Raw genomic sequence first — 115,343 nt, forward strand, 5'->3', positions numbered from 1 at the left:
ATTGTTGAAGGCTCCAAGAACGCGAGCAGGTTGAACCGTTCATAGTTCGAAAGTTCAACCTTGAATCCAGCGTCTTCCAGCTCAGCTCGAATATCGTTCTGCCAGAGCGCATAGTCTCGAATTCCGTGGACGAGTATGACGACATGGTCGCGCTTAAGGGGCACCACCGGCGTCTGAGTATTTATCGACTCCGAGCTTTCCATCGCCACCACGTAAACATCATATATGCGGTTGGGTTTGCTGAAGAATGCACGACTTCTGATCGATTGCTAGTCTACAGGACGGGAATGTTCGTTCCGGGTAAATCTGGACCAAGTGAGCAAATCTCGGCTCGAGTGACACCCACGCCGGTCGGGGATCCCGAACCTCATCCGCGGCGTCCATGAGTGGACGCACCGGTTTCCGGCGATCGTAGAGGCCGTCGGGCGCTAGGGCCAGCGACGATGATCATCGATGGCAAGGCTATCGTGCTCGATATTGGTCTTGATGGGAATCGAACCGCCAGCTCTGTTAATCCCAGCGGCGGAGTCAAGCGGTCGCGGTCGGAGATGCACGGCTTAGCGTACATCGGATCACCAGTTTGCCTTTTCGACAGGACTCTATGAAAGTGACCTCGACGCCCACTGGAAATAAGCTGGGGAAAGCAATTGGAGGCCATTGCTGCCAACGTCCGTGCCGATCACCATGAGACATTCAGTCATTGGAACATTGTCGCATGCGCGTATTTGCCCCGTCTCTCTCAAGAGCACACCTTGAGCGCCTTCTTTTTGCACCGGACGACGCGCAGAGATGCCAGGGGTCCACGGACGGTTACGGTCGGTCGGAACCCCTCCTGGTCGCCACTGCAAGTGGCGCGACGGTTCAAAACGGTCAAGTCATGTCAGTTGCAGGGAGGCTGCCCATCGTGGAAGCAAACTAAGAAACGACAACGTCGTCAAATTCCACCGGCCGAAACTGCCACGAAACCCCAGCGCCATCCTGCGCAGACGGCGCGTTGGCGCGCGGTGGACCGGTCTGCAAGTCCGAGCGGCGGCCTAGCGCCAGTGGGGTGGCCTCGACGCCTGCTGCACGGAAGCGATGATGGGACTGCGCCATCGCTTCGGGCAGGGATCGCAACCAGATGCGCCGCGGTGGTGAGGCCGGCCTGGCGCAGGATCGACCCCGCCAACAGTCGGCCAAGCCAAGGCGCATGCTACAGGGCGGCCAACTCTTTCCAGGCGTCGAGGGCGACGATCACCTGCAGCACCGCCGGCAGATTCCCGCCTGCCGCAATACCGCTCGCGAATCCTGCAGCTGCTCGTCCTCGTCCCAATCGAGCTCATAGACCAGCGGATCCCTTTCCCGGGCCCGAGCCGGGCCGGGCATCTTTGCCTGTTCAACGGCCGCTTCTGAGCGGGCCAGCGCAGCATCGATGGCGGCAAACTCGCCGCCTAGCGGGCTGGCGCCGTCATCACCGTCCTCAACTCCCTGCTCCGACCGACGCGGGATCCGGCTCCGGGCTTTCCGCTCCAGCTGCACCGTCGGGGACAGACGCATCGGCCGCCGCCGTAGGCGAAGGCTGCGCAGACCGTCACGGCTCAGCGCCCAGCCGGGAGGCTGCCCGGCTGGACGCCGTCAGGCTTTCAAAACGTCGGGCGATGGTGAGCTCGTGCGTCGGGGTGTGGATATCGCGTGTGGCGCCTTGGAGGACCGCTTCAGGGAGCTTGGACGAACGGACCGGAACTCGATATGCCACCTGTCGTCAACCTGAAAGACCCTCACTGAGGCCAGGGTCGGACTACCAGAACTGCCAGTGGACGGTGCAGGATCTTTCGCCTATCGATTGCTCATGAAATCGTCGATCGATCATATACCGCTGCGCAAACAACGCGAGCTCGGCAGGGTTCTGGAAATCCTGCACGAGGAGTTCGAGGACGCGCTGAAAGAGGGCACGGCCGACTTCAAGAAGCGCGGCCGGATCCTGAAGATCATCCTGTTCGGCTCCTATGCCAAGGGCGGATGGGTCGACGAGCCGTTCACCATGAAGGGTTATCGGTCGGACTTCGATCTGCTGATCATCGTCAACGACCGCAGACTCTGCGAGTTTGCCGAGTACTGGTACAAGGCTGCCGACCGGCTGATCCACGACAAGTCGATCGAGACACCGGTGAGCTTCATCGTCCATTCCAGGCGCGAGGTGAACACCTACCTGAAGGAGGGGCAGTACTTCTTCTCAGATATCCGCAAGGAGGGCATCGTCCTCTACGAACTGGATGATGAGCCGCTTGCTGAACCGCAGGCACTCTTGCCGTCGGATCGGTTGCGTGTTGCTCAGGAACACTTTGATCACCGGTTTAGTACGGCTTCAAAGTACCTAAAGGGTTCGAGGTTTTACCTCGATGAGAAAGATCTCAACGAAGCCGCGTTCGTTATGCATCAGTCGCTCGAGCAGGCGTATTCCTGCGTCCTCCTTACGCTCACGAATTACGGCCCGCCCTCGCACAACATTAAGTTTCTGCGCTCTCTCGCCGAAGAACAGGACCGGCGGCTGGCCGAGGCCTTTCCGCGCGATCACCACCGAGAGCGCGCCTGGTTCAATACATTGAACGAAGCCTACGTGAAGGCGCGGTATTCAAAGCACTACGAGATCAGCGAGGAGGCGCTCTCGTGGCTGGGAGAGCGAACCACGCTGCTTCTCGAGTTGGTCAAAGACGTATGTACACAGCACCTTAAAATGCTTGAGCGGAAAAGCGATTAGCGAATTCTATCATTCGGCAATGGACGGTCAGAACCCGTCCCCTTGGATCCTGTTTTTACAAAAACGCTCAGTCTCAAATTCCCCAGTAGCGGGCATCGGCATAGCCATACCCCGCCGCCCGCCATCGGGGCGACAATCTTGACTCTCATTCAGAGGGTGCAATGCTGAGGACATGAGTCCTGATCGCTTCAACGAATGCCTGCGCCACGTCCGCTGGACGCCCATCAACCTCGCATCTGCGTTGCAATGCGATCTGTCATGGATCGAGGCGCTGGAGGCAGGTAATGAAGAGGTGCCGGCTGGCCTCGCGGCCTGGCTGGAAACGAATGCCCAGGCACATGAAGCCCTCCCACCCCCAACCACCTATCGGGGACAGAGGGCAAAACTCTGATGCCTAAAACCCAACACCGCTACGACATCCGCAAGGACGGAGAATTCACGTGGGAGATATTCGACACCACGACGGGGCGGACTGTTATCATAGAGGGAAAGCCCTACTGTGACCTCCCTTTGGACAGCGCTGACACCTTGGTGGACTTCATGAACTCGGTTGAAATGGTCCCCGATGAGGACACACTGCATTGAGTTTGACTACCGACTTCATCGTCGAATTGATTCGCGCCGGAATGAGATTGAAAAAACTGACGGCATCCGAGAAAAATCGGCTCCTTAGATCGCGCCGCAATCATTCGTGACATCCAAGGGCAAGTCGGCATCCCAGCCACCCGCACAAGGGGTGACGCTGTCGTAGAGCTTCAAGTGGTGGCAGCGTCCGCCCCGTTTGGCAGGAGGACGAACGAACAAGTCAAGGCCGTACTGCTCAACGCCGCGGCAATGATACGGGATTTGCATATCGTGCTGGATACGAAGACGGTAATCAGATCGGCGAGCATATTGGGTCATAGCATCGTAGGCATTGCCGTTTTGCGTGCAGAGGGCAGCGGCAGATCTGATTTGGCTCGATGCACCCGCTGGCAATCCGGGGCCATCTTCTCCGCTGAAGGAGACGATGATGCCGGCAGCATCAAATTCGTCGGCCGACAATGTTCAACCGCTTCCGCTGAGATCAACCGGCTTAATCTGTGGTAGCGCACAATCATAAGATGAGCTAATATGGCAACGCTAACAGACTGTTGAAGGTCCGGACGGGAAGAACGGCCGGGCCTTCTTTTTTCCAACCTCGTTGTTTTGCGTGAGGTCAGGGGCTCGCGCCCTGGCGGACCAGCGCGGGCCTACTGTTTTCCAAAAGAACATCCCGCGCCGCGGTATTGGTGGGATTTGCTCAAGAGGAGCTGACCATATTAAAGTGCAAAACTTGCCGAGATACTGTCTGGGTCTGCGAGGCTCATCCCAACAAACCATTCACCGGAACACATTGCTGCGGTTGTGGTACCACCGGCATGCCCTGCCCGCACTGCTCGCCCGACCGCCTATGGGACAGACCGCCTGATCTCACCGGGGTATTCCGATCCGTTGCCCAGGTTGCCGGCAACAAGGCGAATTGACTGCCGCACTTCAGGTCGACGCGGTGAAAAGCTGTTAACCGTTAGGACGCAGGGACCCCTCCCGATCGGAACGGCCGTATTCGGCTCGCGTTGGTGCCCCGTAAATTGGAGGGGGTTATGGATCTGTGGTGTTTTTGGGGAGCCGTCTTGCTGCAGCTTTGGTTTGGTTTTCGCCTGATCCGCGACAATTTCCATGGCCGAAGATCCGATGCGCCGCTTGCCGGGAAGGCGGTCCCCTCTATTTCGCATCCAGTATGGGAGCAGGAAATCGTACCGGAATGAACCCAGAAGCCGCCGCATCGCACCATTTTTCACAACTACGCGTGCCGTCGGTCGAGGAAGGCAAAGCTATTCTTCCGCGGCTTTAGGACGGCGCGGATCTCTGTCAACGATCAGCTGATCGCGCTCTAGCTCTTGAGCAAGATTTGTATGCGGCACTGGCGCGTCGTTGCTGTGAGCTTCAGCAGAAATGCCTTATCACCGTCTTCGTCTTGAAAAGAACTGAACCTGCGACCGGTCGGTTGTGCAAGCAGCTAAGGGCACGCAAATTGCCAGCCCGCGCGGACCGGTGACGATCGATGCAGAATCCGGCGAGATCGTCCAGAACATCTACATGCGCAAGGTCGAGCGGATCGATCACGAACTCTACAATAGCGAGTTCAAGGCCTACGAGGCGGTGAAGGATCCCGCTCGGTGAGAGGCAGAGATTTGCAACCATCTAGAAAAAAGGGCGGCACAAGCCGCTCTTTTTGGCTCCGGCGCACCGTGCTTCTCAAGAGAATGCACGGAAGCACCCAAACGGTCTCCTCAGAATTCCTGCCAGTCATCCGTTGCCTGTGCGACGGCTGTGTTGCCGCGCGAGACCGGCCGACGGGAGATCGCCGGACGGCTCGGTGCGGCAACGACCGGGCGAGCCTGTGTTGCCGGTACCGGGGCTCGCATGCGGGCGGCGGTGTCGTGCAGCTGGCTTGATGCGCCGGCACCGCCGAACTGGAACTGCGAAAGAAGATCGCTGAGCTTGGCGCTTTCCTGTGCAAGACCCGCACCGGCCGCATTCATTTCCTCGACCATCGCGGCGTTCTGCTGGGTCGACTGGTCCATGTGGTTGACGGCGGTGTTGACCTGCGCAAGGCCGACCGACTGTTCCTGCGCTGCCGTGGCGATTGCATCCATATGCGACGTCACCGTCTGGACAAGCTGTTCGATGGCCGAAAGCCCCTCGCCCGTATCGCTGACCAGCTTGACGCCTTCGGAGACGGCAACCGCCGAGTTCGAGATCAGGCCCTTGATTTCCTTCGCAGCGTTTGCGGAACGCTGCGCCAGTTCGCGAACTTCCTGGGCGACGACCGCAAAACCCTTGCCGGCTTCCCCAGCACGAGCTGCCTCGACACCGGCATTCAATGCCAGAAGATTGGTCTGGAAGGCGATTTCGTCGATCACGCCGATGATCTGGCCGATCTGCTGCGAGGACTTTTCGATCCGTTCCATCGCGGCGACAGTATTGCGGACCACCTCGCCCGACTGGTCGGCACGGGTGCGGGCATCGCGCACCACGTCACGAGCTTCGGCCGTGCGCTTCGAGGTGGCGACCACGTTCGAGGTGATCTCCTCCAGCGCTGCCGCGGTCTCTTCGAGCGATGCGGCCTGCTGTTCGGTGCGCTTGGAGAGATTGTCGGAGGCGTCGGATATTTCCTTCGAGCCGCTGTTGACCGTCGAGACCGAGTTGCCGACGCTCAAGAGCGCATCGCGCAGCTGACGGACCGAGGTGTTGAAGTCGTGCCGCAGGCCTTCGAACTGCGGCGCCAGGGCATCGTGCAACTCGCACTGCATGTCGCCTGCGGCAAGCCGACGAAGTTTGGTGGCCAGTGCGCCAGTCGCTTGGGTCAGGCGGGCTTCGGCTTCCGCCTCGGTCACCTGCTGCAGCTCGATCCGCTCGGCTTCCGAACGGCGGCGGGTCGCATCTGCTTCCGCCTCGAGCTGATGGTTGCGGATGGCCGCTTCGCGGAACACTTCCACGGAACGGGCCATGTCGCCGATGCCGTCCTTCCGGTCCGCATAGGGGATCGCCTCTTCCGTATCTCCTGCCGCAAGGCTCGACATCCGTTCGCCGATCCGGCGGATCGACTTGGACAACAGGCGCGCGATCGCGACCGACAGGCCAATCGCCGCGATGACGAAAGCACCGAGTACCGTCAGCGTAGTCACCACCGAGGAATAGGCGTCCTCAAGTTTCGACACGGCATTGGCGTGGACGGAGCCTGCAGTATCGACCAGCAACTGACCGACGAAATCGCGGCGTTCCGCCATCGTTTTCGTCCATGTGTTGAGATCGGCGGGCGCCGGGGTATAGGCGGTATTCTTCGACATATCGTCGATCTTCTGCTGAAGCCCGCGCCCTGCAGGAGACTGCATGAAGGAATTCAGCCGCGACACAACTGCAGGGTCGACGAACTCACGCACGAGCTGGCCATAGATGCGGATCTGGGTCGTTGCGGCACCGAGGCGCGCGAACTCCTCAAGCGACAATGTCCCGTTCTTGACATATTGCATGCCGATCCGGTTCAGGACCAGATAACCTTCGTTGAACTGCAGAAATGCGTTATAGCCTGTAACGCCCTGCTGCAGGTCACGATCTTCCATGATGTTGCCTGCACGCGCCGTAACCTGGATCGATGCTGCGGAAATCGGCTGCATGTAGAGGAGCGGCGTCATCGCATCGATCGGGCCGGCGTCCACCTTGGAGCGAAATTCGGCGAGTTTTGCATATTGCTCGTCCAGGCCACGCTTGATACCCGACAGTATCTGATCGTCGTAACCCGCCGCAATAACGTCGCCATAGCTTGCCACGATCGCCTTATAGGCAGCATCTGTCTTCTGGCGCATCTGCGGACGCTGATCCGGCGAGGATGCACTTTCAACCGGCAGGGCGAGCATGAGCTGTCCGCCTGCTCCGGCCAGACGCTCCAGCGCTGCTGCGCCGCTCAGTTTCTGGTAGTTGCTGTACTCGTCCCGGATGACGATCGCACCAAGCACTGCAACAGCCGCCAACGGCACGATCGCAAGGACCGTCAAAAGCGCGCGAAAAGAAAGAGACCACAACAATCTGGCCATGCAACCCCCCGAAAGAAACTCACCGGGCAACGCAAATTTGATTGCCACGCGATTCCAGAGGCAAACATAAACATCAGATGGTTATAAATTAATTTAGAAGTGTATCTATTGCCTTTAGGAGTCGTCGCGCTCGCCACGGGTTTCATCTTTTCAGATCTGTCCACACCGCCCAGAGTATTCCTCGAGGGCAGTTTACTTCTTGCTTTGAAGTCACATCTCCCTGACAGACAGCTGGTCTGCCTGCGATCTTTCGCAACGACCTGCTGGATACCCACATCAACGAGTTCGATGCGCTTTTCGATGCCGACAGGACCTTCTCGAGGACACGAACAGTCGCTCGTCAGACTGCTCCTGACAAAGGAGGACATTACCGAACGCGACGATGCTCGCCGCAGCGAAGCCGAGCAGAAATGTCAGGGCAGAAGGCGTCTTCGAGCATTCGGCCCTGTCGCTGTGGATTGAGGATTTCTGCCGGATCGCAGTGGCCCAGAAGGGCCGCGTGCCCCCCATCATGCAGTTTAAGCTGGGTTCATTTTCGCTCGTGCGGCAAAGTCGGCTTCGGGAGATAGCAATGGGCCGCTGGCGTATGGTCAGCGGATTTGGGCGGCGAAACTGCGACCGGCTCTTCGACCAGTGCGGCGCCAACGTCTCGCGCAACGTTGATTCATCCAACTCCACAGGCGACGGCCACGTTGACCTCACCATGACCGTCTCGGCAGGAACTCAATAGGTAGCGCCAAGCGCGAAGACATAGAAGGATTCTCGGATGAAGCAATCATATCGCAAGCATTCACGACCGGCGCGATAGTTGAGCACGCATTGACATCACTCCACAAACATCTCGTCTCGACCCTTGCGAACGTTCGGAATAATTGCAGCGACCAGGAGAACGGCCGAAACGATGAGCAGACCTGCGCTGATCGGCTCAGTTATGAATGTCGAAAGGGATCCGCGAGAGAGAATAAGTGCTCGCCGCATGTTCTCCTCCATCAACTTGCCGAGCACAAAACCGAGCAGAAGAGGCGCTGGTTCAAACCCGCATTTGATCAGCAGATAGCCGACAAGTCCGAAGAGCCCGATTAACATGACATCGGTCGGCAGTGAATTGATCGAGTATATGCCGATGCAGCAGAAGGCAAGGATTGCCGGGAACATCAGCCGGTAGGGAACCTTCAAGAGCCGCACCCATAGGCCGACCATCGGAAGGTTGATGACGAGAAGCATCAGGTTCCCGACCCACATAGAAGCAATCATACCCCAAAACAAGCTCGGATTGCCAGTCATGACCTGCGGTCCGGGAATGATACCTTGAATGGTCATCGCACCAACCATAAGCGCCATGACCGCATTGCCGGGAATTCCAAGCGTCAGAAGAGGAATGAACGAGGTTTGTGCGCCGGCATTGTTGGCCGATTCGGGCCCCGCGACACCCTCAATTGCGCCCTTCCCGAAGCGACTGGGGTCCTTTGCAAGCTTCTTTTCCATTGCATAGGAGGCAAAAGGAGCCAGGACTGCGCCGTTCCCAGGCAGGATGCCGAGTATGGATCCCATCAACGTTCCCCTGAGTACCGGAGCCCATGACTGGCGAAGCTCTTCGCGGTTCGGCAGAAGTCGCCCAATTGGTTTTCTAACGACGTCGCGGCTTTCCGGCTGCGCAAGGTTGCGCATGATCTCGGCTACCCCAAAGATCCCCATCGCCAACACTGCAAAATCGATTCCATCGGACAGAAAGATCAAGCCAAAAGTCATCCTCTCATCACCCGTCTCCAGATCAGTGCCGACCGTCGACAGAAGTATGCCCACCAGGATCATGGCGACAGCCTTCAAGACAGAACCTCCGGCTAGAACGACGGCAAGCACCAGCCCCATGATCATCAGGGAAAAATATTCCGTCGCGCCGAACATAAGAGCGACCCGCGTGAGTGGCGCTCCCAAGGCAGCGATCACGAGAGTGGCGACTGAGCCTGCGAAGAACGAGCCGAGCGCGGCGACTGCCAAGGCGGCTCCGGCGCGCCCTTTTTTTGCCATTTCGTGACCGTCGATAGCCGTCACGACTGAAGTAGCTTCGCCGGGAATATTGACCAGGATCGCAGTAGTCGAACCGCCATATTGCGCGCCATAGTAGATGCCCGCGAGCATGATCAGTGACCCAGTAGGATCGAGACTGAATGTAATTGGCAACAGCATGGCAATCGTGGCGACCGGCCCCACGCCTGGAAGTACACCGATCAACGTACCGACAAGGCATCCCAGGAAGGCAAGTCCAAGGTTCTGAAGTCCGAGCGCTACGGAAAATCCGAGCGACAAGTTGGAAAGAAATGTTTCCATCACTCGCTCTCCCCGCTATCGGCAAGACCGGACTTTCGGCCCGTGTAAAAGACCGCCACGGCGGCTGCGATCATGACCAGCGCCGAGATCCGCAAGATCGATTTCGCAGACCAGCCATCGGGAAATATTTCGATGACCGCTTGCGGAAATACCGGGATGGGAAGGTTCAACATATCGCAGAACACGAGCATGCAGCAGGGCGTAAGCCCAAGCGAAAGCACTACAAGCTCGCGGATTCGCGCTTCGGCACTCGCCTTACCTCCGATGATGATGCTGAGTGGAACAGCGACGATGAGGCCGAGACCTGGTGTTGTCACAGGCCCGATGGTCAAAGGTCGGATAGTTGCCGAGAACGCGAAGATTGCGAGGATGATCAGGAGCGGGCCTTGCAAATTTCCCCGCTCCAGACGTTCACCGCTTTTCAGAAATGCCGATACGAACAGCACGACCCCGCAAAGACAAACCGCCCATGCCAGAATGCGCGGTAACATTCCCGATCCCATGGCGCTGAGCGTACCCGGATCGAGGTCGCGGGTAAGCCACAGGGCCATCGCCGCGATCAATATAAGTGCAATACCGCCCGCAAAGTTTTGAGGTGCTATGAGCCCCTTTGCGGGATGTTTCAGTCGGCTGGTCATATGGTTTCGTCCCTCTTACGCGTTTCTCGTCATGTCACGGGAAACCGCTCAGTTCGGCTCCATGCCAAGGGAATGAATGACCTTTCCCGTCGAAACAAGTTGCGCGTCCAGAAAGGCTTTTGCGCCTGCCGGCGTCACAATTTCGCCGCTCTCGATCTCAAACCCGAGCGTCGGAGCGCGCGCAAGTACATCTGGCTCCGCTAGTGCCTTGGCAATCGCCTTGCTCATGCTGTCGATGATTGCCTCAGGTGTACCTGCGGGCGCCATCACCATGAACCAGCCCTGGAGATCGATATCCTTGAAGTTCTCCGAGATCGACTGCACGTCGGGGAGCGATGGAACTCGCTGGTTGCCAGCCACAGCGATAGGGCGCAGTGATCCATCCTTAATAAACGCTTCGACCACTGACGCCGACTGGATTGTCACCGGGGTTCGGCCGGTGATGCTATCCTGCACGGCGTTGTTGATGTTGTTGTAAGGCACCAGCACGAATTTGGAGCCGGACTGCTTGTTAATCGATTGGGCGATCAGCCCAGAAATATTGCGAGGGCCGTCTACTGCAATGCTGAGCGTACCTGGTGCTTCCTTTTCGAGTGCAAGCAGTTCGGTCAGATTGTTTGCTTTAATTTTGGGGTTCACCAACAGGAGCAGGTGGCTGCGGGCCACCTTGGATACGGCAATGAAGTCTTTTGCGGGATCGTAAGAAAGCGACTTAACTGTAAAGGGGTTGGTGACCAGGGCTGCCGAGGTGCCGAACAGGAACGTGTAGCCATCGGCGTTGGCGCGAGCGACTGACTGTGTACCAACGACGTTGCCAGCACCGGGCCGGTTTTCGACGATGAATTGCTGACCCAGCGTACGGGACAACTTGTCGGTAATGATGCGGGCAAGAACATCGGGGCTGCTCCCCGCGGCCTGGGATACGACGACCGTTACGGGCCGTTGAGGCCAGTCGGCAGCGTCTGCTGCCCCGAAAGCCATTAGCGAGCCGAGGCCAGCTACGATCATGCGTCTCGAAAATTTCAACATACTATCCTCCTCCAGGTTATCGTGTGTCGCCGCGCGCTGATCGGGTTAGCGGATCTCGTCGGCAATAGAATTCCGCAGCGTTCCCAATTTGTCGATTTCCACCTCCACGACATCGCCCGGCCTCATCCAGAGCGGTGGATTGCGCTTGGCACCAACACCGCCCGGCGTGCCGCTGACGATGACGTCGCCGGCCTCGAGGCGCGTAAAGGTCGAGCAATATTCGATCTGCCGCGCGATATCGAAGATCATCTGGGCGAAGGTCGCATCCTGCACCACTTCGCCATTCAGGCGGGTCTGCAGGCGCAGGTCGGCCAGCGGGCCGAGTTCGTCGGGCGTCATCATCCACGGGCCGAACGCGCCGGTATCCGGGAAATTCTTGCCCGGCGTGAACTGGTGCGTGTGGTACTGGAAATCACGGACGCTGCCGTCGTTATAGCAGGCATAGCCCGCCACATGGCTCATCGCTTCGTCGCGGGAAATATAACGGCCCGGCTTGCCGATGATGACGGCGAGCTCGCCCTCGAAATCGAGATGGGTCGAAACTTTCGGTCGGATGATCGGTGCGAGATGACCGGTCTGGCTATTAGCGTAACGCGAGAAAATCGTCGGATTTTCCACTTCGGTTCGGCCGGTCTCCTTGCGATGCATCTCGTAGTTCAGGCCGACGCATAGGATCTTGTCGGGATTGGGCACGACCGGCAGCCATTCGACTTCGGAGATCGGCGTTGCGGCTGCGGAAGCGGCGGCTGCGGCCACACCGGCGAAATTCGCGGTGATCGCAGCCTTGAGGTCGGCATACCGGCCGGCGAGTGCCGCACCGGCATCACGGAAGGTATCGCCTTCAACGACACCCCAGGTGGTGCGGCCAGCGATCTTGACGGTGGAAAGTCTCATTGTCTTACTCCTGAAAGGGTGTCTATCGAAAGGCGTGTCAGGCAAGGCGGACGCTCAGGTCGGCAATCTGCTGGCGAAGCGTCTCGACATTCTGGGCGGCGCCGAAAACGTAATGATCCGGACGGACGAGAGCGGCGATGACGCCATGCCGGTCGAACCAAGCGGAAAGCACACCATCCTTTTCGCGAAGCGCTGTCGGATCGGCAGCATCATCTCCTTGAGGAGCGACGGCCCTTACCACGATCCCATCGATCGATCCGGCCAGCGCTTCTCCCTCGCCGGCCCCGATGCGGCGACCGTCGAGAACCAGCCGCCACTCCGGTCCGGTGAACTTATCCAACAGGCGCGGAGAAGCGCCTTCGACGATCGCCGGCTGCGGGAAGAGCAGCCCTCGTGCCGGGGTGCTCTCTTTTGCGATCAATCCATCCTCAATGGGCGGGACGATTTCCTGGCGGGTAATGGTGAGCGGTTTGCCGCCGCCATCGGCGAGAATCTTGGCATCGCGTGCGGCAGCGGCTTCCGGATCGCGCTCGCAGATCGTCTGACCGATCGCCTTGATCTTGCCGGTCAGCGTCTGCACATGCCGTTTCCGTTCAACCGTATATGTATCGAGCAGTGCCTCTGATGACTGCCCCTTCAGGATGCGATCAAGCCTCCAGACGAGATTGGACACGTCACGCAGACCCTGGCACATGCCCTGTCCGATGAACGGTGGCTGCTGGTGCGCGGCGTCGCCGGCGATCAGCACGCGCCCACGGCGCCAATCGTCAGCCACCAGTGCGTGGAAGCGGTAGGCAGCTGCGCGCCAGAGGTCGCCCTCTTCAGGGGTCAGCCAGGGCGACAGCAACTGCCACACATTTTCCGGCTTTTCCATTTCGCGCGGATTCTCACCCGGCAGGAGCATGATCTCCCAGCGGCGATGGTTTTTCGGCCCCATGATGTAACTTGTTGGCCGTGCCGGATTGCAGAACTGCGCCGATGTCTGCGGCAGCTTGCCCAGGGCGTCCTCATGAACCTGCACGTCCACCACCAACCACGGTTCGTCGAAGACCAGGTCCTCGAACTTTATGCCGGACTGTTCGCGTACCTGGCTCCATGCTCCATCGCAGCCGATCACGTATTTCGCCGCGACTTTCCAGGTCTTGCCGGCGGCGTCCTTCAGCGTGGCGACGACCTCATCCGCCTGCGGATCGAGACCGATCATTTCCGTGCCAAGCTCAACCGTCACGCAATCGAAGCTTTCGGCATGCTGCCGCATGACAGCCTCGACCGGCGGCTGGGTGAATACCATGCTCGGCGTGTAGCCTAGCGGATACGGCTCCGGCACCATGTCGATGCGGCGGATGAGTTGTCCCTGTGCACCGAAATGCTGGGAGGCCGTGAACGGCGCGATATAAGGCAGCACCTGGTCGGCAATACCCATATTGTCAAAGTGCCGCAGGATCTCGTGGTCGATCGCGATGGCGCGCGGCTTGTCGTAGATATCTGTCAGCCGATCCACAACGAGCGTGGAATGTCCGCGTGCGCCGAGCATGCCGGCGGCAACTGCGCCGGCCGGACCGAAGCCCACCACCAGCACGTCATATCGGTTCGAAATATCGTTCTCGTTCGTCACGGGAAAGCCTCTGCAACTGAAACGGCGGTGTCAGGCGCCGGAAAATCCGATGGAAATCTGCGCCTTCTTGCAGGCGTCGCTTTTTGGAGGCGCAATGCCCCAATGGTCTGTCCGGCCCGGCGGCCACACCCATTCTTCCGGCCCGCGGACACGATAGCCGTCATCGACCTGAAGCACCTCGGCGGTGTATTCGATCACCACGCCCTGCGGATCGATGAAATAAGCGAAGACATTGTCCCCAGGCCCGTGCCGTCCAACGCCCCAGCCGATCGGATACCCCTGATCAACGACCAGCCCGGAACCGCGCATGACGGATTCCAGGTCGGGCATCAGAAAAGCGACGTGGTTCAGTCCGTTGGCCGACGCTTCCGCCAGCACCACAGCGTGATGGTCGGCATTGCAGCACAGAAACGCCATGAGCTTGGAGCGGTCCGTCAGACGGAAGCCCAGGACATCCCGGTAGAAGCTTGAAAGTGCCTCGATCTGCGCGCTGTTGATATTGACATGGGCGAGGCGGTGCGGCCGATTGGCGATGATTGCGCCTTGTCGGCGGCGATCTCCATGCACGAATTCCAGCACCGAACCCTGTGGCTCCCGGATAACGAAACGCTCACCGCCGGAAGGTGCATCGGCAGGCCCCGGTTCTCTCAGCACGACACAACCCGCTGCGACCGTTTTAGCAAAAAGCGAATGCAGGTCTTCGGCGGAGCGTACGCGGAAAGTGGTCTTGCGCAGCTCCGAACGGTCGCTCCGCTTTAGCTCCAGCACGTGAAAATCGTCGCCTGTCGCCGCCAAGAAGACCTTGTCCTCTGTTTCGGCTACGATATCCAGCCCCCAAACGCGGGTGTAGAAATCGACGGAAGCTGGGAGATCGGGCGTACCCAGTTCGACACTACGCAGGGCGGAAACAGGAAAATCGGTCATCTGATCAAACCTCATCCAGAGCGAGGAAAGCTCGCGCGTTCGCGAATGTCAGGCGTTCGCGCAATCCGACATCGGCGAAAGCCTCGTCGATACGTGCAACAGGCTCTTTTTCGCGGAAATTGAAGGGGTAGTCGGTACCCAGCAACACCCGCTCTTCGCCGAAGACGGAGACCAGACGCCGCAATGTGTCCGCATCGAAGACGAGCGAGTCCACGTAAAGGCGCCGCGCCTGCGCTGAGGGCGCTTCCGGCATGATGTCCTTGACGGCCGGAAATGCAGAATAACCCTGCTCCAAGCGCGGCAACAACGAAGCGAAGGTTCCCCCGCCATGGCTGAAGGCGATCCGGAGCTTCGGGAATTTCTGCAGCAGTCCACCGGTGATTACTGAAGCCGCCGCCAGGCCGACATCGGTCGGATACCCAAGAACCTGCTGAAGCGGCGCCGGTCCGACGAGCCGGTCCATGCCGGCCGGCCGTACGGCGTGGACGAATACCGCCGCGCCAAGCTTTTCCACTTCCGCAAAGAATGGATGGAAACACGGATCACCGATTGCGACACCATTGATGTTGCTGCCGATCTCTATACCGAGAAAGCCGAGTTCGCCGACGATGCGATGCAATTCGGCAATTGCAAGGTCGATGTCCTGCATCGGCAGACCACCAAGCCCGACGAAGCGGCCCTCACCTTCCGTCACCAAGGCAGCGATAGAGTCATTGACGTGGCGCACGAGGTCGTTAGCCGCGTTCGCGTCGATCCAATAGCCGAACAATTCCGGCATTGGGGATAAAGCCTGCAGCTCTATACCAGCACGATCCATTTCTTCAAGGCGTCGCTCAGCAACCCAACAAGCATCGCTGACCGTGCGATAGGGCTTTTCGTCAATGATAACAGTCGCGTGGCAATCGCCAGCCGCGATCATGGAAGGCCAGCCACGCACGGAGGCACCGCCAGCAGGCAACGGAAAGCGCGACGGCACCACATGGCAGTGGACGTCTATGCCGCCGCAGCCACAACCGCTCCTGAAGCGTTTTGCCTTTTCCTCGCCCACGCTTTCCTCCTGTGTTGGCATTTCGATAATATACAAACTTCGATGCGTAAAGACATAATTTATAAATTTTGCGATCCCGATATGATCGTGTATATAAAAATCGATTTGAATGGTGGAGCCACATGAACGTCGATGCGCAGAACAAGGGGCTGGAAAGCCCAGCAACGCTTGCCACGAGCATCTACGAGCGACTGAAGGTCGATATTTTGTCGGCAAGGCTCGAACCAGGCCGTAAGCTGCAGCTGCGTTTTCTGATGGAGCAATACGAAGCCGGGCAAACACCTTTGCGGGAAGCGTTAAACCGCCTCACCACCGAGGACCTAGTCATCGGCAAGGAGCAGCGCGGCTTCTTCGTAAAACCGATCAGTCTTGAGGAACTCGGGGAGCTGACGAAAACCCGGTGCTGGGTAGAGGGTCTCGCCTTGCGCGAGTCGATTGCCAATGCGGACCCAGCTTGGGAAGAAGCCCTTATCGTGGCCCATCACCGGCTGGATCGGGCGCCCCGCTCACTCAATCCCGAGCGGTTCGAAAGCAACCCGGAATGGGAGCGGCTGCACAAGGCTTTTCATGCCATTCTCATCAGCGGCTGCCAATCGCGTCCGCTGATCGGTTTCTGTGAGCAGCTTGCGGACCGGCTTGGCCGTTATCGCGCGCTTTCCAGCCGCAAGGCATTCAGGGTACGCAAGGTGAGCCAGGAACATGCGGATATTGTAAAGGCGGTCCTGGATCGCGACAGCGAAGAGGCCATGCGCCTTCTGCAGCGACATTATGAGCAGACAGCCGAAATCATCCGGGCAGATCTGGAAACGACCGAAGCCGGCGACACGACGCCGCCGGCCTGATCTTCACGGAACCGGAAATTCACTTGCCCGCGTTTTCGCGGATAAATTCGAGGATATCGGGACCGAGACTTTCGTCGGCGGTGCCGAAATGTTCGATGATCGAAATATGGTTGTGACCGAGCGCCGTCTTGTAGTTCGGAAGCTTGCCATCGCGGGCAAACAGCGCGTCGACGAGACGCTTGTTCTGGCGTTGGATTGAAGGCATGTCGTTTTCGCCCACAGCCAGGAAGATCGGCAGTTTCCGGTCGGTGACGTGGCGGATGATCGACATGCCGGGATATTTCGATGCATCCTCGCCGTAATAGACCTTGTCCTGCTGGGCAAGATCTTCCGCATCGGCTGTCGGTATCGAAATAAGGATCAAGCCCCGCACGCCATCATCCGGCTTGCCGGCTGATGTGAGAAACCCGTAGGTTGCCGCATGCGTGGCACCGGCGGAATTGCCCGATACGAAGATCGAACCAACATTACCTGGATGCGCTTCCGGATGCTCCCGCAGCCACGCCACCGCCTTGCCGACATCCTCGCCGCCGGACGGGAAGCTCGCCTGTGGCGCATAGGTGTAGTTGATCAGCGCAGTTACTATTCCATGCTGCGCAAAATAGGTTCCGAAATGGGCAACGTCTTTCTTGTCGCCGCGCACGAAACCGCCGCCGTGCGCAAATACCAGCACGGGGACTTTAGCCCCAGCCGGGAGATTGGAAGGAACGTAGAGATCGAGCTTCTGGCGCTCGCCGCTCCCGTACGCAATGTCCTTGGTGACGGTTACCCCTTCTTTCGAAGCCGCATCGTGAAGCGGCTTGTAGAGCTCGGTCACCCCTTTCACCACGTCCGGTCCCAGCCGATCGCCGAAGGCACGAACACCCTCGGTGACCGATGGCGGGTTCGCCGACATCTGTGCGTGGGCCGGCGAGACAATACCCGCCACTCCAATGAGCAAACTCCAGTAACGCAATCGCATGTTTTCCTCCCGCATGCTTGTTTTAAGGATCGCCAAACAGCGACCTGGATCAGATCGGGTAATGTCCCGGCTGCGTCTCGATGGTGATCCAGCGCAGTTCCGTGAATTCCGCGATGCCCGCTGGACCGCCGAAGCGACCATAGCCGGACCCCTTGACGCCGCCGAACGGCATCTGCGCTTCGTCGTGAACGGTCGGTCCGTTTACGTGGCAGATGCCCGATTTGATACGGCGGGCGACGCGAAGACCGCGCGCTGCGTCGCCGGTGAACACCGAAGCCGACAGGCCGTATTCGCTGTCATTGGCCAGTTCGATGGCGTGACTTTCGTCACGTGCGCGCAGCACCGCGACAACCGGACCGAAGCTTTCCTCACCATAAAGGCGCATGTCTTTGGTAACGCCATCGACCACCGTCGCCGGCATCAGAACGCCCTCCGCCGTTCCGCCCGTCGCGAGGCTCGCGCCCTTCGACACGGCGTCCTGCACCAGCGCCTGAACCTTCTCGATGGTTTCGGTGCCGATTACCGCACCGAGAGGCGTTTTGCCTTCGGACGGATCGCCGGCGACGAGCGTGGCAGCCTTGGCCTGGAATTTCTTCAAGAAGGCATCCGCGATGGCATCGACGACGATGATGCGCTCCGTCGACATGCAGATCTGGCCCTGGTTGAAGAAGGCACCGAAGGCCGCAGCCGAAACAGCCTCATCGAGATTGGCATCGTCCAGCACCACGAAAGGCGCCTTGCCGCCGAGCTCCAGCAGAACGGGTTTCAGATGTTCTGCCGCGCGACGAGCAATCATCTTGCCGACCCCGGTCGAACCGGTGAAATTGATGCGGCGCACCGCCGGGTGATCGATCAGCGCATTGACCACTTCGGCTGCATCTTCCGGAGCGTTGGTGACGACGTTGACGACGCCTTCCGGGAAACCGGCCGACTGAAAGCATTTGATGATCAGGCTGTGTACCGCCGGGCATTTCTCCGAGGCCTTGAGCACGACCGTGTTGCCGCAGGCAAGCGCGGTGGCAATGGCGCGAACGCCGAGGATGACGGGAGCATTCCAGGGCGCGATGCCCAGGCAGACGCCGACGGCTTCGCGCACCGACATGGCGTGGCAGCCCGGCTTGTCGGAGGGAATCACCTCTCCCTTGATCTGGGTCGTCAGCGACGCCGCTTCGGCGATCATGCCTGCGGCGAGCATGACATTGAAGCCGGCCCAGCTTGCGGTCGCGCCGGTCTCGGCCTGCATGAGCGCGACGAACTCGTCCTTTCTCGACGCCAGGGCCTGCGATGCCTTCAGCAGTAGCTGCCGCCTGGCATTCGGCCCGGTCTCCGACCAGCCCGGGAAGGCTGCGCCTGCCTTGTCTGCAGCGGCATTCGCTTCCACGGCGGTCGCCGCCTGCGCGGTGCTGGCGATCTCGCCGGTTACGGGGTTGAGGCGAACGAACTGGCCTGGTTTTCCGGAAGTCGATACGTTCTGCTGCACGGCAGCCTCCGTGTGTCGGTTGAGGTGGAGTCTTGTTTAAGCCACGAGCTTCGGAGCTGCGCGGAAGCCGGCCTTCTCGATGCCGGCGATGGCGCACAGCTCGTCGTTGTCTCCGAGATCGCCCGAAATACCCACAGCGCCGATAACCGTACCTGCAGCGTCGAGAACGAGAACGCCGCCCGGCGACGGCACCATCCGTCCTGCGCTGACCGAGACAAGCACGGTGACGAAAGCCGGATTTTTCGCAGCGCGCTCGGTCAGTTCACGCGTGCCGAACCCCATGCCGAGCGATCCCCATGCCTTGCCATAGGCGATGTCGAAACGGACGATACCGGCGCCATCCTCACGCTTGTAGGCGACAAGATGCCCGCCGGCATCCAGGACGGCCACCGCAAGCGGGGCAAGCGAACGAGCACGCGCTTCGGCGATTGCGGTATCAATGATGGTTGACGCATCGGTGAGCTTGAACATGTCGAAAATCCGATTGTTGAGTAGAGAGTAGGATTACCGATTGACGGCCTGCCAGCGCAGAAGGCGTCTTTCGGCGAAGGAGAGCAGACGGCTGCCGACAAGACCGATCGCGCCGAGGATGACAATACCGGCGAAAAGATCGGGCGATCTGAAGCTGCGGCTTGCGGCCAGAATGCTCTGCCCCAGCCCCTGGCGGCTTGCCAGCATTTCGCCGACGACCGCGAGAATGAGCGAAATGGTGAGGCCAAGCCTCAGACTGGCAAGGATCATCGGCATGGCACTCGGCAGCGCGAGCTTCCAGATAACTTGGGCGCGGCTGAGACCGAGCACGGCACTGACTTCATAGAGACGGGGCTCCATGGCCGCAAAACCGTGGATCGTAGCAAGCAGCATCGGCCAGAGCGCCCCGAAGGCGATCACGACCAGAACCATGTTGTCCGAAAAACCCAGAAAGGCGATGGCGATCGGGATCATGGCCGAAGCCGGCAACGGCCGGAGCAGCTCGAGCGTCGGCGCAATGAACGCCCGCGCCCGCCGGGACACGCCAATCAAGGCACCCAGAAACACGCCCACGAAGGAGGCAAGCAGCCAGCCCAGCAGCATCCGCTGGACCGTCTCCAGCGTCTGTGAAAGCATCGCGCCGCCCGAAAGGCCCTTCACCAGAGCGGCATAAGTCCGTTCCGGGCCGGGAAAGAAGATCGGTGATACGAGCTTCGCATCGGTAACGAGCTTCCACGCCAGGATGAAAAGCGCCAACGCACCGCAGCCAAGCAACAGCTTGCGCAGGGAAAAATGCTTCATCGCCCTTCTCCTTTCACAAAGGCCGGAAAGAAGGTGCGCTGCGCCACGTTGAGCAGCAGGCTGATCAGCCAGCCGATGGCTCCGATCCAGATCAGATAGGCGAACATTTCCGCCGGCCGCAGCGCCTGCTGGGCCATCATGATCCCGTAGCCGAGGCCCAGCGGGTTGGCGGTGATCTCCACCGTCACCGCCACCACCAGCGCGTAACCGGCAGCAAGTTTCAGCGACATGAAGAGCTGCGGCAGTATCGCCGGCAGGACGATCTTCGTCAGCCGGGCCAGGAAGCCGAGCTGCAACACGTTCGACACCTCCATCAGGCGCGGCTCCACTTCCTTGACTGCAGCGCGCGCCAGCACGACGGACGGCCACAACAGGCCGAGGGCAATGATGACGATTTCCATTTCCGCACCGAAGCCCAACAGCATCATCACGACCGGGATCAGCGCGACCACCGGGACCGGCCGCAGCAACTCGATGGTAAGGTCGAGAGCTTCATCCGCAAGGCGGGAAAGACCGAGCACGATACCGAGCAGCGACCCCGCCCCGACACCCAGAATACAACCGGCTGCGGCGGCTTTCAGCGTGTCCAGCGTCGCCTTCGGAAGAGATCCGTCGGCCATCACCGAACCGAACGCCTGCGCGATATCGAACGGGCTGGCTAGCGTATCGCTTTCCAGTTGGGTAACGGTTGCCGCGACCTGCGCCACAACGATCAGGGTAGCGGGCAGCAATGCCGCGCGCCAGCCGTTTTTGAGGAGGCTCGCCGCCCTCATTGATGGTCGTCCTTGATGAGGTCGTAGAGCTCGCGACGCAGACGCAGGAATTCGTGATCCTCGCGGGTCAGCAACTGGTCGCGCGGCCGGGCAAGCCGAACGTCCACGACACGACCGACACGCCCCGGATTGGGCTGAAGGCAGATGATCCGATCGCCGAGATAGATCGCCTCTTCGAGGTCATGGGTGACGAAGACCATGGTGGCGCCCGTTGTCGCCACCAGCCCGAGCACCTCGTCCTGAAGCGCCTGCCGCGTCATCGCGTCCAGCGCACCGAAGGGCTCGTCCATCAGAAGCACCTTCGGCTCCTGCGCAAGACACCGGGCGATCTGCAGGCGCTGCTGCATGCCGCCGGACATCTCGGCCGGATATTTGTCGGCGTGCCGGCCAAGGCCGATCTTCTCCAGCAATTCTCGAATGATCGCCGGACGCTCGGCACCCGGACATCCGCGCGCCTCGAGCGCCAGCGAGACATTCCCGGCGGCGGTCCGCCAGGGCAGGAGCGCCTTTCCGTAATCCTGAAAAACGATCGCGATGGAGCGGTTCGGTCCACCGAGAACCGACCCGTCAAGTTCGACGCTGCCGGAAGTCGGCCGGGCCAGGCCGGCCAGCATACGCAGCAACGTCGTCTTGCCGCACCCAGAGGGTCCGATGACGGAAATGGTTTCACCCGGAGCGATATCGAGGCTGATACCGCCGATGATCTGTAACGAACCATAGGATAGCGTCACGTCGCGGATACGGATTCGCGCCTCGCCGGATGTCGGAGTGGAGTTGTCCTCGCCTTGCCGCGGGCGGGTGGAAAGCTGCGTCACAACCACGTTAAGCTCCTTTCACGAGAGCTGCATGAGGCCCGCCGCCCACACCCTTCTGAAAGCCGTAAGCATTCATTTTCGCGAAATAGGGCATGCTCGGATGGGCCTCGAAACGCACATGGCAGTCTATAACCGCCGGCAGCCCGGAGGCGATAGCACGTTCGAGCGCGGGAGCGATTTCATCCACAGTGGTCACGCGTTCCCCATGGCAGCCAAAGCCGCGGGCCACGTCGGCATAGTCGACACCATCGAGATCCGTGCCAAAAGAGAAGTCGTAAGTCTTCCGTTGTCCCATCTTGATGACGCCCCAGGAGGCGTTGTTGTGGATGATGTTGATGATCGGCAATCCGTAACGCCGGGCCGTATCCAGCTCGGAAAGCGTGAAGCCGAACGCGCCGTCGCCACAGATGTTGAAAACCGGCCGGTCGGGATGGAGGAGCTTCAGCGCCACCGCATAGGGGGTGCCGAAACCGAGCTGGCACATGCCCGGTTCATGGAAACGGGTCCGCTCGACAGTCGCCGGTGTCAGGTCGTTGCTCCAGAAGGACGTGTGACCGCCGTCATAAGCTATCAGCGAATCCGCTGGCAGAAGCTTTCCAAGGGCCGTCCCGAGGCGGGCCGGATGCATGATCGAGCCGTCATCGTCATTCATGCGGTCGAGCTTGCCCCGATAGGTGACATAGATATCTCGCAGCCGCGCGAGCCATTTCGACCGGTCGGGAACGGCGCGATCCTTCAGGGCCACGAGAAGATCGGCCAGCGCGCTTCTTGCATCCGCCCAAATGCCAAGCGCATGGGGGGTGTTGGCGCCGAGGCTCATCGGATCGATATTGATGTTGATGAGCTGTGCACCACCCTTAGTGAGGGCGCCGCCGTCATCCCAGAGCCAGGAGGAGAAGCGGCAACCAACCGCCAGGATAACGTCTGCCTCCGCCATCGCCGCCGGAATGGCGTCGCCGCCGATGATGCCGCCGTGGCCGATGAAGAAGGGCGAATCCGACGGGACCGTTCCGATCCCCATCTGGGTGGCGAGCGCCGGCGCCTTGATTTCGGCGATGAGTTCGCGGAACAGGTCGCCGCCATTCGCCGAGACGACGCCGCCGCCCGCCACCAGAACCGGGCGCTTCGCGGAAGCCAGCATCTCCGCCGCACGGGCGATCTGGGCCGCCGACGCACGCGGGCCTTCGACGGCGCGATAGGCCTCGGGGGCCAGGGAAAGCGCCTCTTCGTCGAAATCGAACCGGGCGGTGAAGATTTCCTGCGGCACGTCGAGATGGACAGGCCCGCGTCGTCCCGTCAGCGCCTGGCGGAATGCGTCGCGGACGAGATCCGGCAGGCGGCGGCCGTCATGGACGACGGCGCTCCACTTGGTAAGCGGCTTCAGCAGCGCATGTGTATCGAGATCCATGAACATGCCGCGGTTCGGATAGGATGCGGCATGGTGGTTGTTCGAGGTGACGAGCAGGAGCGGCAGGTTGTTGTTGAAGGCCGTGCCGAGACCGCTGACGAGGTTTGAAGAACCCGGCCCCATCTCGCCGAGCGCCACGCAGATGCGCCCGCTGGCCGAGGCGACGGCCGCCCCCATCAAGGGACCGCATGCCTCGTGGCGCACGCCGAGGTAGCGGATCGCCGGCTCGCGGGAGATCGCATGGAGAAGCGGGTTCAACTTGCCGCCCGCGATGCCGAAGACAAACGGCACGGCTTCCGGAACGAGCAAACGGGTCAGCGCCTCGGCGCCGGTCATCTGGACCATGATGTCACCTGTAAAAACGGGAAGCATGGCCGGGGAACATCACCGTGCACCCCGGCCCTTTCGGGTGGCTCAGGGCACGATCAGCCCGGCGGTATCGATCTTGCCGGTCAGCATGCCGCCTTCGCGCATCGCACCGTCGAAATAGTCGAGTGCGGCCTTGGTGGGTGCGGTCTTGCATTCCGGCAGTTCGATCTTGTTCAGAACCTCGATCGGCAGCCGCGTATATTTCGAGACGATCTCTCGGGTCTTGCCCTGATTAGCAGCCACATAATCCGCCGCCTGGGCAAAAGCCGTGCGGAAGGACTTGATCGTAGCGGCATTCGCCTTTGCCCATTCGCGGGTCGCAACGAACGTCGTGTAGGGCAGGTTTTCCGGAAGTTCGGACATGTAGTTGAATGCGACCTTGCCGTTCGCCTGGGCAACGGCCCGGCCGAGCGACGGCTCACCGGCGATGATAGCATCGATCGTGCCGCCCTTCAGGACATCGGCGGTGTTGGGAATCGGCACTTCGATGAAGGTGACGCTCTTCTCCGACACGTTCTTCTGCTTCAGCCACTGGCGGAAGAGAATATCGAGAGTGCCGCCGATGCTCGGCGTTCCGACCTTCTTGCCCTTGAGATCTTCGGGCTTGCTGATCTCGACGCCGCCGCGGACCGCCAAACCGGCGTTCTTGGCGGTACGAGGAGCAGTCACGCCGCAATTGGCAACGACCACGAGATCGATGCCGCTATCGACCGCCTGCAGCAGCACGGTAGGCGAAACGGCGACGATCTGATGCGATCCGGCGACAAGTGCAGCAACCAGCGTCTGGTTCGAACCGGTAGGCAGGAATTCGACGTTCAGGTCGTTCTTTTCGAACATGCCCTCGTCCTTGGCCACAAAGGCAGCTTCCACTTCAGCGATGGGTGGCGTGCCGATGGCGATCTTAGTTTCGGCCCAGGACGGGGCCGCGCCAGCGATGACGACGCTGGCGATGAGAATTGCGCGCTTGAGCATAAATACCTCCTCGAATGCGGGGCTCCTCAACCCATCGCGACTATTCCAACCGCGGAGCCTTTCATCAATAGACAGGATGACAGTTCAGATATAACCTGAGACGCATATCTGATGGGCAGCAGGAGGCGACACGATGAACCTGCGGAAGTGGGAATATTTCCTGAAGGCAGCCGAGTTCGGCAACCTGTCGCGGGTCGCCGAAAAGCTGGATATTTCGCAGCCGGCGCTGAGCCGCCAGATTTCCGCTCTGGAGCAGGAGATCGGCACGGCGCTGTTCCACCGCACCGGCCGCGGCCTTACGTTGACACCCGCCGGCGAGATCTTCCGGGTCAGGGCCGACGCGATCATGGAGGAGATCGAGCGGGTTCCGGAGGAGGTCATGCATGCCGCCGAAACACCGTCCGGACGGCTTGCCTTCGGCGCGCCGCGCTTCATGGGACGCGTGCTGACCGGCGAACTGGTGGCAAGCTATGTCGAGGCCTTTCCGCATGTTAGGCTTCGCGTGCGAGGCGCCCATTCCTTCCAGCTTCGCGAGGCGATCTTCTTCCGCGATATCGATATCGGCATCCTGGCCGCGCCGCTGACGGAGCCGGATCTGCACACCGAACCCCTGCTGCAGGAACAGCTCTATCTGGTCGGACCGGCCGGCAGCGATCTTTCCCCCGAGCGGCCGCTGACGCTCGACATGGTGGCCGACCGGCCGCTGATCCTCACACCGCGCCCCGATGGCCTGCGGACGTTGATCGAAACGGAATTCGCCCGCATCGGCCGCCGCGCCAGGGTCGCGGTGGAGACCGAATATGCGCCGATGGACGACCTCATTCGCCGCAGGGTGGGGTTTACGATCATGCCCTTCTGCGGGATGGTCAATTCACCGCTCACCCAGCTCGCCTGGGCCCCGATCGCGGGGCTTTCCGTGACCTGGCTTATCGCACTGCTGCAGAATTCCGAGCGGTCGCTTGCCGCCAGGCGCTTCGTGGAAATGCTACTGGCCTCCACGAAGGAGAACATCAGGTCGGGCCGCTGGGAAGCGACGTATCTCGGCAAGTGATTTGGGGCCCGGCCTGTTCGGGCAAGGTTGTCGCTGCCGGCCCCCGGTCGTAACAGGTTCCGAAAATCGAACTGCCTGTCTGGATACCATGGACCTCGAACCGAGACTGCTTCGCTATCTGCTTGCCATCGACCGCGCCGGGTCTTTCCAGAAGGCCGCCGAGGCGCTCGGCATCTCTCAGCCGGCCCTGTCGGTCAGCATCGCGCGGCTCGAAGACATTACACGCATGCATCTCGTCGACCGCGGCCGATACGGCGCCATCCTGACGGATACGGGGAGGATCCTGATACGGCATGCCGAAAGTATCGAGGCCATCCTGCAGCTCGCCCGGAAGGAACTCGAAGCGCGGCGGCGCGGCGCGGAGGGGCCCTTGCGTGTCGGCGGAACACCCCTTGCGACGGGCAGCATCCTTCCCCGCGTCATCGCCCAGGTCCTCAATGAGAGCGGCAATGCGGCCGTGACTGTCACCGAAGGCACCGACGAAGAGCTCATGGAGCGGCTTCTCACGCATGAACTCGATCTGATCGTCTCCAATGTCGGGCAGAGGCCGACACCCGAAGGCGTGGAGGAAATTCCGCTTTTCACCGCCCGTTCCGTTATCGTGGTTAGGGCGGGACATCCGCTGGCGGGCAGGGACAAGGTTTCGCTTGTCGATCTGAGCGGCTCTACCTGGGTGATGCCGCCGCCCGGCGGTGCCTTCCGCAAGCAGATCGAGGCCCTGTTCACGACCAACGGCGTACCCTTCCCGGCCAATCTCGTCGAGGCGGCACCTTTCAGTGTGCTGAAGGCAATCGTCGAGCGATCCGACGGCGTCAGCATTCTCTCCGACCAGTTTCTGCGGGACGAAATCCGGCGCGGCATACTGACCGCAATTCCCTTGGTGGAGCATATCGCCACGCGACAGTTCGCGATGCAGAAAATCGCGGATCGGCAGCTCAATCTGCTCGGACAGCGTTTCGTCTCTGCCGCAAGAGATCTGTCCACGGGAACCGACGAGGAATGAAATGCAAGTCAAGGGGATAGGCCCCGGAACCGCTGTCGGAGCGGCGATATATATAATCTGAGATTATAATCATTGCCGATTCCATTATTTGACGAATGGAATATGGCGGCGATAGGGTTCCTCCCGGAATTCAGGAGGAGGGAGCCACGTTGATTTCCAAATTGCTTCTCGCAGCGACCACCGCCACGGCACTCTGCTTCGCAGCATACGCGAATGCACAGGAAGTTAAGGGCGAAGTGATCCACCAATGGACTTCGGCCGCCGAATCCGCTGGCGTCAAGGTTCTCGCCCAGAAGTTCACCGAACTCGGTGGCACATGGATCGACAACGCCATTTCCGGCGGCCCGAACGCCCGTTCGACGGCAGTCAATCGCGTCGTCGGCGGCAATCCGCCGGCTGCCATGCTTTTCAACACCGGCGCCCAGTTCGTGGAACTGCAGGACAACGGCCTGCTGCGTGACCTGACGGACACGGCGAAGGCCGACAACTGGCAGAACAAGATGCCGGCGGCGCTGCTGAACTCGGGCGTCGTCGACGGCGAGATCTGGGCACTTCCGATCTCCGGCAACGGCGCCAACTGGTTCTGGTTCAACAAGCCGATCCTCGACAAGATCGGCGTCGCCAAGCCGAAGAACTGGGACGAGGTCTTTGCTGCGCTCGACAAGGCCAAGGCCGCGGGGCTGACGCCCTTTGCGCCCTCCGGCGAGCCTCGCTGGCAGCGGCTGATGTTCAATGCCGTCGTTCTGGCTGTCGCAGGACGCGATACCTATGACGCCGTCATCTACAAGCGCGACGCCTCCGCCGTCCGCGGCGAGAAGTTCAAGGCCGCCGTCAAGGTGTTCGAGAAACTCAGGGACTTTGCCGACGCGGGTACGCCTGGCCGTTCATGGCCGGACTCGACCAACCTCGTCATCTCGGGCAAGGCCCTGATGACGCAGGGCGGAACGTGGCTGAACGGCGCGTTCGCCGCCGCTGGCAAGACGGCCGGAACGGACTACGAGTGCGCGATCATCAACCCCGAACAGGGCATGGTCATCTCCGGCGACGTCTTCCTGTTCCCGGAGCCGAAGAATGCCGCGATGACCAAGGCGCAGGATCTGCTCCTCAAGGCCTTCGCCGACGTTCCGACCCAGACCGCGTTTGCGGTCGCGAACGGCACGATCCCGATCCTCAAGGGCGCGGACACGTCCAAGCTCAACCCGTGCATCGCGGAAGCATCCCGCTTCTTCAACGATCCCAAGCTTTCCACCGGCAGCGACCAGATGATGTTCACGCCGGCGATTGTCGGCGCCGTCGAGGATGCCATTACCCGCTTCGCAAACAAGGGTGGCCTGACCGCCGAACAGTTCATCGAAGCCTATGCCAAGGGGCTCTCGGCGAGCTGATCCCAACAGTCCCGGGGAGTGCGCTACGTCGCCTCCCCCGGGATATCCAGATATTCGGAGTTTCCATTCGTGTTCGTGAGGTCGCCTTCAAGCAGTCGCCTTCAGGCGGCCCTGACGCTCGCTCCCGTGGCATTCATCGTGCTGTCCGTTTATGTCGGGGGCGTGTTGTGGGCGGCGGGCATATCCTTCACCCGGTCCTCCATGCTGCCGAACTACAGGTTCGCCGGCCTCACCCAGTACATAAACCTGTTTTCGAATGCCCGCTGGCAGGTCTCGCTGTGCAACATGGCGCTGTTCGCCGCGATCTTCATTCCGATCACGCTGTTGATCGGCTATTCGATTGCCGCGATGATCAATCGCGGCGTTCGCGGCGAAAATGCGCTCAGGACGATCTATCTCTACCCGTTTGCCATGTCCTTCATCGTCACCGGCCTGGTTTGGCGCTGGCTGCTCGATCCGAGCTTCGGTATTGCCGACGTGGCGCGCAAACTCGGTTTCGAGAATGCCTCGTTCGACTGGATCGTCAACGCGGACATGGCGATCTTCACGATCATCATCGCAGCGATCTGGCATTCCTCGGGTCTGGTCATGGTCGTCCTGCTCGCGGGCCTGCGCGGTGTCGATGACGACCTGTGGAAGGCGATCCGCATAGAGGGCATTCCTGCCTGGAAGGCACATCTCTACATCATCATGCCAAGCATCGGCGCAAGCATCGCGACGGCTCTGGTGTTGATGTCGCTTACCGTCGTGCGCCTGTTCGATGTGGTGGTCGCGATGACCGGAGGCGGACCAGGCATCGCAACCGACGTGCCCGCCAAGTTCATCATCGATCACATGTTCGAACGCCAGCAGGTCGGCCTCGCCTCTGCCGCTGCGACGACGCTGCTGCTTCTCGTCCTGGCCGTCGCCGTGCCGCTTCTCATTCTCAAGAACCGCCGCAAGTGAGGCGCACGATGAGCCCTGCAAACACTCACGCTCCCGTCCGCCGCAATGCCCTCGCAGCGCCGCTTTCCCGCATGCTGGTCTATCTGCTGCTGATCGTCACCGCCATCGTGGCGCTGGTGCCGCTCTACGTCATGATCGTCACGGCGTTCAAGTCGATGGAGGAGATCCGTTCGGGCACGCTTCTCTCCCTGCCGCATTCGTTCGGCTTCGAGCACTGGTGGAAGGCCTGGAACTCGGCCTGCACCGGCCTGCGCTGCGAAGGCCTGAAGGTCGGCTTCGTTAATTCCTTCCTGATCACCGTTCCGAGCGTGGTGCTGGCGATCGCCGCCGGCGCGGTGACCGGTTACGCACTGAGTTTCTGGCGGGTGCGGTTCGCCAACGTGTTGTTCACGGCGATGCTGATCGGCGGGTTCTTCCCCTACCAGGTGCTGATCTATCCGCTGGTGCGCATCACCTCGACCATCGGCCTGTTCAATTCGCTCGCCGGCGTGATCTTCGTGCATGTCGTATTCGCGCTGCCGGTCGTGACGCTGCTGTTCCGCAACTATTTCGCCTCGATCCCGATCGATCTTTTCAAGGCTGCGCGTGTCGATGGCGCAGGCTACTGGCGGTTCTTCTTCTCGATCCTGCTACCCATGTCGGTTCCGATGATCGCCGTCGCCGGCATCCTTCAGGTCACCTTCATCTGGAACGACTATATCGTCGGTCTCGTCTTCGGCGGCATCAACTATGCGCCGATGACCGTCCAGCTTAACAACATCGTGCACTCCACCTACGGGGAGCGGGAGTACAACGTGGAGATGGCGGCGACGCTGCTCACCTCGATCATCCCCCTTCTCGTCTACTTCACGTCGGGCCGCTGGTTTGTTCGCGGCGTGGCGTCCGGCGCCGTGAAAGGCTAATCATGACAGGCGTACAGCTTCGTAACCTCGGAATCCGCTACGGGCAGGTTGAGGTGCTGAGAGGCATTGACCTCGACATTCCCGCTTCGGAATTCATCGTGCTGCTCGGACCTTCCGGTTGCGGCAAGTCCACGCTCCTGAACGCCATCGCGGGCCTTCAGGATGTCGCCGAAGGGCAGATCCTGATCGGCCGACACGACATGACCAATGTCGAACCGAAGAACCGCGGCATAGCCATGGTCTTCCAGTCCTATGCGCTCTATCCGCGCATGAGCGTGCGCGGCAATCTCAGCTTCGGCCTCAAGGTGGCCAAGGTTGCCGGGCCGGAGATCGAAAAGCGCGTCGCGCATGTAGCGAAAATGCTGCAGATCGAGCCGTTGCTCGACCGCAAGCCATCCGAACTGTCCGGCGGCCAGCGCCAGCGCGTGGCGATCGGCCGTGCCGTGGTGCGCGATGCCGGCGTCTTCCTGTTCGACGAGCCGCTCTCCAACCTCGACGCCCAGCTTCGCTCGGACCTGCGCGTCGAGATCAAGCGGCTTCACCAGCGTCTCCGATCAACCATGATCTACGTCACCCACGACCAGATCGAGGCGATGACGCTGGCGGACCGCATCGTGGTGATGAAGGACCGCATCATCCAGCAGCAGGGCACGCCGGACGAAATCTACAACAGGCCCGCGAACACGTTCGTGGCCCGCTTCGTGGGCTCGCCCGCCATGAATTTCCTGGACGGCACGATCAAGGGCGGCGATGCGGTCGTCGACGGACAGGCCGTGCCCATCGCCGCTGCCCTCTCCCTGCCGCTCGCGGACGGACGAAAGGTCATCGTCGGCATCCGTCCGGAGGACATGGCGATCCACGCAGATGACACCGGTTCCGGCCTGACGGTCGAGGTCGATGTCGTCGAGCCGATGGGGCCGGAAAAGCTCGTCTGGTGCAAACGGGGCGATATCGGCCTTTCCGTCAAGGCGCCCTCCTCGGCCACGGTGAGACCGGGCGACCGCGTCCAGCTCGGCCTCGCGGAGAAAAAGCTCCACATCTTCGACAAGGAAACTGGAAAGCGCATCTGATGACCGGACATATTCTGAAGAAGCTTGCAGGTCATCCCTTCCATCTGGATGACGAAGCCCTTGCCTGGGTCCAGTCGACCTTCGACAAACTGTCGCTGGACGAAAAGCTCGGCCAGATCGTGCTGCCGCTCTGCCGCGACCTGTCCACTGAAAGCCTTTCCGTCCCGCTCTCGCGCCGTGTCGGCGGCGTCCACCGCATGCCGTCGCGCTCCGAGCAGGAACTCCGTGCAAGCGCCGACTTCCTCCAGTCTCGCACCGCTATCCCGCTGCTGATGACCTGCGATATCGAGTTCTCCGAGAAGAGCAGCGTCGCGGCGGGCACTCCCTACCCCAACCAAATGACGATCGCCGCCACGGGCGATCCCGAACAGGCGCGCCGCATGGGCGTCGTCGCAGGCAGCGAGGGTGGTTACCTCGGCTTCAACATCTCCTGGACGCCCGTCGCGGACCTTGCCGTCAACTTCCGCTCCAACGTGGTCAACACCCGCTCCTTCGGTTCGGACGTGGCGACCGTCATGGCGATGACGACCGCCTATCAGGAAGGCGCGCGCTCGGCGGGCTTCGCAAGCTCGATCAAGCACTGGCCCGGCGACGGGCTCGACGACCGCGACCAGCATTTTGCGACCACCCACAATACGATGTCGATGGAGGAGTGGCGGGACAGCTTCGGCAAGATCTATGCCGACGCCATTGCCAAAGGCGTGCAGGTCGTGATGTCGGGTCATATCACTCTGCCCGCCTATACCGCTGAACTCGGATCATCGGCGCGCAGCCCAGCGCATATGCCGGCAACTCTGAACTTCGACCTGAGTACGACGCTGCTGCGGCACGAACTCGGTTTTAATGGTCTGGTCGTGTCCGACGCGACAGGCATGGTCGGCTTCAATGCCCGCGGCGACCGGCGCGATCTCGTGCCGCTTTGCATCGCCGCCGGCTGCGACATCCTTCTGTTTCCGGACGACCTCGACGAAGACCTAGACTACTTGAAGGAAGGGCTCGAAAACGGTGCCCTGACGCAGGAACGGGTCGACGAAGCCGTCTTGCGTGTCCTCGCCCTCAAGGCGTCGATGAAACTTCACCAGACCGGCGGCCATCCGCCGGCCGAGGCCGTTCGCTCCCGGTTGCTGGGCGGTGCGAAACGCGCCGCTTGGTCTAGTGCAGCGGCCGAAGCCGGTATTACGTTGGTCAAAGACACGCAGGCGTTACTGCCGCTCGATCTCGACCGGCACAAGCGCATTCTCCTGGCGCAACTCGACAGCCGGATGAGCCCGTCCGGTCCCTTGCCGCAGTTGCAGGTAGCCGATCACTTACGCGACCGAGGCTTTGAGGTAACGCTTTATCGCAAAGGTGACGCAATCGATCCGACGGCTCATGATATTGGAATGTACCTGATGGCGGAGGAAGGTGTGTCGGCCAAGGAGAACCTCGGGCCGCGCTGGGAAGAGCTCCATGGTCTCTTCCCGCATTCGATGGAACGGCTCTGGGCCTATCTTCCGACGGTTTATGTCTCGCTCGGCACGCCCTTTCTGCTCTACCACATGCCGGAATGCAGAACCTTTGTGAACGGTTATGCCGCCGTCCAGCCGGTGCAGCAGGCGCTCGTCAAGGCATTGCTCGGCGAAATCCCCTTCGCGGGTACAAGTCCGGTCGACGTAACCTGCGGTTTGGCCGAAGTATTTTTCCAGCGCGGCTGCCATGATTACAGCGGAGGATGAACGAATTGTTTCGTGAGGGGCCGATACACTCTGCTGGTCTAAGTTGTTACCCTGCTAATCCAACTCAAATCGTGTGTTGCTCTGGATGGGATTTGAACTCACGCTCGATCGCGTTAGGTGAGATAGCCAGATACAATTTGGTCGCTCTATCTACCCTACTCGAGGCTCCCCCTGTGAAGTCGGTTCTTAAGTCGCTTGAATTCTGCCGGTGATTCAGGAGATTGAAAAATCGTGCGATTTTCAATCCTCAACTGTGTATTCATCAAAGGTGAATTCCATCAGGACGCCCAACTATGACCGGCCTTAACCCAAGGCACTTGAAATATCTCCAGGTCGTTGCGGAGACCGGGTCGCTACTGGCCGCCGCAAAGGTCCTGAATATCGCTCAACCCTCCCTTTCCGTCAGCATTTCGCGCATGGAGGATGTTGTCGGACAGAAGCTGATGGATCGGGGACGGCACGGCGCCTCGTTGACCAAGGCGGGGCAGATACTGGTTCGACATGCCGAAGGTCTGGACAATGCGCTGGAAAATGCCCTGGCGGAGGTCCGCCTTTCCTCGCTCGGCTTCAGCGGTCCGATGGTTGTTGGCGGAACGCCTCTCGCGACGGCGAGCATCATCCCCGAGATCCTGTCGAAGCTGGTCCCGGATTTCGTGCCGATCCGCTGCGACGTCGTTGAGGCGTATGATGAGGACCTGATCAAGGGCCTTCTTAACAACGAGATCGACGTGGCGATCTCTTCGATGCGGGCCGAACTCCTCGAAACGAACGGCATTGGCCTCATCGCCAGCGAACCGCTATTTTCGGCACAAACCTCCGCAGTCGTTCGAAGAGGCCACCCTTTCGCTTTAGAAAAGACTTTGTCGCTGCGGGATCTGCAAGACGCACTGTGGGTATTGCCGCCGCGCGGAAGCATTATTCGCACGCTGATCGATTCCGGCTTCACGGTCACCGGCCTTCCCGTCCCGCAAAATCTCATCGAGGCGGCACCGTTTGGCGTTCTGAAAGAAATCGTCAAGCAGACCGATGGCGTCACCATTCTGTCCGATCAGATTGTCAGAACGGAGCTTGCCGAAGGATCTCTCGTGACTGTTCCGCTGGCTGAACACATGACACCGCGCGTGTTCGGGATCCATCGCCTGGAGTCCCGCAACCCAAGTCCAGTTGCAAAACGTTTCATCGAGATCGCTAGGCTTATTGGCGCGGATCTCAAGTGATCAGGGGTGATGCTTTCCATAGTCTAAAGCTATATAAATCCCATAAATTCGTATTTTACATAATATCTGTCCTCCCGCACTATCCCGGAAAATCTGAAGAGCCCGGGAGGAACCATGGCACTCAACAGGTTACCCCTAGCTACCGGTGTCCATCTTGTCGGCGATTTTCCGCTCCACAGCGGGCGTGAGATCTACGAGCTGTGCCACGCAGAGCTGGGTCCCCGGCTTCTCTACTATCCCGACAGCCGCATCGTGGACGGCGAAGATATCAGGGCATGGCTGGCCGGAGCCGACGGAGCAGCGCGGCTTTCGCACCGGGCCCGCGGCTCGCTCGATGCCCTCGAGGCGTTAAAGGAGGCAGTCGCGCTGCCGGCAGGCATCCGCGCCTCTCTGAGCATCCCGGCTCCGTTTGAAATATCGCGTTTCGCCAAACCTGAAGATCGGGTGGAACCGGACGCGGACGCGGCTTGCGCCGAATGGCTGGTGGACGAGGTAAAGCGGGTCGTAGCCGATCTCCCCTCGATTTCTACCGATCTGGCAGTCCAGATAAAGCTGCCTTTTGCCGACCTTGCCGAAGCCGCGGAAGGCGATACTGGAGACAGTGCGCTTGCGGGCACTCTTTTAGAACAGGTCACGACCATAATTGGCGCTGTGCCGGAATCCATTCCGATCGCGTTACATATGAATTGCCGGGACGGCGCGGGCTTCAAAATCCTGCCGAAGCATTTTGCAGAGATGGTCGAGCTGTCAAACCGCATGCAGAAACGGTGTGCCAGGCGCATCGACCTCCTGCACATCCCAGTTCCTCTTGTGGTAACCGACGAGAGTTTCTTCGTGCCCCTACGGCGCCTCACTGTCCGACCCGAAGCCCGGCTCTGCCTCGGGCTGATCCACCTGTCCGACGGGGTGGACGGCGCGATGCGCCGTATCGCGCTTGCCCGCAAAAGCTTCCCGGAATTCGCTTTAGCCGCACGAAGCGGATTTGCAGCCCGCGAGCCCGCCGTGATCGCCAATTTTCTGAAACTTCATGCCGACGTCGCGTCGGCATGCGAGACCTGATGCAGTGGAGATTGCCATGAAGAAGCCGATCAAAGCCTACAATTGGGACGAAGTTCCTGAACGTGAACTCAAGCCCGGCATCATACAGCGCGGCTTCCGCAGCGATGGTGTGATGGTGACCTACAACTACCTGCAGCCCGGCTGCAAGGGGTCGCCGCACAGCCATCCGTTCGACCAAATTTTCATGGTGATCCAGGGTCGGGTCACGTTGCATGTCGAGGAACAGACTTTCGACTGCAAACCGGGAACGGTCGTCCGCATCCCGCCGCACTATGTCCACTATGTCGATCCGCCGTCTCCCGAGGATGGCGTGGCCATCAATGTCGATATCTTCGGTCCGGCCCGTGAAGACTACCTCAACATCGTCGCTTATCAGGACGACGATTTCTCGAAGTGATGCCGTGGGAGAGAACGTCGTGAGAATTTCGGTAAAAAGCGTCCAGAGTGTCGAGATAGAGATGGCAGATCCCGAGCGAGCGGCTCGGTTCTATGTCGACGTCTGGAAGCTCCAAGTCGTCGCGCGCGACCATGGAAGCATCTATCTCCGCGCCACGTGCGATGCACATCATATCCTGGCAATCCATCCCGCGAAGGGACCCGGCGCCGTTCGTCGGACGGTGATGGATGCAGCAAATCGCGATGTGGTCGATGCATTGCACGGCCGTGTCGCAGCCATGGGCGTTGCGGTCGAAAATCCTGGCCTTCTGGATCGCATCGGCGGCGGATACGGCTTCGGTTTTGAGGATCCCGAAGGTCGGGCGTTCGCGGTGGTCACAGACGATATTCGTCACAAGCCTTCTCTCGGCTCGAGCGATCATCCAATCAAGATTGCCCATATCAACTTCAATGACCCGCAACCGGAAAACCTTGTCTCCTTTCTCGTCGATGCCCTCGGCTTTCGCGTCAGTGATAGGGCGGGACGGCAAATATTCCTCAACTGCGACAGCCCGGACCACAGTTCGATCGTGGTGTGCGGGGCGCCGTGGCGCACCCTCAACCACCTCTCCTTCGAAATGAAGGATCTCGATGCGGTGATGCGCGGGGCCGGTCGAATGATCGATGCAGGCTATCCGATCGAATGGGGCCCTGGCCGACACGGATGTGCGCACAACACCTTCGCCTACTTCGCAGGGCCGGAGGAATGGCCTTTGGAATATACTTCCGACGTTGACCAGATCGACGACAGTTATGAGTACCATGGCCCGGAATATTGGGCCTGGCCCCCCGGCCGGCTGGATCACTGGGGCGTGACACCACCACATACCGCCCGCTGGAAGCGCCTTCAGGATCTCTATGCCTTCGCGAAGGACGCCTATCGCATCAACCCGCGTGTGACGGAGCGGCCGTCTGCCCTGCGCAACGAAAATGCCTAATTAAACCAGGGCACCATCTGTGGAGGAGGGATTGGCCATGAATACCCAGACAAGAGTGGATGTCGAGAAGGTGCTCGGCGAAATGCCTGTGGGAGGATACCGCATCGCCGTGTTTGCACTGGCAGTTCTCCTGGCGATGCTCGACGGTATCGACAACGTGACCCTAGGCCTCGTCGCCCCGGCATTGTCCGCCGAATTGCAAATTCCCAGAACCGACCTCGCATCCGTTTTCACGGCAACGCTCGTAGGCTTGACCGTTGGCGCGATGGTCCTTGGACCGGCCGGCGACAAGTGGGGACGACGACCCGCAACGCTTGCCTGTACTGCCTTATTCGGCGTCTTCACTCTCGCTATCCATTATGTGCACGGCTTGAACATGCTGATCCTGTTTCGCTTTCTGGCAGGCATCGGCATTGGCGGGCTGCTGCCGAATATCTGTGCCCTTGTGTCGGAATATTCACCCAACAAGCATAGACAGACCGGCGTCCTCGTGGTCAGCGGCGGAATTGCCGCAGGCGCGATGCTCGGCGGCATTCTAGCCACGTTCATCGAACCGGCATTCGGCTGGAGGTCGCTATTTATGGTCGCGGGCGGTATGACGATCATCGCGCTGGTCGTCGCGATTGTTCTTCTGCCGGAATCGATCCGCTTCTTGATTGCCCGCAACCCGAGCCATCCGGATGTCTATCGTCTTCTCAAGCGGATGTCGCCCTCGGCTGACGTACCGCAGAACGCCCGTTGGATGGTCAGCGAGCGGCCGGCCGCCGGCAGGTTCCGCGAACTGTTCGCAGGCGGTATGGCACTCACCACCATCGTCCTGTGGGTAAGCTACTTCCTAATTCTGTCGACGATGTATCTGCTGTTCCAGTGGCTTCCAACTTTGGCGCGCGAATTCGGTTTCTCTCCGGCGGTGGCGACCTATGCGTCAACCGTGTTCAACCTCGGCGGCATGGTCGGTTCCATCGCCCTCGGGCCGATGGCGGCAAGGTGGGGCGTCTACAGGGTCTCGGCGATAAACTTTCTGGTCATCATTCCGGGAATGGTCGCTCTGGCCTCATCGCGCGATATGCAGACGCTTCTGCTGTTCAGCTCCTTCGTGACTGGCTGGACGATCATGGGGGGCCTCGGCGTCATCAACGCCCTAACCACGAACGCATATCCGACGGCAAGCCGTTCGACTGGCCTTGGGTGGGCAAGCGGGGTTGGCCGACTGGGATCCTCGTTTTCGCCGTCGTTCATCGGCTGGCTGATGGTGTCCGGCGGATGGGCGGCCCATGACATCCTGATGCTGCCGATCGCTCCGGCGATCATCCTGACGCTGGCCGTCCTGACTGTCGGCGCTCTCAACCGCAAACAGGTGACAAACGTCAGCGGAATTGCCGCCACACATATCTAGCAGGGAGTACTTGGCGATGCGGTATGTTCAAAAATTGAAACTGGACACTGACGCGGAACACTCCTCGGAGTGCCGGACTGCCATCTTCGGCTCACTGAGCGCGATCGGAACGTGCCGCATCGACCACGTTCTTCTCTCCCCTGCGGCTTCGCCCGTTGATCTGCACTCTTCTAGCGAGGAAAGGTTGGTCTACGTGCTCACAGGGGCGGTCTCGCTCAAGGAGGGTGGTGACGTCGCCCGGCTCGAAGCGAACGACTTCCTATTTGTACCGAGGTCACGCGCAATCGTTCTGATGGGAACAGACAGCCCGGCCTGGCTACTCGACATCCACGTACCGGTCTCGCGTGCGTCCTCAACCGGTAACGCCATGGCATTATCCGCGCTAAAGGGACGCGTCGATGAAAATGCATTCTCAGTTCATACCGCTCATGCTGCCGAAGGCCGGGCTTTTGATACGCAGCCACTTATCGACCGCAAGATGGGGTCCGAAAGCATCAAGGCTTTCGTTTCCCTCGTACATCCCGAAAGTGGGATGGGATTGCATGTGCACCCGTTCGATCAATTCTACTACGTCCTGCAGGGAGAGCTCTCGGTGCGTCTTGGTTTCGACAGCGGCAGGATGAGCGGAGGCGATATCGTCGCCTTTCCCGCCGGACTGATTCATAGCAATTCCAATGATAGCGCAAGCCCAACGCTCTTGCTGACAATCAACGTTCCGGAAGTGCCTGCGGGCACGAAAGGCGCCTTTCCCATCGATCTTAACAGCTAAAACTAAAGAGATTAGAATGAACGACTATCAGGTTATCATCATTGGCTTCGGCCCATCCGGAGCAATGGCTGCCAACCTCCTTGGCAAGGCCGGCATCACAACGCTCTGCGTCGATCGCACCACCGAGGTCTACGACAAGCCGCGCGCGATTGCTCTCGACCATGAAATCATGCGGCTGTTCGACAATATCGGCCTCCGCGAGGACATTGAAGGGCACGTCGCACCCTTCGACCTTTCGGAGCATTTCGGAGCATCAGGACAGCTTCTGCGCCGTGTCGGCATGGTCGGCGAACCCTATCCGCTCGGCTATACGCCGACCATGGTGTTCACCCAACCCCCGGTTGAAAAAGCCCTGCGGTCCCATGCGGTGCAATGGCCGACAGTATCGGTCGCGCTCGGAACGGAAGTCACTGCTGTTTCGAATGTCTCGGACAAGGCCGTTGTTTCATTGCGGGAGGCAGACGGGACAGAGTGGGCCGTCTCAGCACAGTATGTCATCGCTTGCGACGGCGCCTCCAGCGGGACGCGGGAGCGGCTCGGCTTGACATTGGAAGACCTGAATTTCGATGAGCCGTGGGTGGTGGTCGACGTTCTGGTCAATCCGGACAAGCTCGATCGCGTTCCTATTAACTCGTCGCATTTCTGCAACCCAAAGCGTCCCGTCGCCTATATCGTCGGCCCAGGAAACCATCGCCGCTGGGAGATCATGTTGCGCGAGGACGAAAACCCGCGCGATGTCGAGAAGCCCGAATGGGTGTGGAAATTCCTGGATCGGTGGATCACGCCGGACGATGCCACGATCTGGCGGTCGGCCGCCTATCGGTTTCACGCCCTGGTCGCCCCGCACTGGCGCCAAGGTCGCTTCTTCCTCGCCGGCGACGCCGCCCACCAGCAGCCACCGATCCTCGGTCAGGGCATGTGTCAGGGTATGCGCGATGTAGCCAATCTCTGCTGGAAGCTGAAGGCTGTCCTGAAAGACGGCGCCCCACCGGAGCTTCTCGACACTTATGGTAATGAGCGCCGCGAGCACGTCCGCGAGTTGATCCTGAAGATCAAGGAGATCGGTGCGGTTCTGTGTGAACGCGATCCAGAAGCCGCGATCCGCCGCGACGAGCGCATCCTGGCGGAAAGCGATGGATTGCCAAGGACACTCTTTCGCCAGTCGATCATTCCGCCAATCCGTCATGGCCTCATCGACCCCACGACTGGCTCCGGTGCTGGAGAACTGTTTCCGCAGCCAATCGTGACGTTTCGCGGGAAAAGCGGCCTACTCGACGACGTCTGCGGCGGCGGGTGGCGGCTGATCATCGATGGCGGGCGTTTTGGCACGCTTCCACCTTCCACTGTCGATGAGGCGCGCCAGCTCGGAATGACAATGCTTCACCTCGGGTCCAGCATTGCCTCGGCGCATATCGACGTCATACCTTTCGTCGAAGATGACGGTATTCTCGACCACTGGTTCGGCGAGCGAAAAACAAGCGCGGCGATCGTCCGGCCAGATCACTACGTATACTCAGTCGCCACAAGCAAGGAGAGCATCGAACGACATCTCAGAAACCTGGGCTCCCATTTGCGGCGCGTCAATCCCCGTTCGGTCACCACGGAAGAGGTTGCTTGAGGATTAAACCCATCAAGACTCGTAATATTTGGAGCCTTCGAATTTCGACGAATGAAAGACCATGGCATTCATTGAGGAGGACACCGAGGCTCTTGAAGAGATGTGAACCGGAAACCCGCTAATCTTCCCTGATATTCGTGACGCATCAGCTCGCGCGCTTATTTGGGTGCACAGCGACATAATACCAACTTAGGCTGTCCAATCCTCAACACGCAGACCGGGTACGCGGTCAAACTCGCGCCTGTTATTTGTCACGGTGATCAGTCCGCGAGAGCGTGCGTGCCCTGCTATCAGTTGGTCATACGGCCCGATAGGCGTTCCATTTTGGGCAAGTTCTGCACGTAATTGACCAGTATGGCTGGCTGCAAGCTCATCATATGACAAAACCTCAAGGCGTGCGGCGAAGCCTTCCACAACAACCAGATTACGTTCCGGGTTTGCCGACTTTTCTGCCCCATAGATCAATTCCATCAAGCTAACTGAGCTTATGCACAGCTGACCGTGATGGCGATTGAACGCATCTCGCACCTGCTGCGGCTTGTTCTTGATGGTGAAAATACAGATGTTGGTATCAAGCATGTATTTAAGCATTAGAACGATTCACGCTCTTGCGAGGCCGGCTGATCACGTTCACCCATAAAGTCGGATGTCACCTCGGCTCCTTCGAACCAGCTATCCCAGACTTCACCAGCAGGCGCTATGATCCGAGTGCGTCCAACCGCTACGATATCGACACGCTTAACATCATCAGGCAGTGCAACTGCCTTTGGCAACCGAATGGCTTGGCTACGATTGCTTTGAAATACCGCACCCTGCTCCATCAAATCCTCCTACGGAATATACGTCTGGCATATCCCGCAAAGTACCTTTCGGAATTGGATATGTCAATGGGATATACACGCAGACGGCTCCAGAGAGTGTGTCCCATCGCCTTGAAGGGATCAGAACCGTCAACGCCTTGCTCAAATGGGCTAAGTGCTTGATAGGACGGAATTCAGTGCGTACCCGTGTTATGGAACTTTTCCCGTCATGGCTTGATGGCACCCCACTCACAATGCCAGCTGCCGTCCTGGTCCCTGCTTAACCTTAGCCCGAGAATCAGGAGAACGACGGATACCAAGACTGCAAGCGAGGCGACTGCACAGATCTCCAGAGTGACACCGCGTCGTAGCATCACCCAGATATACGCGGGCAAGTTGTTCTCGCTTCCTGTAAGCATGTCGTTTAGGATTAGTACGCAATACCGTGCAGGATAATCTGAGGCGAGCGGCCGAGATCGAGCTGAGCTGGCCGTTGTCGGGCACGTGACCGACGATGCGCTGGAGATCAGGCTTTTCGCCCATAATGGGGACAAGCAAGGCACCCGAAGACGGACTGAACCGATCTGGGCCGAACTTTCCATTGGGCCGAAGAGGCTTGGCGTCACTCTGCTGATCCTCTGGAGGGAATACCGCTTCAAACACCGATGGCTATGGATATAGCCGCGTCTGTGAACTGTTCGGGGGTTTCGAACAGCGTCTGTCTCCGACGATGCGCCAAGATCATGCCGCTGGCGACAAGACCTGCCGGGCTTCTCGCTTCCGGTGCTTTCCTTGTCGCGTCCCGCAAGCGCAATTGTCTCAAAAACTCCTGAATGTTGACTTTGCAAAAGTCAGCATATCGTCTCGTGCAGAAATCGGCAGTAACAGATTCCCTATTCCGCCAGGGAGCGACGTAATGTAAACAGGCTCTGTAGGCACCGTCCTGCTGATTCAAACAACAAAGCGCACCAAATCGACCAGCACCGTCTGGAGATGGGATCGCGACTTTGCAATCAGAGGCTCTGCGATGAACGATATCACCGGTCACGCTGTCCGTTTTGGGCGAATTGCTGCCACGCTCCCCGTCAGGGATATGGGCAAGTCCCATGATTTTTATACCAAGATTCTCGGCTTCCAGAAAATTTTCGAAAACGGCAATCCGGTCGGTTTCATGATCCTGAAACGCGATCAGGCTGAATTACACCTGACGTTGCAGCCTGCCCACAAAGCTCCGGATTTCAATGTTGCCCACCTGATGGTAGATGACATTGATGCTCTGCACGCTATTTGCCAGCGACATGGGGTAAGAATTATCAAGAGCCTTCAGGACAAGGACTACGGCTTGCGGGCATTTGTATTCGAGGACCCGGACGGGAATCGTATCGATGTAGGCCAGGTGATCTAAGGCCGATCCCCGAAGCCGGGCGGAATGACGTCTGCCCGGCTTTCGCAGAAATCCTGCTTCATGGCCGGGGGGACAACCGGAATGGCGATTTACGTCGCGCTGAGACGTTTGCCTTTGCCGGAGCCGGGCAGCACCATTGTCGTCCTCATCTGCGATGCAGGGGAGAAGTATCTCGACACGATCTACAATGATGATTGGCTCAATGAACGGCACTTGCTCAACGCGCCGGCCTATGGACGGATTGAACGAATGTTCGACGCCTATCGGGCGTCTGTGCAGATCGCATCGCTGGCTTGCAAGCCGAGCGCGACATCACTCCTGGCCAGCCGAAATGTCGCTGGCCAGCTCCGCAGCGAGTCAAGTGGCAGAGGATAGTCGGGATATCTGCAGTGCCTGAGGCGACAACTAACGGTACGGCTGACGCCTTGTCGACCAAAAGGGCGTTCGGAGCAAGAGCGTCCAACGCCAAGAAGGAGTGATAACAATGGGCACGTGCATTACTGTCTGGCAATGGCCCGACGATGAACGCTGGTAAGACGAAGGTATCAAGCGCTCCCTGCGGCTGGTATCCGAAGCGGGCTTCACCAATATCAACTGGAACCCCGATTCCGGAAATTCCTATATGCTCAGCGACGCCGAGATCTCTTTCACCGCTGAGATGGTCCGCGCGTCGGGACTTAAGGTGAAATCCGTTCACGGCACCAACGGCCGAAATCCGATCAGCGAAGTTCAGCGGCGGAAGGATCGGCGTGTAGGCCGGGAAACGCGAAGGGACAGGCCTCCAGCTACTATAACAATGCAACAAGACGGAGCGGAGAGCTGCTCGCCTGCTTTGATAAGCCAGATAACCATTTTGGTCTCTCATGTAAAAATTGGTGGTATCGACAGCTAAGGCCGGGAAAACAGCTCTTGTGGGAAATGTCTTCTCAAGCTGGCATCGCGACCGGCAATCCGTTTTTCGGGTGGGAGGCTATTGCCATGTTGAGACCGTAAATTTCTTTCAATGCCTCCGGTGTCATGATTGCTTGTGGGGCTCCTCGAACGATCATTCTCCCGGTGTGAAGCGCGATTATCTCATCACAGAAGCGGGCTGCCATGTTGACGTCATGCAGAACGAGAAGCACGCCCAGACCCCTGGAATGACTTAGACGCTGCACCAGCGATAGAACCTCGATCTGGTGTGCAACATCGAGCGCCGAGATCGGCTCGTCCAGCAACAAGCACTCGGCATCCTGCGCGACGAGCATCGCCAGCCACACCCGTTGGCGCTCACCACCGGAGAGGGTGTCGACTAGGCGGTCCGCCATGCCCGCGACATCCGTCAGGGACATTGCCTCATCGACCCTGTCGCGATCGGTCTTGCCGAAACGGCCGAGCGCTCCATGCCATGGATAGCGCCCAAGCGCTACCAGTTCCTTGACCAGCATCCCGCTTGCCGCCGGCGTCTGTTGTGGCAGGTAGGCAAGCTTCCTGGCGAACGGCCGGTCGCCCCATTCGGCGAGCGTCTTTCCCTCGAAGCGGACTACTCCGCCAGAGGCCGGCTGCTGTCGTGCCAGGATCTTCAAAAGCGTGGATTTGCCCGAGCCATTGTGACCGATGAGCCCGATCGTGCGCCGGGGCGGAATGGTCATTGTCAACGGCTGCAGCAACATCCTGCCCGGAACCGAGAACGAGACATCCTGCAGTTCGAACAGCGCAGCTTGCTGAGCCTGGGCCTCTTTCTCTGCGAACGCGGCGTTGCTCATACGCTCTCATCCTTCAGGTATTGGTCATGGTGGTCAAACCTTGCACTCCGGTTAGGGGCGGAGCCAGCTTCAACAATACGGCCGTCCCGCATGGTGACAATCCGATCGGCGACATGGAAATATCGATCGTCATGGCTGATGACGATGAGGGTCTTGCCCTGTCGTTTCATCTCAGGCAACAGCTCTTCGTAGAAGACGCGGCGGAATTCCGGATCCTGATCTGCGGCCCATTCATCCGTCACGACAACAGGGCGATCTTCCAGCCGGGCCTGTACCAGAGCAAGGCGTTTGCGCTGCCCGGTGGAGAGGTCCGCTGTTGTGAACGTATCGCCGTCAACTTTCACCTTATGGCCAATGCCGAGTCTTTCCAGATGCGGGCCGGCCTCGTCTGGCAGTGCGCCGTAGGCGAAGTCGTCAAACAGGTAGTAGTCGGAAAAGATCGTCGTGAAGAGCTGACGGTATTCATCCCGATCGCCTGCCTTCACGGGTTCGCCATCCAGCAGCACCGCGCCGGACTTTGGACTGTAGAGCCCTAAAAGAAGCTTGATCAGCGTCGTCTTGCCGGAACCGTTTTCGCCGACGATGAATATCAGCTCCCCGCCGGTGATCGTCAGATCAATCGGACCGAGTTGGAAAGGCTCATGACCCTCGTAGGTGGGGAAATCATATGTCACGCCGCGCATTTCGATCCAAGACACGGGTGACTTTGCGCCCTGGTCTGAAGTTATGACCAAAGGAATATTGATCTCGTGGTCATCGAGCTCAGCCGAAAGTGCGGCAATGCGAGCGAAGGAAATGCGAGCCTGATCGAACACCGGCAGTGCACTGGCGAGTTGGTCTACTGGCCCCTTGATGTAAAGAAGGACGATCACGGCGCCGCTGATCGCGACATTATCGATCTCAAGCCGGGAGCGGCCCGCGAGCAACAGGCCGATCATCACGAAGAATATCGCCGATGCAGCGGCATCCGCGATCCAATGCAGTTTCATTGCCCGGCTCTTGAGACTGGCGACCTGGTCGGCCGCCTGCGACAACAGTTCGCCGTAGACGCGGGCACGCCGGGGCCGGCTGATCTTAAGCTCCTTCGCGCCCTCAGTGATCGCTCGGTATTGCTTGTGGAGTTCATCCTGGGTGGTTCGCACTTCCTCGTAGTCATGAATCCAGACCTTGTGGGAGAACATGTTGATTGCCAGCCCAAGGGCGAGCGACACGATCGCCATCAGGAAGACGGCCAGAGACAGGCTGAACAGATAGAACAGGCTGCCGATGACAATCGCAAGCGCGATCACATAAGCCGAGAAATTGAAGGTGAAGGCGGAAACGGTATCCACATCACCCGTGAGAACCGACATCAGCCGGTAGGACCGGTGGACTTCGAGCCGGGCGATCGGCGCCCGCAAGATCCGCGCAGAGATTTCCTTGCGAAGGGCGGCGATGATCTTTTGGCCCACTACGCTGTTCATTGCGCCGGCTACTGCCGTTCCTCCGATGCTCAACGCGCAAAGACCGAGGAACTTGCCAGCGAGTGTCGCATTGCTCCCGGCATCGCCATGCAGCCCCTCGTTGATGCCCGCCAGCAGCCACGCGGTTGCAATGCCGCCCGCAATTCCTATTCCGGTCGCAAATACCACCAGCGGCCAGAATGGCCGCAACAGGCCGATTGTCTCAGCCATCAGTTGCAATGTCGTGACACGATCCTGCTTCATGCCCCTCCCCGTCTGAAGATCCACATGAAATAAGGCCCGCCGACGAATGTTGCCAGCAGACCTGCGGGCACTTGGTACGGAAAGAGCAGGTTACGACCGAGCCAGTCGGCCATCAGCATGATGAAAGCCCCGAGCACGGCCGAGCCGTAGAGCTGCGGCATGGGACGCTGGAGCCCCATCATCCGTGCCATGTGCGGCGCCATCAGTCCCACGAACGACAACGGTCCCACAATCAGCGTGGCCGTTCCCGTCAAGACCGCGGTGGCCGTCAGAAGCCAAAGCCGACTTGACGCCAATCCTATTCCAAGCGCCCGGGCAGAAGCTTCACCCAGCGGCAAAATCTCCAGCCAACGCGAAAACAGCATCATCGCAGGAAGAGATGCAACAACGACTATGATCACGATCACCGCGTCAGAGTTGGTAACCTGATAGGTCGAGCCCGCCATCCACGAAAGCAACATACCCATACGCGGATCTCCGGACACCATAAGCATCGAAACGAGAGCGCCAAAGACTGTTGCCAGAGCAACACCGACCAGTAGCATGCGCTCTGGCGAGAAAGAGGTCTTTCTACCGATGGCCAGTATTAAGAAGAGGGTGATCGATGCGCCGATCGCCGCAGCCCCCATTTGAATCGACTTGTCAGGGGTCGGCGCGAGAAAAGCGAGCAGGATCACGCCGCAGGCCGCGCCAGAGGAGACGCCAAGCACTTCCGGCGATGCCATCGGATTCGCGGTCATCCGCTGGAGGATTGTTCCGGCCATGGCGAGAACGGCGCCGCCGCCAAGTGCCGCGGTCGTCCTTGGCCACCGCCATCGAAGCAGGCGTTCGGCGTCCCCCGTCGACAGCCAGGTCCAGCCATGCGGTACCTGCCCGAGGAATAGCACCGGCAAGATGAGAATGATCAGCAACATCAGTGCGACCAGTACGACTGTCCATGAACGTCTGGTGCGAAAAGCGAGATCGGCTGTATCGGATCGCGGCGGAACCATATTCGCCTTCAGCCTCGGAAGCATCCAGATCAGAATTGGGGCACCGAGAATTGCAGTTCCCACCCCTGTCGGCAATTCCTGGAGCAACGGCAGAATCTGGACGAGTTGATCGGTCAGCCAAAGAAGCGAACCGCCGACCATCGGCGCCCAGGTAAGCCGCTGACCTGCCGTCCGTGCTCCCGCCAGACGGGCGATAGCCGGGGCCGCCAGCCCGACGAAGCCAATCATGCCAACGGCGCTGACGACAAACGCCGACAATGAGACAGCGACAGCGAGCGCCAACAGCCTGATATTCCGTTGTGACAAGCCCAGGCTCCTGCCGCTTTCGTCATCCAGCGACAGGATCGTGAGAGGCCGCACGATAAGACAAGCCAGCACCAGACCTGCAACAAGGCGCGGCAGCAGGTATTTAACCTCACCCCAGTCGTTCTGACGGAGTGTACCCGAACTCCAGAGAAACACACTTTGCAGGATCTGGTTATGGAAGAGGCTGATCACCGCGCTGACGCTGCCCAGAAAGAGACTGACGATCAGACCGGCAAGGATCAGTGACAGGGGTGACAGCCCCCTCTTCCACGACAGCCCGAATACCAGCGCGGTTGCGATTGCTCCACCAAGGATGGCCGCGCCTTCGCGCCCGAACCCAAGCATTCCGGGAAGCCAAAGCGTCGATGCCGTCACGGCAAGCGACGCCCCGGCCGATACCCCCAACGTCGCGGGCTCCGCGAGCGGATTGCGCAGCACCTGCTGGAAAATGGCCGCGGCAAGCGCCAGCATAGCCCCAGCGAGGATCGACACCACCAGTCGCGGCAGGAAACTATAGTGGACGACCCAAGCCGAGACGGCCGATCCGTCCGCCCCCATGGCGGCTGACCACCAATCGGCCGGAGGGAGGTGGCGTCCGAGCGAGAGGCACGTCAGTGAGGTGGCGGCAGCGACGAGCATGACGACAAGCGGGGCCGGTGAACTTCCAATTGCGCCGGCGAAGCTTCGGCGTGCTTCGACTGTCATCTTGCTCATCCCCGTCTTCCCGGGGTAAGGCGTTCGACCAGAATTTCGGCGAAGAGCCTTGCGGTTGGTAGTGCTCCCCAACTATAGAGTTCCGGTATCGCCGTGACACGGCCGGCCTTAACGGCTGGCAGATGAGACCAGAGCGATGGCTTGTCGAAGAGGACCCGTGCCTCCGGGGGCACTGGATCAAAATAGATAAGGTGGGCGTCCGGCACTGCCGCCAGTGCCTCTATCCCGTTACTCAAAAAGCCCCACATACTGGAGAGGCTGCAGGCGTTGCGTATACCAACTGCCTTGAGCACGTCATCGAATATGCTTCCACCACAAAACAGGATGACATTGCGGTCATCAAGGAGCCGCACGACGAAGACAGGTGGAGTTCGGGCTAGTGGCATGGCAGCTGCTGTTTCCAGCGCCGCAGCGGTGTCAGCCAAAAGTGCATCTGCACGATCCTCGACGGTCAACAATTCCCCAAACCGCCGGCTCTCCACGCGAGCGGCGTTCAATGGCGCCAGACTTCGATTATAGATCGACCCCACGACGACCGGCGCGATCTCACCAAGGATCGGTGTCCAGCGGGCACTCTGAAACCCGGCTTCGATGAAAATGTAATCGAGCCGCAGTTGATCGAGGAGTTCCAGATTGGGCTCCCCGATCAGGCCGAGATCGATCGAGCCTTGCAAGCCCAAGCCTCGCCACACCGGATTTCGGGATAGCTCCGGGATGGCAACGGGCGTAACGCCCAATGCCAGGACAGTTTCCACCATCCATCGCGCGAGCACAGCAACTCGCGGACCGAGGGGTGCGGGCACCTCCGCAGCCCCTATGGAAGGAAGCACCAAACTCGCTGCGGCGCCGGTCAGAAATCGGCGCCTCATTATTCCCGCCGGGGCAGCGCCCCGCCGTGTACTGTCTGCCTTCACCATTTGTATTTCAGGTTAGCGAGAACGGTGCGGCGAATTCCGTAGGAGCAATTGATCTCGCTGCATCGCGCCAGATACTCTTTGTCGAACAGATTGGAGACGTTCACGCTCAGTTCGAGCCCGGCTAACTCAGGCGTCTTCGCTCCGAAATCGTAGGATACAGCCGCATCGAACAGCGTGAAGTCGGGAACCTTGTAAAGCTGATGAGGGCCATTATAGCCGGAGCCGACGTAGCGAATGCCGCCGCCGAGCTTCAAACCTTCCAGTGCGCCACTATCGAAAGTATAGTTGAGCCAGGCAGAAGCTGTCTGCTTCGGGTAATACCATGGAACCCGTCCCCCCGGATTAAAGCCTGATGCGTCAGTATTGGCCTTGGTTGTTTCGATGTCGTTGTAGGTATACGAAGCCACGAGGTCGATATTGTCGTTGAGCGCCAGGAACGTGCTGAGCTCGACACCTCGAACCCTCACTTCGCCCGTCTGGACACTGAAGCCGACATGGGTCGGGTCGGGATCGGGCGTCTGGACATTCTGCTGGGTGAGGTCAAAAACCGATGCCTGCACGAAACTGTCGAGGCCTTCCGGCTGGTATTTTATGCCGACTTCATATTGCTGTGCCGTCGTCGGCTCGAAAGTGTTGCCTCCAAAGTCGGTCCCGGCTTCGGGTTTGAACGACGTCGTATAGCTGGCATAAGGTGCGAGACCGTTGTCGAACAGATAAACAGCCCCGACGCGCCAGGTGAAGGCATCATCTTTTTGTGACGTTTCAGGGCTGCCGACGACACGAAGGTTTTGGGATGTCGTCTCCGACCAGTCTTGCCGAATGCCGGCGAGAAAGCGCCAATTGCCGAATTCCATCTGATCCTGGGCGTAGATGCCAGTCTGTTCCAGCGTTCCCTTGCTGTTAACGATCTCGGCGGGGTCCGGGATCGACGAGGCGTAAACAGGATCTGCGACATTCAGATCCGGAACGCCGAGCCTGGACCAGTAGTGATGCAGGTGAGTCCACTGTTTCTTGTAGTCGAGGCCAAACAGCACCGTATGGTTCATCGGGCCTGTATCGAATTCGGCCCGGAGCTGGTTGTCGATCGCCACGGCATTGAGGATACCGTCAGTCCCCCAGTTCCAGCGGCTGATCTCGGTATTGGTTGCGTCGGTCCAGTCGTCCGGCTGGATTTCTCGATAATGACCGCCTGCGTGCAGGAAACGGAAGTTTTGGTTGAAGGACCAGACTTCGTCAAAGCGATGCTTGAACTCGTAACCAATCGACGCCGTCTCGCGATCGAACTCGTCATAATTTGGCTCGCCGAAATAGCGGTCGGTGGGAATTTTGCCACTGACGCTCGGCAACAAAGTGCCCACCAGAGGGAGGGAACTGAAACCAAGGCCATCCGGGTCACGCTGATAACTACCTAGGATCGTTAATTCGGTCTCCGCGTCCGGCTTCCAGGTCAGTGAAGGCGCGATGGCGATCCGCTCGTTGGCGGTGAAATCGACCTGAGTGCCGGTGTGATAGGCGACCCCCGTCAGGCGATAGAGAAGATCACCATCCTCGGTAATCGGCCCGCCAAAGTCGAAGCCGGTATAGGCACGGCCGTAATTTCCTGTTCCGACGACGATTTCATGCAAACGCTCCTCGGTCGGGCGCTTCGAACGGAAATTGACGATACCGCCTGGTGCCGACTGCCCGTAGAGAACCGAAGCCGGGCCGCGGAGCACTTCGATCTGCTCGAGTGTATAGGGGTCGATGCTCGGAGAGTTGACGTAGCTATCGCCCGGCAGGCTCAATCCGTTCCAAAAGAGCTGGCTCGGATCGTCCCCGAAGCCGCGAATGTAGACCTGGGCATCGACGCTCCGGGTATCATTGCCGAAGAAGCCTGTCGCAACTCCCGGGGTATAGCGCAAAGCCTCGGGTAACGATTGGGGGTTTTGAGCATCAAGCTGCTTTCGGTTGATGATCGAAACAGAATACGGGGTTTCTACGATCGGCGTATCGCTTTTGGTCCCGGATACAGCGTCCTGGGCGATGAAGCCATTTTGAGGTCCGAATGCCTCCTGGCCTTCGCCCTGGATGATAATTGGTGCAAGCGTCGTTGCGTCAGAAGGAGATCCTCCTGTGGTCTGGAGGCCGCCGGTGATGGTTACGGTATTCGAATTGGTGAAACCGTAGCTCAGTCCGGAGCCGGAGATCAGACGACTGAGAGCCTCTTCCGTCGTCATCGTTCCGTTGACTGCGGGTGCGATCGCGCCGGAAGCAACCGATGTCTCATATGCGATCTGCACGCCGCTCTGATCCGCAAGCGCGCGCAACGCCCGGCTCAAAGGCTGGCTCGGGATGTTAAAGCTGTGGGTTCTTGCTGATTGTGCGGCGGCCGGGGAAAGCGGCAGGAGGGGTGAGAACGGCCCAGCCCAGAGAGCTGTGCTCATCATCAAAGTCACCAGCAGCCGCCTGTAGCCGCGACCTGTTCCATTCTCCGCTGCATTTCCGTTCATCGAACCCTAAACCCCTCTGCAACAACGGCCCCGCCCGGGCCTGATTGAAGGGTTCACCAGTCAATTCCAGGCCCTTCACCTTCTTGACGGGTGAGAAGCCGTTTTGCCTAAAGACGGAAAAACAACTTTTTGGAAATTTTCGGTCGATCAGGAAACGAGGATCATGACCCCGGGCACCCGTCGTACCGTAAGGCCTTGGGTTTTCGCCAAGGCCTGGACCGCCGAGGCGGCCTCTCGCGTCGAGAAGATCGCGCTGACGGGCACGTTCCCGCGTATACCCGGCCGCAGGACGATCCGCTCAGGAACATAACGGCCGAGTTCCGCCATGGCGCTCGCGAAGGGCCGGCCCTCGAAGATGATACGGCCCTTCCGCCATGCCAGGGACACGTCAATATCGACAGGCGTCGGACCGATCGGCGGTTCACCGGACACGTAGGTCGTTTGCTCCGCCACGTGAAGCCTGACCCCATCGACATCGGACCGAGGCATATCCGTCGGAGTCGAAGGGCCTCTCACACGCACATTACCGTCCGCGACGGTGACAGTTACAAGCCCATCGATCGCGCTGACCGAAAATGTCGTCCCAAGCGCATCGCTATTTCCACCAAGCGCCGCCACCCGAAATAGCGAAGTTGCATCAGCCTGCACCTTGAACTCCGCCTCACCCTTCAGGAGTTCAACGAGCCGTAGGTTCGGCAGGTAGTTCACGGCAATGGCGCTATCGGTATTCAGCGACGCGACCGAACCGTCAGGCAAGGTAAAGTCAGCGATTTCTCCGACCGCTGTCGAGAAATCAGCCTTGACCATCAGTTCAACGCGAGGATAAACGAACAAGCCGGCAGCCGCAGCAGCGATCGCTCCGCCGCCGACCAGAAAGCCACGGCGTCTGAGTGGTGCGCGTTCTTTTGTGATGGGAACCGGAAACGGACGTAGGCCGTCCGACCGGCCATCCAGTACTTGCAGCTGTTGCCAGAAGATGCGTTCCTGCTCGAACGCGCGCCGATGGTCGGGGGAACAGTCTTGCCAGGCCTTGAAGCGCTCCAGCTCCGCATCGCTGATAGTGCCGGATGTAAGGCGCACGATCCAGTCTCGTGCATCAAGCGCAATCCGGCGATCGACCGGGGGATGTTGTTCGGGTTCGTTCATTCGCTCGGGGGTCGCTTGTTTCGGTGGCGGATGCGGTTCTCCCAACCGCTTCTACTCTATTGACGCGCGAATACATCGTTTGCCTAAACAAGACAGCAAAAAATCAGCGGCTCATCTGATCGCGAATATCGGCCAGGTGCTCGAGCGCACGACGAATATGGTAATAGACCGCCTCGTCGGTGATCCCAAACATCTCGGCGATGCGACGGTGGGAAATTTGGTCGATCCGGTTCAGTAGAAAAATCCGACGTGTCCTTTCCGGGAGTTCGTCGAGCGCAGCACTCACAGCTTTCAGGTTTTCTTTGCCTATTGTCGTCCGCTCTGGAGAAATTTCGTCTGTGGCTTCCCAGAGCAAGTCGGCAACGTCTGAATCTATTTCTGCGCGGCGGCGCTCTTTTCGCGCGTGATCGGAGATGGTGTTTTTTGCCACCTGAGCAACGAACCCGGCCGGGTTCTCAATAGATCTTTCTCCGCTCCGGCTCTCAAGTTTCAGCCACGTATCCTGTAGCAGGTCCTCCGCAATTGCACGGTTTCCGGTCCACTTGGTGGCGGTTGCTTCCAGCCGCGGTCGCACCTGAAGAAAAGCAGAAAGTAATTTTCCTATCCCAAGCTTGTTCACTGCACGCCCACGATTAGCCCAAACGGTTATCTTGGCTTAAGGGATATGAAAAAAGCGTGCAATGACAACGATTTGACGATCGAGATCGACGCGAATGAAAAACTTGCCCCAAATAGTCATATTTACCCATTGATTTCATTGCTGCCTTTTGAAACATTGTGGACAAATTACGCTTCATTCGCGCGTGACGGCTGAGGCTAGTTTTTCTGATGAGTTGCACACCTGCAACATCGCCTGCCTTGTCTGGGGCCAGAACAAGAGCAGTCCGAAATCGTACGCTAAGGGCGAACGGAATGAGAACTTATGCGACCCGCTGCAGCCCAGCTGGAAGACGGAGCGATCGAAATCCGTTCGGCATCTGATGTTCGGCATCTCAGGTGTAGATGCCGGTAAGATTGATATGCTCCCAACTGAGCGGCGAGATGTGCTTCAACAGAGCGTCAGGAATGTCTCGCCCCGCTCGTTTCAGTTGCGTGACCGCGCGATCAAGATAAACCGTATTCCAGTGGACGATCGCGCTGACGACGAGATTGAGCCCCGAGGCACGGAAAGCTTGGCTTTCGAACGACCGATCACGGATTTCGCCGCGCTCGTGGAAGAAGACAGCGCGCTTCAGCTTATGCGCTGCCTCGCCCTTGTTGAGGCCGGCTTGGCATCTCCGTCGTAGTGCCGGACTTGAGTACCATTCGATCATGAAGAGCGACCTTTCGATACGGCCGAGTTCGCGGAGCGCCCTGGCGAGATGGCTTTGCTTCGGAGATGCGGACAGTTTCTTGAGGATGGTAGACGGCACCACGGACCGCGTCGTGATCGACGCCGCAAGATGGAGCAGCTCGTCCCAATGATCGAGGATCAGATTGGCATTGATGGGCGCCCCGATGTGGTTCGACAGCGCCGGATATGCATCGCTCTTTTCGAACGTGTGGAACTTCCGGTCTTTGAGATTGCGCAGTCGCGGTGAGAACCGCTTTCCGATCAAGGCGAACAGCCCGAAGATATGATCACTGGCACCCCCTGTGTCGGTAAAATGTTCATGGATGTCGAGGACCGTGTCCTGATCGAAGAGCCCATCGAGCACATAGGCCGCCTCGCTTTCGGTCGGACTGATGGGCAAAATGCTGAAGTAGCCGTATTGATCTGACAGATGGCTATAGAATTTTCGATCCGGGTTCACTGCCGTAATGCAAATTGATGTCGCCGCGCTTTGCGGCTCGGTCGCTCGCGCGGAAGAATTGGCCATCTGACGAAGATGTCGTGCCGTTGCCCCAAAGGCGGGAATACGGATGCTGGGTGTGGGCATCGGCGATGCACGCTTGCGCCGTGCGGTAGGTCTCCGATCGAGCATGGTATGTGCGCATCCACCCAATCTGGTGAGCGCTGATCCCCTTGGATGCGACCGCCATTCGTTTCGGTCCGAGATTGGTCGCATCGGCCAGTACGCCAGCGAGCATGGCAGAGACATTTTTCGGAGTGTCGCCGGTGCGAACATGCGTGAAGAAATCCGCAAAGCCGATCCATTCATGCACTTCCCTTAACAAGTCGGGAACCTCGACCAGCGGATAGTCGTTGGCGGATTGCAGGGCGGTGATCGTATCTAGAAACATGCGCAGCGCTTTGGCGGTACTCGCTCTGCAGTCCATCTGTCGCTGCTTCTTTCGATTGTTGGCTTGCGAGAACAGCCAACACGAGAAGCGCGCAAGATCTCCGACCATGCCATGGGCAATTGTGCTCGCTCAATCCTTGAAAGGAGGAGGAATCGCCTCTATGACCGCCAATACGAAGTCCGGCGCTGGAGACGGTTGGTCAAGGCACCGGTGCCCCTCCTCCACAACATCAAGCACAACCACGTCCTCCACGAGAAGAACGTCATTTTGACCGTGAGGACTTCGGAAAACCCCCACGTCCCCGATGAACACCGCGCGACCCTCACGCCGATTTCAGACAAGTTCGTCCGCCTAGAGCTCTGCTTCGGATTCATGGACGAGCCGAACGTCACCAAGGCGCTTGCAATCTGTAAGAAGAAGGCTGGCTTCAAGTTCGAGATCATGCAGACCTCGTTCTACCTCGGCCGACGCACGCTGGTCGGCAATTCGAACTCCGGGCTACCCCAGTGGCAGGACAATCTTTACATCGCGCTGTCGGGGCTCGGCATCGACCCGTCTGCCTACTTCAAGCTTCCCGCCAACCGCGTTATCGAGATCGGCGAGCAGGTCAGCATCTGATCCCGAACGACCAAAAAATCATCCGAAGACGCCGGGCGATTGGCGTTTAGGAGACCAGGGAACAAGAGCCGCTCAAAGCCGATTTGGGGTCGTCTGCTGGCAGTCCGCTATTGGGTGTCAGTTTGTAAGAAACTGCCATTCCGCCCGCGACCTTTTCGTGGTAGTCGCGACGCCTGGACTGCCCTCATGATGCAGTACTGTTCCTCCCGCACTACCCATGACCTGAATGCAGCTCCGGGCGAATCATCGGTCCCATCGCCGCAAATCTCCAAAATCAGCTGGCGGAGCGGCGCCGGTACTCATCGATCGTCCGGCTGAACACCCCGGGGCAGCCCCTCGTACGAATCGTCCGTGACGAGCATGGGTTTCCCTGGGCGCGTCGGAGCGACGAGCGAACATGAGGATCGACTAAAGCGGGCATTGCTTGATAGCTGACTGAATTTATTCCTTCCTTGTAAAAGCTATACGAACCGCTGCAGCAACGCGTAAGGGGGCTCGCATTACGGTCTGGAGATCTGCACCATGGACATCTGGGACAAAGGTTATGCCACCCATGTTACTTCGTTTTGGGGATGGGACCCCGCAACATGGGGTACCGTGGGATATACCAAGGCTGGTCGCCTGGAGACGGTGGTTGGCGAAACAACGGACCCATTCATCATGGTGATTTATGTCACAAGACGCGCGGCGGAATCCCATTTGCGGGGCCAGGTGACGGGATTTTATCTTGTGTCGCATAGGCCAGGTCATAGAGATCAGTTCACAGATCCCCTTCATCATCAGCGTGAACCTCTGAAGTGGCAGCACTCCCTGCAGGCGATCAACGCCTTCAGTTTTCTTCCCGAGTACCGTATCGATATCAGCGATCTCGACCCGTCGCTCGCACATCGTGCCCGCTCGGTCGCGACAAATGGAGAGGTGCTTGGCCCGGTCGGCGTGGATCGGCTCAGGCAAATTCCCTATATCGAGGTTCCGGTCTTTGGGCGACCAAATGTTATCGATCAGACCATCCATGTTCCCGGTCGGGGGCATGACCGGGTGATGGGCGGGCCAGTAAACCGCTCGGGGTACATCGTCGAAGGTGAGCCAGTCGATACTGAAAAGGAGCTGTACCTTCTGTCTTTGTCAGGCGATACCGGCACCTTCTTGGGCGAACCCGCGCAAGGTCGGCGGATCTACAAGATCGGCCTGTCTATGAGCCCGCAGACCCGTTTGGTGATGTTTCAGAAGACCATGCCCCGCGGAGCCTTTCAATGGTCGCTGGTTCGATCCACCCGATTGGAAAATCAACCGCCGTACAAAAGCTTCGAAGCCGCTCTGACCGGCGAATACGCGATGAAGGAGGTTCTCGCGGAAGGAAAAGCGTTCCTAAACGGCGAGTTCTATGCGGCGACGGACGAGCTGATCAAGAGTGCCTGGGCAGCTGGCAGTAGAGCAGCGCGAAGCCACCGTTGACAAACTCTGCCGGATCTCACACCCCAAGGTGCGGTCGACTGCCACTTCTGTATCTCGATGTCGCATCGTCGGCGGTGAACAAGCTTGAGATGGTGCAGACTTCGTTGCTCATCAAAAACTTGTCTCCTCAAGCTATCTAGTACAGAGCGCCTTGAGAGGAGGCGAACTCAGACCCACTATTGACGAGCGGGGGCAGACCGTTGTTCCTTGTCGCAATGGGCCCGATGCTCCGGAAAATGCCCAGGGAACAAGCTTGTTGGGCTGTCGAAAATCAAGCGCATCCTAAAAATCCGACACGTGGTCCACCGGCTGTCGATGGCGACACCTTTGAAGGAGATCGTTCCCTAGGGAGCCTTGGGACCGGCCTTTTCCAGATCGATGCATTTTGCTTTGCGATCGGTTCGGCCATCGCTTGGCGTCTGGCAGGCGTAAGTCATCACTCATACAGCCGAGCACACGATCAACCAAATCTGCAGCGGCTAGAAAGAGTCGAACCATCGACCCGCTAGTCGACCTTATACATCAGTTAAAAGTTCTTATTGACTACAATTTAAGCGAGTGTAATATACTCACTTCATATTGTCGAGGGGCAATAATGTACCGCCGATACTCTTATGTAGCAGCCCTTGCAGGGCTCGCGACCACTCTAGGTGCGTGTGCGATACCCCCAGATGTCAGAGATTTTGCGCATGTCGATACTTACGACATTACGCGGCGGGTCCGTTGTGAGATGCGAGACGCGGTGCGCCAAAAGGCCAAGGAAGCTATCGCTAGGCGCCAACCTGAAATCGCGGCACAGCTCGTCACGGATGAAGATTTCCTGAAATTTGATTTCGCCGTCCTCGGTCGCGAGGCCCAGAGCATCGTCAGCGTCTATAAGGACACGCTTATCGGTTATGACTGGAACTTTGACATTACCGAGAAGAACGACGCCACCGCCGGTGTGGACGTTCTGAACACTTTTACGCGAGGGACCTTCGGTCTTGGTGCAACGGTTAGTAACAACCGCGAACGCAACAATGTCGAGACTTTTCGGGAGCTTGATAGTTTCGTGAAGTTGGCGACCATGGTCAGCAATACCGATTATTGCAAGCCGGACGTCTACAAACCCAAAAACTACGTGTATCCGATCACCGGCAATCTGAACCTGATCAGTTACGTCAAAAAATATCTCGATCACAACCAGTCGGGAAACCTGGCAGGCGCTGCAGGCAGCAAGGATCTGGCGACCTACAGTGTGAAGCTGAAGTTCACGACGGTTTGGAGTTCAAAACTTACGCCGGATCTTAACCTGCCCTCTCGGGGTATAACCTGGGAAGTGGTGGGCGTCGATGGATCAGCTGAAAATACCCGCACGGATGTGCACCAGGTATCGATCGTCATGGTTTTACCAGCAGGGGGCGATCAAAGATCCCTAACCATTGCGGAAGAGCGCGTACGCGCCGAACTGGAGTACCTGCGTTTGCGAGATGATCTACGTTCCTTTGCCAACCGTTGAGGAGAAACATTATGGCGGAACAGAAAATCAAACCGGTCCTTTCGAAGGTGGAACAGAAGCTCATTCCCGCTGCTACTATTTTTATGGCGGTGGACACCATTCGAAAGGCAGGTCTGGAAGAGACGTTTCTTGCAGAATGTGCGAAGGACAATCGCGGCATGATCATTTCGAAGGCGGACCTTGATTTCGTCAAAACCTTCCTCGCTAATTTTGCGAATCGCAGTCTGCTAACGGTGGACGCCGACACTCTGCTGCCCAACATCAAGCGGATCGCAAAATCACAACCTCAGTGCTGATGTTTGTTTGCCGGCCTGAGCGGTATCACCTCTAGCGTCACCGATCCTGATATCACGGAATTTGCTGGCAATTCCACCGGCACGATGAGGCAGGACAGACTCGACATTTTTTGGAAGGTGTTAGTATATCCTAGTATGGTATAGTTCCAGGAAGCGACAGATGGCAAAATCTGATACAAAAATCGAGATCGTCGGCCCGCGCAAAAAGCTCATTGGGAAGCCCCGCAGCATATTCGGGCCCGTAATTTTCTGATCGAGATGCCAGATCCACTGACGGAAATCGGGCTCGAAGCGTGCACGATCTCGATCTCTAAGGGCAAGCAGACCCTTAAGGGGTGACGAAGACCAAGCGAGCTGTGCATATCATGCTGCGCGATGGTGGTAACGGCTTTCAGGAACAGATTATGTCGGTCAGTGCTGCCCTTCAACCACGCGAACGCCGCATCGAGGCAAAGAAGCTGAGGAAAGAGGGCATGTCACAGACGGCGATTGCCGCCCGGCTAGGTGTGTCTCAAAAGACCATCTCCAACGACCTGGACGGGCGTTGAGGCGGGAGCCAAATCCCGGAGCGCTGTCCAGACCTAGTTGCCCCGCTGTCAGCGAAGTTTGGCGGTTCGTCCCGTATGTAGATGCCTGTCAAATTGAAGTATTCCCAACTCAACGGCGAAACATGCTTACGCATCTCATTGGCACCAATGCGGCGTTTCTGACGCAGTGCTGCAGGGCTCGACTGAGATAAACGGTGCTCCAGTGGACGATTGCGCTGACGACGAGGTTGAGGCCGGAGGCGCGAAACGCCCGACTTTCAAACGAACGATCGCGAATTTCGCCGCGCTCGTGAAGAAAGACGGCCCGCTTGAGCTTGTATGCCGCCTCATCTGCCGCCTCTTTTAGGGTCGGAACAAGGGCAGTTCAAAATCCTAAGGACCGACCGGAAGGCGAAGCCGCTGGGCGACCGCGAAAAGCGCACCCCCGACGGTCCCTTGAGGAGTCAGCTTGTTTAATAGCAATTGAATTTGCCCCGTGCACTGTCGCCACAAGCAGTCTTAAGAATGCCAAAGGCGAAAGCAATCGTAAGTAATATTATTGACTATTGAAGCAATCTCAGATAGTATTTCTCCAAGAGGGTCGAGGTATTTAAATATATCGAAAAATCAATAGGGAGCATCGGAAATGGCTGACGAACATCCCCACAAGCGGTCCTGCGGCGTCATGGCCGAATTCCACCGCTTGGCCGAAATAGACTCGGACTATCGCTCTCGGCTGGCGGGAATCGAACAGGATACACTACGGCGTGTCGCTCGAATGAGCGTCGCAAAACTCACTGCAGTGACGGTACCCGTCGTCGTGCATGTTATTTACCAGCGACCGGAACACAATATCAGCGATGCACAGGTCACCAGTCAGATAGCTGTTCTCAACGATGATTTCGCTGGTACGAATGCCGATATTGCCAACATTCCCGCACCCTGGAAGAGTCTTGCCACCGCAGCCAAAATCAAGTTCAAACTCGCAACCGTAGACCCTCAGGGACAGCCCACCAACGGCATCGTTCGCAAGGGGACGACCGTGGAAAGCTTTCCACAGGACAACTCGATGAAATTCGATTCGCAGGGCGGTTCGGACGCCTGGGACACACAACGATATCTCAACATCTGGGTCTGCGTCCTTGGTAACGGCCTCCTCGGCTATGCTCAGTTCCCTGGGGGGCCTGGGGCGACAGATGGCGTTGTCATTCTCAACACAGCCTTCGGATCCGGCGGGATAGCGCAGCCTCCTTTCAACCTAGGGCGTACGACAACGCACGAAATCGGGCACTTCCTCAATCTACGCCACATCTGGGGCGACACTGAAGATTGTTCGGGCTCGGATCTGGTATCTGACACGCCAGGACAGCAGTTGCCAAATTACGGCGAGCCGACGTTTCCGCATGTCTCCTGCACAAATGGCCCTAACGGTGACATGTTTGTGAACTACATGGACTATGTAGACGATCGGGCGATGTTCATGTTTACTGCTGGCCAGGTGGCACGTATGCGCGCAACCTTGTCCGGTCCAAGGAAGAACCTCGTTTCCGGAGCCGCAGCGATTACTTAAATGAGTGCGATCGATACAGAGACACTTGCGCGACGTTGGACCCACTCGCACGAAGAGGACGGTCCCGGCAGGCAGGTATTTCGACCGTCATCATGGAAGTTTCCGCCTTCTAGAGGTAGACATTCCTTTGATTTCGGCCCCAACGGCGAGTTGCTTTCAAGTGGTCCCGGTCCCGCTGACCAGATAGGAGTGGTCTCCGGGCACTGGAGGCTGCTTTCGGATGGAATATTGGAACTCAGCCCGGTGAATGGCAGCCCCGCACGCCTCAAGGTGCTAAAACTCAGCGCAGACAAGCTCGAAATCGAGCGATAGGTCTTGACTGGTGTCAGATCGCCAGAACCGGCGTTTCCCATTCAATGTAGAGACCGTCGTGACCTTTGAATCCTGCAGGGGCAGTTTTGTCGCTTCGAGCAAGTTTCGTCTTTGCCGAGAGAGCTGTAATAAGAGGACCTCGCGGAATATTCGGCCATTGTTTGACACTTCCGGTCGACATGAATGCCGTGACGTTCTCACTCAGGATCGTTTCAACAAGGCTTTTTGGCGTACCGTTATGGCTGCCGTGATGGGACACTTTCAGCACTGTGACACGACGGAGCAAGTCTCTTATCTCAGGCTGCTGAAGAATGGCGTCCCACGAACCCCATTGAGCATCGCCTGGAAAAAGTAGGAGCTGATCGCCGACCTCAACCGCCAGAATAAGGCTGGTATTGTTCACAGCATTGTCTATCGCAGCCGCGAAATCTCCATCAGGCTCATCGGCCAAACGGTCGACGTCCTTCTGATCAGCCTCGCTGAAAGTGATGTCGGGATTGTCCGCCCGGTATCGATCTGCAGTAACCCGCCAGGTCGCTTCACATGCTCCAGTTTCGTTCATCGCACAAAACGCGAGGTTCGATCCTGCGAAGTAAGCGGCGCCATCGGGCGGATCCATAGCCGCAATCACCTTCTCATTGCGCGATGGACCGAGCACGTGGAAGCGAACGCCCGGCAATCCGTCAAGGTATCTTACCTCGGCGCTTTTGTCTTTCAGCGGAAGAAACCGCCTGGGAGCCACACCCTGAAAACCTCGGTGTATGACGGACATTGCGCGCTCGTTCGTCAGCGAATTTAGCGCCAGGGCCAATCGAGCCGCCTTCTGTGTTTGCGGACCGGCTCCAGCAAGTGGAAGATCATCAGAGTTAAAGCCCGGTTTGAGCGTGCTACAAAGTGCGAGCGCGAAAGCCGACTGCCGATTGCGGATGCGGGTCGCGTCGGGATCAGAAGGATCCTCCGTCCAAGGCATCCAGACTTCGCCGACCTCAACGTTGGCCCAGTTGGGGTCATCGAAGCCGCAGACATGATCCTTGTGCCGGTGCGTACATACGACAAGTTCGATGCGCGCTTTTCCGCCCGCAGTCGTACAGGCGGCGATTACATCTTTGGCAACCTTCGCGACTTGGGGCTTGGACCTACTGAGGCTTCCGCAGTCGAAGAGTACATGTCGCGGCCGTGCGCCAGTCCAGACGCTTAGCAAGAAGCAATCACCAAAGCCCATGTCGTACATGCGAATGGTCAATCGGTCGATCATGCTAGCGTCCCCCATGCAGTCCACGGATACTCATGCGAGCCTTCATTCGGCTATTGACTTGTGCGTTGCTCATATATGGAAAACGGGGGTCCATTAAATCGAGCGTCGAAACGAATGCTCTCTGACGATCGACTCTGGATTCTGCGGCCGCCTGGACCTCCGTCGGCAGATTTTTGTTCGGAAGCGGCTTGGCGATCGCATATCTCACCTGACCGTCCACACCGACAATGATTGTGGTACCGCCCCGAGTGGTAATTCCTCCTAGTAGAACGTCCACTTGTCCATTTGGGTCCAATTGCGTCAATTGCGCGACAAGCTCGATCAGCAGGCGACCGTTCGACGCCGTGCGGAAGACTGCGTTGAAGCTCGAGACACTGATCTTCAAGTCCGGATTCAATGAAAGCGCGAGCGCATTATTTTTTGCGAATTCATGCAGCGCGACCGCGATGTTTTTTGTCACGTAGTCATGGCTGTTTTCGGCGAGATCATCAGAGTCACCATCGAGGGTGGCCAGAGCCGGCCGGCTGCCTTCCGCGCGCCTCAGATCAGCGTCCCGGCTCCGCTCACTAAACCGGTCCGCCTCTATCCGAAGAAGTTGCGGCAGCAATTGTTCGAGGCTGTCGGAGATTTTCGGAACATTGGCAGCGACTGGCCAACGTAGTGACTCTTCCGCGAGCGAAAAAACCCCTTCAGGATAAATTCCACGTCGCCGAAAACCCTCGATCAGCGCCGCACGCTGCCCCCATTCATCCTCCGGATTGAGCTCGAAATCGGCGGTAACCATAGCGCGCAGATAGTCGCCAAAGGTCACATCAACCGGAGGGAGGTAGTCAAAAGCGCGAATACACATCTCTAGCTGCCGCTGGGCGGTGCGGGACGCCTCGGCCGCGATGAGTTTTGCAAGATGCGGTTGAAGGTCGCCGACTGGCAATTCTCCGCTACCGCCCGTCGCCACACGCACGATGTCGCGAATCCGGGATCGATAGGTCTGGAAGAAACCGTCAAAGATGGCGGCAACCAGAATTGCTCCTCGATCATGTGCCTCGCTCATACCGGGTGCAAGTACGGCGCCAGGATCATCCAGAGCGGAACGAAGTGATTTCCCATGTCCTGTCGCAAATCCGAACTGTTGAGCCAGCTCCACGAGTACGGTGGGTTGCTCAATATCACCACGCTTGCGCTGGATCTCGCGCATCACCAGGTCAGGAAAGGAGAAATGTTGAAGCAGCGCCACGATATCAGAGAAACCTTCATGGAACGCGAGCACATCAACGTTGGTGGGCTCAAGAAAATAACGTCGGAGGCGATCAACGATTGCGTGGGTCATTTCATGCGCAATGATATCGTGGCTAAGGCAGGTAAATATTTTCTGCCCGGGCATATTGGTTCCAGGATCGGTTTCATCGGCGTCGAAATAGCCAAACAAAAGTGCGTGGAGCTCGCGGTCGTAAAACGCGTTGCGTCCACGGAAGGCGTGCGGGAGCAACCTGAGCCGTGATTGCTTGCTACCTTTCGCCAGATTGATACGCCGGCCGAGCGCTCGATCAAAATTCGAGAGGGTTCTCGAAGCGACAGCGTAGACCATTTGCTGATGGAATCGCGGGTCCGCTTCCGACGGACTGAGGCCTCCTTGCATGAGGATCGCCTTGTCGTCCAAATCTACCGCATCGTAATATGTCTTGGCGCCACCGTCATAGTCGACAACTTCAAGACGTTCGCCAATGGGGCCGGCCTTGAGTGGCTCGTACTCAACGGAGATGACTGCTGTGAGCGCTGCCTCATACCCCCGCGTCGGATCGGTCGCATAGATTTTAAGTGGTCTCGTTAAGGACCAGGGAACTTGCATCATCCAACTATCTCCCGCCGCACTGCGACGCCCTGTGATGGAATATTTCACATGTTACACTAGGCAATCGAAAGGGATGAAATCCCCCCCATTTCTCATCCCAATCTCGGCAGCGTTCCGACATATCGGGCAGGTTCCCATGGCTCCCCTTTTGCCGCGTTCCAATGATGGCGCCCGTCAAATTCCATTCTTCAAATTCATTGCACTCCGCAGCACATTGATATGCTCAGGAGTGACAAAGGGGGTCTCCTCGGTCTCGGTCCGAGCGGCTGTGGCATTGAAGTGCCAATATTTGGTGTGTGAGAAAAAATCCGGGGCGTCTACAGAAGCGGACCTATCGCCGCTGTAAGGGGCGACCACAATGTCCCGGATACCGCTGAATTGGCCCTGAACGTGATGGAAGCCAAATTGCTCCGACAGTGGCCCGGAGATAACGTCCCCCCAAAAGATCATTTTGTGGGGAGAATAAAGATTGGTCCAACGCGTGTAGGCAAACAGAGCGGCATGATGGGGATGCCGGAAATCACCGCCGGTTTCATCGCGGGGGGCGTCGCTCGGCCCATAGGTGAAATGCCAGGCCCTCGTCGTACCGTCAAACTCCATTGCGGGAGGACAGGTCGCAAAGATCCGTTGGACCTGTTTGTCTCTCAAGTCGCCTCGATCCTTTGCGAGCAGGAACTCCGCATGCGTCAGCGGAGAACCGAGCGTAATGAAATCGCTCACAATCCACGGATTGCCCTGCCGGTTCAATTCTTGGCGGCACAAGCCCTGTAGCTCTTGGAACTGTTCGATGCCAAAGAGTTCGAAACGACCTTGTGGGTCGTCAGGTACCGTTTCCGTCTTGCCCGCAGCAAGCTGCATCTTCGTCCGCACGCGTCGTTCCAGAGCGGCCCGAACTGGCTGTTGGTTCGCCGCCGCATCTTTCGGGTCAACCGCGCTGACAGTGTTCAGCCTCGCGAAGCAATGCAAAAGGATATCGTAGGCAACGATGGTGCCAAGCGAGTGCGCGACAACGACGATGCGATCGTAGCGTCTTGGACCGAACCGTCCCGATGTGTCTTTTCCCATCAGCGTCTCAAGAAGCTCTACCCCTTTCTCGCGGATTTCCTGCCGCCGCGCGACGTTCAACGGATCAGCTTTGACATACCGGGCGACGTCCCCGAAATACTTGATCAGGAAAACATTCACAAAGGCTCCCAGTCCGAGGGAGGCGAGCCCAATCAAAACCGGTGAAACGATTGTCCACAATGATTGCTGCTTGCCCACCGTATCCGAAGCACACTCGTTGAAGAGGCAGTTGTAGATCGTGGCAGATGGCAAAAGCGCGGCCAAACTTCCGATTGCGGCGATCACACTCACAACCCACAACAAGATCCAGGCTTTGCGCACGGCCATCGGAACCCGTCGGGGAGATCGCCACAGGAGGTCGAAAATCCAGGATTTGACCTGTTCCCAGGTCGTGCCGTGTATCAAATGCGCCCAATAAAATTCGTAAAAGTCAGTTGGCCCGCGGCCATCCATGCTCTCGGTCGCGATCCGACGCAATTCGTAGCTTCTGTTGCGCGAATCCGGTTTGCCCCAGACAGGATTGCGTTTCCGCTTTTCTCCGGTCGATGAATCTTCCCGTCCACGGGATATCAGATCCTTGTCATAAACCCACACCGCGTCCACAAACCCTTGAAGGGTTTCCATGGGCAACTGCTCGCCCATGCCATGGATGATCACAACAGCCTGCTTCATTGCTTCCCCCCCAAAAAAGGGCGATGTCCCACTCGCTCCGCCAGCCTCCCAAGCATCATCCGTCGCTTGACCGATTGGCCCGCCCCAGAGGCAAAAGGCCGGACAAGGATTGCGGTTTCTGGAGATCGGGCGACGGCGCGACTTTAGCCCGATCAATTTAAACTGCTACTATTTCGTGCAAAGAGAGTATGGGGCCATTGTAACAATGTTACAAGCGGTGCTTCCAGGATTTGACCTTCACGCCAATCCTTGCCTTCCCTGCCTACTCCAAAAGGCTTACCGTCGCTGACTAGTCGCACAATCCTACGCAAGAGCCCACTTCGAGCAAATTGGAAATTTCACGTGACGATTCGTTCGGACTTGCGTCTTTCGCGTTCGGATGGTTTGATTAGATCGCGGAGGCGGTTCTACTTTAGAGGGAAGACAAGGAGCCCTTGGCGTTTTGTCTGATGGCATCCCCCGTCGCTCCGTCTTAAGCGATATGGTGGCCATCCGCTAGCAGACTTCAGTCGATAGGGTCGCGTGATCCCGAGTGGGATTGAAGGCGGCTTCACGGCTGCCGATCAAGTCCGTCCCACGAAGGACAACACAGTGAGCGCGAATTCGATTGCTGCTGACGACCCCAGAAGAGAGGTCGGATTGATATATGAGGATGATGGACTTCGCCAGGGGCCGGCATGCCACGTGCTTGCAATCGGAGTTGCTGCCTATCAATCAAAGATCTTCAGCCAGCCACTGACGACGGCAGCAATTTCGGCCCGGGCGTTCATCGATTGGTTCGCCGACCCGGCCAAAGCGCGTTTCACGAATCCGCATTGCCGGCTGGGCAGTGCCGCAATAGTACTGTCCGAAACCGCTGACACGGAACTTGCGACCTATGCTGAAGGTCCAGTGCCGCGGGCAACGTTTGCGAAAACCCAAGCTGCAGTGTGGGCATGGGTTGAACGGATCAATTGTCACAAAGACAACCTGGCAGTGCTCTATTTTGCCGGGCATGGCGAAAGCTTCTTAACGCGAACCAGCATCCTGGTTGAGGATTATGACACCAAGCCGATGGATGTGACCTTCGGAATTTCCGAGATCGAGCAATTCGTGAGCTCGCTCGAAAACGCGACCCCGGTTTCGCAACTTCTGCTGTTCGATTGCTGCCGCAATCCGACGTCCCTGGGCCTACCTTGGAACGAGCCATTCGGAAACAAGCTTATTGCACTGAAGCGGGATCGCGACGACCACGGGGAACCGCGCAAACAGTGGACTATCTGCGGGACCTCCCTGGGCGAATACGGATCCGGTCTTAAGGATGGGCCTACGCTCTTCAATATGGCGCTCATAGAATCGCTGAACGGTGTGGCGAGCGACCACACTGCGGAAGATTGGCCCGTCCGGCCAGGACTTCTTGTTGATCGCATCGACAAGCTTCTGGCGATGCATCGGCTTCCCGATGAAAAAGCGCAAACCCCGGCCGGTCGTCTTGCCGGCTCATTCGATATTACCTTCTGCGGCGAACCACGCGACGTTCCTGTCTATATCTCGCTTAAGGATCCAGTGGACTGGCCCGACAGCGAAATCGAATTTGCCGTCGACGGGGCGGCTCAAACTCCGATCTTGGGACTGGCAGCTGAGTCTCCCTTCGAACTTCTTCGTCTCGCCGAAGGAGCGTCGATCGAGCTCAACGCCCATCGCGCCGAAGACAATCTCGGAACGACACGCGCGAAGATCCGAGCACCAGTGACGTTCGTCGAAATCGCCAGGCAAGCCGCTCCGACCCCAGTTACCAGTTCTGCGATTCCGCCTGGACGCAATCTGACAAATGCGCCCCGGATTGCCGTAGATATAAGCAGTTCAGTTCCGGTGAAGAAGGGCGCCCTCGTCACGATTGCTCGAAACGAAAAAGGCAATAGCTTTGCGTGGGAGCAGCTATCCGACCTTGGCGGGACGACGTTCATCGAACTTCCGCTCGGACAGTCGCTTGAGCCCGGTGAATACGTGGTGACCTTGCGCACTCCGGACGGAGGAATACAGACTGTCGATACCCAGATCGAGATGGGCGAGGAACAGACGATCGGTTTCGCAACCCCGACTTCTCCGCATTCGTGGATGAAGTTTCCGGTTTTGACCGGCTCGATCCAGCCCATTTGGTCGGAGCCTGATCACGACGCGTTGCGCGATACCGGCGATGGCATTGAAGCGAGACCGCTGGGTGGCCTAACCGCTTTTTTGGACGTCGTCGACGATTTCCCAGATAGTACTTCGCTTGCCGACGGCGCGGTTGATCCCCGCTATACCCAAATCAGAATCGCTGACAAGTTCGGGCGTCGCTTCTCAAGAGGTATGTTGGCTAGACCAATCTTCTTTGAGCTGTCCAGAAACGATCCGGCGCGCCTCGAAATCGCTGTTGCCCCACTCATAGGATTTGACACTGCCAAGGAGCACAGTCCCTGGGTTCCGAGTTTCATCGTCGATCGAAAGGCCACTGCTTCCAGACGAATGGTGACCGTGGCAGTGGAGGCTCCGCGATGGGCCGGACTGCTCGGCTTCTTAGAGGCCAGGGATGCGGCCAATGGCGCCAAGCTCCTTGACGAGCGACTTCACAGTCTCGCTATCAGCGCGATCCACGACAAAGTGAATAATCCATTCGCCGCGATTGCCGGCGCGCTGATTGCGGTCGGAGCCGCCGTGCCCGACCTCAAGACGCAATGGGATCCATGGCTGTTCAACATCGCGAACTGGTTCCCGGGACTCCCTGACGGCCCCATTGTTCTTGCCCGCCGGCTTTTGACGAAAGCACGCTCCGAAAGCGAGCTCAACGAAGCGAAATCATGGTTCGTCGAGGGGTTTCGTCGCGGTGTCCCGGTATTTTCACTCTCTGTCGAATGGCTTGCGCGCGGCCTTGAAAGCCTTCCCGATGAAGACGGAGAACTCTTGCGTCTGCGCGAGACGGCGCGAGCTCTCGCCAACCGGGTGGACTCTGTTCATGCATTCACAGTCATCCGCGTCAACATCTAGGGGTACGAGCTTATGACAAAGTTTCATCTGCACATGCACCCGGCGTCCGAGGGCGACGCGTTGATGCTGAGCTGGGGCGATGCCGAACGGCCAGGGCACGCGATGGTCGATATGGGACGGTCCAAGGATTATGTGTTGTTGAAGCCTTTGCTCCAAGACATTGGCAAGCTCGACCTGTTTGTGGTCAGCCATATCGACGCCGACCATATTGCGGGCGTGGTTCCCCTCTTTGAGGAAAAACGCCTCCCGTTCAGCACCGCCCACGTCTGGTTTAACGCGCACGAGCAGTTAAGCGATGCGAACGACCGCCTCGCGCCCTCAGAACGCGTTGTCCTGGGCGTCGCTCAGGGAGAAAAGGTTTCGGCGGGCATTGCCGCCACTGACTGGCCCTGGAACGCGCACGCTAAGAGCCGCGTGATCTCGATCGACAGCCCGGAGGGAGCGCAACCTATTCCATTCGATGGTGGACTTACCGTCAGACTGCTTTCCCCTTCCGACCGCAAACTGGCCGCACTCCTTCCGGCTTGGAACGACGCGCTCGAAAAGGCCCACTTACGCGATATTGACGATGGTGAGCCCGAGGAGGAGAAAGGCGGCGGGCGTGTCAGGCTTGGCGGACTGAACGTCGACGCGCTTGCGTCGGCCAGATTTCTGCCCGATTCCGCCAAACCGAACGGAACCAGCATCGCCTTTGTCGCCGAATATGGCGGCAAACGCATACTGCTCGCGGCCGATGCACACCCTGACATTCTTGAGCGAACGCTCCGCGGTCTCGGCGCCAGCGAAGATAGCCGTTACCAGATTGATTGCTTCAAGGTTTCCCACCACGGCAGCAAGGCAAATACCTCCGCCTCGTTGCTGTCGATCATCGATTGCAGGTGTTTCGCTTTCTCGACGGACGGCTCTCACCACAACCATCCGGATCCCGAAGCGATTGCCCGCATTCTCAAGGTCGACCCAGTCCGGCCGAAGACGCTCGTCTTCAACTTCCGCCAGCCCTCCACCTTGTGCTGGGACAACCGCGCGCTGATGGACCAATGGAACTACAATTGCGTGTTTCCGGAGGAAGGAAAGAACGGAATTGGAATAGACCTCCTGCACATTGACGACCTGTGGGGGAAATCGTGACCGCTCCGCCCGGTCTGCCGGAAAAACGAGAGTTCCGCCGGCGAATCGAGACCAGGGGAAATAACTGGGGTATCGGGCGCTATGGACGGGTTTGATCGAAGCCTTGCTTTTCTGGTTGCCATCGATCGTTACGAGAACAATATTCCCGATTTGAAGACCCCGGTCGCCGACGCGACGAAGCTCGCCTATGTGCTGGAAACGCTGCATGGATTTGAGACGGAGATCCTCTCGAACGAAAAGGCCGGTAAGACAGCACTTGAAACGTATCTCGATGAGCTGCAGTGGCGTGTCGGCCCGGACGACCGGGTGGTCTTCTATTTCGCCGGCCACGGCATTGCCTATGATAGCGACCACGGTGCGCGCGGGTTCATCCTACCGCACGACGCGCGAAAAGATGGGGATGCGAGCAAAAGCTTCATCTCGATGGAGTCGCTGCATCAGCGCCTTGCGGCTATGCGTTGCCGCCATCTCTTGGTTGTGCTCGACTGTTGTTTCGCTGGTGCCTTCCGCTGGTCAGGGGTACGTACTACGCTCGCTCTCGCGACAGAAAAGCTTCACCGCGACCGCTATAGATGGTTTATCGAAGATCGCGCGTGGCAGGCGATCGCGTCGGCAGCCCACGACCAGGAGGCAATCGACGTCGCAGCCCATAGGGCGCTCGGCCGACGAGATACGGAGGCAGATCATTCCCCTTTCGCTCTTGCCCTGATCGAGGGGCTCGAGGGGGCTGCGGACCGCCCTGGACTGGATGGTCAAGCTGATGGCGTCATCACCGCCACAGAGCTCTTCCAATACGTCGAAGAGAGGATGCTGATCTCCGCACAGGGCGGACGTCCCAGGCAAACGCCAATCCTTTGGCTTCTCGAAAAGCACGACAAAGGGCAATTCGTCTTCCTTACCGAAGGACGGTCGCCCGACGACCTCCCGCGCGCCCCTGAGCTCGATGAGCAGGCCAATCCTTGGAGAGCCTTCGAATCCTATGATGAGCAGCACAGTTCGCTGTTTTTCGGTAGGAGGGCCGTCAGTGATGCTCTTACCGCTCGTTTGCTTGGTAGTACCCCGCCCGATCCCGAAGCTGCAATTGGAGCCGAGCGCTTCATCGTAGTGGCTGGACCGTCAGGCATTGGCAAATCGAGCCTGGTCAAAGCGGGGCTCTTACCGCGTTTGCCGAAGGACAAAGCCCGTTCTGTAACAATGCGACCAAGTCGTCCGGGACCAGACGCTTTTGCGAGCCTCGCGACCGTCTTAGGCGCCGAGAATATCGACGAGGAGGTCGCTCCAGATGCGAAGGCTCTCCGTGAGAACCCTCAAGCTCTGGCGGACTGGATCGCTAAGCAAAAGAAGCGCGGCGCCTTGGTCCTGGTCGTCGACCAACTCGAGGAGCTCATAACGGGCGCAGGTGACGAAGATCTCCCCGATGCCTTCCTTTCCATGATTGAGGCGACACTTTCTTCAACTGGCGACGAATTTCGTGTTGTCTTTACCGTCAGACCCGAACTCGAACCGCAATTCCTGCTGTCGGCATTGAAGGCACGTTGGAACAGAGCACGCTTCCCCGTTCCGCAAATGACACGGGAGGACCTTCGACGAGTGGTCGAAGGTCCCGCCGCTCAGCGGACTATGCGCTTTTCCTCCGACATCCTGGTCGATGCGCTGGTCGACGACGTGGCAGGCATGCCCGGCGGGCTTCCCCTGCTCTCCTTCGCCCTGAGCCAGATGTATCGCAACTACCTTCGGCGTCGGCGCAGCGGAACAGACCGTATGCTGACCGAAGCCGACTACTTCTCTCTTCTCGACGAGGAAACAGTGAATCCAGAGGAGCTGAAAGTGCGGCGCGGCGGGGTAGTGGCGGCGTTGCGCATTCGCGCCAATCAGATTATTAGCGACGGAGATGCGCAATATCAGCTCATGGCACGGCGTATCTTTGAACGTCTCGTTTCGAGCGACAAGGGCGAATTCACTCGGCGACGCGCATTGTCCTGGGAATTCCAAGTGAACGATCCCGGCGAACAAGCGAGTTTGGACCGGCTACTCGACCGACTCGTCAATGAACGCCTGATTGTAGTCGACGCAAACGTGCCGGTCGGTTCTGACACGGAGACCGATGTCTCGGATACAACATCGACAATCAAGTACGAGCTTGCGCATGACGCAATGATCCATGTCTGGAAAGAGTTGTCGGACTGGGTCCGTGCAGATGCGTCCCGCATCGCGGATCTGCGCGATTTTTCCTCCGATGCAATAGATTGGCACTGCAATACTCGGCCGGTGGCGCTCTGGGACGACCGCGTTCAAGTCGCAAGGATTGAGGCGTTGAGGGGAGCTGCGACACCCGGTCTGAACAGCGTCGAGATCGAGTTCGCCGATGCGAGCCTTCGCCAAGCTGTCAAGAACGAGCGAACACGGAAGGCTGCTATCGCCGGCCTGATTGTGCTCGCGGTTGCTGCCAGCGTCGCCGCTTGGCAATTTCTCAATCAACGGAATGCGGCGCTTCGGCAGGAAAGCAGTCTGCTCGCCCGTGCAGCGCACGAAGCCACGCAGGAAAATTGGCCAGACCGCGGTCTTTGGCTGTCTTTGCACGGCCTTCCCCGCAGCGGTGGCTTGTTAGGCCTCTTGGAGCGGCCGGCAGAGCCGGCAGCCTTGGCACGCCTTTCAGAAGCACTTTCGCGACTCGGCAAACGCCAGCTGATCATTTCCAGGCAAGAACAGGACATCAAGGGCGCGCTACTCTTTCCTGACGGGCGCGTATTGGTCCTGCTCGAAAACTCCACTCTCCTCATCGATGCTTCCAGCTCAAGGTCGAACAGCCGGGTGATTGCTCAGTTCGGAAGCAGCACTGCGGCAATTTCACTGGATGGCCGGTCCATCGCATTGACGCACGGCAACGACGCAAGCGTCGTTGATCTCGATTCCGGTAAGGTGTCGGCGACACTGAGGGGCCATCAAGGTCCAATCTGGTCTCTCGCCTTTTCGCCGCACGGAGATCGGATTGTAAGCGGATCCTACGATCAGACGGCGCGAATTTGGAACGCAGCGACCGGCGATCAGATAGCCCTACTCGCAGGTCATAAACAACCCGTGAGAGATGTTGCGTTCTCCGACAACGGAGACAAAATCCTGACGATTGCTGATGATCGGACGGCTGTCGTCTGGCGTGCCAACGATGGAAGCCCGATAAGGATTCTATCGCACGGCGAAGAGGTTGTCAGGGCCGCCCTGTTTTTGCTGGATGGCAAAACTGTCGTATCAGCGAGTTCCGGAGGATTGATATGGGTCTGGAATACTGAAAGCGACGCGCCACCACGCAGGTTGCCGATCCACGAGGAAGATATTACCGCGATCGATCTTTCGCCTGACGGTACCCGCCTGGCGATAGCATCCACCGATGGCACCGCTAAAGTGCTAGATATAGAAAACGGGCAAGTGATTGCCGACCTCAAACATGAACAGTTCGCGGCTCTGGTCAGCATTGTTCCTGGCCCCCCAATCGTCCGTTCGGCAGTCTTCTCCGAGGATGGCCAGCGAGTCGTCACCGCGATCGAGGGAAGGATCCGCCTCTGGGACGCTATCGGTGGGGATCTGAAGCAGGAAATCAATCTCAACCCTGATCGCTATTCAATGCCGATCACGACAGCCTCGTTCTCCGCTGCCGGAAGGCATTTACTTGTTAGGACAGACAGCAGCGTCTTTCTGCTTGATCCGCTTTCCAATGCCGAGCGACTTACCCTGCGTGGCCAAGGCAGTAGCGTTCTCGCGGCGGCCTATTCGCCAAACGGGCGGGTCTTGGTGACGGGATATGAAAATTTTGACGCCATAGCTTGGGACACAATCTCCGGCAAGAAACTGTTCTCACTGGGAAAAGAAGCCGGCAGCTGTTTCTCCATCGTTTTCAGTCCGGCGGGAGATCGTTTTGCGACAGCGTCCTTTGACCGAATCGCGAGATATTGGGATGCGGAAACCGGGCAGCTTGTTGCAACCTTCCCTCATGATGGCTTAACCCTCAAAAGAGTTGACATCTCGCCTGACGGGACAATGCTTCTGACGACCGGCGGCAACAAGGTGAAGATATGGAAAATCAAGTCTCAAGAATTGATGAAAGCAATTCCTTTGCCGGGCGGGACCGAAGTCCTTGACGCCAATTTCTCTCCCGATTCAAAGCGAATCGTGACCGCTAGCGGTGACGGGGTCGCGCGTATCTTCTCGACTGCTGGCTTGGAGCTAGTTGCCACACAACAACGTTCGGCGAAATTTGTCACGGCTAACTTTTCGCCGGACGGAACAACAATTTTGATGGCTGGCGCCGACCACAACGCCTATCTTTGGCGGGCCGACAACGGCTCGATGATCCGCTCACTCGAGGGACACACGAGCGAACTTACCCACGCTCTGTTCTCGCCGGACGGGGCCAAAATCGTCACCTCGTCAATGGATGAAACCGCAAGAATTTGGAATGCGGCTACGGGTGAGCTATTGGCCGAGTTGCGAGGACAAGCGGGCGAGCTTGGATTCGCGACGTTTTCGCCGGACGGGAGCATGATTATCACCGCTGCCCGATACGGCAACGGTGTCGCCCACATCTGGGACGCGCGCACCGGTGCAGAAATAACTTCTCTCATCGGTCATAGGCAATCGATCAACCGGCTCGATTTTTCCCCCGATGGTGCTTCGATTGTTACGGCGTCGAGCGACGGTACGGCGCGGGTTTGGAAGGCTCCCCACTCCATCGACAATGCGGCAGCGCTTATCCAGGCCGCATGCAATGCTCTTAGTCTCGCCGGACGAAAGTTCGAACTCGAAGAAGCCGCGGACATTGGCGCGCGGACGAGTTCGGACGGCCCGTGCCGGTAACCTCGCAAGCGACCCCGTACGGTTCCTGCCGGCCCGGGCGCCGGCAGGATGACAATCAGCCTCAAGCCAGACTCGAAGAGTCTCATTGGGCGGGTCTGCCCGCCATGCCGTTCGACGTGCCTCCATCTGCGAGATAGCGCTGAGGCGATGCCGAAGGGCGATTCCCGCCCAAGCGATGCAAGCGTTATAAGCAACTTTCAGCGCCAGGCTTCCTGATACCTTGCCATGCCCATCGACCGATCGCGAAAAGTCTCTCGCAGAGATCCACATGTCCTTGATCAGAAAACGCCCGTCATGCCTCAAATTCCATAGGTGCCCAAAATATTGTACGCCGAAACATGCACCTGACGATCCCTCTGGATCGATCCCACGTCATACGGTGAGCCATAGAGGGCAGCAAGCGCCCAGACCACGCAGGCATCCTTTACTAGCAGGTGCGCGGGGCGACCGGATCGGTCGGCCGCGACGCCCAAGACTTCACGGCGACCGGCGCCGCAAGACTCAGGAACGCGTCAGCCATGCGCCTCCTTTCCCACGCTGCGGGCGAGCCAGGTCGGAAGCTGCGGCGCCGCCGCCACCAGCTCGTTGAAGGTAGCCTGCGGAAGTTTGCGCTTCAAAGCCAACAACGCCGCCTCGGCATTTTCGTGACCAAGCCAAGCCAGCGCGCGGACTGCCTCACCGGCCGGCCGATTGCCTAAGGCGAGTTGCCAGCGCGGTGCATGCCGCAGTTCGACCACCTGCTTGCCAAGGTTCATTTTCCGGGTGCGGCCTGAGGTCAAATAGACCGAGCGGACCGGAACCTGTGTCGTGAGGCCAAGGGTATTGGCGGCCGCCGCACCGCTGGACACGATAACTTCGCCTCGCTGGCTGGCGAGCGCCTCGACCGCCTGCTCCACCGAAGGCGACCGCGTGCCAAACCGGCTCTTCACGGGACGCAGATAGACACCACGACCAGCGCGGATCAGCTGGCCACGCTCCGCCAAGCGCGACAACGCCTGACCCACCGCAGCCCAATTACCGAGGTGGAGCAAGTTCTTCGCGGACACGGGCACACCCTCGGGCAAACCGCCCCCATGCGCCAAAATCTGTTCGCTCAACCGTTGCATGTTGATCTCCTGTCAGTAATATACGCAGTTTTCTGACAGATTGCGATCGGCGGCTTGCTGTCGTCTGGCTAGATCAGCGGAGCCCCCACGTCGAGCAAGCCATCCAAAAGTCCTCGCGCGACGGGATTGGCCCCGCCTGCGTAGCAAAGATCAGCCCCTCGACGACCTGCCGTGCCGGCGAACGGGCCATCACTTTCTCCTGGGTCGAGATGTCCGTCATGGCACGGCCATGCAGGAAGGCGCTCCTGATGACCGCGGACGCAGTTCAATAGGCATCCTGCAGTAAACTGTGCGCCAAGAAAAAACATGCCGATCGGACATTGCCAATTGGCATATTGGACGTGATCAGGGCTGGTTAGTAGTTCGGCTATGGCGGCGGACTAAGAAAAGCACTTATCTCGCCAGATCCGTTTGCCCGCGCTAAGGATCGAAATCGCCTTAGGCAAAGCGAAAACCACATGGGCACCGTGCTTGAGCCGGATAGGTCATGCGTGACTGCGACAAATGAAACGCCATATTTCTTTACCGCTATAACATGGGCGCAATAGTCTTTCTTTGCTCGTAGATCGTAAGGGTCGTTGGCTATCGACCGGGAGACCGCGGTTTTTACGACCGTAACGGAGACTTCAATGGCAGATTTCGACCGGCCTGTTACAGCAGCTTCTACTGACGTCAACGACCTGCCGAACGAGATGTTACACACCATCGTCAGGCATACACTCGATCAAAAGGATGGAGTCGCGGCGTTTTGTGAAATCAACGCATTGCGTGCCACTAGTCCCAGGTTTCGGGCATTGATTGAAGGCGATCCGGTCGTTCGTTCTGGCTTCAGAGCGCTACGAAGCGGAACGGAATTTGCTCGTTTCGAAAAGGCCATGAACGAAGTACTTGATTCACGGCGGACTATTTCTGCAGATGAAATCATCACCTATTATAATGTGACTATTTCCCATCACGTGGATACCATCAGGTTGGCGGTCGGAATGCGAGACATTGATGCCAATCCCGAAATGGTTGCCCGAACCGCCATTGAGCGCAATGGCGTGAACGAACCGTCTGCGTTAAAGATACTCAGGTCTTATGCCGCTAGGCGGGACATTCGGGCCAACCCCAAAATCGTCGCCCAGACCGCGATCGATCGCAATGAGGTGGTCGACCCGATTGACGTGAGCAGCATCAGATGGCTGGCCGAGAATCCTGCGTTGGATAGCCACGGACGTGCCCCGCTGGCGGGGCACGCGCCTGGGACGCCCTGCAAGAATGTCACGCAGAACACTGGCAGGGGTTTGGATGAGCGTTCTCGTCAGGACAGGCAGGGGCGGTAAAAGCGCCGCGGATTGTAGCCTGCCATGAGCGCAGTGGAGATGACTGTTAATTATGGGATGACCCGACCTTCCGAGGACATCGAGTATGATGATCCGTCACTGAAGGAAGATGAGCCGGTCCATTACGATTTCAATTTTAGGTATCGATATAGGTAAAAATACCTGCCGCGTCGTGGGTGTCGACGACAAAGGTGCGGTGACTGTTCGACGAACGATGAGACGTCAGACGCTCATTGATTTTGTCAGCAAGCTTCCGACTTACACCATAGCGATGGAGGCGTGCTGCGGTGCTCATCACGTGGGCCGGCTTCGCAAGCGTTCGTAGCGATGGCGTCAATTTACCGCGCAGCTACGTTCGGTTGGCTTATGACTAAGCCCAGTGCTCGCAGGAGAGACGCGTTGGGCCGCCGTTGCGTGCGGCTTACGATAAGGTACAAGAGCCATTCTGAAAAAGCGAAGGGCCACCCTTTGCATCCCCGAGAGGACGTGTGGCGGCCCGTAACAGGGGTCACAACAAGATTAGTGCGAAATCGTACGCTAGCCGAAATTGTGCGTGTTTTCGGTACTTTGCCGCCTGCACCAGGCGTCAGGTTTTAGAGAGAAATGCATCAGCTCGGCAGGCGCGGCGGCCAGGTCGGCGTTGTTGAAGCGGAGGGCGCGAGCGAATCCATGCGGCAGAGTATAAATCATGTGCGCGGTTTACGCCAGTATAACTGCCGTTAACCGCACGGGACGTCGATACATAAATACGTCCGATAATCTTGCATTATCGGACGTTTTTGTTATGTCCTGTAAAGGCCCGTGATTCTGGTAAAATCGGCCTCAATGGGCGGATAATTTGCTTTATCCCGTCGTCAAATAAGAGTACATAGCTAGACAGGCTAGCTAGTTTGGAGCAAACCAATGGAATGGCAGCTGCAGGACGCCAAGAACCAATTCTCAAAGGTGGTGCAAAAGGCGCGCTTTGAGGGGCCGCAGGAGATTACCGTACGCGGCGAGCGGACGGCTGTCGTGTTGTCCGCCCACGATTACGACGCTCTGCGCGCTGGCCGGCCGTCGCTGGTGGACGATCTGCTTGCAGGTCCGCCCTGGGATGATGAGCTCGCCGAGACGGTCGAAGCGCGCGCCAAGACCCCAAGCCGCAGCGCGGCCTTCTGATGTATCTGATAGACACGAATATCGTGTCGGAGGCGCGGCGCGGCACCTCTCAGGCGGTGTCCTGGCTGCGCTCGGTCGATCCGCTCAGCGTTCATCTGAGCGCCCTGACCCTCGGCGAAATCATGCGCGGCATTGCCTTGAAAGAGAAGTCGGATCCGAAGACCGCCGCTCACCTCACCGAGTGGCTGCGCAAGCTGCGCCACGACCATAGCGACCGCATTCTACCGGTGACCGACCAGATCGCCGTCGAATGGGGTCGCATCGCCGCGATCCGGCCGCGTGGCGATATCGACGGACTACTGGCTGCCACAGCGATCATCCACGACCTGATCCTCGTCACGCGCAACGGCAAGGATTTCGAGGACACCGACGCAGCTGTGATTAATCCTTGGGAGACACCGGCGTGAGCGGCGCAGCGACGGGCTTGGAAGCGCCAGAAGCAGATCTCTCCCACTCAGGTGGTGTAGCGGTCGATACCAACCCTGGCGTCACAGAACTCCCCTCCCCGATCGCGGATGCCAACGCCGGCCTGCCGGCGCACATCGAGCGCCTGGCCGATCGGGCGCGCAGCTATGTCGAGGCAGCAAGCTCCGCCAACACCCGCAGGGCGTATGCCTCCGACTGGAAGCATTTTTCTGCGTGGTGCCAGCGCTCCAATCTTTCTCCCCTCCCCCCGGACCCGCAGATAATCGGGCTTTACATTACGGCTCTTGCATCGGGTACGGCAGAGCGAAACCCAAAGAGCAATTCCGTCTCGACCATCGAACGCCGCCTTTCGTCGCTGTCGTGGAACTATGCCCAACGCGGTACGCCACTCAACCGCAAGGATCGGCACATCGCCACTGTACTCGCCGGCATCCGCAACACGCACGGCGCCCCACCTCGCCAGAAGGAAGCCGTCCTTCCCGAGCATCTGATCGCCATGCTCGAAACTCTCGACAGAGGAACCCTGCGCGGTATTAGGGATCGGACAATGCTGCTCATCGGCTTTGCCGGCGGCCTGCGACGTTCGGAGATCGTCGGGTTGGATTGCGGCCGCGACCAGACCGAGGACGGCCACGGCTGGGTCGAAATTCTCGACAAGGGCCTGCTCGTCACCCTCCGAGGCAAGACCGGTTGGCGCGAGGTCGAAATCGGACGCGGCTCTTCAGACGTCACCTGCCCGCTCGTCGCCGTCGAGACCTGGATCAAGTTCGCCCGGATTGAAAGAGGTCCCCTCTTCCGCCGTGTCCGCGGTCAAGGCAAGGATGTTGGACCGGACAGATTGAATGATCGGGAGGTGGCACGTCTTGTCAAGAAGGTGGCATTGGCTGCCGGCGTGCGGCCAGACCTCACCGAAAACGAGCGTGCGGAAAAGTTCTCAGGGCACTCGCTGCGCGCCGGCCTCGCCTCCTCTGCCGAAGCCGATGAGCGATATATCCAGAAACAACTCGGTCATGCCAGCGCGGAAATGACCCGCAAGTATCAACGCCGACGCGATCGGTTTCGGGTCAATCTCACCAAGGCTGCGGGACTGTAGAGAAGCATCGAATCCTGCCCGCCGCGTATGAGATCACGAATCCGGCGTGATCAGCTCAACCGTTGGAAAATAGGTCCGATAACGGCCGATGTCCCGGGTCAGCAGCGGCAGTTTCTGCACGGCGGCCTGCGAGCCGATGAAAAAGTCCGGGAGCACACCGGAACGCGAACCGCCGGCCTTGCGGTACTGCGCAAATACCTTTCCAGCAAGAAACAACGCCGCGCGCGGCAATGAAGTAAGTTCCAAGCCGGCCTCGTCGATAAACGCATCCAGTTCCTCGATACGTTCATAACGGACGGCAAGTTCGGCGTAGATCACATCGTTGATCAACAATGGTCCTGAAAGGCCGGCAGCTTCCAGCTGCGCGACAGACCAGTCCGCCCAGATCGGATCATTGGTTACGAGATCAAGCAGGACATTTGTGTCGACGAGCGTCACGCTTCGCCCCGGGTCATCGCCATGATGGCCTCGGTATCGAGGCCCTTCCCAGCATGGCCGCGGAGTTTTTCGAAGCGACTCGCCGGCTGCTTCTTATCCGCCCTTGTCAGGACGACGCTTCCATCAGCAGCCCGATGGAAATCGACCTTGCTGCCAGGTGTGATTCCGAGCAGGTCCCGAACCGCCTTCGGGATCGTGACTTGCCCTTTTGCCGTGACTGTAGTCGTCATTTTGGTGACCTTGTAATACCAGATTTCATAAAGGTATTACCATCAGGGCCCAAAATCAACACCAACCCTGCCCACCAGGCATGAGTGTGCAAGCACGTTGCCCGATCGACCACTCCGCCGCATTTTCGGTAAACAAAGCCTGCGAGAGCCGGCAAACGCGAACGCTTATCGATGGTAGCTTAGTCCCTCCATTGATCAGGTGGAGAAGAGCAAATATTCTTTCAGAGGAAGGATCGGCCGGTAGCTACGTCCACCGGGCAGCGGGAGTTTAGAATGAGCGTCACAGCCAAGGTCGCCGAGGCCAAGACCCATCTGTCCGAACTGCTGGAGCGCATCGAGGCCGGGGAGGACATTATAATTGCTCGCGGGAATGATCCGGCTGCCCGCCTGGTGGCCATCGACCAACGTCGCCAGCGCCTCTCTGCTATTGAGGCGGTTCGTGGTTTCCGCGCTCAGGCAAAGCCTGTCAGCCATGAGGAAATTCAGGCCTGGAAACAGGACGGCCGCCGCTGATGGCGTTCATCGTCGATGCCTCGATCGTCGGCGCATGGCGGCTGCCGGACGAGGAAACCACGATCGCCGATCAGACGATGGAGTGCAAGGCCGCTGAGGATGCCTTGACGCCTGATCTGCTGCGTCACGAGTTTCGAAGTTTTTTGTTGAACGCCGAACGGCGTGGCCGGATATCTGACGACCTTATACATTCGGCCCTGTCGCGTTTCCGTGAGCTGCGTTGAAGCTCGTTGGACCGGGCGACGACACAGCGGTGGTCCGGCTGTCGCGTCAACATCGTCTCAGCGCCTATGACGCAGCCTATCTTGCCCTGGCATTGATTGAGCAAGTCCCGCTGGCCACACTCTTCCGCAAGCTTGCTGCCGCAGCCCGGAAGGAGGAGGTAACGTGCTCGGCCTTACGCGCATGGTGACTGACCGCTTAACGCTCGTCTGCGCCCGTGCCAAACAACTCGACACGATCGCCGCCGTCCTGCCGATCGACCGCCGCGACGAACTGGCAGAACCTCTGACCGACCAGGATGTCGCAACGCTGCGCCACCTGATCAATGACGGCATGGGCGACAACACGCTGCGCGCACTCACCTCCGAGCTCGCCTATCTGCAGGTCTGGTCTCTGGCTGCGACCGGTGCTTCCCTCCCCTGGCCAGCACCCGAGGCCGTGCTGCAAAAATTTGTCGCCCACCATCTCTGGCAAACGGAACAGCGCGCTGACGACATGGCCTCGACGGGGCGTTCGCCTGCCCTGCCCTCACGTCGGCGATCCGCCTCGCCGCGCGCGCCGCCGCAAGAGCGCCAAGGCCGTGACAGGCGAAGTCCTGGCAAAACTGCTGGTGACCTGCGCGACTGACCGCCTGCGCGATCTCCGCGACCGGGCGATCCGGATGGTCGCCTTCGCTTCAGGCGGCCGCCGGCGCATCGAGATTGCCGGATTGCGGCGCGAACAATTGACCGTCGAGCCCCCCCATACCGGTCGAGAATGGAGCCACCCCCCCTTGCCATTCATCTCGACCGCACCAAGACCAGCACTGGCGAGCAGGACGATAACGTCTATCTGGCCGGTCAGCCGGTCGAGGCGCTGAATGCCTGGATGGCGGCGGCGAAGATCGAAAGCCGCAGCGTGTTCCGGGGGATCGGGCGCTGGGGGACGGTCTCCAAGAGTGCGCTGGATCCTCAGTCGGTCAACGCGATCTTCAAACAGCGGGCGGAAATGGCCGGGCTGGAGCGGGGGCAGTTTCCCGCAAATGGGCTCCGGTCGGGATATCTGACCGAGGCCGCCAATCGCGGCATCCCGCTCCCCGAGCCGATGGAGCAGTCACACCATCGTTCGGTGCAAGAGCCTTCGAGCTATTGCAACAACGCGGCGCGGCTCAGTGGCCTGGCGATCCGATTCTTTGAACCGCACGTGTCGCTGGCTGCATGTCGCAACGGTGAGAACCGCCACGAAATAGAGGCCAGAAAGAGTTCAGAAGCCGCCGAGAAAAGGCTGTCGTCCTCCCGCCACGCTCGCATACCCCATGACAACAATCATCGGAAATGCGGACGACGAAGGCCCATGCATTCGAACGGGTTAGAAATCCCACGGGTTGAGGAGCACGAGACCTGTCGTTTCAAAATCCGTGAGATTGCGTGCCCCCGACGAGCTGCGGCCCGATGATCTCACAATAGGTGAGCGCGGCTTCTTCTGCGAGACCAAACATCCGATCGGCAAACCGAAGACGCCACTCCGCCAGCTGTTCCAAACGCTCGGCCCGCTGGTCGGGCCTGATCTTTTGAATGCCGAAAGCAATCTCGGCAAATGTCACTGTGGGCTATGCCAATTCCGCGTCGAACCGAAGCCAGGCCATCACGGCTTGGTTAGCAACCTTCCGCAACGTCTCCGAGACAACGTTGGTATCGAGAGATATCAAAGCTCGATGCCTGGTGAGGACCACGGCTTTCACTGATGACGGCATCCAGGTCAATATCTGTGGCGGCTTGCGCGTTGACCCGGGGGTAAAAGGTCGCCGCCGGTTCGCGACCCGCCTCGCTTGTCTCGTAGGCTTCAAGCGCGCGTTCGACCACTTCGGCAATCGAGCGGTTCTCACGGCGCGCGAGTCCTGAGCCAGATCCCTTGCCTTGGAGCTTCGGACCGGGAGTTGTGGTGCGGCCACTGCAGTCTCCTTTGCAGGAAATATAGACCCATCGCGCGTGCCATCTAAATCGCAGGCCGACACCTTGCCGTCCTGGCAGGAGCAATCACCGGTATGCGCGATTGAACTTGCTCAAATCCGGACCGTTTCTCGGAACTTCCGCCACAGCGCGCCGCTGGCGGGCGTTTTGCCTTTGCGGGCGACCCGTCGCTGGTTCGTAACCGTGATTTGGTGAGCCGCGCCTCGAACAACCGGACCGATCTGTCAGCCATTTGCTCGGCGTGATCTGTAACCTCGAAAAGCTCGCGGCATTCATGTCCGGTCGCGCCGTTATCCGATCGACACGTAAACGCGACAGGGAATGTTCTCCTTGCAGGTCCTCGGCGCCGTCGCCCATCTCGAACGCGCATGATCGCTGAACGAACCAAGTCTGGAATGAAGGCGGCCACAGTGAGGGAGGCACCGCTGGGGTCGAAGAGTTTCGTCGGGCGTTGCCACGCCTTCTCGCCGCTGAGGCCTTGCGGATCCCACCCAAGGGCCGTCAATCATATACGGCTTTGAACTCTTTTCAGCTGAACTGCGGCAGCAGATAAGGTCGGAATGATCCTACTTGCTGTGTCGAGGTCGAACCTATCAAGCTCACAATTGTCGACAGCCGCGACTGGAAGATTCCATGCACGTCTCCGCAGCGAGTCGGGCCGTCATATCCGTTGTGTAACTAAAGTAACAGCTGTTACTCTCGATTCACTGTTCAATTTTTCAGGGGCCGGCTAGTTCACGGCATAGACACCAATGTAGCTGGACGTCCCGCGGAGCTTGCTGAACCTAATGACGGCCTTGGGACAAAGCCATCGCAGTTCCCAATCTGAGCAGCGGAAGGGTGTTACCCCGGGTGCAGCCGCCCTCACCATGCCTCCCCATGATACGCTGATAGCAGTAACAGCTGTTACTCTTGTGCGCTTTGGTCTGCCTCGTACTTTGCAGGCCGCTCGCAAACCGCGTTTCCGAAGATCAGCGAAAGTAACAGCTGTTACCTTTTAGCCCTCATCAGCCCCAACCACTTTATTCGAGGCCAAAATCCCCGACCCGGTTTTGGGCTCGTCGCCGGGATGGATCGACCGTTGCTGACGTCGGCAACGGTTCGTCCGGTCCTACCTGCGCGCCGTAAATCATATCGGACCATAGATGGGAGACCGCGACTGCCAACGCGCCGAAGACATCCGGTGGAATTATTCCCTGTGTCATTGAAGAAAATAGGGTCGGCGAACGTTCCTAAGCGAGATTCGGTCCGACTGCGTGAAACGGAGCGGAGCGAAGGCCGCGCCATTATGTACCCGATGAAAGACTCAGGTCCGCCGAGTACGAAGACCAGAAACCTAACCACGCCAAAAGACCGCTTGCTAGGACCATTCGCTATGTTGCTGAATGGAGGAGAATGTCCTGACCACGAGGATTGAGCGCTGCCGTTTCCGGCACACATTGAACCGACTAGCGTCTTCCACAAGGAGGATTTCTACGTCGGGCGGTCGCTCGCGTCACGACTTGGCTCAGACAGGAATCTAGCCTGAGCGCGGCGCTTGGAGGCAGGGTAGGGCAGGCTTACATCCTTCGGGAGCTGCCGCGATCGCAACGATCCCATCAACGCGAATGCGCGAAGGCGTCGCGGATTAGCCGGCCCGCAACGTCGCCTGGAGGCTCCTTCGGGAAGATGCCTGAGACCGGCTTCTGCAGTGTGGCCTTTGGGCACAAAATCTCCGAACGGCCACACTGCCACCACGACCGAGGGAACCTGCTCGATACAGCCGACCTGCAGTGTCTATAGGCGCCGCATAGGATTTGGATAACCTTAGCGCCCCACCATGGACCTTCTCCCGCGGGCAGATGTGCACGCCGATCCGCAGGATCCAGACCAGGCTTTCGACCGCGGGGAAATCGCATCACTCAGCCAGCCACATTACCGTAGGCTACATCCGCCAAGCCAAAAAGGCTACGCTCAAGGTTCAGCTTCCCCTCGACCGCCCTATCGATCATGGCCCGGAAATATCCACCGGGTTTGGAAATCTGCTCAGGATCGCGGATCGATTTCTCCACAACCGTCGCCAGGATTGCGGTCGCGGCAAGGATGCCGGCTCGAGCTTTTCCCTCATTCCATCCTGACTCGGAAAGGCCGACCATACGGCGAAGCATTTCCCCGGATCTCCCCAATGCTGACCAGGAGTCGAACACGGCCCCGATCATGCTCTGTGCCTGAGGGCACGCGGCGCGGAGGAGGCCGATCGACACGGAGCCCAATACTTCCGCCTGAACCACGTCATTTACCCGGGTTTTGCCCACGGCATGCTCTTGCGTCGCCTTTGCCTCGGCCCCATGCTTTTTTTCAAAAGCATTTTCGTCAGCTTTGCTGACGCTAATGTAATTTTGTTCCCGCTCGTTAGAGCGGGTCCGTTTTTGCCTACTTTCAGATGAAGATTCTGGGTTTGTATATATATTAGGAGTGACATGAATGTCACCCTCGCGCGACATATCATGAAGCGACTGATGCTCTGGGGCTACGTCCACCGCTTGGGCATGTAGCTCGCGAAATCCTTCGGCACGAAGTTCCAACGAAATTGCCGCTTCCACTAAGGCGGCGGACTGCTGTCTAAGTTCAGTGGCTCGGTCAGGGAAAGCCCTGCAGATGTCTTCGATTGCGCGAGCGAGCCGAGCAATATCTCGCTTTGCCGCCAGTTCTGCGCCCAGCTTGCGTTGATACTCTTCAACCGCGGCTTTGAGTTCCGCTACCCGCACACGTGCAGGCGTGAAATCGATGCCGTACCCGGCATTGATGGCGCCTGCGTCATCCCGGTAGATGAAGCGGCGGCCTGTAGAACTGTCGCGATAGGCGGCGATCCCGACTTCAACGAGCCGTCGAACGCATCGGATGACTGTCCGCTGCGACCGCATAGTGTACTCAGCAAGCTTGGCATTCGAAATCGCGACGATCGGGCGGGAGGCCCCACGCCAGTCGTCGGCACGTGAGAGACCGAGCAGAATGTCCATCACGTGATAGGTCGTGCCGTCGATGCCCAGGATGGGTGCAGCTTTTTTTAAGAGGAGGGCGATCTCGCCCTTGCTCACGTCCGGGACATCGTTTGCCATCGCGAGCCGCGCGCTGGCGACGATGCCGGGCGTTACGCGTCTGAACGACGCAACGGAGTTAAGTTCGGTCATAGCTATCCTGCTGCGGCCTTTAGGGCGCAGTTCAACACGGGTGTCGCGAGGAAGCCGCAGAATGCAGGGCACAAAAAATCTGCCCCCGTGGATACAGAGACTTGATTATGTGCCACGACCGGCCTAGAATCAGATTGCTAGAGCTGATGTCGACGGATCGTTTCGTTCTGTCGGCTAGTGGATTAAGGGGTCTGCCGATTGCCGTCGGCGGGCCCTTTTTCGTGCTGTTACTTTATTTCATCCCTGAGCCCTCACCTTGAGCTGCCTGGAACTCCTCGACCAGGTCGGGAAGCCGCTGCAATAGCCAGGCAGAAAGGCCCGGCATTTGATCTTCGGGGATCGAAATGCGTGTTGCTGTGTCGGTTCGTTTCGCAGTGATGATCCGACCACCCGCCACTTCGATCTGCGTCAATTCCGTGGCCTGCTTAACGCGACTGTCGAGGGCATCGACGACCAGTGCAAACCGCCGGTCGCTATCCACCTCAGCCCAAGCGGCTGAACTGGACAACTCATCGACAACTTTCTTCTGCTCAGTGGACAAGGCTCGGTTGCCGATAAGAGATCCGAGCTTTTCCCATTTCGGTCGCCCGATAGACGGGGCCGGTCCGATGAGACGAATAAGATCGTCTGGAATCAGGACGGCAGTGTTCGTTAAAATCGAAATGTAGGCGAGCCGCTGGCCTTCTTTGCGCCCCAGCGCATCGGAAATGGTCTCGCGCGAATAGCCCTGATCTTTCAAAGTCAGGGCGAAGCGAGCCTGCTCGATAAAAGACAGATTAAGGCGCTCGGAGTTCTCGATCCCTTGTGAGACTACGAGCTCTTCATCCGAGAGCTCCCGAACGATAGCTTTGACAGGCCGTCTCAGGATCTGGCAGGCGCGAAGCCGGCGATGACCGTAGGCCGCCTGATAGTGACCGGGTTTGCCGGCGAGGGGTCGAACGAGAATTGGAATCTTCTGACCAGCCTCCTTGATCCCATCAACGAATGCCTGGAAGGTCCGGTCGCCATCGATGTCCAGCCGGTCGTTGACGAAGGATGGAATGACGCGATCTGGATCCAGCTCGATGATCGACTCTGAAGAAAGCAGCTGATCATGCAGCCGCTTGTTCTCTTCCTCGATGGAGACAAACGCACGATCCATCGACTTCACCGCGGAGGATCCGACACGTCGCTTGTCCGTATCTGGCGAGGAGGAGGGGAGGGGAGGCTGTTTTGCCAGCGCGTCCGGGTCTACGTTCCCGAACAGGCTCTTCATTCTTTGATTGCGTTCGCGCGGATTGACCATCATCTGCCCCACACGTGTTTGATGTGCTGAAAGATCTCCCGGTTGACGGCGTCGACGGACTCCAGTGCCCGGTTGAGCGTATCGCGGCCAACACTTCCGCGATTCATCTCGTAAAGGCTCTTCTTCTCAAGACCGGCGCTTGCAATCGCTGTGGTCTCGACGACGGCCGGTGCGAGAACATCATCCCTGAACAAGGACCGCAAGAGCGTAACGACATTGACCTGGGGTCCGTCGTTAGGATTGTGACGGGTTATGACATAACGGATGAAGTCGTGGCTAAGGACACCGCCCCGTTCTTCGATGACGTGCATGAGGTCGCTCATCATGGCGAGAAACTGGTTCATACTTGCCACATCGATCATGGCAGGATGGATGGTGATCAAAAGGCTAGTCGCGGCGCATAGCGCACCGAGCGTCAGATACCCAAGTTGTGGCGGAGCATCGATCAGGACAACGTCGTAGTCCTCTTCCACCTCGGCGATGACTGCCGCCAGGCGCCGGAAAAAAATTCCATCTCCCCGGCCATAACCCTCCGCAATCGCCTGTGGTGTCTCGTGCTCATACTCCATGAGCTCCAGGTTTGCGGGAATGAGATCGATCCCGTCGAAATAGGTTGTCCTGATGACTTCTTTGATGGGACGGCGCTCGTCATCATACCGTATCGCGGCGTAGACGGTCTCATTTTCATCGACGTCAAATTCCGGCTGATAGCCGAACATCGCCGATAGCGAAGCTTGCGGATCGAGGTCAATCGCAAGCACCCTTAGTCCCTGGATAGCCAGATAGTGGGCAAGGTGCACGGTGGTCGTCGTCTTTGCTGAGCCGCCTTTGAAGTTGGCGACTGCAATGACCTGCAGTTTATCGCCTTCTCGGCGGCGGGGCAGGAACTCCAGCGCCTCATTAGGCCGCTTTCGAGCCAGATGCTCGCGGATCTGGCTGATTTGTCCAAGCGTATAAATGCGACGGCCGTTGTCGTGCCGATCCGGGATCGCACTTTCACCGTCCAAAGACATTTGCCGCAGTGTCGATTCGGCTATACCCAGAAGAGCGGCCACGTCACGCGAAGTATAGGTCTTGAGGGTCTTGGCGGCGTTCGGCTCGTACAGCCGCTCACGGATCGACTGAAGCTGCGCAGACAGCATTTTTGACTGCCTGCCGATCTTATCCGCGGAGGATTCGAATGCTTCGGTTGCCATAGCGTGGATCTTCATCTTTCCTCACGACGGTTTTTTATCGATCGTCGCTCAAATTCCGTCGAACCACAGTTACGCGATTCCCTACTCGCGTCAAACGGTACTTGGTTAACGGAAGGTTAAGGTCGGACGAGCGGACCGCCGCCCAGATCGAGATTAACCTTAATCGTCAACCTCTTAACTCCATCACCACCTATGGACCCAGGTTGGTTTACTCACACTTTTGGTAGCAACAGGAGCGCAGCACGACCCTCGCTGAGGTGGTTCCAAACGCGTTTTTTGAAGAATCAGCGCTAACACTTCTTGTACTAGAACAAGGCTCCGCTCTTCGAAATTCTCCGGATCGAACGATAGATGGAGAGCTGATCGATGCGACTGATTGCAATTCAGAACCCGAAAAGTGAATTCGAACGCCGCGTCGTTGACGACATGCACCGACTTCGCGCTCGCATCTTCCAGGGCCGGATGGCGTGGGACGTGCACTCTGTCTCCGGCCGTGAATTTGACCAGTTCGACAGACTTTCACCGACCTACATCCTGGCGCTCGCGGAGCAAGGTGCGGTTATTGGTTGTGCCAGGCTTTTACCGGCGGCAGGCGTTACGATGCTGCAGTCGGTATTTCCTCAGCTTCTTCGAGAGAGGAGGCTTCCCGGGCACGAGACAATGATCGAAAGTTCTCGTTTCTGCGTCGATACCGCTTACGGGCAGGGGAGGGGAGAAGGTACGATCCACAGCGGAACTCTCGCGATGTTCGCCGGCATTGTCGAGTGGTCGATACTCAATGGATACTCCGAGATCGTAACAGCGACGGACGTGCGGCTCGAGCGTATCCTGAGGCGGACCGGGTGGCCGCTCCGACGACTAGGCGACCCGGTGATGATCAACGAAACTCGCAGCATCGCTGGGGTCCTTCCGGCTGACGCGCAGAGTTTCCACCGCTTGCGCCCGGCCAATTACAGCTCTTCGTTTTCCGTTCTCCAGCGAAGGGCCGCGTGAGTTATGATTTCTGCTCAAAATCGTTCCCTTCCAAGGCTCGTCAGCAAACTCCAGAATGCCCTTGGCGACCATTTGTGCGTGGCGCTCGACGACCCGAGCGTCGTCGAAATCATGCTCAATCCCGACGGGAAGCTCTTCATCGAGAGATTAGGCCACGGCATCATGGCCGCCGGAGAACTGCACCGAGCGGCCGCGGAGACGGTGATAGGAAGTGTAGCCCACGCCCTCAACTCGGAAGTTGATGACGAACGTCCGATCGTATCCGGAGAGCTGCCCATTGGTGGTCATCGCTTCGAAGGTCTCTTGCCTCCAGTTGTCTCGGGCCCTTCCTTCACGATTCGCCGAAGAGCTTCCCGTCTAATTCCGCTTGACGACTATGTTGCAAGCAAAACGGTGACCGCCGCTCAGGCAGATGTCATTCGCAGTGCCGTCGCAGCAAAACTGAACATTGTGGTGGCGGGCGGAACTGGCTCGGGTAAAACGACCCTCACCAATGCGCTCATCGCGGAAATCGTTGCCCATTCACCCGAAGACCGTCTCGTGATCCTCGAGGATACGGCCGAAATCCAGTGCGCGGCCGACAACGCCGTCTGCCTCCACACCAGCGACGCCATAGACATGTCGCGGTTGCTGAAAAGCACACTGAGACTTCGTCCCGATCGGATCATCATCGGAGAGGTCCGCGATGGCGCAGCTCTCACGCTGCTCAAAGCCTGGAATACCGGCCATCCAGGTGGGATAGCCACGATCCATGCCAACACGGCTCGCTCGGCACTCCAGCGGCTGGAGCAACTCACGGCGGAAGTCAGTCAGCAACCCATGCAAGCTGTGATCGGTGACGCTGTGGACCTGATTATAGCCATCGAGCGTATCCCGAAGGGCCGACGCGTCAGCGAAATCCTGCATGTCAGTCGATTTGCGGGAGGTCACTATCAGATCGAGCCTTATGGGGAGGATGGGCGCGATGCAGCTTAACCGCTCTATGATCCGCCTGGGACTTGCAGGCTTGGCGGTGGTCACTCTCGGTTCATCGGCGCTGGCGGGTTCGGGGGGGTCATTGCCCTGGGAAAGCCCTCTTGAGCAAATCCAGGAGTCAATCACCGGCCCGGTCGCCGGTTATATTGCCCTTGCGGCGGTGGCTATCGCCGGGGGAATGCTGATCTTCGGTGGCGAGCTCAATGATTTCGCGAGACGTCTGATATATGTCGTCCTGGTTGCCGGTATCCTGCTTGGAGCGACCACCATTGTCGGCCTCTTCGGTGCGACTGGCGCCTCGGTTGGATTACCGGTCGACCGAAACGTGTCGAGCAGTGCTGACACGAGCGAGGAGGGGCCCCATGGTTGAGCCTCTTTCCGGCCTTCGCCGTAACCGCATCCATCGCGCATTGTCCCGGCCAAATCTGCTGATAGGGGCGGACCGTGAACTCGTCCTCATCACTGGGGTTGCCGTGGTCATCCTGATCTTTGTGGTGCTCACCATCTACTCGGCGCTGCTCGGCGTTGCGGCCTGGATCGTCATCGTTGGAGCACTCCGCATGATGGCGAAGGCCGACCCCATGATGCGGCAGGTCTACGTTCGGCACATTTCCTTTCAGCCCTACTACAAGCCTACCACCACGCCGTGGCGCCGGTATTGAGGGGGCGAGGATGGTAGCTCTCAAGCATTTTCGCCCGACCGGTCCATCCTTTGCCGACCTCGTGCCCTATGCCGGTCTCATCGACAATGGCGTGTTCCTGCTTAAGGACGGAAGCTTGATGGCGGGATGGTATTTTGCCGGTCCCGATTCAGAAAGCGCGACTGACACCGAACGAAATGAGCTCTCACGTCAGATCAACCTGATCCTTGCCCGACTGGGAACCGGCTGGATGATTCAGGTCGAAGCCATCCGGCTTCCGACAGTGGAGTATGCGGCTGAGGATCGTTGTCATTTCCCAGATGCAGTGACCCGTGCGATCGATGCGGAGCGAAGGGCCCATTTCGAACAGGCCCGGGGTCACTTTGAAAGCAAGCATGCGCTTGTCCTTACGTACAAGCCGCAAGAACAGAGGCGCGCTGCACTCAGCAAATACATCTACACGGACGAAGACAGCCGGAAAAAGTCCTATGCGGATACTGTGTTGGCCGGTTTCAAGACGGCAGTCCGCGAGCTAGAGCAATACCTGGCCAACAGTCTCTCGATCCGTCGTATGGAAACTCAGCAGACGCTTGAGCGGGGAGGGGAGCGGGTGGCGCGTTACGATGAACTCCTCCAGTTCGTGCGATTTTGCGTCACCGGCGAAAACCACCCCATCCGCCTGCCCGAGGTACCGATGTATCTCGACTGGATCGTCACAGCCGAACTACAGCATGGGCTGACCCCGAAGGTCGAAGGAAAGTTCCTCAGCGTCGTTGCGATCGACGGCCTGCCCGCAGAGAGCTGGCCTGGGATATTGAACAGCCTCGATCTGATGCCGTTGACCTATCGCTGGTCGTCTCGCTTCATCTTCCTTGATGCGGAAGAAGCGAGGCAGAAGATCGAGCGCACGCGCAAGAAATGGCAGCAGAAGGTCAGGCCATTCTTCGATCAGATCTTCCAGACACAGTCACGGTCTGTCGATCAGGACGCCATGACAATGGTGGCCGAAACCGAGGACGCGATTGCTGAAGCCTCTTCGCAACTTGCCGCCTTCGGCTACTATACACCGGTCGTTGTCCTTTTTGATGATGACCGAGATGCTCTCCTGGAAAAGGCCGAAGCGGTCCGTCGTCTACTGCAGGCGGAAGGCTTTGGCGCACGTATCGAGACCCTCAATGCCACGGATGCCTATCTCGGCAGCTTGCCGGGGAACTGGTACGCCAACCTCCGCGAACCGCTGATCAATACCCGCAATCTCTCCGATCTCATTCCGCTCAATTCGGTCTGGTCAGGAAACCCGGTCGCGCCGTGCCCCTTCTATCCTCCGCACGCGCCGCCGCTGATGCAGGTTGCGAGCGGATCAACGCCATTCCGCTTGAACCTCCATGTCGACGACGTCGGCCATACACTTATCTTCGGCCCCACCGGGTCGGGGAAGTCGACGCTGCTGGCTCTGATCGCCGCGCAATTTCGTCGCTACGAGCACGCGCAGGTGTTTGCGTTCGACAAAGGAAACTCGCTTCTTCCACTGACGCTTGCCGCCGGCGGCCGACATTATGAGATTTGCGGGGAGGAGGAGGGGAATGCGCCGGTACTTTCGTTCTGCCCACTCTCGGAACTTTCCTCGGAGAATGATCGAGCCTGGACATCGGAATGGATCGAGATGCTGGTGGCGCTGCAAGGGATTACCATTACGCCCGATCATCGCAACGCAATCTCCCGCCAGATCGGCTTGATGACGAAGGCGCCCGGCCGCTCTCTGTCGGACTTTGTGAGCGGCGTCCAGATGCGTGAGATCAAGGAGGCGCTTTATCATTACACCGTCGATGGCCCCATGGGTCAGATGCTGGATGCAGAACGGGATGGATTGTCCCTCAGTGTTTTTCAGACCTTCGAGATCGAGCAGCTCATGAACATGGGCGAGCGAAACCTTGTGCCGGTGCTCACCTATCTGTTCCGACGGATCGAGGGCCGGCTTGATGGATCTCCCAGCCTGATCATTCTTGACGAGGCATGGCTGATGCTTGGCCATCCGGTGTTCCGCAGCAAGATCCGCGAGTGGCTAAAGGTTCTGCGGAAAGCGAATTGCGCCGTGGTGCTTGCAACGCAGTCGATCTCCGATGCGGAACGCTCCGGCATCATCGATGTGCTCAAGGAGTCCTGCCTGACAAAGATCTGCCTTCCCAACGGCGCTGCACGCGAGCCCGGAACGCGGGAGTTTTATGAACGCATCGGCTTCAACGAGCGTCAAATCGAGATCGTCTCAAGCGCAATCCCCAAGCGTGAATACTATGTCGCCACTCCCGAGGGCCGGCGCCTGTTCGACATGGCCCTCGGGCCGCTGGCACTGAGCTTCGTCGGTGCATCCGGCAAGGAAGACCTGAAACGCATTCGCTTACTCAAGGGCGAGCACGGCCCCGATTGGCCGGCCCATTGGCTTCGAACGAGAGGAGTTCACGATGCGTCATCGCTGCTATAGCTGGCTTGCCGGATCAGTTGGAATTTTCCTGGCCTTCGCCGGAGCGACGACTTCGATCGCCGGAACGGCTACTGGTGCCGCAACCGAATGGACCCAGCTCCTCAATAACGGGGAACTGATTTCCCTCGTCGGGCAATCTGGCGAGCAGATCCAGAACCAGATCACGCAGATCACCCAGCTTGCCGAACAGATCCAAAACCAGCTCAGGATCTACGAAAATATGCTGCAAAACACCGCGCAGCTTCCCAACCAGATCTGGGGCGAGGTTGAGAGGGACCTAAATCAGCTGCGGAATGTGGTGCAGCAGGGGCGGAGCATCTCGTTTTCTATGGGAAATGTGGACGATGTGCTTGGACAGAGATTTCAGAGTTATGCAGACCTTAAGGCGAATTTGCCCAGCGAGGCCAGTTTTTCGTCCACCTATCAGATCTGGTCCAATACCAATCGTGACACGATTGCCAGTTCGTTGAAAGCAGCAAGTCTCACGGCCGATCAATTCGACAGTGAGGAAGACACGATGGGCTCGCTTCGTACGATGTCCCAGTCAGCCGACGGACAGATGAAGGCGCTCCAGGTCGGGCATCAGATCGCCGCCCAGCAGGTCGCGCAGATGCAGAAGCTTCGCGGCCTCGTTTCGCAGCAGATGACCATGATGAGCACGTGGCTGCAATCCGAACAGACCGACCGGGATCTGGCACAGGCGCGCCGCGAGAAGTTTTTCAGCGCAACCGCGCCCTCCACATCCGGCGGTGAAAAGATGAAAGTGGAGTGGTGACACCATGCCGATCGAACGGACGCGTTTGCGTCGCGCTTGCCTCCTGGTTGCCGTTCTCGTAGCCGTCGGTCAGCCAGCCCTCGCGCAAGAAGGCTCAATTCTGACATCGCTGCAGAGCGAGATCACGTCAGCGGCAAAAGGTTGGGAAACCACCGTCCTGGGCGCGGCCAGATCCCTGTTCTGGATCCTCGCAACCATCGAGATCGCCATTGCCGCCGTATGGCTGGCATTGCAGGCCGCCTCCCTTGACAGCTGGTTTGCTGAACTCGTCCGCCGAATAATGTTCGTCGGCTTCTTTGCGTTCGTTCTTGCCCAGGGGCCCGCGTTCGCAAAAGCCGTCGTCGATAGCCTTTTTCAGCTCGGTGCTGACGGCGGCACGGCGTCGCCAGCCGATGTCTTCAATGCGGGCCTCGCCGTGGCGACGGCGTTGTCGGAGAAGGTCCAGTTCGGCCTCTTCGAGGATAATGCCCTGGCAATTTCTGCAGCCTTTGCGATGGTCGTGACAGTCATCTCCTTCTCGCTAGTTGCGGCCATATTCGTTTCTGTCATGGTCGAGATGTATATTGGCCTCCTCGCCGGGATGATCATGCTCGGCCTGGGTGGCTCGTCTTTCACAAAGGACTTTGCGGTCCGCTATCTTGTCTATGCCTTCAGCGTCGGTATGAAGATCATGGCGCTGGTCATGATCTCGCGCATCGGTTCGCAGGTGCTTATTGGCCTTGCTAACCAAACGACCGTCGGAGACCAGTTTCAGACCGCGCTTGCCATCGCTGGCATTTCCGTCGTCGTCTTCATCATCTCCATGTATGTCCCCAGCATCATTCAAGGCGTCGTTCAGGGAGCATCCGTGACCGCGGGGATGGAAACCATCCGACACGGCGGCCAAGCGGCGTCCTTTGCGGCTGGTGCCACATTTCTGGCGGCGGGATCTGCGGCTGCGGGCGCGGCGGCCGCGCAAGCCACACGAACGGCGGGCTCGTCGACCGCGGGCGCTGCTCTGCGCGGCATGGGCGTGGTCTTAGGCACCGGAGCGAAAGCAGCGGGTTCAGCAGCGAAGGAAAAGGCGATTGGATCGCCTGGCGCCTACTCCGGGACGATCCTTGGTCTTGCCAACGCCAAGCTCGAGGAGGCTCGGGGGAAGGGGCCGTCGGCCACGCCGCTGCCGAAACACCAGGAAAAACAGCGGTAAAACGGGGACAAACAGATGGCGTCGCGACGCACACCGGACAACCCTTATCTCGCCGCCCGTCAGGAATGGTCCGAGCGGTACGGGTCGTACGTGCAGGCCGCGCGGGCATGGAGGATCGTTGGTGTCCTCGGTCTGGCCATGGCGGTGATCGGTTTCAGCTACGCCCTCTATTTGAGCACGCAGGTGAAGCTCGTCCCGTATATCGTCGAAGTGGATAAGCTCGGTACGTCAGTCACGGCGGGATTTCCGGAGCAGATCGAATATGCAGATGCCCGCGTCGTGCGTGCGACGCTTGGAAACTTCGTGGCGAGTTTTCGAAGCATTACCCCGGATGCTGTCGTCCAGAAGCAGTATATCGACCGGACCTATGCGCTCCTTCGTGCCACCGACCCTTCCACCGAAAAGGTGAATGCTTGGTTCCGTGGCAATTCGCCTTTCGAAAAAGCCAAGACATCGACGATTGCGATCGAGGTCAACAACATCGTCGCTCTGTCGAACCAGACCTACCAGATCGACTGGACGGAATATGAGCGCGACCGCAAGGGCAAAGAGATCGGGACTCGGCGCTTTCGAGGGATCGCAACCGTTACGCTCACCGCGCCACAAGACGAGGCGACGATCCGGCTCAATCCAATCGGCCTCTATGTCCATGATCTGGACTGGACGGCACAGCTATAAGGCAGGGGATGATCAAATGCACAAGAACACGGTCGTCGCGGTGGTTGGCTGCATGGCAGGATATATTCTTGCGGTGAGCGCACATGCGCAGGGCATGACGACGAAGGAGGCAAAGGGCACGGGTATTTCCGGTCAGTGGCGTGGCACCGGCGGCCTCGTCACCCGGGGAGCGGATGGAAAGGTGATGTTCCTCTTTGGCGAGGCGCAGCCGTCTGTCGTCTGCTCACCACTTCAGGTTTGCGACATCGAGCTTCAGGGCGGTGAAATCGTGCGCGACGTGCTGGTGGGCGACACGGTGCGCTGGAAGATCGAGCCCGCAACTTCCGGCGCGACCGGCGGTCAGGCGATCCACCTGATCGTCAAGCCTGCCGAGGCTGGTCTCGTGACCTCGATGGTCGTGACCACTTCCCGACGCACATACCACATCCAGCTCAAGTCCCACCCCAGCCAGTACATGGCTCGCGTCGGCTTCGAGTATCCGGAAGACGTTTCGACAAAGCTCGCGGATATCAATGCTCGATTGGAAACAGGAGGGATTGCCGGTACGGCGCCGGACAAGCTGAACTTCTCCTACACCATCAGCGGAAGTGCCCCCTGGCGACCCAAGCGGGTCTACTCGGATGGCACGAAGACCTATGTCCAATTCCCACGCTCGATCTCCAGTCAGGATGCACCGGTGCTCTTCGTCGTTAGCGGCGGCCAGAACCGGATCGTCAACTACAGGATGAAGAACGACATGATGATCGTCGACTATGCCGTCGACACGGCGATCCTTGTCTCTGGCGTCGGCTGGCGTCAACAGAGAGTTTCAGTCCGGCGGGGCGGCTGACCGATGTGCAGACTGATCCCGTACATCCTCACGTCCGTCCTGCTTTCTGGCTGCCAATCTCTTGATGGTGGCCTCAGCACCGCTCGGCCGACGACCATCTCGGCGCGTGCGGCAGGCGCGATCGCCGGTGACATGGCAAGCAGGCTCACAGAGCAGATCGGCGCCGCTGGCACGACCGCACTGAAGATGAGCGAAGGCAGCAGCGATTATGCGGTGGCGCTCAAAGCCGCTCTCAAGGGCTGGGGCTATACTGTCGTTGCCGACCAAAAGGGCGGAAAAGGCGCCAGGCCGGTTGATCTCGCGTACTCGATAGACACGATGGACGATCAGGTTCTCGCCCGCATTTCAACGCCTTCTATTTGGCTGAGCCGTGCCTATACCGCAACAGAGGCTGGGGCGACGCCCACGACACCCCTTTCTATCATGCATCTGAACTGAGGAGCCAGAAGATGGTCCAGTCGCTTCAGTTTGGAAGCCCCAACCAGGGCGATGATAACAAGGGCATTCGGCACCTCAATCGCCTGCCGATCGTCGTTGGCATCGTCATAGCTCTTCTGTTCATCGCAGTGGTTGTCATTGGTCTTTCATGGCGAGGAATGTCGTTCAACCCGAACAATGGCCTGCCTAGCGCGGCGAACACGCCGGCGACCAGCTTTGGCGACAGGCTGAAGCAGGGAGTGTTCAACGGAATCATTGGAGAGCCTGAGCAGGCGGACGTCTTCAAACCCACGCCAGTCGTAGAACAGGTCAAGGCCGGGCAGGAAACGCCGCTTGAAAACTTGCAACGGCCGGATGTTCAAGAACACGGTCGACGCTCAGAGTCAGATGATGAGTGGAAAAACCGACTTCAGAAAGAACAGGATGAGCAATATATGCGGGAGGCCCAACGCCAGCGGATGGCGCGGCTTCAGGCTCGCGCGACGGCACTTGATTCGCCATTGAAGGTCGACATTTCCGAAGTCGAGAAGGAGTCCAATAGGGTCGCAACGGATGGTCGGCAGACGGTATCCAGGTCCGCATCGCCACCCGATCTCTATGCAGCGGCCTTGAGGTCTGGGCTCATGGGACAGAACCTCGGCCCGAACGAGCAGGGGTCGAAGGAAGACTTTCTCAATCAGGATATCAAGGATCTCGGTTATCTTCCCAATAAAGTCGTACCGCAGTTGTCCCCTTTCGAGCTGAAGCGAGGCTCCATCATCCCGGCGACGATGATTGCCGGGCTCAACTCGGATTTACCAGGGCGCATCTCCGCACAGGTCAGCCGGAATATTTACGACAGCGCCACCGGTTATCGGCTGCTAATCCCCCAAGGGACCAAGCTGTTTGGTCGCTATGACTCCAAGGTGTCGTTCGGCCAGGAACGTGTTCTCGTTGTCTGGACTGACCTCATTTTCGCGAATGGGTCTACACTCGGGCTTGGTGGCATGGCGGGAACTGACGCGGAGGGCTACGGCGGCTTCGGGGACAAGGTCGATCGACATCTATGGCGCACGTTCGGCTCAGCGGCTCTCGTGGCACTCATTGGAACAGGGATCGATATGTCGCTTCCCGAGAGCTCGACCCTTGCAACGCAAGATACAGCTTCCGATGCAGCCCGACGGAATTTCTCGGAAACATTTGGTCGCGTGGCCGAACAGACGATTTCGAAAAACTTGAACGTTCAGCCGACGATCCGCATACGCCCAGGTTACCAATTCAATGTTCTCGTCGACCAGGACATCGTCTTCCCATCGGCTTACGTCGCAAAGTAAAATCTCGAGCGTCTGTGCGGGAAGTCCTACCAAAGACAGGTAGCGCTTTCGAGGCAACCTCAGGAGGAGAAATATCGATTAACTGTCATATTTTTTCGTTAGGGGGCTTGATCCAGCCGCCATACACGATAAAAATCCATGGGTATCAGAAGATGCAGCCATAGAATCTGTACAATCTTTTTCGTTCATACCCTCGGTCACAGGAGGCAATGAATTGGATGAATGGTTTGAGCGATTAACGGAACAGGTCACCCTCGCGCATGACGAGGACCTCGTCAAAGTCGCCCTTGAGAAATTGACATTCGAGGCAGGATTTAGTGCCTACGCCTATTTGAGATTCCACGGGGACACACAGACCGTAATCTCCAACTACGACCCGGAATGGCAAGCTCGCTATTTTGACCAGGAATTTGCCGCGGTCGATCCAGTTGTCCGCGCTGCGAAGGACCGGTATGAGTCGTTTGCCTGGTCGAACATTTCAACGCCCCGCATGAGCAAGGAACGTCGCAGGTTTTACGGCGAGGCCGCGGAGTTTGGTATTCGCTCGGGCATTACGGTTCCCATCAAGACGGGCTTCGGTCGTATGGCGATGCTGACGCTCGCATCGAATGAAGTCGATTTTGCCGCCGGAAAGAAACTGAATCCGATCCTGGCGGCCGCGTCATTCGGTCAAGTTCATTCACGGATCGAACTCATGCACTTGAAGTCAACCCGCCAGAGCAACATTCAGCTTAAAGCCAACGAACTGACATCCCTCAGATGGTCGGCTGAAGGGAAATCGATGAGGGCGATCGCAATCATTGAAAACACGACCTACTCCAATGTGTCCTTCTTCATGCGTTGTGCAAAGAAGGCACTCCGCGTTACCTCACTTCCACAGGCGACCGCCATGGCAAAAGAACTCGGGCTCATCTGACAACCGTCAATGAGGCTTGCTTGGCATTGCGGGAAGATACCCGAGGATGTCCAGGAGCGTCGAAACCACGGTCTGCTGGGCGTGAAGAGCAATCATTGCTGAAACGTAGGAACGGCTGGTCTGCTGCAATTCCTCGGTTCCGGCGGCAGCCCCCATTTGGGACTCCAGAACCACGGCCTCGTCGCGCAAGCGGCGATGCTTTTCAATCTCCAGCACAACATGCCGCTCGACTTCTTCAGGCGGCTGGTTACTCATCAGGCCGATGAGCGGCCTCAAAACTAGCTTATTTTGCGACACGGGTCCTCAAGCTCAACTGCGGACTGATTAATATGAAAGGGTCGGGAACCGTCGTCCCGTCGCTCCTCCCAAGCAGCAGCATAGCCGGTATCATAGATCGATTTATGACGCCACGGGCTGTGATTTGCATTCGTGCCACCGCACCGACCAAGCGCGCCTGAAGGGATGTCGAGTATACTCCGTGGCGAAATACTCTACAAGCCGCTGCTTTCTCCAGCATGGAGATTCGAGAACTTTTCGCGCGAAACCTCAAGTCGGCCCGACAAGCGAGAGGCATGTCGCAGGAGGAGCTTGCTCATCGTGCCGACATCGATCGAACCTACATAAGCTCGCTGGAACGTTGTGTTTACAGCGCAAGCATCGATATCGTCGATCGACTGGCGGGAGTCCTCGGCATCGAAGCCTGGGAATTGCTTCAGCCTGTCCAGGAGGAACAGTCCTCAGTTAATCAAAGGCAGGACTAGACCCGAGCGAGATCTTCAGCGGTGCCTTACATCGACGAGAGGATTGAAATGGGGGCGGCCTGTAGTCTCTCGCCGAAAGGTGTAATCCGGTCATGATCGTGCAAGACCGGCCCTCTGATGAATCGGTCGCCTACCGCCTCCTGCAATTGTCGCAAGCCGCGAAATTCATCCGACTTCACGGAGGCGGAGGATTTCACCTCGATACCGATAATGCGGCCGCGGCGATCCTCAACAATAACGTCAACCTTGCCTGATCCTTGGTGCGGTAGTGCGAAAACGACAGGCGTCGTTCCGACCAGGAGGAAAGTTTTAATAGCTCGGACACGACAAAGCTCTTAAAAAGGGGGCCGAATCTTGTTCGATCCCCCTCAATCTTTCCAGTTCATCCTCCCGCAATGTCGCCAGCAACCCAGTATCGAGGAAATGCAGCTTTGGTCTATTGATAAGCCGGCTGAGGCGATTGTTGGACCATGGTGAGAGGGTCCGCACCAGGAAAAGTCGCTCCAGGATGGCTAGATTATTTCTGGGCAGTGACGCCCGACACTCCGAGCGCCGATCCGGAACTGCTGTGGTTCACCAATTGGCTGGAGTGCTCGGCGAGGACATTCAGCAGCCGCGGCAGACGGTCGAGTTCATCAATGTTTGCAATGTCGCGCACGTCCCGATCAAGGATGAGGGCAACATAGTCTTCCAGCCATGCTGTCCGGCGCGCCGAGCTTGATCGACGCAGGGCCTCTGGATACCCACCTTCAAGACGACGTCCATCAGATCCTCGCCAAAGACGGGATACCGCCGCTGATGGGCTCTTCGCCCTCAAAAAGCCGATCCAGCATCCGGCCTGAAGTCGATCGGATTTCGGATTGAGCGAATGGGAGCGATATAACGGCCATGCGCCCGGCTAACGAGTCGGCTATTGCCGGCACTGTCGCCAGATCAGCCGAACCGGTTAGCAGAAAACGCCCCGGCTCCTCATCACGATCCACACTTTCCTTGATCGCCAGCATCAGGTCGGGAGCGCGTTGAACCTCATCGACAACAGCCGGTTTTATTCCTCGTATGAAGCCGATCGGGTCTGATCTTGCCCGCACTGAGTGTACCGGCATCGTCTAATGTGAGATATGGACGATCACTGTCGGCAAACGCTCGCACAAGCGTCGTCTTTCCGGCCTGCCGAGGGCCCGCTATCAAAACGATACGCGTGTCTGTCAAAGCGGTTTCGACGCTGTGGCGAACTTTGCGGTGGATATGCGGTCTGGGCGAAGGCTGCGAACTCATGCGGCCATCCTTAAAATCAAATGTCGTCCAATTTAAAACACAAGCCCGACCAATCTTAATTCTGGTTCTCTTTGCCTTGGTAATTAAAATGTTGCCGTTACTTAATTTGAAACTGTCGCCGCCTCCGATGTAATTCGGTCCGCCTCCCTTCAACCCAGGACACAGTCAATCGGGACAGCAGCCAAATCGACAGGCCGCCATACGCTCAGGGACCCAATATGCGGGATAAATCGATCCGTATTGCCGCATTGCCGATGCCCGGTTCGGAAGAGGATGAACGGCTGCCAGTCGTGCGATCGGCCTCTTCCGAATGAGTGGGCTTCTGGTCAGATGAGTCGAGAAGATCCACCGTCAGAGATCTGCCCGGATCATCCGCCTGAAACACGTTCACGCCTTCGAAGTATCCGGTCTTCCACGCGTAGATTGCATCCTCGAAGACGGGCGGGAGAACGCCTTTATCCGTAGGGTTCCCATACCATCTCGCGACAATACGCACGACCTTTGCGAACAGCTGAGTTCCCATCCGAAGGTTCTCGCAGGCGTCGACCAAGCCGCGCGGCAAGTCCGACACGGTCCCAATGCCTACACCGGCAGGATATTGAGTAATCCCCACTCGGACAACGCCTTTGCCGACGTGTTGGCGGACGATGTCCAATGCCTCGCCCGGAGATGAAGGCTTTGGGACCAGAATACGACGTCCACCCAGGTTCACAGTGACTGCGAGCGGATCTGTCGAACCGACCTCTTCCACAAACTGCTCTACGACCGCCGGCTTCAAAGATGGATCGGCACATTTCTCGATTATCGCTGCGTCCATGATGGCTCCGCGGTTCAGGTGTTGAAGGAAAGGACGAGAGGTTTGCTGAACAATCGGGCCCAGGCTATCGTACTGGCGCGCTGGATATCGACAATGGACATGCCTCTGGCCCACCAGCCATTGCCGACGGCGAGGAGGACGTCAGGATCCCCCAGCATCGACTGAAGAACCGGCCAGACGATGAGTTGCTCGTAGCAGATCAGCGGGGCGATCTTCGTCGAACCGACCTTGACCACGGGATTGGCAAAGAAATACGCCCGAGCCCCGCCGCTTTCCCCAGACCATCTGAGCCATGGCTGCCACATCGCGCCTGGCACCGGCATGCGCTCGCGATAAAGGACGCCACTGCTATTTCCCGTGATTGTTACAAGCACATTGTCATAATCATTGCCATTGACCACCACTGCTCCGGCAATGATGGTCACCGGGCTCCCGGACAATTCCGACAGCCATAACTGCCGTTTCGTCGGCGTCCAGAGACCAAGCCCGCTCTCAGGCAGCACGATAAAATGCGCACCGTCTGACGCAGCCACCCGAACAATGGCAATCAAGTCACGCTCATGTTGCAAACCACTTTGTCGGCCGAGCGAGGCGCCGAACTGAAGGTCGACGCCGCGCCAGGTGTCAGCGACGTTTGTGTCAGTCCAGTTTGCGACGGACCACAGCCAGAAACTTCCCAAGGCGACCGCGACAACCGGTCCCTTTCGGCTCACGAGACCCGTGAGGCCGACCGTCATCACTGCCAGGCCCCACCATCCCCAATCAGGAAACAGCACACCGGCCGCGGTGATCGGATGGGCCCAACCGACGATCCCAAATGGTGGAAAAGACATCAGCAGAATGGCGGCAAGATACCGAGCGGGCCGCTGGCTGCTTGATGGTGACCACAACGCCGTGTGGACCGCGACGAAACCCGCTGATGCCACCAGCCAGAGCGCCAAGCCGAGCCAGGGGTCGGACATGTAGAACGTGGCGACGACTTGTGGCAGTTCGCGGGAGGCCGCCAAAAAATACGCTGCCGCGACGAGAGCGGCGACGCGTCGTTTTCGCGCAATAGACCAGAGCAGAGGGAAAGCGAGCGTTGCGGGCATTAGAAGGACCTGGCCGCTCCAGCCGACCAAACCCGACGCCGTGGCCGCTCCGACAATCGCCGAACTTCGCACGAACTCAGGGCGCATAGGTCAGTACCTCATGCGCGAGACCGAGAATGCCGGAGGTCGGGACAGGGCCGAAATAGCGAGAGTCCCAGGATCCTGGATAGGCGGAGTGGAGGAACATTTCGCCGGCCGGTACGATCCCGCCCGGATATGGCTGAAGAGTGCGTCCCTTTCCGTCGACTTTCAGAAGGCGCGACATCGTGACGTCGCGCCCGTCTACGCTTACTCGATCGACGACCTCCACGCGCTGCCCTTCCAGGGCAATGACGATCTTGATCAACGGTCCAAAGCCGTCCTGGCACGATCCCGACCGCAAGTAGCCGCGCTCACGCGCTTCGGCGAACAGTCGGTTTGGGGGTGGGCAAAAGGCGACGATATCGCCGACTGCGACCGGGCGATCGAGGGATACGATGCGCCAAAGGCCGAGCGGCTCACTCGGGGTGGTGTTGATCCGATAGCCGCCGATCCAGCCGACCACGGAGATGATCGGAACAAGTGAGACGCCGACCAGCAAAGCTCCATTCGTCCGGCGGTACCGGGATCGTCCAATGGCCTCGGGCGGGGAGAATTTTCTCATTTTAGGCAGAGCTCCTGGCTCTTCGTCTGGCTCAGAGAACCAGATGGCCTGGCACTTCTGCCATTTGCTGATGCGTTGTTGACTGCACAATCGTCCGCATGAACGCCCATGCGTTTTGGGCGTCCAGGTTGGCCAGGCAGTAACGGTCTGGAATGTTTGCCGCTCTCATCGAGCGGCCGGGACGATGCAGGAAGGCATTGGCGCTGCCAACTCGCATTTCTGGTAGTGGATCGGCACGCTGATCTCCGGGAATCTCATGCCGCTCGAAGAGCAAACGGCATGAAGGGACCTAACGGAATGAAGAAGCCTTCCTCGAAAATCCGGGAGGAGATCGCCAAGCTGCAAGAGCGGTTCAGGCACGCCGAGTCGCGCGAGGCAAAACGCATAGGCCGGATTGTTCTCAGGTCCGGGTGCGGAGGTCTTTGACGTGAAGTTGAACAAGGTCGCTCTCGTCATCACGCCGATCGTGCCGATCGTTCTTGTCGCGATCGGCGCCACCGGCATCGAAACCTGGCTCGCGGCATTCGGCAAAACCGACGCGGCCCGCCTGGCGTTGGGACGCATTGGCCTCGCAACTCCCTACTTAAGCGCAGCCGCAATTGCGTTGACCCTCCTGTTTGCCGTAGCAGGATCGAACCGCGTCAAATCGGCGGCGTGGGGTGTAGTGATCGGTTGCGTGGCAACCGTAGCTATCGCAAGTGCACGTGAGACTTTCCGCTTGGCTACGATCGCCGATCAAGTACCTCCTGGCACATCGCCGACGGCATGTCTCGACCCTGCGACGGCCGTTGGTGCGATTACCGTGCTATTGGCAGGATGCTACGCGCTGCGCGTCGCCATGATTGGCAATTCAGCGTTCCCCAAGCGCGAGCCTCGACGGATTGTCGGCAAGCGGGCGCTGCACGGCGAGGCTCACTGGATGAAGCTATCGGATGCGGCAAAACTGTTTCCCGAGGCCGGCGGGATTGTCATCGGTGAGCGCTACCGGGTCGACAGAGACGGCGTTGCGTCGCTGTCCTTCCGCGCCGATAGCGTTGAGACCTGGGGCGCGGGGGGCAAATCCTCGCTCCTCTGCTTCGATGGGTCCTTCGGTTCGTCACACGGCATCGTCTTTGCCGGCTCCGGGGGCTTCAAGACGACGTCGATCACGATTCCGACGGCGCTGAAATGGGGTGGGGCGCTCGTCGTCCTCGATCCCTCTCACGAGGTGGCGCCCATGGTGTCGCGACATCGGAAGGACCTTGGCCGAATTGTCCGCGTCCTCGATCCCAGAAAGTCCTTGACCGGGTTCAACGTGCTCGACTGGATTGGCGGGACTGGAGGGACGAAGGAGGAAGACATTGCAGCGGTCGCCTCATGGATCGTCAGCGACAGCGGCCGCGTGACGGCCCCGCGAGACGACTTCTTCCGGGCGTCGTCCCTGCAGTTGCTGACAGCGATGATCGGAGACGTTTGCCTGTCCGGACACACCGCCAAGGAGGACCAGACGTTGCGTCAGGTTCGGCGCAACCTCTCCGAGCCAGAACCGAAGCTGCGTCAACGATTGCAGGAAATCTACGACGACTCCCAATCCGATTTCGTGAGAGAGAACATTGCGGCCTTCGTGAACATGACTCCTGAGACCTTCAGCGGAGTTTATGCCAATGCGATCAAGGAGACCCATTGGCTGAGTTACGCAAACTATGCAGCGCTGGTGTCCGGGTCGGGCTTCACGACAGAGGACGTCGCCGATGGCCAGACCGATGTGTTTATCAACCTCGATCTGAAGGCGCTCGAGACGCATCCTGGGCTCGCGCGGGTCATCATTGGATCGCTTCTCAACGCAATCTACAATCGCGATGGAACGATGAACGGCCGAGCTCTTTTTCTCCTCGACGAAGTTGCACGGCTTGGATACATGCGAATACTGGAAACAGCTCGCGATGCCGGTCGCAAGTACGGCATAACCCTGACGATGATCTATCAGTCGATCGGACAGATGCGCGAAACCTACGGCGGTCGCGACGCGGCCAGCAAATGGTTCGAAAGCGCGAGTTGGATATCGTTTGCGGCGATCAACGATCCCGAGACTGCGGAGTATATATCAGGACGGTGCGGTCTGACGACGGTCGAGATCGATCAGGTCAGCCATAGCTTCCAGTCAAAGGGATCATCGCGAAGCCGATCGAAACAGTTGGCCGCCCGCCCGCTGATCCAACCACATGAAGTGCTGCGTATGCGGACCGACGATCAGATCGTTTTCACCGCCGGCAACCCTCCGCTGCGATGCGGACGTGCGATCTGGTTTCGACGCCCGGAGATGAGGGCCCGGATAGATCAGAAAAAGCTCGCAGCGGCAATTGAGCGGATCAAGGGCAAAAAGCAACCGTGCGACGGGGCACCGGATTGATGACCGACCACCAGCTCGAGGTCCGCCGCGGGGCGCCGAGAGCTGCTACCCAACGCGCTGCTTTCTGATCAAAGAAAGGCCCCGCCCGAGTGGCGGAGCCTCACGGGCCTTAGTCGTGGCTCGGACGGGACCAGATCAGGTGGTAGCCGTCCTCGCCGTTGACTTCGGTGAGTCTGGCATTGATTGGGGCAGGAAAGCTCGGGTCGTCGAGCTTGACTGACAGGTACTCGCGGTCGCTCTCGGCGGAGCGCTTCTGCCAAGCGGCGCCAAGCTCGACATTGCCGGCGTAGACGCGGAAGTGCGGGCCGGCGTCAGAAGGGTTCTCGATCCGGCCGATGCGAGCCTTGACGTTGAGAGCAAGAGTGCGGATCGAGCCGGAAAAGCCGTTTTCGGTGGAGGTGAATGTGCCGATGATAGCCATGTCCATTTCCTTTCGTTGTTCGGGCCGCGCCTACCGCGGCCTCGATGGCAGTCGCAAAGACCGGAGACGATCGGAGCGCACCAGATAAGGCCGAAATGCAATGGAGGACGGCAAGTCGCAAATTTGTTAGTGGGCGAGGAGGGCGACAACCCGGGATCCCCAATCGGACCTTCGAGTGGGACGGGTTCCGGCCGGGGTAAGAAATGAACGCGCTGGCCGTTGCGGGAGAAGGATCGAGGCATCGCCGTTCTCCGGTCAGACAAGCCTCATCGAGCTCCCAGATGGAGCGCCTGAGATGTTGGGAGGAATTGGCTGTGGCGATCACGCACGGTTTGCGCCTCCCTATACCATCGCTACCGGTGAAACCGCTTACTCCCGACGATAGCCGGTGACTACTCTGCTCCGCTATCGCAGACCGGGACGCGCTGCAAATGTCGCAATCTGCGGCCTCATCGCACGGCGCTTTTCCGGGATGCCCCATCGGTCAGAAGAGAAAGCTGTTATTGCCAAAACGGGCCGGCCGGCAAGCCGCGGCCTGGCATCGCCGAGGCGGTCGACTTGGAGCGGGTTGAACCGGAGAATGCGGCAACGATCCGCATGACTGATTGAAGTGCTTTGGAAAACAGGGGTCAAGGATCACAAGAAGACCGTCTCGTCAAGCGTGTAGTAGAATCTGCCCTTTTCTCTCGCTGCACCAATGCCGTCGTAAAATGCGATCGCATTCTCATTGGCACTCGAGACGCCCCATTTGAGACGGAAGCAACCGAGGGCGCGGGCTTCCTTGCAAAGCGCCGCCACCAGCTCACGCGCTGTGCCCTGCCGCCGATGCGCTTCATCAACTATCAGCTGATTCATATACAGCATCGGCATGTTGCGGAATGTGAATTCCTGCAGGAAATAAAGGGCAAAACCGACAACTTTTCCCTCGGCGTTTTCGCTGATCAGCATGTGATAGGCTGGAACCGACCTGTCGAAACCCAACCGGACCAAAGCCTCTTCATCAATAGAGAAGATATCGCCGTAGCCCTCGAGCTCGGCATGTTGCTTCATGAGCGCCAAAACGTCTGTCAGGTCGTTTTTATCGAACTTGCGAACCGCCATCTGTCGTCCTCCGGCGTCGAATGGACGTATGGATCGGCCGATTTTAGCAGGAAGGGAGGTGCCACAAACTGGAACTTTTCACAAAATTTGTACAATCCAGATGTTCAATATCAACGGAACCCAATGCTTTCCATCAGTTTTGCCACCGGTCCTCTTTGTAACCATGTGACGTCACGATAAGGACGACCGACGCATCATCGGTGATCACCGACCGCTTACGAAGGGCGTGGAGGCCAGCGAGTGCGATCGCACTGGAGCTCTCAACGAACAGGCCGGCTCTCGCCAGATCGGTTTGCGCCGCGGTTGTTTCGTCGGTGCTCGGGGCGACCACCGCTCCTTTCGAGCGCTCAAGTGCGTCGATTGCCTGATAGGTGACCGTCGCCCCTGCCAAAGAGCGAAGTGGCGAGCGGCCATCAAAGTGGCCAAAATAGTCTTCTCCTGCAAGAACCCTGGAAATCCGCGGGAATGGTTCAGCTGCATGGATTCGAGGCAGCTTACTGACGAGACCTGCAGAAGCAAGGTCGCTATATCCCCTGGCCACTCCCCAAAGCAAATCCGCGCGGGATACCGGCACAATGATGTCGGTCGGGGGGTCGGTTTCCGAGGCGAGATAAAGTTCGAGGGCAATCGTTCTCAGCCCATCGACGGCAAACGGGTTGCTACCGACGGCCGGGACCGCGAAATTGGTTGCCGGGTACCATTCGCCCATCATGGTGTGGGCCGAAACCAAATCCCACCGAGCTGCGGCACTCGGTGCCACGATGATTTCGGCGCCATGAAGTTCGATCGCTCTTCGCCAAGCCTGCCCGATATCCGCGGTCGTCACCACGACGCAGCCGAGGCCGGCATTGGCCGCGAACGCAGCGAGCGACGCTCCGGCATTTCCGCTAGAGGCGACGGCGAGCTTCTTGACACCGATGTCTCGAGCCCGCCGAACGAGGGCTGCGCTCATCCGATCCTTGTGCGAGCCAGTGGGATTCGGCGCCTCATTCTTGACCCGCAGCCGCGTCAGACCATGTTGTGCAGCCAGATCGGGGAGGTCGATGAGAGGTGTATTGCCTTCGCCGAGATGCGAGGAGCCGGGATAGGCGAGCCAGCAAGCAATATCATCGAGGCCCCCCAAGCCAGGCAAGCTCGCGAAGTCCGGAGCAACACTCGCCGGGGTGCCGGCGTCTGCGCAGTCGGGGCAACCGAAGAAATAGTCGTTGATCGGCCAGAGCCTTCGGCACTTGATACATCGCATGCCGGAAAGCAACGGACTTGGCTTGCCGAACCGAACTGGCCCCCTCATCGGGGCGCTCCTGCCTGTCATCATCTTCTGACCGAATTAGACATCGTTCACCAAAGTGCATAGTTCGTCGCCCCTGCCGACCAAGGCGGGGATATGACAAGACAGGATATAGCCAGAGGATTCGAAGCGAACTTCCTCGGGCTTGCGCATCGGGAAGTCCGGGAAGTGGATCAACCCGGCGACCTTCCCGGGTGAGACGTGTTCCCCGAGTTTGATGCGGGGCTCGAATATACCCGCGACGTCCGCATGCAGACGATCGTGTGGCCCCTTCTTCACCCAGCGTGTGGATGCGCCGGTTGGCAGGGCTGTGGACTGCAGTATTCCGAATTGACTTAGGATCCTCCGCACCCCCTCCGTGGCAAGCTGCAGGCCGCGCTGGGACAAGGTCTCGCCGCCGCCGAGCTCGGCCGTCAGGCACGGTATCCCTTGCCGAGTGCATTCTCCGGCGAGTGTGCGGGCTCCCCCTCCACCCTTGCCGCTACTCACGAAGCTGATAGGGGCGCCGAACCATTCGGCCAACCGTGCCAGTTCCGTGGTCTCATGTTCATTGCGTCCCTCCCTCACGAGAGCGCAGGGGATGAATTCCGAGGAACGCCCGCCGGCATGCAAGTCGATCACCAGATCGGTGAGGGGCAAAAGAACCGAACTGACATAGTGTGCGGTTACTTGCGTGGGACTGCCGAGTGGGTCGCCTGGAAAGCACCGATTGAGGTTGGCTCCATCAAGCGGAGAGGATCGTCTCCCTGCCATGACCGCCGGAAAATTGAGCGACGGCAGGATCAAGACCCGGCCTCGCACCGAAGAGGCCTCCAGATCCCGGGCGAGGTTCATCAATGCAACGATCCCCTCATATTCGTTGCCATGATTTCCGCCCACCAATAGCGCTGTTGGACCTTCGCCGTTTTTCACCGAGATCACCGGGATCGGAACGTAACCGTAGCCATTGGTTTCGTTCGAATGATAGAGGCGTAGAAATCCATCGTGCTTGCCATCCTCGTCATAATCGAAAGGCGTCGCGACCGGCGTCTCCATCGGATGGGCGGCCATCTCATAGTCTCGAAGAGCGGGTTCGGCATGAATTGCCCGGTTAGGTATTGACGATTGATCATGCGGCAAGGCGGACCCCTCCCTTTCGGCGCGTCAACTCTGAAATCAGAATTATGATGCTCATGAATACGAGCAGCAGGCTTGCAACGGCGGCCAGACGGGGGCTCACCGAGAGAAGGGCGTCCTCATACATGAGCTTGGGCAGGGTCGTGATGCGACCCCCGGTGACAAAAAGCGCAATCGTCAACTCGTCAAAGGAGATGATGAACGCAAACATGAAGGAGGCGATGACCCCGGACCGGATCAGCGGAAACGTGACGCGGCGGAAGGTTGTTGTCCCGTCCGCACCCATCGTGGCGGCGGCATGGTCGAGATTGCGGTCATATCCCTTGAGGATAGCAAGCACGGTCACAATGACATATGGGATCACGATCACCGTGTGCCCCAGGACGACTGCGAACGTGGTGCCGGCGATACCGAGGCGCGAGAAAAGAAAGAACAGGCCGACAGCGATAAAGATGTTCGGCACGATCATTGGCGCGACGACTAATCCGAAAAGAGCCGATTTGCCCGCGAAGCTGTTGCGAGAGAGAGCAAAGGCGCATGGCAACGCGATGAACATCGCGACCGTGGCGGTCGTGAGTGCGACGAGGAAAGATCTTGCCGCAGCGTTGAGCCACACTGGAGAGTCAAACACCGACCGGTACCATTGCAGCGAGAAGAGCTTTGGCGGCCAGGTCAGGAAAGCTTCGGATGTGAAAGAGACCGGCAGCACGAAAAGGGTAGGAAGCGCGAGGAACCCGAGGGTGAGCGTACAGGCCGCATAAAGGCCGAGCCGAGAGCCGGCGCCCATAGCCCTTTTTCCGCGTCTGAGCGTCGAAAATACGGAGATCAACCCGTCAGTGATGTAAGCCAAAGCCCATGTGATCGCATTCCCGGCCCGGACAGAACATCGCCGGACCCGGGAGCCTGCGGCGCGCTTTGGACCCCGCGCGTTCCCGCCCATGACGGACAGACCGAAGATGCGGTCATAGAACAGGAAGATCACCATGAGGATCATGACAAGCAGGACGCCGATCGCGCCAGCGAACTGCCAGTTCAAGACTTCCCGGATCTGGAAAATTATGAGCTGGACGATCATCGTATTTTGAGGGCCGCCCAGGAGCGCCGGCGTGATGAAGAAGCCGAGTGAGGTGATGAAGACCAGGAGCGCCGCCGACGCAACGCCGGGCATCGTCAAAGGGAAATAGATACGCCAGAACCGCGTTCCGCCTCTGGCGCCCATCGTCGCGGCGGCCTTGGAGAGATTGGGGTCAACGCTTTCCATCACCGCCAGGAGGGTCAAAATCGCAAGCGGCATGAGGGCATGTGTCATGCCGATCATGACGCCTGCGAAATTGTAGATCATCTGCAGTGGAGCATCGGTGATGCCAGCTGCCATCAGAATTTGATTGACGGCGCCCTTTCGGCCGAGAAGCACGATCCATGCGAATGTCCGCACGAGGAAGCTTGTCCAGAACGGCATGAGGACGAGGATGATGAGCCAGTTGCGGGCCGATCCGCGCGAGATCGCCAGAAGATAGGCCACGGGGTAAGCTCCGGCCACGCATAACAGCGTCGTGCAGATGGCAACCTTGATGGTGGTCAGCAGGACCCTTCCATAGAGTGGGACCTCGACCAGTCGCTTGTAGTGCTCCAAAGATGGAAGGCCCTGACTATCGAGAAAGCTTATGCCCAGCAGCATCACGACAGGGACGACAAAGAGGGCGATGAGGAATATGGCAACCGGTCCAGTCTGCCCGTAAAGCCGGTTCCATCTCGGCCAGACGCGAGGACGCAAGGCAGGTTCCGCGAAAGCATCCACACGAGCCATTACGCAGCCTCCATCAAGGAGGGAGACAAGACCCTGCCGACATCATCGTCCCAGCCGATCGTAAGCGGCTCACCCTTGCGCACGCGCTGAGACCCACTCGTCAATAGTGATATCTTCAAGGTAGCGTCCCCGATGCCGACAAAAAGCTTGGTGATGGCGCCCGAGACGACAACTTCGGACACACGTCCCTGAAGACGATTTGCCTTGTTCTCGGCATCTGCGTGAATGCCAATCGACTCCGGCCGAGTAAAATAGACGATATCAGGACCGTGGGGACGGGGCGCCGTGGACCGTGTCCTAACCGTTCCGAAGCCCGGCAATTCCAGGACAAGGCACCCGGCCTCCTCACCGGTGACCCTACCTGGGATCAAGTTTGATTCGCCGAGGAAATCTGCAACAAACAGGCTCTTCGGTCGGAAATAGAGCTCGTCTGGCGTACCGATTTGCTCGATCCGCCCCTGGTTCATCAGGCAGATGCGATCGGACATCACCATCGCTTCTTCCTGGTCGTGCGTCACGTAAAGCACAGTCATTCCGAGCTGCCCGTGCAGCCTCTTGATCTCGAGTTGCAGGTGATCGCGCAATTTCTTGTCGAGTGCACCTAAGGGTTCGTCCATCAGGACAATCGAAGGATTGGCAACGAAAGCGCGCGCCAGTGCGATGCGCTGCTGCTGGCCGCCGGAAAGCTGATTGCAGAACCGCTCGCCGACATGTTCCAGCTTCACCATCTCCAGCGCCCGCTTGATCGCTCTTGAGCGGTCCGGCGGGCTGACTTTCCGCATCTCGAGCGGGAAGGAGATATTTTCCGCGACGGTCATGTGGGGAAACAGCGCATAGTTCTGGAAAACCATGCCGATATCGCGGCCCGATGCGGGAACGTCGGTCGCCTCGCGGCCATCAATCCAGATCTTACCGTCGTCAGGTTGGTTTAATCCGGCGACAGACCAGAGAAGCGTGGTCTTGCCCGAACCGGACGGACCGAGCATTGTCAAAAACTCTCCGTCGGCCAGGTCGAGATCGACATGGTCGAGGGCCGTGACCGACCCATACCGTTTTGTAAGGCCGCGAATGGTCAGTTTGTGTTTACGTTCTGTCATCGTAAAATTCCTCCGAAGCTCGTGGTGGCTGACTGGTCGTGCGCAACACTTTCGGCCGCTATCCGAGCAGCCAGCTTTCGAAGCGCTCTTGCGCCTTGGCGCTATTGTTCCCCCACCATTTCGGATCCATCACGAACATGTCGGCGAAGTATTTGGGATTAGTGGGCAGGATGTCGGCGAGCTTCGTTTCGATGAAGTCGAAGGCTCGTGGGTTACAAGGACCACTTGTGGAATATTTGACGAACTCCGCCTGGCGTTGGCCGGAAGAAGAGAACTCGATGAAATCTCGCATCAGTTCGACATTCGGACCGCCCTTAAGAATGGCGAATCCGGCAAACGAGAACATCGCATCTTTCCAGACGATCGTGACTGGCGCTCCATCGTCGATCGCCACCTGGGCCCGGCCATTCCAGGTTATCAGGCAGTCAACCTCGCCCGTCTTCAACATCTGGGAGGTTTGCGCGCCTCCCGTCCACCAAACGGGGATGTCGTTCCTGATCCTGTCGAGGCTCCTGAAGGCCCGATCGAGATCGAGCGGATAGAGATCCTTCTTAGCGACACCGTCCGCAAGCAGGGCAGGTTCGAGTGTTCCGCTGGCATGCTTGCGAAGCGAACGCGAACCGGGGACGGCGGCGATGTTCCAGAAATCCGCAAAGCTCGTCGGCGGCTTCTTGCCCATGGTGTCTGCGCGATAGGCAAGCACCGTGGCATAACCCATAGCGCCGACAAGGAAATCGTTGCGAAGATCTGCAGGGATCTGGGCGGCGTTCGCCCCGAGCGCCGCGGATCCGGCGACCGTGTCGAGATATTTTTTGTCAGCGAGGACAACGACGTCGCTCATATCGAGCAGAGCGCCATCCCAGGCGTAGTTGCCTGCGTCGACCATCGCCTTGATCTCGCCAGTCGGTCCATGGGACGATTGGACGCCGATCACGTCGATTCCGGTCGCTTTGCTGAACGGCTCGAAGAACGCCTTTTTGTAGGCCTCACCGACCGGGCCGCCAGGATCGCGAATGGTCAATGTTCGGCTCTTCGATGAGGCCGCTTTCACAAACGGTGCGGCCAGGACGGTGGCGCCTGACAATGCGATAAAGCCACGACGACCGAGAGAATTTGTTCGCGTTTGAGTTGCTGCTTGCATTTTTGCTGTATCCCCTTATCTCGTTGATCCGTCATCTTGTGCGACGGAATACATGGCAAAACAGTCTGCGATCGGCGCGGAATCCTGGATTCATTGCCTCGGCCAGAAGTCCCATGTGACACGGCATGTTCACAAAGGTCCCTGGACGAGATCATTTCGATGGGTTGCTAGCCGAACTGCCCGGTATTCATCGGATCGGTCCCTAGACGTCCAATCGAATTATGTTGGCAATTGATGCCGAACTGTAATGTGAGCTTTGGCTGGAGCCTCCTCGGACGCTCGTCCGGCCGCAC

Annotated in this window: 96 protein-coding genes and 13 pseudogenes (1 of these 109 running past the window's edge); 56 read left to right on the top strand and 53 right to left on the bottom strand. The window is 58.6% G+C overall.

What is annotated here, in order from left to right; translation table 11 throughout:
* Window positions 1-203, bottom strand: the 5' portion of a protein-coding gene (locus PMI07_RS16445; protein ID WP_007756671.1) for an alpha/beta hydrolase. It extends 937 nt beyond the left edge of the window; only the first 203 of its 1,140 coding nucleotides appear in the window; its start codon is at window positions 201-203; the stop codon falls past the left edge of the window.
* A gap of 151 nt (window positions 204-354) precedes the next feature.
* Between PMI07_RS16445 and PMI07_RS35700 the strand changes: the two are divergent.
* From PMI07_RS35700 to PMI07_RS16460, 3 genes and pseudogenes are all read left to right on the top strand, one after another.
* Window positions 355-476: pseudogene (locus tag PMI07_RS35700) on the top strand (ATP-dependent DNA ligase); the annotation flags it as partial.
* A 1,352-nt stretch (window positions 477-1,828) separates the two neighbouring features.
* Window positions 1,829-2,737, top strand: a complete 909-nt coding sequence (locus tag PMI07_RS16455) for a nucleotidyltransferase and HEPN domain-containing protein (RefSeq protein ID WP_007773203.1) — start codon at window positions 1,829-1,831, stop codon at window positions 2,735-2,737.
* A gap of 172 nt (window positions 2,738-2,909) precedes the next feature.
* Entirely contained in the window at window positions 2,910-3,128 is a 219-nt protein-coding gene (locus PMI07_RS16460) for a hypothetical protein (protein WP_037087200.1), read from the top strand.
* Window positions 3,129-3,406: 278 nt separating this feature from the next.
* On the opposite strand, the gene PMI07_RS16470 is transcribed toward PMI07_RS16460, so the two are convergent.
* Window positions 3,407-3,781, bottom strand: coding sequence for a hypothetical protein (locus PMI07_RS16470; RefSeq protein WP_037087201.1), 375 nt, complete (start codon window positions 3,779-3,781; stop codon window positions 3,407-3,409).
* Between the two features lie 578 nt (window positions 3,782-4,359).
* Here PMI07_RS16470 and PMI07_RS34970 point away from each other — a divergent pair.
* Both PMI07_RS34970 and PMI07_RS35710 read left to right on the top strand, forming a co-directional pair.
* Window positions 4,360-4,524, top strand: coding sequence for a hypothetical protein (locus PMI07_RS34970; protein ID WP_155956538.1), 165 nt, complete (start codon window positions 4,360-4,362; stop codon window positions 4,522-4,524).
* A 238-nt stretch (window positions 4,525-4,762) separates the two neighbouring features.
* Window positions 4,763-4,939: pseudogene (locus tag PMI07_RS35710) on the top strand (ABC transporter substrate-binding protein); the annotation flags it as partial.
* 110 nt (window positions 4,940-5,049) lie between these two features.
* Here PMI07_RS35710 and PMI07_RS16475 read toward each other — a convergent pair.
* Window positions 5,050-7,353 (bottom strand): methyl-accepting chemotaxis protein, encoded by a 2,304-nt coding sequence (locus PMI07_RS16475; RefSeq protein WP_037087202.1) that lies wholly within the window; start codon window positions 7,351-7,353, stop codon window positions 5,050-5,052.
* 382 nt (window positions 7,354-7,735) lie between these two features.
* Here PMI07_RS16475 and PMI07_RS16480 point away from each other — a divergent pair, with 382 nt between their 5' ends.
* Entirely contained in the window at window positions 7,736-8,083 is a 348-nt protein-coding gene (locus PMI07_RS16480) for a hypothetical protein (RefSeq protein WP_007773185.1), read from the top strand.
* Window positions 8,084-8,178: 95 nt separating this feature from the next.
* Here PMI07_RS16480 and PMI07_RS16485 read toward each other — a convergent pair whose 3' ends face one another.
* The 7 genes from PMI07_RS16485 to PMI07_RS16515 are packed head-to-tail and all read right to left on the bottom strand — an operon-like array spanning window position 8,179 to window position 15,829.
* Window positions 8,179-9,681, bottom strand: a complete 1,503-nt coding sequence (locus PMI07_RS16485) for a tripartite tricarboxylate transporter permease (protein WP_007773183.1) — start codon at window positions 9,679-9,681, stop codon at window positions 8,179-8,181.
* A complete protein-coding gene (locus PMI07_RS16490) occupies window positions 9,681-10,319 on the bottom strand; it encodes a tripartite tricarboxylate transporter TctB family protein (RefSeq protein WP_007773181.1) in 639 nt (212 codons plus the stop codon). Before PMI07_RS16490 ends, PMI07_RS16485 begins: the two co-directional genes overlap by 1 nt.
* A gap of 48 nt (window positions 10,320-10,367) precedes the next feature.
* On the bottom strand, window positions 10,368-11,348 hold the full coding sequence (locus PMI07_RS16495; RefSeq protein ID WP_007773179.1) for a tripartite tricarboxylate transporter substrate binding protein: 981 nt from the start codon (window positions 11,346-11,348) through the stop codon (window positions 10,368-10,370).
* Window positions 11,349-11,393: 45 nt separating this feature from the next.
* Window positions 11,394-12,242 (bottom strand): fumarylacetoacetate hydrolase family protein, encoded by an 849-nt coding sequence (locus tag PMI07_RS16500; protein ID WP_007773177.1) that lies wholly within the window; start codon window positions 12,240-12,242, stop codon window positions 11,394-11,396.
* Window positions 12,243-12,279: 37 nt separating this feature from the next.
* Window positions 12,280-13,857, bottom strand: a complete 1,578-nt coding sequence (locus tag PMI07_RS16505; protein WP_007773175.1) for a bifunctional 3-(3-hydroxy-phenyl)propionate/3-hydroxycinnamic acid hydroxylase — start codon at window positions 13,855-13,857, stop codon at window positions 12,280-12,282.
* A 30-nt stretch (window positions 13,858-13,887) separates the two neighbouring features.
* Complete coding sequence (locus tag PMI07_RS16510) at window positions 13,888-14,781, bottom strand: VOC family protein (RefSeq protein WP_007773173.1); 894 nt, start codon at window positions 14,779-14,781, stop codon at window positions 13,888-13,890.
* A gap of 4 nt (window positions 14,782-14,785) precedes the next feature.
* Window positions 14,786-15,829, bottom strand: coding sequence for an amidohydrolase family protein (locus PMI07_RS16515; protein ID WP_007773170.1), 1,044 nt, complete (start codon window positions 15,827-15,829; stop codon window positions 14,786-14,788).
* A 122-nt stretch (window positions 15,830-15,951) separates the two neighbouring features.
* Between PMI07_RS16515 and PMI07_RS16520 the strand changes: the two genes are divergently transcribed.
* The gene (locus tag PMI07_RS16520) at window positions 15,952-16,671 is read left to right on the top strand and encodes a GntR family transcriptional regulator (RefSeq protein ID WP_007773169.1); all 720 of its coding nucleotides are present in this window, start codon (window positions 15,952-15,954) and stop codon (window positions 16,669-16,671) included.
* Between the two features lie 19 nt (window positions 16,672-16,690).
* Here PMI07_RS16520 and PMI07_RS33675 read toward each other — a convergent pair whose 3' ends face one another.
* The 8 genes from PMI07_RS33675 to PMI07_RS16560 form a co-directional block, all read right to left on the bottom strand.
* On the bottom strand, window positions 16,691-17,632 hold the full coding sequence (locus tag PMI07_RS33675; protein WP_007773168.1) for an alpha/beta hydrolase: 942 nt from the start codon (window positions 17,630-17,632) through the stop codon (window positions 16,691-16,693).
* 49 nt (window positions 17,633-17,681) lie between these two features.
* Window positions 17,682-19,112, bottom strand: a complete 1,431-nt coding sequence (locus PMI07_RS16530; RefSeq protein WP_007773167.1) for an aldehyde dehydrogenase — start codon at window positions 19,110-19,112, stop codon at window positions 17,682-17,684.
* 36 nt (window positions 19,113-19,148) lie between these two features.
* Window positions 19,149-19,583, bottom strand: a complete 435-nt coding sequence (locus tag PMI07_RS16535; protein WP_007773166.1) for a heme-binding protein — start codon at window positions 19,581-19,583, stop codon at window positions 19,149-19,151.
* Between the two features lie 33 nt (window positions 19,584-19,616).
* The gene (locus PMI07_RS16540; protein WP_007773165.1) at window positions 19,617-20,384 is read right to left on the bottom strand and encodes an ABC transporter permease; all 768 of its coding nucleotides are present in this window, start codon (window positions 20,382-20,384) and stop codon (window positions 19,617-19,619) included.
* The gene (locus PMI07_RS16545; RefSeq protein WP_007773164.1) at window positions 20,381-21,157 is read right to left on the bottom strand and encodes an ABC transporter permease subunit; all 777 of its coding nucleotides are present in this window, start codon (window positions 21,155-21,157) and stop codon (window positions 20,381-20,383) included. The genes PMI07_RS16540 and PMI07_RS16545 overlap by 4 nt, the downstream gene beginning before the upstream one ends.
* A complete protein-coding gene (locus tag PMI07_RS16550; protein ID WP_007773163.1) occupies window positions 21,154-21,978 on the bottom strand; it encodes an ABC transporter ATP-binding protein in 825 nt (274 codons plus the stop codon). The genes PMI07_RS16545 and PMI07_RS16550 overlap by 4 nt, the downstream gene beginning before the upstream one ends.
* 1 nt (window position 21,979) lies before the next feature.
* Window positions 21,980-23,725, bottom strand: a complete 1,746-nt coding sequence (locus PMI07_RS16555; protein WP_007773162.1) for a thiamine pyrophosphate-binding protein — start codon at window positions 23,723-23,725, stop codon at window positions 21,980-21,982.
* Window positions 23,726-23,794: 69 nt separating this feature from the next.
* Window positions 23,795-24,721: an ABC transporter substrate-binding protein gene (locus PMI07_RS16560; protein WP_007773160.1), complete on the bottom strand. Its 927-nt coding sequence runs from the start codon at window positions 24,719-24,721 to the stop codon at window positions 23,795-23,797.
* A gap of 133 nt (window positions 24,722-24,854) precedes the next feature.
* On the opposite strand from PMI07_RS16560, the gene PMI07_RS16565 reads away from it, so the two are divergent.
* The 14 genes from PMI07_RS16565 (at window position 24,855) to PMI07_RS16630 (ending at window position 40,224) form a co-directional block, all read left to right on the top strand.
* Entirely contained in the window at window positions 24,855-25,772 is a 918-nt protein-coding gene (locus PMI07_RS16565) for a LysR family transcriptional regulator (protein ID WP_007773159.1), read from the top strand.
* An 88-nt stretch (window positions 25,773-25,860) separates the two neighbouring features.
* Window positions 25,861-26,775, top strand: coding sequence for a LysR substrate-binding domain-containing protein (locus PMI07_RS16570; protein WP_007773158.1), 915 nt, complete (start codon window positions 25,861-25,863; stop codon window positions 26,773-26,775).
* Between the two features lie 149 nt (window positions 26,776-26,924).
* Complete coding sequence (locus PMI07_RS16575) at window positions 26,925-28,160, top strand: ABC transporter substrate-binding protein (protein WP_007773157.1); 1,236 nt, start codon at window positions 26,925-26,927, stop codon at window positions 28,158-28,160.
* Between the two features lie 69 nt (window positions 28,161-28,229).
* On the top strand, window positions 28,230-29,105 hold the full coding sequence (locus PMI07_RS16580; RefSeq protein WP_007773151.1) for a sugar ABC transporter permease: 876 nt from the start codon (window positions 28,230-28,232) through the stop codon (window positions 29,103-29,105).
* 8 nt (window positions 29,106-29,113) lie between these two features.
* Window positions 29,114-30,007: a carbohydrate ABC transporter permease gene (locus PMI07_RS16585; protein ID WP_007773149.1), complete on the top strand. Its 894-nt coding sequence runs from the start codon at window positions 29,114-29,116 to the stop codon at window positions 30,005-30,007.
* Between the two features lie 2 nt (window positions 30,008-30,009).
* Window positions 30,010-31,077, top strand: coding sequence for a sn-glycerol-3-phosphate ABC transporter ATP-binding protein UgpC (gene ugpC, locus PMI07_RS16590; RefSeq protein ID WP_007773147.1), 1,068 nt, complete (start codon window positions 30,010-30,012; stop codon window positions 31,075-31,077).
* Entirely contained in the window at window positions 31,077-32,792 is a 1,716-nt protein-coding gene (locus PMI07_RS16595) for a glycoside hydrolase family 3 N-terminal domain-containing protein (protein ID WP_007773145.1), read from the top strand. The genes ugpC and PMI07_RS16595 overlap by 1 nt, the downstream gene beginning before the upstream one ends.
* Window positions 32,793-33,085: 293 nt before the next feature.
* Entirely contained in the window at window positions 33,086-34,009 is a 924-nt protein-coding gene (locus PMI07_RS16600) for a LysR family transcriptional regulator (protein ID WP_007773143.1), read from the top strand.
* A 114-nt stretch (window positions 34,010-34,123) separates the two neighbouring features.
* Window positions 34,124-35,068: a hypothetical protein gene (locus tag PMI07_RS16605; RefSeq protein WP_007773142.1), complete on the top strand. Its 945-nt coding sequence runs from the start codon at window positions 34,124-34,126 to the stop codon at window positions 35,066-35,068.
* Window positions 35,069-35,084: 16 nt separating this feature from the next.
* Window positions 35,085-35,465, top strand: a complete 381-nt coding sequence (locus PMI07_RS16610) for a cupin domain-containing protein (RefSeq protein ID WP_007773141.1) — start codon at window positions 35,085-35,087, stop codon at window positions 35,463-35,465.
* Between the two features lie 19 nt (window positions 35,466-35,484).
* Window positions 35,485-36,441, top strand: coding sequence for a VOC family protein (locus PMI07_RS16615; RefSeq protein ID WP_007773140.1), 957 nt, complete (start codon window positions 35,485-35,487; stop codon window positions 36,439-36,441).
* Window positions 36,442-36,478: 37 nt separating this feature from the next.
* Window positions 36,479-37,837: an MFS transporter gene (locus tag PMI07_RS16620; RefSeq protein ID WP_007773139.1), complete on the top strand. Its 1,359-nt coding sequence runs from the start codon at window positions 36,479-36,481 to the stop codon at window positions 37,835-37,837.
* A 16-nt stretch (window positions 37,838-37,853) separates the two neighbouring features.
* Window positions 37,854-38,606 carry a cupin domain-containing protein gene (locus PMI07_RS16625; RefSeq protein ID WP_007773137.1) on the top strand — a complete coding sequence of 251 codons (753 nt, stop codon included), beginning with the start codon at window positions 37,854-37,856 and terminating at the stop codon, window positions 38,604-38,606.
* 16 nt (window positions 38,607-38,622) lie between these two features.
* Window positions 38,623-40,224 (top strand): bifunctional 3-(3-hydroxy-phenyl)propionate/3-hydroxycinnamic acid hydroxylase, encoded by a 1,602-nt coding sequence (locus PMI07_RS16630; protein ID WP_007773135.1) that lies wholly within the window; start codon window positions 38,623-38,625, stop codon window positions 40,222-40,224.
* Between the two features lie 189 nt (window positions 40,225-40,413).
* On the opposite strand, the gene vapC is transcribed toward PMI07_RS16630, so the two are convergent.
* Window positions 40,414-40,815, bottom strand: coding sequence for a tRNA(fMet)-specific endonuclease VapC (gene vapC, locus PMI07_RS16635; RefSeq protein WP_007773134.1), 402 nt, complete (start codon window positions 40,813-40,815; stop codon window positions 40,414-40,416).
* Window positions 40,815-41,045, bottom strand: a complete 231-nt coding sequence (vapB, locus tag PMI07_RS16640) for a type II toxin-antitoxin system VapB family antitoxin (RefSeq protein WP_007773132.1) — start codon at window positions 41,043-41,045, stop codon at window positions 40,815-40,817. Before vapB ends, vapC begins: the two co-directional genes overlap by 1 nt.
* Before the next feature lie 1,006 nt (window positions 41,046-42,051).
* Here vapB and PMI07_RS16645 point away from each other — a divergent pair.
* Both PMI07_RS16645 and PMI07_RS16650 read left to right on the top strand, forming a co-directional pair.
* The gene (locus tag PMI07_RS16645) at window positions 42,052-42,429 is read left to right on the top strand and encodes a VOC family protein (RefSeq protein WP_007773131.1); all 378 of its coding nucleotides are present in this window, start codon (window positions 42,052-42,054) and stop codon (window positions 42,427-42,429) included.
* 81 nt (window positions 42,430-42,510) lie between these two features.
* Complete coding sequence (locus PMI07_RS16650; protein ID WP_024163865.1) at window positions 42,511-42,804, top strand: hypothetical protein; 294 nt, start codon at window positions 42,511-42,513, stop codon at window positions 42,802-42,804.
* Window positions 42,805-43,355: 551 nt separating this feature from the next.
* Here the strand turns inward: PMI07_RS16650 and PMI07_RS16660 are convergent.
* From PMI07_RS16660 to PMI07_RS16695, 8 genes and pseudogenes are all read right to left on the bottom strand, one after another.
* Window positions 43,356-44,174 (bottom strand): ATP-binding cassette domain-containing protein, encoded by an 819-nt coding sequence (locus PMI07_RS16660; protein WP_007773123.1) that lies wholly within the window; start codon window positions 44,172-44,174, stop codon window positions 43,356-43,358.
* Window positions 44,171-45,880 carry a cyclic peptide export ABC transporter gene (locus PMI07_RS16665; RefSeq protein ID WP_007773121.1) on the bottom strand — a complete coding sequence of 570 codons (1,710 nt, stop codon included), beginning with the start codon at window positions 45,878-45,880 and terminating at the stop codon, window positions 44,171-44,173. The genes PMI07_RS16660 and PMI07_RS16665 overlap by 4 nt, the downstream gene beginning before the upstream one ends.
* Window positions 45,877-47,892 (bottom strand): Fe(3+)-hydroxamate ABC transporter permease FhuB, encoded by a 2,016-nt coding sequence (gene fhuB, locus PMI07_RS16670; protein ID WP_007773119.1) that lies wholly within the window; start codon window positions 47,890-47,892, stop codon window positions 45,877-45,879. Before fhuB ends, PMI07_RS16665 begins: the two co-directional genes overlap by 4 nt.
* Window positions 47,889-48,809, bottom strand: coding sequence for an ABC transporter substrate-binding protein (locus tag PMI07_RS33685; RefSeq protein WP_051484196.1), 921 nt, complete (start codon window positions 48,807-48,809; stop codon window positions 47,889-47,891). The genes fhuB and PMI07_RS33685 overlap by 4 nt, the downstream gene beginning before the upstream one ends.
* The gene (locus PMI07_RS16680) at window positions 48,803-51,298 is read right to left on the bottom strand and encodes a TonB-dependent siderophore receptor (protein ID WP_007773116.1); all 2,496 of its coding nucleotides are present in this window, start codon (window positions 51,296-51,298) and stop codon (window positions 48,803-48,805) included. The genes PMI07_RS33685 and PMI07_RS16680 overlap by 7 nt, the downstream gene beginning before the upstream one ends.
* Window positions 51,299-51,445: 147 nt before the next feature.
* Window positions 51,446-52,444: a FecR domain-containing protein gene (locus tag PMI07_RS16685; protein WP_007773114.1), complete on the bottom strand. Its 999-nt coding sequence runs from the start codon at window positions 52,442-52,444 to the stop codon at window positions 51,446-51,448.
* Window positions 52,445-52,547: 103 nt separating this feature from the next.
* Window positions 52,548-53,063 carry an RNA polymerase sigma factor gene (locus PMI07_RS16690; RefSeq protein ID WP_197032531.1) on the bottom strand — a complete coding sequence of 172 codons (516 nt, stop codon included), beginning with the start codon at window positions 53,061-53,063 and terminating at the stop codon, window positions 52,548-52,550.
* 301 nt (window positions 53,064-53,364) lie between these two features.
* Window positions 53,365-54,625, bottom strand: a pseudogene (locus PMI07_RS16695) (Tn3 family transposase); the annotation flags it as partial.
* Between the two features lie 258 nt (window positions 54,626-54,883).
* On the opposite strand from PMI07_RS16695, the pseudogene PMI07_RS16700 reads away from it, so the two are divergent.
* The 5 genes and pseudogenes from PMI07_RS16700 to PMI07_RS16720 all read left to right on the top strand — a co-directional run.
* Window positions 54,884-55,285: pseudogene (locus PMI07_RS16700) on the top strand (KUP/HAK/KT family potassium transporter); the annotation flags it as partial.
* 522 nt (window positions 55,286-55,807) lie between these two features.
* Window positions 55,808-56,740: a hypothetical protein gene (locus tag PMI07_RS16705; RefSeq protein ID WP_007773105.1), complete on the top strand. Its 933-nt coding sequence runs from the start codon at window positions 55,808-55,810 to the stop codon at window positions 56,738-56,740.
* 742 nt (window positions 56,741-57,482) lie between these two features.
* Window positions 57,483-58,238 carry a hypothetical protein gene (locus tag PMI07_RS16710; protein ID WP_155956540.1) on the top strand — a complete coding sequence of 252 codons (756 nt, stop codon included), beginning with the start codon at window positions 57,483-57,485 and terminating at the stop codon, window positions 58,236-58,238.
* A gap of 11 nt (window positions 58,239-58,249) precedes the next feature.
* Entirely contained in the window at window positions 58,250-58,534 is a 285-nt protein-coding gene (locus tag PMI07_RS16715) for a hypothetical protein (protein WP_007773102.1), read from the top strand.
* Between the two features lie 335 nt (window positions 58,535-58,869).
* On the top strand, window positions 58,870-59,082 hold the full coding sequence (locus PMI07_RS16720; RefSeq protein ID WP_155956541.1) for a helix-turn-helix domain-containing protein: 213 nt from the start codon (window positions 58,870-58,872) through the stop codon (window positions 59,080-59,082).
* A gap of 74 nt (window positions 59,083-59,156) precedes the next feature.
* Here PMI07_RS16720 and PMI07_RS34250 read toward each other — a convergent pair.
* Window positions 59,157-59,395 (bottom strand): annotated as a pseudogene (locus tag PMI07_RS34250) (Tn3 family transposase); the annotation flags it as partial.
* Window positions 59,396-59,707: 312 nt separating this feature from the next.
* On the opposite strand from PMI07_RS34250, the gene PMI07_RS16725 reads away from it, so the two are divergent.
* Complete coding sequence (locus PMI07_RS16725) at window positions 59,708-60,631, top strand: zinc metalloprotease (protein ID WP_007773091.1); 924 nt, start codon at window positions 59,708-59,710, stop codon at window positions 60,629-60,631.
* 325 nt (window positions 60,632-60,956) lie between these two features.
* Here the strand turns inward: PMI07_RS16725 and PMI07_RS16730 are convergent, their stop codons facing one another.
* The 3 genes from PMI07_RS16730 to PMI07_RS16740 form a co-directional block, all read right to left on the bottom strand.
* Window positions 60,957-62,198, bottom strand: coding sequence for a hypothetical protein (locus PMI07_RS16730; protein WP_007773089.1), 1,242 nt, complete (start codon window positions 62,196-62,198; stop codon window positions 60,957-60,959).
* Between the two features lies 1 nt (window position 62,199).
* The gene (locus tag PMI07_RS16735) at window positions 62,200-64,047 is read right to left on the bottom strand and encodes a hypothetical protein (RefSeq protein ID WP_007773087.1); all 1,848 of its coding nucleotides are present in this window, start codon (window positions 64,045-64,047) and stop codon (window positions 62,200-62,202) included.
* A 174-nt stretch (window positions 64,048-64,221) separates the two neighbouring features.
* Window positions 64,222-65,784, bottom strand: a complete 1,563-nt coding sequence (locus PMI07_RS16740) for a hypothetical protein (RefSeq protein WP_007773085.1) — start codon at window positions 65,782-65,784, stop codon at window positions 64,222-64,224.
* 591 nt (window positions 65,785-66,375) lie between these two features.
* On the opposite strand from PMI07_RS16740, the gene PMI07_RS16745 reads away from it, so the two are divergent.
* The 3 genes from PMI07_RS16745 (at window position 66,376) to PMI07_RS16755 (ending at window position 74,766) form a co-directional block, all read left to right on the top strand.
* Window positions 66,376-68,790: a caspase family protein gene (locus PMI07_RS16745; RefSeq protein WP_155956542.1), complete on the top strand. Its 2,415-nt coding sequence runs from the start codon at window positions 66,376-66,378 to the stop codon at window positions 68,788-68,790.
* 12 nt (window positions 68,791-68,802) lie between these two features.
* Window positions 68,803-69,918 (top strand): hypothetical protein, encoded by a 1,116-nt coding sequence (locus PMI07_RS16750; RefSeq protein WP_007773079.1) that lies wholly within the window; start codon window positions 68,803-68,805, stop codon window positions 69,916-69,918.
* Window positions 69,919-69,999: 81 nt separating this feature from the next.
* A complete protein-coding gene (locus PMI07_RS16755) occupies window positions 70,000-74,766 on the top strand; it encodes a caspase family protein (RefSeq protein WP_024163867.1) in 4,767 nt (1,588 codons plus the stop codon).
* A gap of 380 nt (window positions 74,767-75,146) precedes the next feature.
* On the opposite strand, the pseudogene PMI07_RS35720 reads toward PMI07_RS16755, so the two are convergent.
* Together PMI07_RS35720 and PMI07_RS16760 are read right to left on the bottom strand one after the other, a co-directional pair.
* Window positions 75,147-75,286 (bottom strand): annotated as a pseudogene (locus PMI07_RS35720) (nucleotidyl transferase AbiEii/AbiGii toxin family protein); the annotation flags it as partial.
* Window positions 75,279-75,872: a DUF6088 family protein gene (locus tag PMI07_RS16760; protein WP_024163868.1), complete on the bottom strand. Its 594-nt coding sequence runs from the start codon at window positions 75,870-75,872 to the stop codon at window positions 75,279-75,281. The pseudogene PMI07_RS35720 and the gene PMI07_RS16760, both read right to left, overlap by 8 nt.
* Window positions 75,873-76,501: 629 nt before the next feature.
* On the opposite strand from PMI07_RS16760, the gene PMI07_RS16765 reads away from it, so the two are divergent.
* The 5 genes and pseudogenes from PMI07_RS16765 (at window position 76,502) to PMI07_RS16780 (ending at window position 79,874) form a co-directional block, all read left to right on the top strand.
* On the top strand, window positions 76,502-77,197 hold the full coding sequence (locus PMI07_RS16765; protein WP_007765012.1) for a hypothetical protein: 696 nt from the start codon (window positions 76,502-76,504) through the stop codon (window positions 77,195-77,197).
* A gap of 121 nt (window positions 77,198-77,318) precedes the next feature.
* Window positions 77,319-77,501 (top strand): annotated as a pseudogene (locus PMI07_RS35725) (IS110 family transposase); the annotation flags it as partial.
* A 599-nt stretch (window positions 77,502-78,100) separates the two neighbouring features.
* Window positions 78,101-78,355 (top strand): type II toxin-antitoxin system Phd/YefM family antitoxin, encoded by a 255-nt coding sequence (locus tag PMI07_RS16770; RefSeq protein ID WP_007765015.1) that lies wholly within the window; start codon window positions 78,101-78,103, stop codon window positions 78,353-78,355.
* Window positions 78,355-78,762: a type II toxin-antitoxin system VapC family toxin gene (locus PMI07_RS16775; RefSeq protein ID WP_024163869.1), complete on the top strand. Its 408-nt coding sequence runs from the start codon at window positions 78,355-78,357 to the stop codon at window positions 78,760-78,762. The genes PMI07_RS16770 and PMI07_RS16775 overlap by 1 nt, the downstream gene beginning before the upstream one ends.
* A 101-nt stretch (window positions 78,763-78,863) precedes the next feature.
* Complete coding sequence (locus PMI07_RS16780; RefSeq protein WP_245277183.1) at window positions 78,864-79,874, top strand: site-specific integrase; 1,011 nt, start codon at window positions 78,864-78,866, stop codon at window positions 79,872-79,874.
* A 33-nt stretch (window positions 79,875-79,907) separates the two neighbouring features.
* On the opposite strand, the gene PMI07_RS16785 is transcribed toward PMI07_RS16780, so the two are convergent.
* Both PMI07_RS16785 and PMI07_RS16790 read right to left on the bottom strand, forming a co-directional pair.
* A complete protein-coding gene (locus PMI07_RS16785) occupies window positions 79,908-80,312 on the bottom strand; it encodes a type II toxin-antitoxin system VapC family toxin (RefSeq protein ID WP_007772030.1) in 405 nt (134 codons plus the stop codon).
* The gene (locus PMI07_RS16790; RefSeq protein WP_007772032.1) at window positions 80,309-80,542 is read right to left on the bottom strand and encodes an AbrB/MazE/SpoVT family DNA-binding domain-containing protein; all 234 of its coding nucleotides are present in this window, start codon (window positions 80,540-80,542) and stop codon (window positions 80,309-80,311) included. Before PMI07_RS16790 ends, PMI07_RS16785 begins: the two co-directional genes overlap by 4 nt.
* A gap of 273 nt (window positions 80,543-80,815) precedes the next feature.
* Here PMI07_RS16790 and PMI07_RS16795 point away from each other — a divergent pair, with 273 nt between their 5' ends.
* From PMI07_RS16795 to PMI07_RS16805, 3 genes and pseudogenes are all read left to right on the top strand, one after another.
* A complete protein-coding gene (locus PMI07_RS16795) occupies window positions 80,816-81,055 on the top strand; it encodes a type II toxin-antitoxin system prevent-host-death family antitoxin (protein WP_007772034.1) in 240 nt (79 codons plus the stop codon).
* Window positions 81,055-81,279 carry a type II toxin-antitoxin system VapC family toxin gene (locus PMI07_RS35730; RefSeq protein WP_024163870.1) on the top strand — a complete coding sequence of 75 codons (225 nt, stop codon included), beginning with the start codon at window positions 81,055-81,057 and terminating at the stop codon, window positions 81,277-81,279. Before PMI07_RS16795 ends, PMI07_RS35730 begins: the two co-directional genes overlap by 1 nt.
* Window positions 81,280-81,460: 181 nt before the next feature.
* Window positions 81,461-82,444 (top strand): annotated as a pseudogene (locus PMI07_RS16805) (tyrosine-type recombinase/integrase); the annotation flags it as partial.
* Between the two features lie 180 nt (window positions 82,445-82,624).
* Here the strand turns inward: PMI07_RS16805 and PMI07_RS35735 are convergent.
* Window positions 82,625-82,964: pseudogene (locus PMI07_RS35735) on the bottom strand (PIN domain-containing protein).
* Window positions 82,912-83,207, bottom strand: a pseudogene (locus tag PMI07_RS34270) (plasmid stabilization protein). The pseudogenes PMI07_RS35735 and PMI07_RS34270 overlap by 53 nt, the downstream one beginning before the upstream one ends.
* A gap of 218 nt (window positions 83,208-83,425) precedes the next feature.
* Between PMI07_RS34270 and PMI07_RS35740 the strand changes: the two are divergent.
* Window positions 83,426-83,633 (top strand): annotated as a pseudogene (locus PMI07_RS35740) (recombinase family protein); the annotation flags it as partial.
* Window positions 83,634-85,127: 1,494 nt separating this feature from the next.
* Here the strand turns inward: PMI07_RS35740 and repC are convergent.
* From repC to repA, 3 genes are all read right to left on the bottom strand, one after another.
* Window positions 85,128-86,396, bottom strand: coding sequence for a plasmid replication protein RepC (gene repC / locus PMI07_RS16815; RefSeq protein WP_007767716.1), 1,269 nt, complete (start codon window positions 86,394-86,396; stop codon window positions 85,128-85,130).
* 232 nt (window positions 86,397-86,628) lie between these two features.
* A complete protein-coding gene (gene repB, locus PMI07_RS16820; RefSeq protein ID WP_051484198.1) occupies window positions 86,629-87,693 on the bottom strand; it encodes a plasmid partitioning protein RepB in 1,065 nt (354 codons plus the stop codon).
* On the bottom strand, window positions 87,681-88,877 hold the full coding sequence (gene repA, locus PMI07_RS16825) for a plasmid partitioning protein RepA (protein ID WP_245277175.1): 1,197 nt from the start codon (window positions 88,875-88,877) through the stop codon (window positions 87,681-87,683). The genes repB and repA overlap by 13 nt, the downstream gene beginning before the upstream one ends.
* 366 nt (window positions 88,878-89,243) lie before the next feature.
* Here repA and traI point away from each other — a divergent pair, with 366 nt between their 5' ends.
* The 12 genes from traI to PMI07_RS16885 all read left to right on the top strand — a co-directional run bounded on the left by traI (window position 89,244) and on the right by PMI07_RS16885 (window position 100,103).
* Complete coding sequence (traI, locus tag PMI07_RS16830; protein WP_007767704.1) at window positions 89,244-89,870, top strand: acyl-homoserine-lactone synthase TraI; 627 nt, start codon at window positions 89,244-89,246, stop codon at window positions 89,868-89,870.
* Window positions 89,871-89,873: 3 nt separating this feature from the next.
* Window positions 89,874-90,845, top strand: a complete 972-nt coding sequence (gene trbB / locus PMI07_RS16835) for a P-type conjugative transfer ATPase TrbB (RefSeq protein WP_007767702.1) — start codon at window positions 89,874-89,876, stop codon at window positions 90,843-90,845.
* Window positions 90,846-90,852: 7 nt separating this feature from the next.
* Window positions 90,853-91,215: a TrbC/VirB2 family protein gene (locus tag PMI07_RS16840; protein ID WP_245277184.1), complete on the top strand. Its 363-nt coding sequence runs from the start codon at window positions 90,853-90,855 to the stop codon at window positions 91,213-91,215.
* Window positions 91,208-91,507 (top strand): conjugal transfer protein TrbD, encoded by a 300-nt coding sequence (locus PMI07_RS16845; RefSeq protein ID WP_007767698.1) that lies wholly within the window; start codon window positions 91,208-91,210, stop codon window positions 91,505-91,507. The genes PMI07_RS16840 and PMI07_RS16845 overlap by 8 nt, the downstream gene beginning before the upstream one ends.
* A gap of 10 nt (window positions 91,508-91,517) precedes the next feature.
* The gene (locus PMI07_RS16850) at window positions 91,518-93,965 is read left to right on the top strand and encodes a conjugal transfer protein TrbE (protein ID WP_007767695.1); all 2,448 of its coding nucleotides are present in this window, start codon (window positions 91,518-91,520) and stop codon (window positions 93,963-93,965) included.
* On the top strand, window positions 93,946-94,740 hold the full coding sequence (gene trbJ / locus PMI07_RS16855) for a P-type conjugative transfer protein TrbJ (protein ID WP_007767692.1): 795 nt from the start codon (window positions 93,946-93,948) through the stop codon (window positions 94,738-94,740). Before PMI07_RS16850 ends, trbJ begins: the two co-directional genes overlap by 20 nt.
* A 4-nt stretch (window positions 94,741-94,744) precedes the next feature.
* On the top strand, window positions 94,745-95,929 hold the full coding sequence (gene trbL / locus PMI07_RS16860; RefSeq protein ID WP_024163871.1) for a P-type conjugative transfer protein TrbL: 1,185 nt from the start codon (window positions 94,745-94,747) through the stop codon (window positions 95,927-95,929).
* A 15-nt stretch (window positions 95,930-95,944) separates the two neighbouring features.
* Entirely contained in the window at window positions 95,945-96,607 is a 663-nt protein-coding gene (locus PMI07_RS16865) for a conjugal transfer protein TrbF (protein WP_007755452.1), read from the top strand.
* A 16-nt stretch (window positions 96,608-96,623) separates the two neighbouring features.
* Window positions 96,624-97,436, top strand: a complete 813-nt coding sequence (gene trbG / locus PMI07_RS16870) for a P-type conjugative transfer protein TrbG (protein WP_007755449.1) — start codon at window positions 96,624-96,626, stop codon at window positions 97,434-97,436.
* Between the two features lie 3 nt (window positions 97,437-97,439).
* Window positions 97,440-97,874, top strand: coding sequence for a conjugal transfer protein TrbH (gene trbH, locus PMI07_RS16875; protein WP_007755446.1), 435 nt, complete (start codon window positions 97,440-97,442; stop codon window positions 97,872-97,874).
* A gap of 11 nt (window positions 97,875-97,885) precedes the next feature.
* Window positions 97,886-99,187, top strand: coding sequence for an IncP-type conjugal transfer protein TrbI (gene trbI, locus PMI07_RS16880; RefSeq protein WP_007755443.1), 1,302 nt, complete (start codon window positions 97,886-97,888; stop codon window positions 99,185-99,187).
* 214 nt (window positions 99,188-99,401) lie between these two features.
* Complete coding sequence (locus PMI07_RS16885; RefSeq protein ID WP_007755433.1) at window positions 99,402-100,103, top strand: autoinducer binding domain-containing protein; 702 nt, start codon at window positions 99,402-99,404, stop codon at window positions 100,101-100,103.
* A gap of 6 nt (window positions 100,104-100,109) precedes the next feature.
* Here PMI07_RS16885 and PMI07_RS16890 read toward each other — a convergent pair whose 3' ends face one another.
* Window positions 100,110-100,400, bottom strand: coding sequence for a transcriptional repressor TraM (locus PMI07_RS16890; protein WP_007755430.1), 291 nt, complete (start codon window positions 100,398-100,400; stop codon window positions 100,110-100,112).
* A gap of 218 nt (window positions 100,401-100,618) precedes the next feature.
* Between PMI07_RS16890 and PMI07_RS16895 the strand changes: the two genes are divergently transcribed.
* Window positions 100,619-100,864, top strand: coding sequence for a helix-turn-helix transcriptional regulator (locus PMI07_RS16895; RefSeq protein WP_037087228.1), 246 nt, complete (start codon window positions 100,619-100,621; stop codon window positions 100,862-100,864).
* A gap of 26 nt (window positions 100,865-100,890) precedes the next feature.
* On the opposite strand, the pseudogene PMI07_RS16900 reads toward PMI07_RS16895, so the two are convergent.
* The 4 genes and pseudogenes from PMI07_RS16900 to traF form a co-directional block, all read right to left on the bottom strand.
* Window positions 100,891-102,139: pseudogene (locus PMI07_RS16900) on the bottom strand (ATP-binding protein).
* Window positions 102,140-102,344: 205 nt separating this feature from the next.
* Window positions 102,345-102,959 carry a TraH family protein gene (locus PMI07_RS16905; RefSeq protein WP_037087351.1) on the bottom strand — a complete coding sequence of 205 codons (615 nt, stop codon included), beginning with the start codon at window positions 102,957-102,959 and terminating at the stop codon, window positions 102,345-102,347.
* Window positions 102,960-102,970: 11 nt separating this feature from the next.
* Window positions 102,971-104,134 (bottom strand): conjugal transfer protein TraB, encoded by a 1,164-nt coding sequence (locus PMI07_RS16910; protein WP_007755421.1) that lies wholly within the window; start codon window positions 104,132-104,134, stop codon window positions 102,971-102,973.
* Window positions 104,124-104,690: a conjugative transfer signal peptidase TraF gene (traF, locus tag PMI07_RS16915; RefSeq protein ID WP_007755417.1), complete on the bottom strand. Its 567-nt coding sequence runs from the start codon at window positions 104,688-104,690 to the stop codon at window positions 104,124-104,126. Before traF ends, PMI07_RS16910 begins: the two co-directional genes overlap by 11 nt.
* Window positions 104,691-104,987: 297 nt before the next feature.
* On the opposite strand from traF, the pseudogene PMI07_RS16920 reads away from it, so the two are divergent.
* A pseudogene (locus PMI07_RS16920) lies at window positions 104,988-105,107 on the top strand (TraC family protein); the annotation flags it as partial.
* A 10-nt stretch (window positions 105,108-105,117) separates the two neighbouring features.
* A complete protein-coding gene (gene traG / locus PMI07_RS16925; protein WP_007755414.1) occupies window positions 105,118-107,079 on the top strand; it encodes a Ti-type conjugative transfer system protein TraG in 1,962 nt (653 codons plus the stop codon).
* A 109-nt stretch (window positions 107,080-107,188) separates the two neighbouring features.
* Here traG and PMI07_RS16930 read toward each other — a convergent pair whose 3' ends face one another.
* The 7 genes from PMI07_RS16930 to PMI07_RS16960 form a co-directional block, all read right to left on the bottom strand.
* Window positions 107,189-107,500, bottom strand: coding sequence for a DUF736 domain-containing protein (locus PMI07_RS16930; protein ID WP_007755412.1), 312 nt, complete (start codon window positions 107,498-107,500; stop codon window positions 107,189-107,191).
* Window positions 107,501-108,136: 636 nt separating this feature from the next.
* Window positions 108,137-108,601 carry a GNAT family N-acetyltransferase gene (locus tag PMI07_RS33690; RefSeq protein WP_007755411.1) on the bottom strand — a complete coding sequence of 155 codons (465 nt, stop codon included), beginning with the start codon at window positions 108,599-108,601 and terminating at the stop codon, window positions 108,137-108,139.
* A gap of 133 nt (window positions 108,602-108,734) precedes the next feature.
* Window positions 108,735-109,892 (bottom strand): pyridoxal-phosphate dependent enzyme, encoded by a 1,158-nt coding sequence (locus PMI07_RS16940; protein ID WP_007755409.1) that lies wholly within the window; start codon window positions 109,890-109,892, stop codon window positions 108,735-108,737.
* A 36-nt stretch (window positions 109,893-109,928) separates the two neighbouring features.
* A complete protein-coding gene (locus tag PMI07_RS16945; protein ID WP_155956545.1) occupies window positions 109,929-111,008 on the bottom strand; it encodes a succinylglutamate desuccinylase/aspartoacylase family protein in 1,080 nt (359 codons plus the stop codon).
* The gene (locus PMI07_RS16950; RefSeq protein ID WP_007755404.1) at window positions 110,998-112,812 is read right to left on the bottom strand and encodes an ABC transporter permease subunit; all 1,815 of its coding nucleotides are present in this window, start codon (window positions 112,810-112,812) and stop codon (window positions 110,998-111,000) included. Before PMI07_RS16950 ends, PMI07_RS16945 begins: the two co-directional genes overlap by 11 nt.
* Window positions 112,812-113,909, bottom strand: a complete 1,098-nt coding sequence (locus PMI07_RS16955) for an ABC transporter ATP-binding protein (protein ID WP_007755400.1) — start codon at window positions 113,907-113,909, stop codon at window positions 112,812-112,814. Before PMI07_RS16955 ends, PMI07_RS16950 begins: the two co-directional genes overlap by 1 nt.
* A gap of 58 nt (window positions 113,910-113,967) precedes the next feature.
* Window positions 113,968-114,930, bottom strand: coding sequence for an ABC transporter substrate-binding protein (locus tag PMI07_RS16960; protein WP_197032532.1), 963 nt, complete (start codon window positions 114,928-114,930; stop codon window positions 113,968-113,970).
* Between the last annotated feature and the right edge of the window lie 413 nt (window positions 114,931-115,343).

It is taken from the genome of Rhizobium sp. CF080 (genome assembly GCF_000282095.2).
Taxonomy (GTDB): domain Bacteria; phylum Pseudomonadota; class Alphaproteobacteria; order Rhizobiales; family Rhizobiaceae; genus Neorhizobium.

Excerpts from the sequence above, each read along its gene's own strand:
- PMI07_RS16455 (WP_007773203.1), top strand. The coding sequence starts at position 1,829 with ATGAAATCGTCGATCGATCATATACCGCTGCGCAAACAACGCGAGCTC.
- PMI07_RS16460 (WP_037087200.1), top strand. The coding sequence starts at position 2,910 with ATGAGTCCTGATCGCTTCAACGAATGCCTGCGCCACGTCCGCTGGACG.
- PMI07_RS34970 (WP_155956538.1), top strand. The coding sequence starts at position 4,360 with ATGGATCTGTGGTGTTTTTGGGGAGCCGTCTTGCTGCAGCTTTGGTTT.
- PMI07_RS16475 (WP_037087202.1), bottom strand. The coding sequence starts at position 7,353 with ATGGCCAGATTGTTGTGGTCTCTTTCTTTTCGCGCGCTTTTGACGGTC.
- PMI07_RS16480 (WP_007773185.1), top strand. The coding sequence starts at position 7,736 with ATGCTCGCCGCAGCGAAGCCGAGCAGAAATGTCAGGGCAGAAGGCGTC.
- PMI07_RS16485 (WP_007773183.1), bottom strand. The coding sequence starts at position 9,681 with ATGGAAACATTTCTTTCCAACTTGTCGCTCGGATTTTCCGTAGCGCTC.
- PMI07_RS16490 (WP_007773181.1), bottom strand. The coding sequence starts at position 10,319 with ATGACCAGCCGACTGAAACATCCCGCAAAGGGGCTCATAGCACCTCAA.
- PMI07_RS16495 (WP_007773179.1), bottom strand. The coding sequence starts at position 11,348 with ATGTTGAAATTTTCGAGACGCATGATCGTAGCTGGCCTCGGCTCGCTA.
- PMI07_RS16500 (WP_007773177.1), bottom strand. The coding sequence starts at position 12,242 with ATGAGACTTTCCACCGTCAAGATCGCTGGCCGCACCACCTGGGGTGTC.
- PMI07_RS16510 (WP_007773173.1), bottom strand. The coding sequence starts at position 14,781 with ATGACCGATTTTCCTGTTTCCGCCCTGCGTAGTGTCGAACTGGGTACG.
- PMI07_RS16520 (WP_007773169.1), top strand. The coding sequence starts at position 15,952 with ATGAACGTCGATGCGCAGAACAAGGGGCTGGAAAGCCCAGCAACGCTT.
- PMI07_RS33675 (WP_007773168.1), bottom strand. The coding sequence starts at position 17,632 with ATGCGATTGCGTTACTGGAGTTTGCTCATTGGAGTGGCGGGTATTGTC.
- PMI07_RS16535 (WP_007773166.1), bottom strand. The coding sequence starts at position 19,583 with ATGTTCAAGCTCACCGATGCGTCAACCATCATTGATACCGCAATCGCC.
- PMI07_RS16540 (WP_007773165.1), bottom strand. The coding sequence starts at position 20,384 with ATGAAGCATTTTTCCCTGCGCAAGCTGTTGCTTGGCTGCGGTGCGTTG.
- PMI07_RS16545 (WP_007773164.1), bottom strand. The coding sequence starts at position 21,157 with ATGAGGGCGGCGAGCCTCCTCAAAAACGGCTGGCGCGCGGCATTGCTG.
- PMI07_RS16555 (WP_007773162.1), bottom strand. The coding sequence starts at position 23,725 with ATGGTCCAGATGACCGGCGCCGAGGCGCTGACCCGTTTGCTCGTTCCG.
- PMI07_RS16560 (WP_007773160.1), bottom strand. The coding sequence starts at position 24,721 with ATGCTCAAGCGCGCAATTCTCATCGCCAGCGTCGTCATCGCTGGCGCG.
- PMI07_RS16565 (WP_007773159.1), top strand. The coding sequence starts at position 24,855 with ATGAACCTGCGGAAGTGGGAATATTTCCTGAAGGCAGCCGAGTTCGGC.
- PMI07_RS16570 (WP_007773158.1), top strand. The coding sequence starts at position 25,861 with ATGGACCTCGAACCGAGACTGCTTCGCTATCTGCTTGCCATCGACCGC.
- PMI07_RS16585 (WP_007773149.1), top strand. The coding sequence starts at position 29,114 with ATGAGCCCTGCAAACACTCACGCTCCCGTCCGCCGCAATGCCCTCGCA.
- ugpC (WP_007773147.1), top strand. The coding sequence starts at position 30,010 with ATGACAGGCGTACAGCTTCGTAACCTCGGAATCCGCTACGGGCAGGTT.
- PMI07_RS16595 (WP_007773145.1), top strand. The coding sequence starts at position 31,077 with ATGACCGGACATATTCTGAAGAAGCTTGCAGGTCATCCCTTCCATCTG.
- PMI07_RS16600 (WP_007773143.1), top strand. The coding sequence starts at position 33,086 with ATGACCGGCCTTAACCCAAGGCACTTGAAATATCTCCAGGTCGTTGCG.
- PMI07_RS16605 (WP_007773142.1), top strand. The coding sequence starts at position 34,124 with ATGGCACTCAACAGGTTACCCCTAGCTACCGGTGTCCATCTTGTCGGC.
- PMI07_RS16610 (WP_007773141.1), top strand. The coding sequence starts at position 35,085 with ATGAAGAAGCCGATCAAAGCCTACAATTGGGACGAAGTTCCTGAACGT.
- PMI07_RS16620 (WP_007773139.1), top strand. The coding sequence starts at position 36,479 with ATGAATACCCAGACAAGAGTGGATGTCGAGAAGGTGCTCGGCGAAATG.
- PMI07_RS16625 (WP_007773137.1), top strand. The coding sequence starts at position 37,854 with ATGCGGTATGTTCAAAAATTGAAACTGGACACTGACGCGGAACACTCC.
- PMI07_RS16630 (WP_007773135.1), top strand. The coding sequence starts at position 38,623 with ATGAACGACTATCAGGTTATCATCATTGGCTTCGGCCCATCCGGAGCA.
- vapC (WP_007773134.1), bottom strand. The coding sequence starts at position 40,815 with ATGCTTAAATACATGCTTGATACCAACATCTGTATTTTCACCATCAAG.
- vapB (WP_007773132.1), bottom strand. The coding sequence starts at position 41,045 with ATGGAGCAGGGTGCGGTATTTCAAAGCAATCGTAGCCAAGCCATTCGG.
- PMI07_RS16645 (WP_007773131.1), top strand. The coding sequence starts at position 42,052 with ATGAACGATATCACCGGTCACGCTGTCCGTTTTGGGCGAATTGCTGCC.
- PMI07_RS16650 (WP_024163865.1), top strand. The coding sequence starts at position 42,511 with ATGGCGATTTACGTCGCGCTGAGACGTTTGCCTTTGCCGGAGCCGGGC.
- PMI07_RS16660 (WP_007773123.1), bottom strand. The coding sequence starts at position 44,174 with ATGAGCAACGCCGCGTTCGCAGAGAAAGAGGCCCAGGCTCAGCAAGCT.
- PMI07_RS16665 (WP_007773121.1), bottom strand. The coding sequence starts at position 45,880 with ATGAAGCAGGATCGTGTCACGACATTGCAACTGATGGCTGAGACAATC.
- fhuB (WP_007773119.1), bottom strand. The coding sequence starts at position 47,892 with ATGAGCAAGATGACAGTCGAAGCACGCCGAAGCTTCGCCGGCGCAATT.
- PMI07_RS33685 (WP_051484196.1), bottom strand. The coding sequence starts at position 48,809 with ATGGTGAAGGCAGACAGTACACGGCGGGGCGCTGCCCCGGCGGGAATA.
- PMI07_RS16680 (WP_007773116.1), bottom strand. The coding sequence starts at position 51,298 with ATGAACGGAAATGCAGCGGAGAATGGAACAGGTCGCGGCTACAGGCGG.
- PMI07_RS16685 (WP_007773114.1), bottom strand. The coding sequence starts at position 52,444 with ATGAACGAACCCGAACAACATCCCCCGGTCGATCGCCGGATTGCGCTT.
- PMI07_RS16705 (WP_007773105.1), top strand. The coding sequence starts at position 55,808 with ATGGACATCTGGGACAAAGGTTATGCCACCCATGTTACTTCGTTTTGG.
- PMI07_RS16715 (WP_007773102.1), top strand. The coding sequence starts at position 58,250 with ATGGCGGAACAGAAAATCAAACCGGTCCTTTCGAAGGTGGAACAGAAG.
- PMI07_RS16725 (WP_007773091.1), top strand. The coding sequence starts at position 59,708 with ATGGCTGACGAACATCCCCACAAGCGGTCCTGCGGCGTCATGGCCGAA.
- PMI07_RS16730 (WP_007773089.1), bottom strand. The coding sequence starts at position 62,198 with ATGATCGACCGATTGACCATTCGCATGTACGACATGGGCTTTGGTGAT.
- PMI07_RS16735 (WP_007773087.1), bottom strand. The coding sequence starts at position 64,047 with ATGATGCAAGTTCCCTGGTCCTTAACGAGACCACTTAAAATCTATGCG.
- PMI07_RS16740 (WP_007773085.1), bottom strand. The coding sequence starts at position 65,784 with ATGAAGCAGGCTGTTGTGATCATCCATGGCATGGGCGAGCAGTTGCCC.
- PMI07_RS16750 (WP_007773079.1), top strand. The coding sequence starts at position 68,803 with ATGACAAAGTTTCATCTGCACATGCACCCGGCGTCCGAGGGCGACGCG.
- PMI07_RS16755 (WP_024163867.1), top strand. The coding sequence starts at position 70,000 with ATGGACGGGTTTGATCGAAGCCTTGCTTTTCTGGTTGCCATCGATCGT.
- PMI07_RS16760 (WP_024163868.1), bottom strand. The coding sequence starts at position 75,872 with ATGCAACGGTTGAGCGAACAGATTTTGGCGCATGGGGGCGGTTTGCCC.
- PMI07_RS16765 (WP_007765012.1), top strand. The coding sequence starts at position 76,502 with ATGGCAGATTTCGACCGGCCTGTTACAGCAGCTTCTACTGACGTCAAC.
- PMI07_RS16770 (WP_007765015.1), top strand. The coding sequence starts at position 78,101 with ATGGAATGGCAGCTGCAGGACGCCAAGAACCAATTCTCAAAGGTGGTG.
- PMI07_RS16775 (WP_024163869.1), top strand. The coding sequence starts at position 78,355 with ATGTATCTGATAGACACGAATATCGTGTCGGAGGCGCGGCGCGGCACC.
- PMI07_RS16790 (WP_007772032.1), bottom strand. The coding sequence starts at position 80,542 with ATGACGACTACAGTCACGGCAAAAGGGCAAGTCACGATCCCGAAGGCG.
- PMI07_RS16795 (WP_007772034.1), top strand. The coding sequence starts at position 80,816 with ATGAGCGTCACAGCCAAGGTCGCCGAGGCCAAGACCCATCTGTCCGAA.
- PMI07_RS35730 (WP_024163870.1), top strand. The coding sequence starts at position 81,055 with ATGGCGTTCATCGTCGATGCCTCGATCGTCGGCGCATGGCGGCTGCCG.
- repC (WP_007767716.1), bottom strand. The coding sequence starts at position 86,396 with ATGACCGAACTTAACTCCGTTGCGTCGTTCAGACGCGTAACGCCCGGC.
- repA (WP_245277175.1), bottom strand. The coding sequence starts at position 88,877 with ATGGCAACCGAAGCATTCGAATCCTCCGCGGATAAGATCGGCAGGCAG.
- traI (WP_007767704.1), top strand. The coding sequence starts at position 89,244 with ATGCGACTGATTGCAATTCAGAACCCGAAAAGTGAATTCGAACGCCGC.
- trbB (WP_007767702.1), top strand. The coding sequence starts at position 89,874 with ATGATTTCTGCTCAAAATCGTTCCCTTCCAAGGCTCGTCAGCAAACTC.
- PMI07_RS16840 (WP_245277184.1), top strand. The coding sequence starts at position 90,853 with ATGATCCGCCTGGGACTTGCAGGCTTGGCGGTGGTCACTCTCGGTTCA.
- PMI07_RS16845 (WP_007767698.1), top strand. The coding sequence starts at position 91,208 with ATGGTTGAGCCTCTTTCCGGCCTTCGCCGTAACCGCATCCATCGCGCA.
- PMI07_RS16850 (WP_007767695.1), top strand. The coding sequence starts at position 91,518 with ATGGTAGCTCTCAAGCATTTTCGCCCGACCGGTCCATCCTTTGCCGAC.
- trbJ (WP_007767692.1), top strand. The coding sequence starts at position 93,946 with ATGCGTCATCGCTGCTATAGCTGGCTTGCCGGATCAGTTGGAATTTTC.
- trbL (WP_024163871.1), top strand. The coding sequence starts at position 94,745 with ATGCCGATCGAACGGACGCGTTTGCGTCGCGCTTGCCTCCTGGTTGCC.
- PMI07_RS16865 (WP_007755452.1), top strand. The coding sequence starts at position 95,945 with ATGGCGTCGCGACGCACACCGGACAACCCTTATCTCGCCGCCCGTCAG.
- trbG (WP_007755449.1), top strand. The coding sequence starts at position 96,624 with ATGCACAAGAACACGGTCGTCGCGGTGGTTGGCTGCATGGCAGGATAT.
- trbH (WP_007755446.1), top strand. The coding sequence starts at position 97,440 with ATGTGCAGACTGATCCCGTACATCCTCACGTCCGTCCTGCTTTCTGGC.
- trbI (WP_007755443.1), top strand. The coding sequence starts at position 97,886 with ATGGTCCAGTCGCTTCAGTTTGGAAGCCCCAACCAGGGCGATGATAAC.
- PMI07_RS16895 (WP_037087228.1), top strand. The coding sequence starts at position 100,619 with ATGGAGATTCGAGAACTTTTCGCGCGAAACCTCAAGTCGGCCCGACAA.
- PMI07_RS16910 (WP_007755421.1), bottom strand. The coding sequence starts at position 104,134 with ATGCGCCCTGAGTTCGTGCGAAGTTCGGCGATTGTCGGAGCGGCCACG.
- traF (WP_007755417.1), bottom strand. The coding sequence starts at position 104,690 with ATGAGAAAATTCTCCCCGCCCGAGGCCATTGGACGATCCCGGTACCGC.
- PMI07_RS16930 (WP_007755412.1), bottom strand. The coding sequence starts at position 107,500 with ATGGCTATCATCGGCACATTCACCTCCACCGAAAACGGCTTTTCCGGC.
- PMI07_RS33690 (WP_007755411.1), bottom strand. The coding sequence starts at position 108,601 with ATGGCGGTTCGCAAGTTCGATAAAAACGACCTGACAGACGTTTTGGCG.
- PMI07_RS16940 (WP_007755409.1), bottom strand. The coding sequence starts at position 109,892 with ATGAGGGGGCCAGTTCGGTTCGGCAAGCCAAGTCCGTTGCTTTCCGGC.
- PMI07_RS16950 (WP_007755404.1), bottom strand. The coding sequence starts at position 112,812 with ATGGCTCGTGTGGATGCTTTCGCGGAACCTGCCTTGCGTCCTCGCGTC.
- PMI07_RS16955 (WP_007755400.1), bottom strand. The coding sequence starts at position 113,909 with ATGACAGAACGTAAACACAAACTGACCATTCGCGGCCTTACAAAACGG.